The organism is Streptomyces sp. NPDC017448 (assembly GCF_044330565.1).
Taxonomy (GTDB): Bacteria; Actinomycetota; Actinomycetes; order Streptomycetales; family Streptomycetaceae; genus Streptomyces.
Genome location: NZ_JBIRLM010000005.1, coordinates 244,348 through 358,249, shown reverse-complemented (window position 1 = coordinate 358,249; position 113,902 = coordinate 244,348). Strand labels below are relative to the sequence as shown.

The following is a 113,902-nucleotide window of genomic DNA, read 5'->3' as shown; positions in this document are numbered from 1 at the left end:
GGGTAGGCTAGGCCGACGTAGGTCGTGTGGGCCCAGACGCCCCGCACCAGTGAAGAAGAAGTGAGCGAGGGTAGTCGTGGGCTCTGTTATCAAGAAGCGGCGTAAGCGGATGGCCAAGAAGAAGCACCGCAAGCTGCTCAAGCGCACGCGCGTTCAGCGTCGCAACAAGAAGTAAGCGAACGCGTTTCGCGTGATCCGCAGCCCCTCCACCGGACCGGTGGAGGGGCTGCGGCGTTTCCGGGGCGTCCCCGGAGGTCCTTTTCCGGAAAGGGGGCCGAGGCCCGCCTCAGGGGCGTCACAGGGCGGCGTCCACCCGCTACGGTGACGACCAGGGAGTTACCGAGGGAAGCAGGGGAGCCGGCTCAGGGCTCCCCGGGCCGACGGAAGGCGCTGGTCTTGGGGAAGGTCGTCCTCGTCACAGGAGTGGCCCGGCAGCTGGGGGGCCGCTTCGTCCGGCGCGTCCAGCGCGATCCCGGCGTGGACCGGGTGATCGCGGTCGACGCGGTCGCGCCCGACCACGATCTGGGTGCCGCGCGGTTCGTGCGGGCGGACATCCGGCAGTCCGCCCTGGCGCGCATCCTGGCCGAGCACATGGTCGACACCGTGGTGCACCTGGACGTCTCCGGCAAGGCGCTCGGCGCCGGTGGCCGGACGGCGGTCAAGGAGACCAACGTCATCGGCACGATGCAGCTGCTCGGCGCCTGCCAGAAGTCCCCGGCCGTGCGCCGGCTGGTCGTGAAGTCGAGCACGAGCGTGTACGGGTCCGCGCCCCGCGACCCCGCCGTGTTCACCGAGACCACCCCGCCCAAGTCGCTGCCCAGCGGCGGCTTCGCGAAGGACGCGGTGGAGGTCGAGGGGTACGTACGGGGCTTCGCCCGCCGCCGGCCGGACGTGGCGGTGTGCGTGCTGCGGTTCGCCAACATCCTGGGGCCGCGGCCGGACTCGCCGCTCGCCGACTACCTCTCCCTGCCCGTCCTGCCGACCGTCTTCGGCTACGACCCCCGGCTCCAGTTCGTGCACGAGGACGATGTGATCGACGTCCTCGGGATCGCGGCGAGCGAGCCCCGGCGCGGAACGCTGAACAGCGGCACGTTCAACATCGCGGGCGACGGGGTGCTGCTGCTGTCGCAGTGCTCGCGGCGGCTGGGGAAGCCGACCGTGCCGGTGCTGCTGCCCGCCGTCACCTGGGTCGGCTCGGCTCTCCGTACGATCGGCATGACCGACTTCTCGCCGGAGCAGATCCGGCTGCTCACCCATGGCAGGGTGGTCTCGACGGTGCAGATGCGCGAGACCCTCGGTTTCCGGCCGACGTTCACCACGGCGGAGACGTTCGCGGAGTTCGCGCGGAGCCGGGGGCCCGGACTGCTGCCGCCGGAAGTGGTGGGCAGGGCGGTGGACCGGCTGGCGGCGGTGCCGCTGCCGGGAGGCGCCGGGCCGCGGGAACGCGGAGCCGGTGCGGTACAGACGACTGACGGCGCCAGGTAGAGGAGCGCACCGACGATGGCGGACGCCAAGGTCCTTCCGTTCGACGACGACCGTTCGCGGTCCGGTGGCGCGTCGCGTCCGGCGCGGCGCCGGACCGGGGCGGGCGGTGGCAGCGGAGGGCGGGGCGACGGCTCCGCCGCGCCGGTGAGCGCCCTGCCGGGGACGCAGCTCCCCGAGGCGGCCTCCCCGCCCCCGGAGGCCGGGGAGGGGGCGGGAGAGCCCGAGGGGCCCGGCCGGGACGCTTCCGTGCCGCCGGACGGCGGCTGGGAGCGGCGGATCGCCGGGGGGCTGGCGTTCCTGCGGCGCCGGGTGACCGGTGATTACGAGGTCGACGAGTTCGGGTACGACAAGGAGCTCACCGAGCAGGTCCTGATGTCGGCGCTGCGGCCGCTGGCGGAGAAGTACTTCCGGGTCGAGGTGAAGGGCATCGAGAACATCCCCGCGGAGGGCGGGGCGCTCATCGTGGCCAACCACTCGGGGACGCTGCCGCTGGACGGGCTGATGCTCCAGGTCGCGGTGCACGACCACCACCCCGCCGACCGGCATCTGCGGCTGCTCGCCGCCGATCTGGTCTTCCACCTCCCGGTCGTCAACGAGCTGGCGCGCAAGGCCGGCCACACGCTGGCCTGTGCGGAGGACGCGCAGCGGCTGCTGGAGACGGGCGAGATCGTCGGGGTGATGCCGGAGGGGTTCAAGGGCATCGGCAAGCCGTTCGGCGAGCGGTACAAGCTCCAGCGGTTCGGGCGGGGCGGGTTCGTCTCGACGGCGCTGCGGGCGAGGGCGCCGATCGTGCCGTGCTCGATCGTGGGCGCGGAGGAGATCTACCCGATGATCGGGAACGCGAAGACGCTGGCCCGGCTCCTGGGCTTCCCGTACTTCCCGATCACGCCGACGTTCCCGTGGCTGGGGCCGCTGGGCGCGCTGCCGCTGCCGACGAAGTGGACGATCCAGTTCGGCGAGCCGATCCCGACGGACGGGTATCCGCAGGAGGCGGCGGAGGACCCGATGCTGATGTTCAACCTGACGGACCAGGTGCGGGAGCAGATCCAGCACACGCTGTACAAGCTGCTGGTGCAGCGGCGGTCGGTCTTCTTCTGAGCCGCTTCCGGCGCGGGCCGGACGGAAAGGGGGCCGGTACGCGATCCGCGTGCCGGCCCCCTTCCGCGTGGGTCTTACGGCTTGATGTTCTGGCCGTCGATGCCGAGGCCCGGGAGGAGCCCGGGGAGGAGCGGGGGCAGGGTGACCTCGGGGGCGGTGGGGGCGCTGGGCCTGTTCTCGGGGGAGGGCTCGGTGAGGCCGTCCGTGGGGAGGTCGTCGAGCAGGCCGTCCGTGCCGCCGCCGAGCAGGCCGTCGTCGGGGGCGGTGTCGGAGGAGCCGGAGGAGCCGGAGGGCTCGGGGGGCGTGCTGCCGTCGGTGCGGTCCCCGGGCTTCTCGGGGGAGGCCGGGGGCGCGGAGGCGTCGGGCCGGGAGGAGCCGCTGTCCGGGACGGTGGTGGCGCCGGGCCGCCGGGAGTCCTTCTCCTCGCCGGGGGGACGGGGCAGGAGGGACTGGAGCGGGGCGACCTCGTCCTCCATGGCTTCGAAGACCGAGCTGACTTCGTCGCGGACGTCGGTGAGCTGGACGGGCAGCCGGTCGCGGAGGCTGCTCCAGGTGTCGCGGTGCGAGCGGGAGAAGGTGTCCAGGGTCTGGATGGGGCCGATCGCCCCGTCGCGCTGGTAGGCGGCGTGGAGCAGGCGGTGGCCCTCGGAGGCGTCGTGGGACATGCCGTTGAGCGCGCGTCTGACCGCGCCGAGGGATTCGTGGTCCAGGGGGCCGGAACGGCCGCGCTCCATGAGCCTGCGGGCCTCGCTGAGCCGGGTGGACGCCTGGTCGAGGTAGGCCTCGCCGCGCTCGGTGTCGCCCTTGGTCATACCGAGGCTGATGTCCTCCATCCCGCGCTTGAGCCCGTAGAGCGAGTCACCGGGGAGGGCGTCGGAGCTGGCCGCGGCCACACCGCCGAACGCTCCCGCGGCGACGCCGACGGTGAGGCCGCCGGCGGTGAGCCCTTTCGCCCAGCGGGAGCGGGGACGCAACTTCCGCAGGGGTGAGGCCCGGTGGGCTCCCTTGCCCCGCTGCACCGGCACCGTAGGGCCCGTGGACGCGCCGCCCTCGGCGAACATGGTCTCCATGGCGGCGACCAACTGGGCACGCTGCACGGCCTTGACCTCGGGGTCCAACTGCGGCTTCGGTAGCTCGCCGAGGCCGTTCGCCAGGGCCAACAGCGGTCCGCGGTCGGCCTGGTCGGCCGGATCGTCGGGCTGTACGGCCGCCGCACCCTGGGGGGACTGCTCCTCCAGGGCCTGGGCGAAGGCGTTGGCCCGCCGGTGTGCCGAAACGTTTGCGATCACTGGCGGCACCTCCTCTCGTCATGACGGTCGACTCCCCTGACGGTTCGGAAGGTTGCCCGCCTTGAGCGTTTCCACTCGATGGAGTGAGCGGAGACGGACAGGGGACGACGGCAGGGGGCCTGCAACCGGCACAACGACGCGCCCGGCACTTGGGTTACGCACGAAAGATGATCGGACCAGTGCGTGACGGGACGGTCACGCACCGGTCCGGTCAGCGGGCGTCGTCCGGCAGGAGCCGGGCGAGCGTCCGGACGGCGCGGTACTGCAGGGTCTTGATCGCTCCCTCGTTCTTTCCCATCACCCGGGCGGTCTCGGCGACCGAGAGCCCCTGGAGGAACCGCAGGGTGACGCACTCCTGCTGCTGGGGGTTGAGCCGCCGCACGGCCTGGAGCAGCGCGGCGTTGGAGAGGGACTCCAGGACGGAGTCCTCGGGGCTGCGCGCCACTTCGTTGGCGTCGAGCATTTCGCCGGTGGTCACTTCCAGCCGGAAACGACTGGATTTGAAGTGGTCGGCGACCAGGTTGCGAGCGATCGTGACCAGCCAGGCGCCGAAGTCGCGGCCCTGCCAGGTGAACGTGGAGATGCGGCGCAGCGCGCGGAGGAAGGTCTCACTGGTGAGGTCCTCCGCGGTGGCCTTGCCGCCCACGCGGTAGTAGATGTACCGGTACACGGTGTCGCTGTACTGGTCGTACAGGCGGCCGAAGGCGTCCGCCTCGCCCGCCTGCGCGCGCTCGACGAGGTCCATCATGCGCGCGCTGTCGCTGTCGGCCGTGGGACGGCGGACGGTCGGCGTGGCGGTCGAGGCGGCGCGGGCGCCGCGTCTTCCGACCGCCGCACTGCGTTCGGCCAGGGCGTAGCAGGGGCCGGCAGGTGCAGGGGTGGCAAAGGCGGGGACGGCGTACGCGGTGGGGACGAAGCCGCGCAAGCGGTCGATGACCGATGCACGCAGCGTAGCCAGGCCCGAGGCGTCAACCCCGACGTGTGGGTACACGGGACTCCCAGAGGCAGAGCTTCCATCACGAGCAGTTCGAAAAACATCACCCGTGGTGGCGAGTGACGGTCTCCGTGATGCGTCTGAGGAGAATAACGCTTCGTGCTGACGGCACTACACCCAGTTGTCTAAATCGCCGGTTCCGTCGCTTCTCTTATCGCTAAGTGACGTATCAAGTAGCAATTGGTGACCGTTTATTGATCGGATTACTTCGTGATCTGTCTGCGGGGGCGACGGGTTGTGGCCGGGCGCGGGGGATCGCGCTGGCTGGCAGGGGCGTCGGCGGGGCGGGGGAACGGCCTTGGACCGGTCGCGCGGGTCCGGGCGTGGCTGCGCCCCGTGACCGGACGGGACCGGCGACAGGGGGGCGCGGCAAGGTCTCCGGGGACCGGGGACCGGGGCCGGGGGCCGGGGGCCGCGGTTCGGGGGGCGGGCTGCGGTCCGCGCGGTTCGGGGGGCGGGAGCGCGGGCCCCGGGGCTGCTCGGCGGCTCGGCGGGCCGCGGGGTCAGCGGCGGCGGCGGTGCAGGGCGAGTGCGGCGGCCGTGCCGCCCGCGAGCGCGCCGACCCCGGCGGCGGCCGGGATGCCGACCTTGGCCGCCTTGCGCCCGGTGCGGTAGTCGCGCAGCCGCCAGTCGAGGGCGCGGGCGTGCTTGCGGAGCTTGGTGTCCGGGTTGATCGCGTAGGGGTGGCCGACCAGCGAGAGCATCGGGATGTCGTTGTGGGAGTCGCTGTAGGCGGCGCAGCGGTCCAGGTCGAGGCCCTCGGCGGCGGCGAGGGCGCGGACGGCCTCGGCCTTGGCGGGGCCGTGCAGCGGTTCGCCGACCAGGCGGCCGGTGTAGACGCCGTCGACCGATTCGGCGACGGTGCCGAGCGCGCCGGTCAGGCCGAGCCGTCGGGCGATGATGGTGGCGGTCTCCACGGGGGCGGCGGTGACCAGCCAGACCCGCTGTCCGGCGTCCAGGTGGGCCTGGGCCAGGGCGCGGGTGCCGGGCCAGATGCGGTCGGCCATGTACTCGTCGTAGATCTCCTCCCCGATGGACATCAGCTCGGAGACGCGGTGGCCCTTGACGATGGACAGGGCGCTGTCGCGGGCGTCCTGCATGTGTTCGGGGTCCTCGACGCCGGCCAGCCGGAACCAGGCCTGCTGCCAGGCGAACCGGGTCAGTTCGCGGCGCTCGAAGAACTTGCGCTTGTAGAGGCCGCGGCCGAAGTGGAAGATCGCGGCGCCCTGCATGACGGTGTTGTCGAGGTCGAAGAAGGCGGCGGCGCGGTCGTCCCCGGCGACCGGGAAGGCGGGCTCCTCGGGCGGTGCTTCGGAGGTCCCGGTCAGGAGGGCGGCCTCGTCCTCCACGAAGGAGGTCTTGCGCGCGGCCTCGGCGGCGGCCTCGCCTGCCAGGACGCTCCGTGCGGTAGCGGAACGCCTACGGGGTGTGAGCCATCCAAATGCGGCCATGCCGTGAGCATAGCCAGTCCTCCCGGACCTGCCCGACCTGCCGCGATGCGGTGGTGTGAACGCTCCGGGGCGGAGGGGTGAACCCGGTCCCCCCGGGTGGTCCGCCGTCGCGGTGCGCGGGCCGGGGGGCCGGGCGGGGCGGGCGCAGAATGGAGGGATGAGCCCTCTGCTGCGCCGTACGAAGAAGAAGCCCGCCGAGCGGGTGGTCACGTTGATCGGGAAGCCCGGGTGCCACCTGTGCGAGGAGGCGCGGGCGGTGGTCGCCGCGGTCTGCGAGGAGACCGGCGCGGCGTGGACGGAGAAGGACATCACCGTGGACGAGGAGCTGTACAAGGAGTACTGGGAGCAGATCCCGGTGGTGCTGGTCGACGGTGAGCAGCACACGTTCTGGCGCGTGGACCCGGCGAGGCTGCGCAGGGCGCTGGGTGCGGACGCGAAACCCGGTTAACATTGCGGGCGTTTTGAGTGGCCTCGGGGGCTTAGTTGTGAGGAGTGTGTTCCGCTTTGCCCCCTTCGAGGCTGCAACGGGCTGATGCGGTCCCCGGTTCCGGGATCGCGCGGGGAATGTGCGTGACCCCGGTCACGTTGACCGGACAAATCGGACACAATCTTTGTGCACGCGTTCACAAAGACATAGCCTGCATTCGACGGGGCGGTCTAGGGACACACGGCCGCCTGCAGCCCCGCTCATCCCGCAGGAGCACCGTGGCAACTGGCCGAACTCACCGACCGGCGACCCGTAGCCGAGGAATTCCCGAGGCCACCGTCGCCCGACTTCCGTTGTATCTACGCGCACTGACCGCGCTCTCCGAGCGTTCGGTCCCCACGGTCTCCTCCGAGGAGCTGGCCACGGCGGCCGGCGTCAACTCGGCGAAGCTGCGCAAGGACTTCAGCTACCTCGGGTCCTACGGCACCCGCGGGGTCGGGTACGACGTCGAGTACCTCGTCTACCAGATCTCGCGCGAGCTGGGGCTCACCCAGGACTGGCCGGTCGCGATCGTCGGCATCGGCAACCTCGGGGCGGCCCTCGCCAACTACGGCGGGTTCGCCTCCCGCGGCTTCCGCGTCGCCGCGCTGATCGACGCCGACCCCGCCATGGCCGGTACGCCGGTGGCCGGGATCCCCGTCCAGCACACGGACGACCTGGACCGGATCATCAGCGACAACGGTGTGTCCATCGGCGTGATCACCACCCCGCCCGGCGCGGCCCAGCAGGTCTGCGACCGGCTCGTCGCCGCCGGGGTGACCTCCATCCTGAACTTCGCGCCGACCGTCCTGTCGGTGCCCGACGGCGTCGACGTGCGCAAGGTCGACCTCTCCATCGAGCTCCAGATCCTCGCGTTCCACGAGCAGCGCAAGGCCGGAGAGGACGTCGCCGCCGAGGACGAGGCCGCGCCTCCCATGCGCGCCACGCCCGCCGGCCGGAAGGGACCCGACGGGGACGTGCCCGCCGTGATGCCCGCATGAGCCTCCTCGTCGTCGGACTGAGCCACCGCAGCGCCCCCGTCTCCGTGCTGGAGCGGGCGTCGCTCGCTGCCGAGACCCAGGCCAAGCTGCTCCAGGACGCCCTCGCCGCGGAACCCGCGACCGAGGCCGCCGTGCTGGCCACCTGCAACCGCATCGAGCTGTACGCCGACGTGGACAAGTTCCACGCGGGCGTCGCCGAGCTGTCCACGCTGCTCGCCCAGCACAGCGGCGTCGGCCTGGACGAACTCACCCCGTACCTCTATGTGCACTACGAGGACCGGGCCGTCCACCACCTCTTCTCGGTCGCCTGCGGCCTGGACTCGATGGTCGTCGGCGAGGGCCAGATCCTCGGCCAGATCAAGGACGCGCTCGCGCGCGGCCAGGAGCTGCACACCGCCGGACGGCTGCTGAACGACCTCTTCCAGCAGGCCCTGCGGGTCGGCAAGCGCGCCCACAGCGAGACCGGGATCGACCGGGCCGGGCAGTCGCTCGTCACCTTCGGGCTCCAGCAGCTCGCCGCCGGGGCCGACCCCGCCCTGTGGGCCGGGGGCAAGCGCGCCCTGGTCATCGGCGCCGGCTCGATGTCCTCCCTGGCCGCCGCCACCCTCGCCCGGACCGGCGTCGCCGAGGTCGTCGTCGCCAACCGCACCCGCGCCCGTGCCGACCGCCTGGTGGAGATCCTCCAGCAGGGCGACGACACCGCCGTGCGGGCCCGGGCCGTGGAGATGTCCGCGGTGAGCGACGAACTGACACGTGCCGACATCGTCGTCTCCTGCACCGGCGCCACCGGGCTCGTCCTCACCGCCGACGCCCTCGCGGACGCCCTCGGCACCACCCTGGACGCCGCCCCGGAGCAGCCGCGGACCGCCTCCGTCACCCCGGCCCCGGACGACGTCGACCAGCACGCCGCCTGGGTGGAGAACGGTTCCGCGGCCTCCGCCGCGCAGGCCGGCCCGGCGACCGCGCCGCGCCGCGCCACCGTGCCCGCCCAGTCGACCGGACCGGTCCGCCTCGCCCTGCTCGACCTCGCCATGCCGCGGGACATCGACGGCGCCGCCCACCGCATCGACGGTGTGCGCCTCGTCGACATCGAGTCGCTCGCGGAGGCGTCCGCCGACGCCCCGATGGCCGCCGATGTGGACCGGGTCCGCACCATCGTCTCCGACGAGGTGGCCGCCTTCGGCGCCGCCCAGCGCGCCGCGCACGTCGCCCCGACCGTGGTCGCCCTGCGCACCATGGCCGCCGGCGTCGTCGCGGGCGAGATCGCCCGGCTGGAGGGCCGCCTCCCCGGCCTCGACGAGAAGCAGCGCGCCGAGATCACCCAGACCGTGCGCCGCGTCGTCGACAAGCTCCTGCACGCGCCCACCGTGCGGGTCAAGCAGCTCGCCAGCGAGCCCGGCGGCGCCGGGTACGCGGACGCGCTGCGCGAACTCTTCGACCTCGACCCGCAGACGGTGGCCGCCGTCTCCCGGGCAGACCTGAACGACCCGAATAGAGGGCGGTCATGACCGACAACTCATCCCCGGGCGCGCGGAACCCCGCGCCGCTCAGGCTGGGCACCCGGCGTTCCAAGCTCGCCACGGCCCAGTCCGGACTCGTCGCCCAGGCGGTTCGCGAGGTGACCGGGCGCGCCGTCGAGCTCGTCGAGATCACCACGTACGGGGACACCTCCCGCGAGCACCTGGCGCAGATCGGCGGCACCGGAGTGTTCGTCGCGGCCCTGCGCGAGGCGCTGGCGCGCGGCGAGGTGGACTTCGCCGTCCACTCGCTCAAGGACCTCCCGACCAGCCAGCCCGACGACCTCGTGCTGGCCGCCGTGCCGCAGCGCGAGGACCCGCGCGACGCCCTGGTCGCCCGCGACGGCCTGACCTTCGAGCAGCTGCCGTCCGGCGCCCGCGTCGGCACCGGTTCGCCGCGCCGCATGGCGCAGCTCAACGCGTACGCCCGTTCCCACGGCCTGCGGATCGAGACCGTCCCCATCCGGGGCAACGTCGACACGCGGATCGGGTTCGTGCGGGACGGGGAGCTCGACGCGGTCGTCCTGGCCGCCGCCGGGCTCAGCCGTCTCGGCCGCAGCGGCGAAGTCACCGACTTCCTGCCGGTCGACACCGTTCTGCCCGCTCCCGGCCAGGGAGCACTGGCGATCGAGTGCGCCGCGTCCAGCGGCGACCTCGCCGCCGCGCTCGCCGAGCTCGACGACCCGTACACCCGGGTCGCCGTGACCGCCGAGCGCGCCCTGCTCGCCGCCCTGGAGGCCGGCTGCTCCGCACCCGTGGGTGCGCTGGCCGACCTCCTGGTCGACGGACAGGTTGTCAACGAGCTGCGCCTGCGCGGAGTCGTCGGTTCCCTCGACGGTTCCTCGCTGGTACAGCTGTCCACCACCGGTCCCGTCCCCACGTCGCAGGACGACGCGGCGGCCCTCGGTCGCGAACTCGCGGCCGAGATGCTCGCCAAGGGTGCGGCCGGTCTTATGGGGGAGCGAGTACTTTGAGCCCCACCGGCCCCGCCGTATCCGACTTTCCGGCCCTGTCCGCCCGAGGCCAGGTCACCTTCCTCGGCGCCGGTCCCGGCGACCCGGGACTGCTGACCCTGCGCGCCGTCGAAGCGCTCGCGAGCGCGGACGTCCTTGTCGCCGAGCCCGATGTCCTCGACGTCGTTCGCGGCCATGCGCGGGCAGGCGTGAGCACCCCCGAGCTGACGGTCGTTGACGCCTCGTCAACAACCGCCGGTGTACCCGTTCTCAGGGATGCGGCCAATCTTGTCATGGAGGCCGCGAAGGGCGGCAGGCGGGTGGTCCGTGCCGTCGCGGGCGATCCCGGCCTGGACGGCGACGCGGGGGCCGAGATGCTCGCCTGCGCCGCCGCCGGGGTGCCCTTCGAGGTCGTTCCGGGCGTCGCCAACGCCGTGGGCGTTCCCGCCTACGCCGGGGTGCCGCTGCGGGACGCGCAGGGCGCGGACGTCCGCTTCGTCGACGCCCGTACCGCCTCCGACCGGTGCTGGAACGAGGTCGGCGCGAGCGACGCGACCGCCGTCGTCTCCACCACCCTGGACGCGGTCGCGGCCGCCGCCGGAGAACTGGTCTCGGCGGGCCGCAAGCCCGACACCCCGCTCACCGTGACGATCGCGGGCACCACCACCCGCCAGCGCACCTGGACGGCGACCCTCGGGACGATCGCCCAGGTCCTCAAGCAGGCCAAGGTGCTCCCGTCCCCCGAGGGCCACCGGCCGGTCATAGCCGTGGTCGGAGAGCGCAGCTCCGCCGCCCAGCGCGACCAGCTCGCGTGGTTCGAGTCGAAGCCGATGTTCGGCTGGAAGGTGCTCGTCCCGCGGACGAAGGAGCAGGCCGCGTCGCTCTCCGACCAGCTGCGCTCCTACGGCGCGGTGCCGCACGAGGTCCCGACGATCGCCGTCGAGCCGCCGCGTACGCCCCAGCAGATGGAGCGCGCGGTCAAGGGCCTGGTCACCGGCCGGTACGAGTGGATCGCCTTCACCAGCGTGAACGCGGTCAAGGCGGTCCGGGAGAAGTTCGAGGAGTACGGGCTCGACGCCCGCGCCTTCGCCGGGATCAAGGTCGCCGCGGTCGGGGAGCAGACCGCCCGCGCGCTGGTCGAATTCGGCGTCAAGCCGGACCTGGTGCCCTCGGGCGAGCAGTCGGCGGCCGGGCTCCTGGAGGACTGGCCGCCCTACGACCCGGTCTTCGACCCGATCGACCGGGTGTTCCTGCCGCGCGCCGACATCGCCACCGAGACGCTGGTGGCGGGCCTCATCGAGCTGGGCTGGGAGGTCGACGACGTCACCGCGTACCGCACGGTCCGCGCCTCGCCGCCGCCGTCCGAGACCCGTGAGGCGATCAAGGGCGGCGGGTTCGACGCCGTCCTGTTCACCTCGTCCTCGACGGTGCGCAACCTGGTCGGAATCGCGGGCAAGCCGCACAACGTGACCGTGATCGCCTGCATCGGTCCGGCCACCGCGAAGACCGCCGAGGAGCACGGCCTGCGGGTGGACGTGCTGTCCCCCGAGCCGTCGGTGCACAAGCTCGCGGAGGCGCTGGCCGCCTTCGGCGCGCGGCGCCGGGACGCGGCGCGGGAGGCCGGCGACCCGGTGACCCGGCCGAGCGAGCGGCGTCCGGGCGCGCGTCGGCGCCGGACGACGACGTAGCGGTACCCGTACGGGGGTGAGCGGGCCCGGTCGCTTCGGCGGCCGGGCCCGCCGCCGTCCTGGCCCTGTCGTCCTGCCGGTGGGGCCTTCCCGGGGGCGGGTTTGCCGGTACCGGTGTCGGTAAGACCGTGTCCTCCACGGGTCTATGGTCGAAGGATGACTGCGTACGGAAACTTCCCCGGCTCCCGCCCCCGGCGGCTGCGGACGACCCCGGCGATGCGGCGGATGGTCGCCGAGACACGGCTCGACCCCGCGAACCTGATCCTCCCCGCCTTCGTACGGGAGGGCATCGACGCCCCGGTCGCCATCTCGGCCATGCCCGGCGTGCACCAGCACACCCTGGACACCCTGCGGAAGGCGGCGGTCGAGGCGGTCGAGGCCGGGGTCTCGGGGATCATGCTCTTCGGGGTGCCGGACGACGCGAACAAGGACGCCCGGGGGACGGCGGGCACCGATCCGGACGGCATTCTCCAGGTCGCTCTGCGCGCGGTCCGCGAGGAGGTCGGGGACGAGCTGGTCGTGATGTCGGACCTGTGCCTGGACGAGTACACCGACCACGGCCACTGCGGGGTCCTGACGGCGGACGGCCGGGTGGACAACGACGCGACGCTGGAGCGGTACGCGGAGATGGCCCAGGTCCAGGCGGACGCCGGGGCCCATGTGGTGGGCCCCAGCGGGATGATGGACGGCCAGGTCGGCGTCGTCCGGGACGCCCTGGACCAGACCGGGCACGAGGACGTGTCGATCCTCGCCTACACCGCGAAGTACAGCTCCGCCTTCTACGGGCCCTTCCGGGAGGCGGTCGGCTCCTCGCTGACCGGCGACCGCAAGACCTACCAGCAGGACCCGGCCAACGCCCGCGAGTCGCTGCGCGAGCTGGCGCTCGACCTGGAGGAGGGCGCGGACATGGTCATGGTGAAGCCGGCCGGACCGTACCTGGACATCCTCGCCAAGGTCGCCGAGTCGGTGGACGTGCCGGTCGCGGCGTACCAGATCAGCGGTGAGTACGCGATGATCGAGGCCGCCGCCGAGAAGGGGTGGATCGACCGGGACAAGGCGATCCTGGAGAGCCTGACCGGCATCCGGCGGGCCGGGGCGCAGATGATCCTCACCTACTGGGCGACCGAGGTGGCCCAGTGGCTCGGCACAGGACGTACGCCCGGCCGGGGCTGAGCACCCGGCGTCCTCGCCCGGGGCCGAGCCCCCGCGCGGTCACGGCCCACCCGCTCCGGCCCCCTGGAGCCGGTGGGCCTCCTCGGTGGGGAAGCGGGCGCCGTTCCGGACGAGCGGGTCCTCGTCGGCGCGGGCGGTGGTGGTCAGGGCCGTGGCGACGGCCGGGTCGCGCGGGGCGGTGAGGTGGGCGCGGCCCGCTTCGCGGCGCAGTTCGTGTCGTCCACGGGGGTGGACCCTTCGCGTCAGGGCCAGTCGACCAGGGCCATGAACGCCACGAAAGCGACCACGACGGTGGCGGGCGCGGCGAGGGCCAGGCCCACGCGCCGGGCGGCGTGACGGAGCTGGTGCGGGACGGCCCACGCGGCGATCAGGACGGCCAGGGCGACGATCAGGCCGATCCACAGGACGGTCCATCCCACGGTCCAGCTGTCGTGGAAGCGGTCGGCCGCCGCGCCGTTGCAGGAGTCGCAGGCCATGGGCGAGAGCCCGGCGACGAACAGGGCGACGAGCCCCATCGGCAGGGTCAGGACCGTGGAGATCAGGGGGGCGACCCACGCGCGGCGGTCGGGCGTCGTGTCGGGGGCGGCCGCCGGTGTGGGGTCGGGCACCGCTGTGGGGCCGCCGTCGTGGCTGTTCTCGCTCATGCGTCCGAGTCAACCTTCGGCGGCGGCCTTCCGCATGAGTACGGGAACTCAGCCCGCGGAGACCCGGTCGGCGCGCGCCTCCGCCCAGGCACGGGCCTTTGCCACCTCCCCTTCGGTGAGCGCCGGGCGGACCTGGTCGGGGTGGCGCAGGACGCAGTGGTCGCGGGCCGCCTTCAGGCCGATGGCGCGGGCCGCGTCGGAGAGCCGGGGGTCGTCCGCCACCTCCTGGGCGCGCCGCCACCAGCTGTGGCTGCGCGGGTCGATCGCGTAGTGCCAGAGCGGTTGGGCGGGGTCGGCCACACCGATCAGGACGCGTTCCAGGACGTACGCGCGGATGTCCTTTTCACCGATCAGCCGCTCCGCGACCAGGAGGGGGTGGATGCCGTCCAGCCGGGCGCGGAGCAGTACCCAGGTCATGAGGTGCCCGGTGTCGTGCTGCCCGGAGGCGATGAACTCCCACAGTTCGGCGGCCTTCGCCTCGTCGGGTGCGCCGAGGTGGGTCAGCAGCCGGACCGGGTTCTTCCACAGCGGCTTGGGCTTCGCCCACCAGGCCAGCAGGTCGGCGGCGGCCGGGTGGTCCAGGTCGAGGGCGAGGCAGGTGAGGGTGGTCAGCGGGTGGCGCCACTCGGTGTACGTCGTGCGGTACTGCTTGGTCAGCTCCTTCTTCCAGCGCGGCAGCAGCGCTTCGACGTCGTCCCCGGTGGCCTCGCCGTGGGCGTACAGGAGCTCCAGGCAGAAGGCGATGCCCTGGACGCCGGTGGACGGGTCGGCGAGCCGGTCCCGCAGCCACCCCACATCGGCGGGGGAGAGGGTGCGGTAGTGGTGGTAGAGGTCGCCGAGGCGGCCCTCGTACCCGGTCAGGTCGGGGCCGGTGCCGGCGAGGAGGTCGTCGCGGACGGACTCGTACCGGTCGGCGGCGGCGAGGGCGTCGGCCTCCTCGGCGCCGGGGAGCCGGGCGGCCGTCTCGCGGACCCGGGCCACCGTGTCCCGGGCCGCCCGCGCGGCGGCGACCCGCAACGGGCGGGGCAGCCGATCGTCCGTGGCGTACCGGAGGGTGGCGAGGAGCGGGAGGGCGGCGTCGGCCGCCGCGTCCCGGTCGGAGGCGGCGGGCCGCTCCTCGGCGTCGGCGGTGCGCAGCGCGTCGAGCAGGGCGGTCTGGGCGGCCTCGGGGGCGGGGTGCGCGGCCAGCTCGTCGGAGAGCGTGCGGGCGGCCCGGAACGGGTCCGGTTCACACAGGGCGCGGTGGGTGCGGAACCAGCCGCGCACGGCGGAGCCGTTCCCGGCGAGAGCCCAGGCCCGCAGCAGCTCCAGCGAGCGCGGGGAGGGGTGGGCGGCGAGGACGTGCGACGCTTCGGGGCCCAGCTCGGCGGCCACCTCCCAGGCGTCGGGATGCTCCTGCCGCAGCAGCGCGTTCAGCACGGGACGCCGGCCGCGCCAGTCCGCGAGCCGCCCGGCGTACCTCTCCCGCCAGGCGGAGAGCAGCCGTGCCGTCTCGTCCGGGGTCAGCGCCTGCCGGTGCTCCAGCGGGGCGGCGAAGCGGGCGGCGGCGGGCAGGGCGGGGCCCGGGCCGCTGTCGGAGGGCCCACCGGTCGTGGCGGCGGGGCCGTTCGTCCCGGCCGCGGCACCCGCGTCGGTCCCGGTGGCCCGTTCGCGGTCGAGGAGGTCCCCCAGCCGGACGTGGAGCCAGCGTTCCTCGGCGGGGGTCAGCGGTTCGTACTCCGTCTCCCGGGGGGTCCGGCGACGGGGCTCGTCGAGGCGGGCGAGGAGTTGGCGTACGCCCGCGGTGTCCTCGGGGGCGGGCAGCCCGTCGGCGTCCACCGCCGTGACCTTGTCCAGCCGGAACGCGCCCTGCGGACCGCCGTCGACGATCCGGTAGCCGTCCGGCCCGGCCCCGAGACCGGCGGCGACCGTGGCGTGGTCGCCGCCCCAGTGCAGGCACAGCTCACCGGTCAGGTCGCCGGAGCGGTCGAAGACGACCTGGGACTGCCAGTGCCAGTACGCGAAGGAGGCGTCGGTGGAGATGCCCCGGACGGCGAACATCTCCGCCGCGTCCTCGTGGCCGTCCGACTGCGTGTAGCGGCTGCGCGTCGGCGGGGGGAGGACGGCGAAGCGGTCGCCGCCCAGGGTGCGCCACCACGCCTTGATCCTGCCGAGGTCCGACCGCTGCCCGGCCGCACGGCTGTCGCCCGTACCCATCGTGTCCTGTCCCGTCGTGCCCGGTTCCGTGGTGCCCGGGCCTGTCGTGTCCGCTTCCGCTGTCCGCCGTCCGGCCGGCCGTCGTCCGGCCGCCCGGCCTCCCGGCGTGCTCAGTCCCACCAGAACGACCACGCTTCCTGGTCCAGCACGGCCTTCTCGGCGTACGCGTGCAGGTCGTAGGGCGGGGACTGGTCGATGTTGTCCGGGCAGAACGCGTAGTGCTCGGCGGCCAGGGCGCGGGCCTCTTCGATCGTGGCGGGCGGGCGGCCCACGGAGACGATCATCGTGTCGAAGCCGAGGAGTACGACCCGGGCGTCGTACCGGTCCTCCCAGGAGCGGAGCACCGCGCAGAGCCGGGCCACGTCGTTCTCGTGGTTCATCGGTCCCGTCCAGCCGATCGCCGCCGGTATGTCGGCGCTGCGGCGGGCCGGGACGAGAGCCGTCCGGGTCTCGCCGAGCCACAGGTCCGCGTCGGCGGCGACGACGCCCGCGATGCCCGCTGCCACCGTGTCCGCGGACTCGGCGGACTCGGCGGCCCCGGCGGACTCCCGGGCGGGGACGGGCGCGAGCCCCGGCCAGGGGCCGGGTCCTCCGGACCGCTCCCCGCTGTGCCCGCTTTCTCCGACCTCTCCGCTCTCCCCGCGTTCTCCGCTCCCTCCGGCCGGCGCGCCGCCCACCTCGTCGTCCGCGTACTCCCTCCAGTAGCCCGCGAGGACCTCGTCCGCGTCGTGGTCGCCGGGGTACGACGCGCTGGCGGGGGAGAGGTCCCAGTCCTCGGGCCACTGGTCGCGGTGGCCGCCCGTGACCAGCACCGGCAGCAGCCCCACGCGCCGCCCGGCCGCCCGCAGCCCCGCCCAGTCGCGCGGGTCGGCCGCACCGTCCGCGTACCAGAGCAGCGGCTCGTGCCAGGGGCCGTCCAGCGTGGCGTCCACCAGGGAGCCGGGAGGGAGGTCCAGGCCGGCGGCGGCCAGGTCGGGCAGGGGGTTCGGGAGCATCGCCATGGTGGGGAGACTAGGCGGCGGCACTGACAGCCCTCGGGGCGGCGGCCCGTGGCGCCCGGGCGCGGCCGGCCCCGTAAAGCCCGTGCGGAGCCGACGGCGACCCGGAACACTCGACCGCGTGATCGTGATGCAGCCCGTCCTGGAACTCGGCGCCCCCGACGATTTCTCCCTCTGGCCCGTCGCCGCGTGCGCGCCCCCGGGGTTCATGGCGCTGAGCGGAACACTCACCCCCGCCGAGGTCGGAACGGCGCTGATGCTGATCGCCCGCTGCAACGACATCGACCCCGACCCCGCCGCCGGGGACGACCGTCCGCCGCGCCCGGCCGACCCGCTCGGCTCCTTCCTGCACGGGCTGCTGACGTTCGAGGACCTCTTCGCCGCCGGTGGCCTGCGGGTCGTGGACCGCTCGACCGGCGCCACGCTGCTGCCCGGTTGCTGCGGCGGCCTGGAGAGCCGGCGGGACGTGTACGCCGTCCTCGACGGCACCGGATGGGCCTTTTTCGGACACGACCCCGACCCGGTCGTCGAACGGTCCGACGACGTCGTCCGGTGGATCGTGGACGTCGAGAGGAGCGACAGCCCCGTGATCGAGTCGTCCACCGCCGAGGCGCGCCGACTGCTGGCAGGGGTCGAACGCGACCTCCTCGGCTTCCTCGCCCTGACCAGTGGCTGGGTCCGGCTCCACCTGCCCGACCGCTACGCCGGCCCCGTCCTCGACGCACTCGTCCGCGTCCTCGCCGCGCCCGCGGGCGGCCTCACCGGGCAGACTTCCTGACATCGCGACGTGCCCGGCGTCCTAAAGCCGGTACAGGGCGGGGGTGGCTCGTTAATGATGTCGAGCATGAGTTTGTTCGTCGATGATCCCTGCCGTCTCGGAACCACCCGTCTCTCCGACGGGAGGGTGCTCGGCTGGGCCGAGTGGGGGCCGGAGGACGGGTTGCCCGTGCTGCTCTCCCCCGGGGCCGGGACCAGCCGGTGGCTCGGCATCGGGGCGGGGGCGGCCGAGACGGAGGGTGTCCGGCTGGTCTCGGTGGACCGCCCCGGGCTCGGGGTCTCCACCCCCGCGCCCGACCGGACGTTCACCGACTTCGTGGACGACGTACGGGAGTTGACCGGGCTGCGCGGGCTGGGGCCCCGCCCCGCCATGCTGGGGAACTCCCAGGGCGCGCCCTTCGCCCTCGCCTGCGCGGCGGCCGGGGCCGTCTCCGCGCTCGCGCTCGTCTCGCCCGCCGACGAGGTGGCGGCCCCGGAGTTCGCCGCCGCGCTCCCCGACGACCTGCGGGGTCTGGTCGAGCGGGTGGCGGAGGACCCGGTCGGCGCGGAGAAGGTGTTCGCCGGGTTCGACGGGGACGCGCTGCGGCGGTTGGTCCTGGCCGGGAGCCCGGCGAGCGACCTCACGGTGTACGAGGACCCCGGCTTCGCCGCCGCCTACGGCCGCGCCCTCGACGAGGGGTTCGCGCAGGGGGCCGCCGCCGGGTACGCCCGCGACACCGTGCTCGCGATGGGGCGCTGGCCCATCGACCTCGGCGCGATCACCGTCCCGGTCGAGGTCTGGTACGGCGAGGAGGACGCCTCCCACTCGCCCGACCTCGGCCGCCGGCTCGTCTCCCGCATCCCCGGAGCGCGGCGCACGGTCGTGCCCGGCGTCGGCGGCGCGCTGCTCTGGGCCGCCGCCGAGCCGATCCTGGCGTCGCTGGCGGAGACCGTACGGCCGGACGAGCCGGAGGAGCGGGACTGGCGGGAGGAGTGGGCCCGGCGGGAGGAACAGGGCCGCCGGGAGAGACCGGGCGCCGGGCGGCCGTGACCGGCGCGGCGGGCAGCTCCTCACGGTGCCGTTCCCCACGGGCCTGTTCCCCACGGGCCTGTTCCCCACGGTGCCGTTCCCCACGGGCCTGTTCCCCATGGGACAGCCCTCAGGCCGTATGTCGAAAGGCGGGCCTGCCGAGGTGGAGACCCTGGGGTGTGATTAGTGTCAGAAGCATGGGAACACCAGTGCTTCAAGCGGTCGAGGCGAACGGGACGTCGTGGGACGACCCTTCTGAGGAACAGCTGCACGACCTGCTGGCCGACATGAGTCTCGGATCACGATTCGTCGTCGTGCGGCGACTTGATCTGGAGCCCGCAGACCAGCACTACATGCAGGTCTACCTCAATGACGACCTGAGCTATCAGGTGGAATACCGCGAGGGAGGGCCGGACAAGCACTTCCAGGCATGGGTGCCTCGCACGCACGAGGTCTTCGCAGTGGAACCTGTGGCCGAGGTGCTCCAGGGCTGGGCCTGCGGGCGTCCTGGTTGGCGTGACGCTTTTTCTTGGGCCCCGTGGTCACCTGCAGAGCCATGCGCCCGTCACGCCCCCACAGCCACTCGCTGACAACTGCCACCAGAACAGACGCTTCGTAGCGGACGGCCGGTTCGTCGTACCTCGTAGCCACGGCTCGGTGCCTTTCGGGTCGGTTGATGCCGCATTCGACCGTGTGTCCGGCCCTGTGGTCTTCCGGTCCGGACTTCGGTGGACGGCCGCCACGGAAGCCGGGACTCCCGCGGTTTCGCACCGGGTCGGCCTTGTCCGGGAGGGCGCGGCGGATCCCGCGGCTGCGGGTGGTGTCGTCCGGGCGGTCAACCCCCGGGTGGACGACGCCTGGAGCCGGCGCCCCTACGCTGCGGGGATGCAGGGAGGCAGAGGGCGGATACGTGTCGACCCGCTGGTGGTCGACAGCTTGCTCGGGTGCGTCATGGCCGTCGTGACCGTCACCTACGGGCGGCAGGCCTATGCCGCCCAGTACCAGGGGGAGGGCTGGCCGTCCTTCGGCGTCCTCGCCATCGCCCTCAGCCTGGCGGTGAACCTTCCTCTGATGCTGCGGGGACGTGCGCCCTGGGTGGCGTTCGGCATCTCGTGCGGTGCTCTGGCCGTCTACACGGCGGCCGGTTTCCAGCCGTCGACGAACTTGTGGGCGCCGCTGCTGGCCTGCTACACGGTGATCGTGCGCAGCCCGGCGCGGCGCGCCGCGTGGGCCGCCGCCGCGACGGCGGCGGCATGGGCGGCTGCCGGCCTGGCGGCCCGTCTCTCGGTAGAGCTTTCCCTGACCCAGGCCGCCCTCGGCGTCGGGGTCGTCTGGGCGTGGGCCACGGGCAGCCGCCGCCTGGCTCAGCGCAACGTGCAACTCGCCGAGCTGACGGCTCAGTTGCGCCGGGAGCAGGAACTGCGGGCGCAGCACGCCATCGCTCAGGAGAGGCTGCACATCGCCCGCGAGCTCCATGACGTCGTCGCCCACCACCTGTCGGCGCTGGCGGTACAGGCGGGGCTGGCCGAGTACGTGTTCGCCTCCGACCCGGCGGCGGCCCGGCAGGCGGTGGTGTCCGTGGGGTCGAGCAGTCGGCAGGCGCTGGAGGAGATGCGCGGCCTGCTCGGCGTACTGCGCACCGGGACGGAGAGCCCCGACGAGGAGAACCTGTACCGTTCCGCGCCGGGTCTGGAGGCGCTGGACGATCTGGTGCGACGGACCCGGGCGTCCGGCCTGGACGTCACATGGTCGGTTTCGGGACAGCGGCGGCCCCTGCCCCCGGGAGTGGACCTGTGCGCCTACCGCATCGTCCAGGAGGCGTTGACCAACTCGGTGAAGCACGCGGGCCCCGGCGCACGGGTCTCCATCAGCCTCGGCTTCGGCTCTGACCTGCTGACCGGTGAGGTGACCAGCCGGGGCGGTACCGCGCCGGCGGCCGAAATGCCGTCGACCGGGCTCGGGTTGATCGGCATGCGGGAACGGGCGAGACTCTACGGCGGGTCACTGCGGGCGGGGCCGAGAGCCGAGGGGGGGTTCGAGGTCGTCTTCACCGTCCCCCTGGTCCCACTCGACACAGCCGGGGGCGCGTGACACCTCCCCCGCACATACGGGGGGAGGCGGCAGCGATGACACGGCTGCTGATCGTGGACGACCAGGCCCTGATCCGGGCCGGGCTGGCAGCACTGGCCGCGGCGGCACCCGGCCTGGAGGTCGTGGGGCAGGCCGCGTCCGGCGAGGAGGCGGTCGAGCTCGCGGCGGAGTTACGGCCGGACGTGGTCCTCATGGACATCCGTCTGCCGGGGATGAGCGGCATCACCGCGCTCCAGCACATCCTCGACCGGGCTCCCCGGCCGAAGCCGAAGATCGTCATGCTCACGGTCTTCGACCTGGACGAGTACGTGTACACCGCCCTGCGGTACGGCGCCAGCGGGTTCCTGCTCAAGGACACCCCTCCCGAGCGGCTGCTGGCCGCAGTCGCCCTGATCGCCGAAGGGGAGATGCTGTTCGCCCCGACCGTCACCCGGAGGCTCGTCGAAACCTTCGCCCACCGGCCGGAGGCGCCGCGGGCGCAGCCTGCCGGCCTCGCCGAGCTGACGGAACGCGAGACGGACGTCCTGCACCTTGTCGGGCAGGGCCTCACGAACGATCAGATCGCCCAGCGCCTCGTGGTGAGCATCGCCACCGTCAAGACGCACCTGAACCGCGTCATGTCCAAACTCGGCCTGCAAAGCCGGGCGCAGGCCGTGGTCGTCGCCTACGAGAGCGGCCTGGTCTCCCCCGGACAGGCGGGCGCGCAGCGGCCCTCCGCCCCGTAGACCGTGACCGCGGTCGTCCGCCGTGCCGGCCGGGTCGCCGTCGGATCGCGTCCGGAGGCGACCGCTCGGACCGGCACAGGGGGTGGAACCCGTCGGAGGGGGTGCCGGCCCGCGGAGCGCGGGCCGGCACCTCATGGCGTTCCGTGGTCGTTCCGGTTCACCGGTCCCGACCGGCCGCTGTCACCAGCCGCGGAGCTTGGACCAGGTGTTGGGGCCGACCTTGCCGTCGGCCGTGAGCCCCCGGCTGCGCTGGAAGGCCTTCACCGCGCTTTCGGTGCCCGCGCCGAAGACGCCGTCGACACCGCTGCTGCCGATGTTGAAGCCCCACACGTCCCGCAGGAGGCACTGCACCTCGCGCACCTTGTTGCCGCGGTCGCCCCGGTCGGTGTACGGGGTGCCGGACTCCCAGCCGCAGTACCAGCCGGAGGCCGTGGTGGCGGCCGTGGCGGCCGGCACGGCCTCCGCCGGGGCGGCCGCGGCGACACCGGCCGTGCCCATGAGGACGGCGGCGGCCAGAGCACCGCCCGAGAGGAGCACGGCGGACTTCTTGGTGTTGATCATGTTTCTTCCCTTCTCGGCGTGACAGAACGTCGCGTCGGACCAGCCCGACCGCGTCCCCCGAAGGCGCGGCCGGGGTGGGCCCCCTTGTGCGGAGTGCCGCCCCGTCCGGGGCGGCGGTCGCGACGGACAGAACGTATGCGGGCTGCCGGTGTCCGCTCGTCGCCCGACGGGTTGATCCTCTGCCTCAACCCCTGGGTCCAGTTCCGTTCGCTCTGCAACCACGGCACCAGACCGGGCCCGTGGCGCGTACAACCACGGTCGCAGCGACATCCGGCCGGCCGGTCATGGACGTCGCGCGAGCAGCGCGGTGAAGACCTTCTCCCACGTTCCCTCGGCCGCCCACATCCGCAGACGGCTGTGGGCGCCCTCCCAGGACCCGAAGCGCTCGGGCAGGTCCCTCCACGGTGTCCCGGTGCGGTACGTGAACGCGATCGCGTCGATCTCTTGCCGGTGATCACGCCACCGCCCACTCCGCTTCGGAGTCCGATCCGGCGGCAACGGCTCGATGCGTGCCCACAGGGCGTCGGTCAACGACACGCATCAACCAGCGATCCGATGATCTGAAGGGAACGGCTTAGTAGCCGGTCGCGCCGTCGAGCAGCTCGCGCAGGATGTCCAGGTGGCCGTTGTGGCGGGCGGTCTCCTCGGTGAGGTGCAGGAGAATCCAGCGCAGGTCGACGTGGAGGCCGTTGCGGATGGGTTTCCGGGCCCGCTCGTCCAGCTCGTGGCCGGCGACCAGTTCGCGGTAGCGGGCGCTCTGTTCGGCGTATTCGTCGAGCAACTGCGTGAGCGGGAAGTCGACGGCGATCCGCATTTCGCGGTCCGGGTCCTCGTCCGTCATGGGGGCCAGGTCCTCCTCGCCGAGGAAGACCACCTGGAACCAGTAGTACTCGACCCAGCGGAGGTGGTTGACCACTCCGCTCATGGTCATCAGCGGCGAACCCGGCAGGAGCGCCTTGCGGGCGTTCTCCGGGGAGACGCCTTCGCACTTGGCGCGGGCGGTGTCGCGTGCGAAGTCGAGGAACGTGGTGAGCTGGGTGCGCTCGTCCCACGCGGGCGGTGTGTCGTTCATTCGTGTCATCGCGCGAAGCGTGCCCGATCACCGCGACCGGTGTCGAGGCGTTAAACGACGGGCCCGATCCGCGTCACACCTGGTCCGGGGAGTCCTCCGTACGCCACGGAGGCGGCCGGGGGCGCCGGACGGGCGCGGCTCGGCCTGTCTGTCAGTGCTCGGGCATAGGGTCGAAAGCCGTTGCGCGCCACCCGGTCCGCCCCCGGCGACCGGGCCGATCCGGCAGGAGCCGCTGTGAACAGGATCGTCACGTCCATCTCGCTCTCCCTCGACGGATTCTTCGAGGGGCCCGACCAGGACATCGACTGGCACACCGTGGACGAGGAGCTGCACCAGCACTTCAACGACCGCCTCCGCACGATGGGCGCCTTCGTCGAGGGGCGCGTCACCTACGAGCTGATGGAGGAGTTCTGGCCGACCGCCGATGAGGACCCGGAGAACGAGGGGCCGATGGCCGAGTTCGCGGGGATCTGGCGGGAGATGCCGAAGCTCGTGTTCTCGCGCACGCTGGACAGTGTGGGGCCGAACGCGACCCTGTTGCACGAGGTCGATCCCGAGCAGGTGCGCGGCCTGCGGGACGCCGCCTCGGGGGATCTGGTGGTCGGCGGCGCGGGTCTGCTGGAGTCGTTCCGGCGGCACGACCTGATCGACGAGTACCGGATCTACGTCCACCCGCTCATCCTCGGCCGGGGCCGCCGCTTCTTCCCGGACACGGAGGAGCGGCAGAGGCTCCGACTGCTGGAGACCCGGACCTTCGGGAACGGTGTCGTGCTGCTCCGTTACGAGACGGTCCGGGCGTCGTGAGCCGTACGGCGGGGGGCCGGGCGGGTCAGGCGGTGGCCGCGTAGGCGGCGAACGCCGACCAGGCCGAAGGCGCGACGGTGAAGGTCGGGCCTTCGACGTCCTTGGAGTCACGGACGTGAACGGCGGCGGGGTGCGCGGCGATCTCGACGCACTGCCCGCCGTCGCTGCCGCTGTGGCTCGACTTCCGCCAGTCGTACGCTACTTCGAGGCATTGGCCGCCATCATCGCCGCTGTAGCTCGACTTGAACCAGTTCAGTGCGGTGCTCATGGTCTCTCCCAGTAAACGGGCCAGCAGGCGCAGGGTCTCTTCTGGGGTGAGCGCCTGGGCTCGCAGCATCGCATATCTCTGGGCGAGGATGCTGACCTCATTCGGGTCGGTGATCAGTTGGCTGCCGCGCTGGGTCTCGGAGTAGGCGACCCGCTGGTGGTCAGGTGTCTCCAGAAGAGTGAATGGCCCATTCAGTCCCGCGTGGGCCGTGCTGCTCAGCGGGAGCACCTGGAGGCAGACGCCCGGCAGTTGGGCCATCCCGTGCAGGTGGCGGAGCTGCTCCCGGTGCTCCTCCTCCGACGTCAGCCTCATCACCAGGGCCGGCTCCCACATCACGATGCTCGTGGTCGGCGGTTTCTTCCGGTGCAGGATCTGCTGGCGTTGCAGTCGCGTCGCCGTCTGCGTCTCGATCTCCTCCGGGCTGTAGACCGGAATCCTGTTGCGGAACATCGCCTCCGCGTACGCCTTCGTCTGGAGCAGGCCGGGGATGACCTGGTTGTCGTACCAGGACAGCGTCAACGCGTCCTGCTCCATGTCGATGTAGTCCTCGGCCCACAGCGGAATCAGGTCGACTTCGGGCATGTTGTCGACCGCCGTCGACAGGGCGCCCTTGGTGCCCAGCAGGTCGTCCATCGTGTCCGCCAGGTCCGGGACGAGGGAGCGCCTGCCCTGCTCGATGGAGGCGATCGTGTCCTCCTGTACGCCTGCGGCAAGGGCGAGTTCGGCCTGCGTCATGCCCGCTTCGAGGCGGAACCGGGCCACGAGCTTGCCCACGAGCTTCATGGACGAGGCGTTCTTGCGCAGTCGTTTTCTGGGGTGCATACGGTTCCCCCTCCCACCTCGGAAACCACTTCACGCCTGCGCGACCCGTACAAGAAATCTGTACGGGTCGCGCAGGGTGACAGCAGGTCAGGCGCTGGCCCGAGATGCCGACTGGGCGGGTTATTCCTAGAACATCAGTGCGGTCTCCAGGTCCGACTGCCAGTAGGTGACGAAGCCCCGGCTGTCCGTGACGGTGCCCGCCGGGAGCTTCAGCGTGGTCTCGCCCTTCGGCTGGTTGTTCCTGTCGACCGTGATCACGCCGAGGTTGGCGCTCTTGACCGGCTCGTCCTCACCCGGCTCACCCAGGAGCGCGATGCCCGCGTACGCCTCCTCGCCCGGGGAGAGGGTGACGACCGCCTGCGGCTTGCTGTCCTCCAGGATCGGGTACACGGCCTGCGCGTTCTCGAAACGGAGGAACGGGGCGTAGTACGCGGCGCAGTCGGTGGAGCCGGTGTTGGTCACCGTGAGCAGCAGGTGGTTGATGGGGCGGCTCACCGAGGAGACCTTGACGCGGGAGTTCTTGGGCGTGCAGGCCGGGATCGCCGCCGCCGCCTCCGCGTCCGGCGCGGCCTTCGGCTTCTTGCTCCGGTTGTCGCCGGTGCCGGTGCCGGTGCCGGTGCCGTTGCCGCCCGCGTGCTTGTCCCCGGCGGGGACGGTCTGCGCCTCGGGCTTTCCGGCCGCCGGGGCCTCCGGCTGCTCCGTGTCACCGGTGCCCGTCTTGTCACCGGTGCTCGTCGCCGCGGGGGCCGCCGTCCCGGTCGCGGAGCCGGCCGTCTTGGTCCCCATCGCCTCGTCCTCACCACCGCAAGCGGTGAGGGAGAGGGCGGCCACCAGGGCGGTGGCGGCGAGGGCGGTGGTGCGGAAGCGGTTGGTGCGCATGGCGGTGGTTCTCCCCGTACTCGATGTGCTCGATGGATGAGTTGAGTTGAGCCGGCAGGACGCTGCGCCGGGCCCGTCGGGCGGCCGGTCCGCAGCAGTGCTGCCGTGGTCTGGTCCGAGCTTGTGGGATGGCGGATTCCGGCCGCAACGCCCGCCGAACCATTGGGGATGCTGGAACGTCTACGCGTACGGTGACCTGCGGGGATTCCGCGTCCCTGGAACGCCGTTCCGGGACGCACGAGGAAGGGGAACGCCGTCGTGGCGACGCCGGAGGCCGTGGAGTTCGCGGCTCTGCTGAAGAATCTGAAGGACCGTTCGGGACGCAGCTACGGGGTGCTCGCGGGGAAGCTGCACGTCAGTACGTCGACCCTCCACCGGTACTGCAACGGGGACGCCGTGCCGAACGAGTTCGCCCCCGTGGAGCGGTTCGCGCGGGTGTGCGGGGCCTCGGGGGACGAGCTGGTGGAGGTGCACCGGCGGTGGATCATCGCGGACGCGGCCCGGCGGCGGCCCCCGGCGGGGACCGAAGCCGGGGCGGGCGCGGGCGCCGGGACCGGGGCCGCCGCTCCTGGGGCGACCCGCGGCCCTGCGGCGGCCGTCGAGCCCGAGCCCGGCGGGGTCTCCGAAACCGTTCGGGGCCCGGAGGGCGCGGAGGCCGATCGGAGTGCCCCGGGCACCGGGACGGCCGAAGCCCCCGAGGCGGCCGCAGCTCCCGGGACGGCCGCAGCTCCCGAGGGCCGTGTGCCCGCCGGGGCCGTCGAGCTGACCGTCCTGTCACGTGAGGGCGGCGACGATGGCGGGCGGGCGGGTACGGCGGCCCCCGGCTCCCGGTGGTCCCGGCTCTCCCGGCGTACGCGGGTGCTCATCGCCGCCGCCGGGGTCGCCGCGCTCCTCGTGCCCACCGGTGTCGCCGCCGTCGACCTCGTCGGGTCGGGGAAGGAGGGCGGCGGAAGCGCGGCGGACCGGGTGGAGGACGGGAGCGGGGGGCTCGCCGGGGCCCCGGAGGGCACCGCGTCGGCCACTCCGCGCCCCTCCGCCAGCCCGTCTCCGGCCGGCCCTTCGGCCAGTGCCTCCGCCTCCGCCTCCGGGTCCGCGTCGGGGAAGCCCTCCGGGAAGCCCTCGGCGGCCTCCGGGGCCGAGCGGTCGCAGAGCGGGAGCGAGCGCGGCGGCGGAGGCGGGGACACCACGGGCCTCGGGGCTCCGCCGACCGTCAGCATCTCCTCGTACAACTGGGACGAGCCCTGCGGCCAGCACTACCTGGTCAACCAGGGCCCCGAGAAGCTCGACCCGCCCCCCGCCCCACAGGACCGGCGCGGCTGGGCGGAGTCGTACGGCGGGGTCGACGCCGGGAACATGCTGCTCCAGCTCACCGTGCAGGGGACCTCGCGCGAGGCCGTCGTCCTCAAGGGCATGAACGTGCGCGTGATCTCGCGGAAGGCTCCGCTGCCCTGGTCGGCGTACCTGATGGGCAACGGCTGCGGCAGCGGGATCACGCCGCAGACCTTCGCGTCCCACCTCGACGCCGGGCACCCCACCCTGCGGCCGGTGGCGGGGTCGCAGGGGGACATCGAGGTCCCGGCCGTGGACTTCCCCTACCGGGTGACCTCGGAGGACGTGGAGGTCTTCAACCTCGACATGAAGGCCGTGAGCTACGACGTCACCTGGTACCTGGAGCTGGAGTGGAGCAGCGGCGGCAAGGAGGGCGTGCTGCGGATCGACGACCACGGCAAGCCGTTCCGCCTCAGCGGGATGAAGGGGCGGCCGGTGTACGTCCACGGGGGCCCGGGATACGGGTGGGAGCCCGCCGGGTGACCGCGCCTTTCGGGGGCATGCTGGTGGGCGGGGCCCGGGGTCCGAAGCCCTCGGGCCCGTCCGCCGCTGTCCGACAGCGGTCGTACACGCGGACGGGACTCGGGAGTACAGTCTGCGAGGCCCCGGCAGCCGTGCCCCGCCGAGCGACGACGGTGTACGGCCGCCTCATCCCCGTACCCATCAGGTGAAACCATGTCCGCCACTGCTGCTGATACTCCCGAAGCCGCCGAACGACCGGCCCTGGACGATCGCACCTGCGAGCGGCGGAGCCTCAGGCTCAGACGCAGGCTGGAACGGCTGATCGGGATAGCCGCCACCGAGGGGAACGCCCTCGTCCCGCTCCGTAACGGCGACCAGATCTTCGGCGCGATGCTGGAGGCGATCCGGGGCGCCGAGCACACCGTGGACCTCATGACCTTCGTCTACTGGCGGGGTGACATCGCCCTCAAGTTCGCCGAGGCGCTGGCCGACCGCGCCCGCGCCGGGGTCCGGGTGCGGCTGATGCTCGACGGGTTCGGATCGCGGCTCATCGAGAAGGACCAGCTCGACCTGATGGACCGGGCCGGCGTCACCGTCACCTGGTTCCGCAAGCCCCTCCACCTCTCGCCGCTCAAGCAGAACCACCGCTGCCACCGCAAGGTCCTCGTCGTCGACGAGCGCACCGCGTTCACCGGCGGCGTCGGGATAGCCGAGGAGTGGTGCGGCGACGCCCGCAACGAGCACGAGTGGCGCGACACCCACGTCCAGGTCACCGGGCCCGCCGTGGACGGGCTGGCCGCCGCGTTCGCCCAGAACTGGGCCGAGTGCCACGACGAGCTGTTCGACGAGCGCGACCGGTTCATCACCGAGGAGCACCACGGGGACGCGGTCGTCCAGGTCGTGCGCGGCTCCGCCTCCTTCGGCTGGCAGGACATGCAGACCCTGATCCGGATCGTCCTGGAGTCCGCCGAGGAACGCGTCCGCCTCACCACCGCCTACTTCGCGCCCGACGCCTACTTCACCGGCCTCCTCTGCGCCGCCGCCCGGCGCGGGGTGGAGGTCGAGATCCTGCTGCCCGGCCCGCACACCGACAAGCGGGTCTGCCAGCTCGCCGGCCAGCGGTACTACGAGGAGCTGACCGCCTGCGGCGTGAAGATCTACCAGTACCAGCCGACGATGATGCACACGAAGTCCATCACCGTGGACCGGGTCGCCGCCCTCATCGGCTCCACCAACTTCAACCGGCGCTCCCTCGACCACGACGAGGAAGTCATGCTCGCCGTCCTCGACCGGGACTTCACCGCCACCCTCGACGGCCACTTCGACGAGGACCGGGAGAGGAGCGTGCTGATCGAGCGCGGCCGGTGGAAGCGGCGCGACCTCCTCCAGCGGGCCCGGGAAGCGGCCGTCGTGCCCATCCGCCGCTTCCTCTGACGGCTGCGGGGCGTGCGGCTGACGGCCGCGGGGGTGTGCGGCTGACGCCTGCGGGGGGGTGGGCGGCGCCGCACACCCGGCCTCCGCCCGCGACCCGCCGCGGGGGCGTGGTCCCGCGTTCGGCGGGAAGGCGGGAAGGGCGACCCCTCGTCCGCCATGTGAAGGGAAGGGCCCATGAGCACCACCGCCGAGACCTCTCCGGCACCGTCCGCCGCGGTGATCACCGAACCCCTGCCCGACCTTCAGCTCCAGCTCCTCATCCAGCTCCTCGACGAGGACCCCCGCTCCAGCCTGCCCCTCACCCTCACCCACCCCGGCGGCCTGCTCCACGGGGATGTCATCGGGCACGAGCAGTGGAAGGCCGAGTGGGCCAGGAGCCTGCGCCAGGTCGAGGGGGAGGGGGCCAACCTGCTGGCCGAGTTCCCGGAGACGGTCGACCAGGGCGTACGGGAGCTGCGCGCCGAGGAGGAGGCGGCGGGGGCGAACCGGCTGCCGCGCTGGATTCACCTGCGGGACGTCACGCTGGTCCCGGGGGCCATGGCCCCCGTCTCCCTGCCGCTGTGGCGCGGACGCCTCGCCGACGTGTCGGGGTGGGCGCTCGGCCGCCCGCAGTGACCCCTCCGCACGCGGTCGGCCCCGGCGCCTTTCCAGGCAGCCGGGGCCGGTGTACGGGCAGCGGGGTGCGGGGTCAGAGCCGCTCGGGCGTCCGGATGCCCAGCAGCGCCATCCCCCGGTGCAGGGTCCGGGCGGTCAGCTCGACCAGGAAGAGCCGGTTCTCGACGACCTCCGGGGTGTTGTCCGCGCTGAGCACCTGGCACTGGTCGTAGAACGTGGTCAGGTGCGAGGCCAGCTGGTACAGGTACGCGGCCAGCTTGTGCGGCTCGTACCCCGCCGCCACCTCGTCCAGGACCTCGCCGAACTGGTCCAGGTGCAGGCCGAGCGCCCGCTCCGCCGGGGCCAGCTCCAGCTCCGGGTGGGCGGCCGGAACCGCGTCCCCGGCCCTGCGCAGGATCGACCGGATACGCGCGTACGCGTACTGGAGGTACACCGACGTGTCGCCGTTCAGCGCCACCATCTGGTCCAGGTCGAACTTGTAGTCCCGGACGGCGGAGGTCGACAGGTCCGCGTACTTCACGGCCCCGACGCCGACGTACCGGCCGTTCTCGACGATCTCCTCCTCGGAGAGGCCCACCTTCTCGGCCTTCTCCCGGACGACCGCGGTGGCCCGCTCGACCGCCTCGTCGAGGAGGTCCTCCAGCCGCACCGTCACACCCTCACGGGTCTTGAACGGCTTGCCGTCCTTGCCGAGGACCGTGCCGAAGGCCAGCTGCACGGCCTTGACGTCCTCGTTCAGCCAGCCGGCCCGCCGGGCCGTCTCGAAGACCATCTTGAAGTGCAGCGACTGCCGGGCGTCCACCACGTACAGCAGGGTGTCGGCCTTGAGGTCCTGCACCCGGTTCCGGATCGCGGAGAGGTCGGTGGCCGCGTAGCCGTAGCCGCCGTTCGTCTTCTTCACGATGAGCGGGACCTGGTTGCCGTCCGGGCCCTTCACGTCGTCGAAGAACACGCACAGCGCACCCTCGGAGCGGACGGCGACGCCCGTCTCCTCCAGGATGCGGCAGGTCTCCTCCAGCATGTCGTTGTAGCCGGACTCGCCGACGATGTCCGGGTCGCTGATCTCCATGTCGAGCTTGTCGAACACGGAGTGGAAGTAGATCTTCGACTCGTCGACGAAGCCCTGCCACAGCTCCAGCGTCTCGGGATCGCCGGCCTGGAGCGCCACCACCCGGTCCCGGGACCGGGCCTTGAACTCCTCGTCCGCGTCGAACAGGGCCCGGGACTCCTTGTAGACCCGGTTCAGCGTCGACATCGCCGCTTCGCCCTCGCTCGCGCCGTCCGCCGCGCCCGCCTCGTGCCGCAGCGCGCCCGGGTGCTCGATCAGGTACTGGATGAGCATGCCGAACTGGGTGCCCCAGTCGCCGATGTGGTGCCGCCGGACCACGTTCTCGCCGGTGAACTCCAGGATCTTGACCATCGCGTCGCCGATGACCGCCGACCGCAGGTGGCCGACGTGCATCTCCTTGGCCACGTTCGGCTGGGCGTAGTCGACGACCGTGGTCCCGGCCTCGGCGTTCACCGGCACGCCGAGGCGGCCGGCGGGGTCGGCGGCCCGCGCCGCCAGCGTCTCGACGATCGCCCGGTCGGAGAGCGTGATGTTGAGGAAGCCGGGGCCGGAGACCTCGATGTCCTTGATCAGCTCGCCCGCCGGGAGCGCGGCCGTCACCCGGGAGGCCAGCTCCCGGGGGTTGCCCTTGAGCTTCTTGGCGAGCGCCAGGATGCCGTTGGCCTGGAAGTCGGCCCGGTCGCTTCGGCGCAGCAGCGGGTCGGCGGCGCCGGCATCGGGCAGTGCTGCCGTCAGGGCGTCCGCCAGCTGCTGCTGGAGCGAGGAAGCGAGGGAAGGGACCGAGCCGTGCTCAGGCATGGGACGGGCTGCCGTTTCCGTAGGGGTACAAGGGATCTCCCCAGTATCCCACGGGGTGTAAAACCGTTTTACGGCCGACGCCCGCCCCGGTACGGGGTGGCGCGCCCACCCGGTACGAGGTGGCGCGCCCACCCGGTACGAGGCGGCGCGCATGCGGCCCCCGCCCGCCGTAAAGCCGTTTTCGCGCTGCGGGCGGTAGCTGGGAGAATGGCCCGTACCCCATCGGGAAACGACAGACGAGAGAAGGACGTGCCGACCGTGGCCGAGAGTCAGACCAGCACCGAGACCGACTGGGTCTCCCGCTTCGCGGACGATGTCATCGCCGAATCGGAGCGTCGTGCGCCTGGCAAACCGGTCGTCGTCGCCTCCGGGCTGTCGCCCTCGGGCCCGATCCACCTCGGCAACCTCCGCGAGGTCATGACCCCGCACCTGGTCGCCGACGAGATCCGCCGCCGCGGGTACACCGTGCGCCACCTGATCTCCTGGGATGACTACGACCGCTTCCGCAAGGTCCCGAACGGCGTCCCGGGCGTCGACCCGTCCTGGGCCGAGCACATCGGCAAGCCGCTGACCTCGGTGCCCGCCCCGGCCGGCTCCGCGCACCCGAACTGGGCCGAGCACTTCAAGGCCGCCATGACGGCGGCCCTGGACGAGCTGGGCGTCGAGTACGACGGAATCAGCCAGACGGAGCAGTACACCGCCGGGGCCTACCGCGAGCAGATCCTGCACGCCATGAAGCACCGCGCCGACATCGACGCCGTCCTCGACCGCTACCGGACGAAGAAGGACCCGGCGGCGGCCCAGGGCAAGGGCGGCGGCAAGAAGCCCCAGCAGCAGAAGAAGGTCGACGAGGCCGAGCTGGAGGCCGCCGAGGGCTCCGGCGCCGCCGACGAGGACGACGGCAGCGGCAACAGCGCCGGCTACTTCCCGTACAAGCCCTACTGCGGCAACTGCGAGAAGGACCTCACCGTCGTCACCTCCTACGACGACGACACCACCGAGCTGAACTACACCTGCTCGGCGTGCGGCTTTGCGGAAACGGTCCGGCTCAACGAGTTCAACCGCGGCAAGCTGGTCTGGAAGGTCGACTGGCCGATGCGCTGGGCCTACGAAGGCGTGATCTTCGAGCCCAGCGGCGTCGACCACTCCTCGCCCGGCTCCTCCTTCGTCGTCGGCGGCCAGATCGTCCGCGAGGTCTTCGACGGCGTCCAGCCCATCGGGCCCATGTACGCCTTCGTCGGCATCTCCGGCATGGCCAAGATGTCCTCCAGCAAGGGCGGGGTCCCCACCCCGGCCGACGCGCTGAAGATCATGGAGGCACCGCTGCTGCGCTGGCTCTACGCCCGCCGCAAGCCCAACCAGTCGTTCAAGATCGCCTTCGACCAGGAGATCCAGCGGCTGTACGACGAGTGGGACTCGCTGGCCCGGAAGGTCGCCGACGGCACGGTGCTGCCCGCCGACGCCGCCGCCCACTCCCGCGCCGTCCGCACGGCGGCCGGGGAGCTGCCCAGCACCCCGCGCCCCCTCCCGTACCGGACGCTCGCCTCGGTCGCCGACATCACCGCCGGAGCCGAGGACCAGACGCTGCGCATCCTCAGCGAACTGGACCCGGACAACCCGCTGACCTCGCTGGACGAGGCCCGCCCGCGCCTCGACCGCGCCGAGAGCTGGATCACCACCCAGGTCCCGGCCGAGGCCCGCACCATCGTCCGGGACGAGCCCGACACCGAGCTGCTGGGCTCGCTCGACGACCAGGGCCGCGACTCCCTGCGCCTCCTCCTGGAGGGGCTGGACACGCACTGGTCGCTGGACGGCCTCACCACGCTCGTCTACGGCGTGCCGAAGGTGCTGGCCGGCCTGGAGCCCGACGCCAAGCCGACGCCGGAGCTGAAGGCCGCGCAGCGGTCCTTCTTCGCCCTGCTCTACCGCCTGCTCGTCAGCCGCGACACGGGCCCGCGCCTGCCCACGCTGCTGCTCGCGGTGGGGGCGGACCGGGTGCGCAGGCTGCTGGGCGCGTAACGGCGCGCGGAGAGGCGCTCGACGCCCCGTACGCCGGAGGGCCGCCGCCCGGGAATCCCCCGGGCGGCGGCCCTCCGGCGTGTCGCGGGGCCGTGCCTCCGCCGTGCGGCCGGGCCGTGCCTCAGGCGGTCTGGTCGGCCGTCGACCGGGCCGGGACGTACGCCTGCTTGAACTCCGGCATCAGGCGCAGGAGCAGTTCCCGGGAGCGCGGGTGGCGGACGTCGCGGATGTCGGCCAGATGGATCTCCAGGACCTCCGCGCTCGGGTAGGCGCCCTGCTCGTCCGTGTACGCGCTGAACACCTCGAAGGCCATGTTCGCGAACTCGGCGTCCTCCTGGGACCACTCCTCCAACTGCGGGGCGTCCTCGGGGGCTTCGGCGGGGGCGTTCGCGAGGACTTCTTCGGGAGCCTCGTCGGGGGCCTCCCCGGGGGCTTCGCCGGGAGCCTCCTCGTGGCGGGGGTGCGGGACCGCGCCGATGGTGCCCACGTCCCCCAGCGGCCGGGTCCGGGCGGGGCCCGAGGGGATCTGGACCGGGGCGTGCTCCAGGCCCTCGCCCTGCCGGGGGTCGTACGCGCTGGGGTGCGCGGCGGTGTCCGGCAGCTTCTGCGCCGCGAACCAGGGGCTGTCGTGGGTGGGCGGGACGGCGGGCTCCTGCTGCTGGGGCGACGGGGCCTGCTGGTGCGGCTGGACCTGCGGGTCGGGGTGCTGGTCCTGCGGCTGGTGCGGCTGGGCCTGCTGGGCCTGCTGGTGGGGGTGCCGGTCCTGCGGATGGGCCTGCTGCTGAGGGTGCTGCTGAGGGTGCTGGAGGTGAGGATGCTGCTGCTGGGACTGCTGGGACTGCTGCCCGCCCTGCCCGGGGCCGCCCTCGTACCCCTGCTCGCGGCCGTACCGGTGCTCGCCCGCCTGCTCCTGCTCCTGCCCCTGCTGCGGCTGCGGGTGCGGCTCGTAGGGCAGCTCCGCCTTCGGGCGGGGGCCCTCGACCGGCGGGAGCAGCACCGGTTCGATACCGGCGGCGGCGAGGCCCGCGGGAGCGGTCTCGGCCAGCGGGACGCCGTACTTCGCCAGCCGCAGCGGCATCATCGACTCGACCGGGGCCTTGCGCCGCCAGTTGCGGCCGAACCGGGCCTGGAGCCGGGCCTGGTAGATCAGCCGGTCCTGTTCGAGCTTGATGACCTGCTCGTAACTGCGCAGCTCCCAAAGCTTCATCCGCCGCCACAGCTTGAACGTGGGCACCGGCGAGAGCAGCCAGCGGGTGAGACGGACCCCCTCCATGTGCTTGTCGGCCGTGATGTCGGCGATCCGGCCCACCGCGTGCCGGGCGGCCTCGACGGCGACGACGAACAGCACCGGGATCACCGCGTGCATCGCGGTGCCGAGCGGATCCGGCCAGGAGGCGGCCCCGTTGAACGCGATCGTCGCGGCGGTCAGCAGCCACGCCGTCTGGCGCAGCAGCGGGAACGGGATGCGCATCCAGGTGAGCAGGAGGTCCAGGGCGAGCAGGACGCAGATGCCCGCGTCGATGCCGATCGGGAAGACCAGGGAGAACGAGCCGAAGCCCTTGTCCTCCGCGAGTTCGCGCACGGCGGCGTAGGAACCCGCGAAACCGATCGCGGCGATGACCACCGCACCGGCGATGACGACCCCGATGAGTATGCGGTGCGTGCGTGTCAGCTGCATCGCGGCCACGCGCGATCCCCTTCCCGACCTGTGCTGCCCGAACCCGGCTTCCGCGCCCGGTGTCGGTTTTCGGCCGAACCCCAGACGCCCGGCGATGGCACAGCCTGGCACATGTGTACGAGTTTCGTTGCGCGGGGAGGGGGGAGAGCCCGGCCCCCGAGGGGACCGGGCTCTCCAACGCACGTACGGGACCTGCGGTTTGACGGCCTGCGGGGCCGTCAGGTCACGACTTGGGCGTGGCCTTGGCCTTCTCCTTGGGGGAGTCCTCGGCCCCGGAGCCGGCCGCGTCCTTCTGGCCGCTCTCGGCCCCGTCCTCCTTGTCGCCCCCGGCGCCCTTGCCGGCGTCCTTGTCGTCGCCCTCGGCCGGGGGAACGGCCTCGGCGGTCTTCTCGACCGCGGCGATCGCCTCCTTGGCCGCCTGCTGCGCACCCTCGACGATCTCCGCGGACTCGGGCGTCTTCCCGCCCGCGTACCCCGCACCGTTGTACGTCAGGGTGACGACGACGTTGCCCGTGCGCGCCACGACGGTGGCGTACTCGAAGTCCTCGTCCGTCTTGGTGAGGCCGTACGTGACGACGGTGGCCTCCTCGCCGATGCCGGCCGCGGCCTCGGCGGCCACCTTCTCGGCGCCCTCGGCCGCCTTCGCCTTGGCGATCTGCTTCGTGTAGTCGGCGGTGGCGCGCTCGGCCCCGCTGCCCAGCGCCTGGTCCGACTCGAACCGGGTGAAGCCGACGTCCAGCCAGCGGTACTGCGAACCCTTGAGGCCCTTGTCGTCCAGGCCGTTCCAGGAGCAGCTGCCCCGGAGCGAGAGATCGCTGGACTTTCCGGCCGTGCCGCTCTTCTTCTTGGCGTCGGGCACCAGGTCCTTGATCGTCTTCTTCCCGATCGCGGCACACGGGTCGCCGGGCAGATCGGAGAACTTCGCCGGTTCGACGGTGGGCTCGGTGGGCTTGGCGGAGGCCGTTCCGGACGCCGAGGAGCCCGCGTTCTTCTTGCCGTCGGAGCCGGAGTCCGACGAGCAGCCGACGGCTACGAGCATCACCGGAACGGCGGCGCAGGCGAGGATGCGGGACAGGCGCGGGGCAGATCGGTGCATGGTTCCTTCACTCGGATGGCACGGAGCTCTCGGTGCTGGAGGTCTCGGTTCGTGCGGTGTACGGACGGGCGGGCTCGGGAGCGGGACGGCGGGTCTTCCGGACAGCCACGGTACGACGGGCGGCGACCGGCCCGCGCCGCCCCCCGGAGGCCCGGAGGCCGGAACGCGGCCGGTGGGGGCCGCCCGGGCGGGGGCCTACTCGCTGAGCGTCTCGGCCAGTTTCCGGGCCAGTGCCTGCGCCTTCTCCTGGAGTTCCCTGCCGTCGGGCCGCTGGGTGATGAGGGCCGGCTGCTCGGCGTACCGGACCGTCACGACCACGTTCGATGTGCGGAACACCACGCTCACCGTGTGGTTCTGGGCGGTGGAACCCGGCCCTTTGGGCAGATCCTGCAGAAATGCGGCATCTCCCAGGTTGTCGAGGACGCGCGACGGGAGGGCCTCCTCCGGACCGCCGCTCCCGGGGGCCCCGTCAGAGGCGTCGCCGGTGCTCGTGGAGGGCGAGGGGTCCGCGGCGCCCCCCTTCTCCTCGCCGCCGCCCCCGTCCCCGCCGGCCGGGGTCCCGGTGGTCGCGGCCGCGTCCGCCCGGGGGGCCGCCGAGGACGACAGGCCCGCCGCGTCCTTCTTCTTCTCGTACACCGTGTCGGCGCGGTCGTCGTCGCTGACCGCGGGGTCGTACGAGACGACGCGCTCGAAGTCGATGGCCAGGCTGCGGGTGGCGCTCGGCGCGTCGGCCTTCCAACTGCAGCCGACCTTGCGGTCGGTGTCGTACGTGACGGCCGCCGAACCCCGGAACACCTTCTCCTGCTGGTTCCCCGGAAGCTCCGCCGCGCCCGGCAGCAGGTCCTTCAGCAGGGGGCGCGGCACGGCGCGGCACGGCGCGGGCAGGGTCAGGTACCTGCCCGGAGGGGCGGGGGAGACCACCGGGCCGCCCGGCTTGCCGTCGGCGCCGTTCGCGTCGTCGCCGCCGTCGGCGCTGCAGCCGACGACGAGTGCCGCGAGAAGCGCGACGCCGGGTACGTACGCCTTGTGTCGCACCGTCCCAGGCTCCCTTCGGTACGGAAAACGTGTTGCCGCCCGAGGGCGGCCGATGGACACAATGTGTATCGCACGCGCCGCCGTGGATGCCGGTCGGCCGACGGGTTTGCCGATCTTGGCACCGGTATTGCGCTTTCTGTCTTTTCGGGGGAATCGAGGAGTTATGTCGTACGTAGAGGTGCCGGGGGCGAAGGTCCCCATCCGGATGTGGGCGGACCCCGCGACGGTCGAGGAGGGCGCGATGCAGCAGCTGCGCAACGTCTCCACGCTGCCGTGGATCAAGGGCCTCGCCGTCATGCCGGACGTCCACTTCGGCAAGGGGGCGACGGTCGGCTCGGTCATCGCGATGCACGGCGCGGTCTGCCCGGCGGCGGTGGGCGTGGACATCGGCTGCGGGATGTCGGCGGTGAAGACGTCCCTCACCGCCAACGACCTCCCGGGCGACCTGTCCCGGCTCCGCTCCAAGATCGAGCAGGCCATTCCGGTCGGCCGCGGGATGCACGACGACGCGGTGGACCCGGGGCGGCTGCACGGCTTCCCGACGGCGGGGTGGGACGACTTCTGGGGGCGGTTCGGGGGGATCGCCGACGCGGTGAAGTTCCGCCAGGAACGCGCCACGAAGCAGATGGGGACGCTTGGATCGGGTAATCATTTTATCGAGTTTTGTCTCGATGGGGATGGTTCTGTCTGGTTGATGCTGCATTCCGGTTCGCGGAACATCGGCAAGGAGCTGGCCGACTTCCACATCGGCCAGGCGCAGAAGCTCCCGCACAACCAGGGGCTGATCGACCGCGACCTGGCGGTGTTCGTCGCGGACACGCCGCAGATGGCCGCGTACCGCAACGACCTCTTCTGGGCGCAGGAGTACGCGAAGTTCAACCGGGCGATCATGATGGGGCTCTTCCAGGACGTGGTCCGCAGGGAGTTCAAGAAGGCCCGGGTGACCTTCGACCCGGTCATCTCCTGCCACCACAACTACGTGGCGGAGGAGCGGTACGACGGCATGGACCTGCTGGTCACCCGCAAGGGTGCGATCCGGGCGGGGTCCGGTGACTACGGGATCATCCCGGGGTCCATGGGCACGGGTTCGTACATCGTCAAGGGCCTCGGCAACGAGAAGTCGTTCAACTCGGCGTCACACGGCGCGGGACGCCGGATGAGCCGCAGCGCGGCGAAGCGGCGGTTCTCGACCAGGGACCTGGAGGAGCAGACGCGGGGCGTGGAGTGCCGGAAGGACTCCGGTGTCGTGGACGAGATCCCGGGGGCGTACAAGCCGATCGAGCAGGTCATCGATCAGCAGAGGGATCTGGTCCAGGTCGTCGCCAAGCTCAAGCAGGTGGTGTGTGTGAAGGGCTGAGGCGGCTCCGCGCATCGCACTTCGCACCGCGCCGTGCTCCCACTGCGCCCTGCGCCCTGCGCCCGTGCGTCCCGCAGGCCGACGGGTGCTCCCCCCTCGCTTACCTTCTTGGCGAGCGGGGGGAGAGCACCGGCCGGGGGCTCAGAGCTCCCGGTGGACCTTCGTGTTGGACGCCTGGGCGCGGGGGCGGACCACCAGCAGGTCGATGTTGACGTGGCTGGGGCGGGAGACCGCCCAGCCGATCGTGTCGGCCACGTCCTCGGCGGTCAGCGGGGCGTCGACGCCCGCGTAGACCTTGGCGGCCTTCTCCGTGTCGCCCCGGAAGCGGGTGGTGGCGAACTCCTCGGTCCTGACCATGCCGGGGGCCACCTCGATGACCCGGACCGGGGTGCCGACGATCTCCAGCCGCAGGGTTTCGGCCAGGACGTGTTCGCCGTGCTTGGCCGCCACGTAACCGCCGCCGCCCTCGTAGGAGGAGAGGGCCGCGGTGGAGGAGAGGATCACGATCGTGCCGTCGCCGCTCGCGGTGAGGGCGGGCAGCAGGGCCTGCGTGACGTTGAGGGTGCCGATGACGTTGGTCTCGTACATCTGGCGCCAGTCCGCCGGGTCGCCGGTCGCCACCGGGTCGGCCCCGAGCGCCCCGCCCGCGTTGTTGACGAGGACGGCGAGGGTGCGGAACGCGGTGGCGAACTCGTCGACCGCCGCCCGGTCGGTGACGTCCAGCGGGTATGCCGTCGCCTGGTGTCCGGCCTCGTTCAGCTCGGCCGCGAGCGCCTCGATGCGGTCCTTGCGGCGGGCGGTCAGCACCACCCGGAACCCGGCGGCGGCCAGCGTACGGGCGGTCGCGGCGCCGATGCCGCTGCTCGCGCCGGTGACGACGGCGATGGGGGTGGCGGCCATGGCGATCTCCTCGGACTGCTGATCGGGTACGGGGAAAGGATAGGCAGGCGTCGCGGACCGGCCCGTGCGCGGGCGTACGCGGGGCGCCCCTACGCCGTCGCGCCCCCGAACTCGCGGACCGCCTCGGAGACGATCGTCTCCAGGTGGCCGTGGTGGGCCCCGCGCCAGTAGACCCGGTCGCACCGCGTGCACTGGGCGAACACGTCGTACGCCTCCTGGGTGCCGTGCTCCAGCAGCCCCCTCACGGTGTCCTTGGCGGCCACGGCCAGGACGCCGTTGCAGGCGGTGCACCGGGTCCACGGGGCCAGGGCGGGGGCGAAGCGGCCGAGGACGTCGCGCAGTTGCTCCTGGGGGCGGTCGCTGTAGACGTACGCCCCCGCCCAGATCTCGCGGCGGCGCAGCAGCCCCCGGTCCCGGGAGAGCAGGACACGCCGTTCCCGCGCCGAGAGGGCGGCGAGGGCGGGGTCGCCGATGTCCTCGCTCTCGTAGGCCGCGTCGACGCCGAGGAGCCGCAACCGGCGGGCCAGCGTGCCGAGGTGGACGTCGAGGAGGAAGCGCAGGGGCGCGCCCGGGAGCTGCTGGGGGCGATCCACCGCGCGTACGTCGACGTGTTCGCCGGGGCCCGGAACGTGCGAACGGGCCACCGGATCGCCGTTCACCAGCAGCGCGCCGGCCTCGGTGAGCGGGATGCCCAGGGACTCGACGACGTGGCCGAGGGTCGAGGCGCCGTCCGTGACGAGGGGCGTGGGGCCGCCGCGACGCTCATGCGGAACGAAAAGCCGCAGTTCAGGGGCTACTTCCACGGTGATCTCGGGTCCGTTCACCTGGTCAGGATGCCACCGGCGGGGGACGGACTGCCAGGGATTTCGCGGGGCGCGCGGGGGCGTGCGACCGGCCCCCGCCCGGCGGGACGCCTCCGCCCGTGCACGCCCTTTCACGCCGGGGCGCCCGCGCCGGTCCGCGTACGGGGGCGGATCGTGCCCGTACGCGTGCGGCGGCGGTCAGCGCGGGGCGAACGCCGTGGGGGGCGCGCCGACCGTCGCGGTGAAGTCCCGCACCAGATGGGCCTGGTCGCTGTAGCCGAGGTCCGCCGCGAGCCGCGCCCAGTCGACGGCCGCGCCGGAACCGGCGCGCTCCAGGGCCTCGTGGATGCGGTAGCGGAGGATGACCCACTTGGGGCCGACGCCGACGTAGGCGGAGAACAGCCGTTGCAGGGAGCGCGGGGAGAGCCCCGTGTCCCGGGCGAGCCGGTCGGCGCGGCGCAGGGTGCGGTCCGTGCGGACCCGGTCGACGGCGGTCATCGCCAGGGTCGCCCGGGGGTCGGGGCGGGGCTCCAGGGCCAGGAGGCAGGCGTCCAGGGCCGCGACCCGCGCGTCCTCGTCGTCCGGCTCCAGGACGGCGTCCACCGGCGGCGGCGTACGGAGCACGTCGGCGGCGGCCACCCGGCGGCCGGTCAGCTCGCGGACGGCGTGCTCCGGTGCGAACGGGCGGAAGCCGCCCGGCCGGAACTGGACCCCGCAGACCCGGCCGCGCCCGGCCAGCTTCCGGGTGAAGAGACGGGGGGCGACGCCGGCCACCTCGGCGTGCCCGGGCCGGTCCGGCGTGCCGTTCCCGGTCTCGTACCGCTGGAAGACCAGGTTGACCGAGGGGTGCGGGACGACGTGGGCGGCGTACGGCTCGGCCAGGTCCCAGTCGATCAGCCAGTAGTGCTCCAGGTACGGGCGGAGCGGGGCGGCGGGCGCGCGGCGGCGGAAGCGTACGCGGGCGAAGAGGTCCGGGGCGTCGACGATGCCCCGGGTGTCGCGGCGCGGTCCGTCTGCCATGGCGACGATCGTAGGCCGCGCCCGCGCCGCCGACCTGCCCGTCCGTCGTGTTTCTTCAAGACGCCGTGCCGGTGCGGGACGCAGGGTGGATCCATGACGCAGAAGATCGGTGAACTGCTGGAAGCCGCCGCGGACCGGGCGCTGCCCGTCGTGCGCGGCATCGACGACGCGCGGCTGGGAGACCCCACGCCGTGCGCCGAGTACGACGTGCGGGCGCTGGTGAACCACCTGTTCCTGGTGGTCGTGAACTTCCAGGCGCTCGCCGCCCGTGAGGAGGTGGATTTCAGCCAGGAGCCGGATTTCGTGACGGCCGGTTGGCGGGGCAGGTTCGGTGAGGAGACGGCGCGGCTGGTGGAGGCGTGGAGCGCGCCGGGGGCCGAGGAGGGCACCACGGGGAAGATGGGGCTGCCGGCCCGGACCGTGGGGCTCATGGTGCTGGGCGATCTGACCGTGCACGCCTGGGACCTGGCGCGGGCGACCGGCGGGGACTTCGTGCCGGAGCCGGGCGTGCTCGACGCGGTGGGCCCGGGGCTGGCGGCGATGGCTCCGCAGGCCCGGGAGATGAAGGTGTTCGGGGAGCCCTTCCCGGTGGGGGAGGACGCCACGCCCTTCGAGCGGCTGCTGGCCGTGACGGGGCGCGACCCGGGGTGGACTCCGGAACGGGCGTCCGGGACGAGCGGCGCGTCCGGCGCGAGGGCGGTGGGCGGGAGCTGACGGTGGCGGGCGGGGGCTGACGGCGTGGGCGGTCCGGCCGGGAACGGTACGCCGCCCCCGCTCACGGCCGGGCGGTACGCCGCCCCGCCCCCGGCCGGACCGGGCGCTGCGCCGCCCCGCTCAGGGCCACACGAGGCAGTACGCCTGGTGGCCCGCGTCGTGCAGGCGGTGGGAGAAGTCCTGCCACTCGTGGAGCAGCTGGTAGACGTTGAAGGCGTCGCGCGGGCCGCCGCGGTCGGGGACCGTGGACCAGATGAAGGCCGCCGCGCCCACCGACTCCTCGCCGACGCCGCGCAGCGGGTCGACCACGGTCATCGGGAGCTTCACCACCGCGTAGTCGGGGTGGAGGACCACCAGCTCCAGCGGGGGCACCTTGTGCAGAGGTATGCCCTGGATGCCGGTCAGGACCATGGCGGCCACGGTCTCCGGCTTGATCTTGGTGAACATGCCGCCCATGCCCAGCTCGTCGCCGCCGAGCTCCTCCGGGCGCATCGAGATGGGCACCCGTGCGGCGGTGGCGCCGTCCGGGGCCCCGAAGTACTTGTAGGTCACCCCCATCCCGCCCCCGCTCCTGGTCCCGGGGGGCGGCGTGCTCTCCGCACCCCTCCTCTGCGCGCGCTCGGTCCTGCGCCGGTGCCGCCCTCGACGGGCAGGCTCGGGCCCCAGGTCGTCGGTCCCTTCGCCCACTCCGCCACCGCGATGCATATCTCATCCACCCGACTACTTCTTAGGAGGCACAGCCCCCGCCGCGCAACCCGATCACCGTGTCAGTGACCTCCCCCGCGGGCGTGCGGCGAAACACCTGCCCGCAAGACCGTCCGTGCCTCTGACACCATGGCATGTGTGAGCTTTCCCTATGACGCCCCAGTTTCGCAGACGCGAGGGGGCTGACGCTCTTTCGTGATACGAGGGGAGCGCGCTCCCTGCTCACCGGTGGCCGAGATTGGTAGGGATTTCCCGGCCCGGCCTCCCGATACCCGAACCGCAGATCAGGACCAAAGTGGCGTATTCATACGAAGCCCCAGTTTCACAGTCGCTGTTCGACCGGGCGTCCGTCGTGACGCCCGGCGGCGTGAACTCTCCCGTGCGTGCCTTCCGGGCCGTGGGCGGTACGCCCCGGTTCATGGTGTCCGGCACCGGTCCGTACCTCACCGACGCGGACGGTCGCGAGTACGTCGACCTCGTCTGCTCGTGGGGGCCGATGATTCTCGGCCACTCCCACCCCGAGGTCGTCGCCGCGGTCCAGGAGGCGGTGACCCGGGGGACCTCCTTCGGTACGCCGGGCGAGGGCGAGGTCGCCCTCGCCGAGGAGATCGTGGCGCGGATCGAGCCCGTGGAGCAGGTGCGCCTGGTCTCCTCCGGCACCGAGGCGACCATGTCGGCGATCCGGCTGGCCCGCGGTTTCACGGGCCGGGCCAAGGTCGTGAAGTTCGCCGGCTGCTACCACGGCCACGTGGACGCGCTGCTCGCCGCCGCCGGCTCGGGGCTCGCCACCTTCGGGCTGCCCGACACCCCGGGCGTCACCGGAGCCACGGCCGGGGACACCGTCGTGCTGCCGTACAACGACCTGGACGCGGTGCGGGCCGCCTTCGCCGCGCACCCGGGCGAGATCGCCTGCGTGATCACCGAGGCGTCCCCCGGCAACATGGGCGTCGTCCCGCCGGCGGACGGCTTCAACGCCGGGCTCAAGGAGCTGTGCGCGGCCCACGGCGCGCTGTACATCTCCGACGAGGTCATGACGGGCTTCCGTACGTCGAAGGCCGGCTGGTACGGCGTCGACGGCGTCCGGCCCGACCTGATGACCTTCGGCAAGGTGATGGGCGGCGGCTTCCCCGCCGCGGCCTTCGGCGGGCGCGGCGACGTGATGGCGCACCTCGCTCCGGCGGGCCCGGTCTACCAGGCGGGCACCCTCTCCGGGAACCCGGTCGCCACGGCGGCGGGCCTCGCCCAGCTGCGGCTGCTGGACGACGCGGCGTACGCGAAGCTCGACGCGGTCTCCGCCGAGCTGCGCACGCTGGTGGGCGACGCGCTCGCCAAGGAGGGCGTCGCGCACACGGTCTCGGCCGCGAGCAACATGTTCTCCGTCTTCTTCACCGACCGGCCGGTGCGGAACTACGACGACGCCAAGCAGCAGGACGTCTTCCGCTTCACCGCGTTCTTCCACGCGATGCTGGCCCGCGGCGTCTACCTGCCGCCCTCCGCGTTCGAGTCCTGGTTCGTCTCCACGGCCCACGACGAGCGGGCGGTCGAGCGCATCGCCGCCGCGCTGCCCGCCGCCGCCCGCGCCGCGGCGGAGGCCACCGCATGAGCGGGAAGAGCGACGCCGGGAAGAGCGCGAACGGGAGGAGCGGGAACGTGGACCGGGACGAGCAGCTGACCGTGGTGCACGTGGTCCGGCACGGCGAGGTGCACAACCCGGACGGCGTGCTCTACGGGCGGCGCTCCGGCTACCACCTCTCCGACCTGGGCCGGAAGATGGCCGACCGGGTGGCCGAGCACCTGGAGAAGCGCGACGTCACCCATGTCGTCGCCTCCCCGCTGGAGCGGGCCCAGGAGACCGCCGACCCGATCGCCCGGGCGCACGGTCTGGAGCCGGCCACCGACGCCCGGCTGATCGAGGCCGCCAACGTCTTCGAGGGCAAGACCTTCGGCGTCGGGGACGGCGCGCTGCGCAGGCCGGACAACTGGAAGCACCTCACCAACCCGTTCAAGCCGTCCTGGGGCGAGCCGTACATCGAACAGGTCGTGCGGATGATGGGCGCGATCGACACCGCGCGGGACGCGGCGCGCGGGCACGAGGCGGTCTGCGTCAGCCACCAGCTGCCGATCTGGATCCTGCGCTCCTTCGTGGAGCGCCGCCGGCTGTGGCACGACCCGCGGAAGCGGCAGTGCACGCTGGCCTCGCTGACCAGCTTCACCTACCGGGGCGACCGGATCGTCTCGGTCGGCTATTCGGAGCCGGCCCGGGACCTGGTGCCCGTCCACCTGCTGGCCGGGGCGAAGCCGGTGAAGGGGAAGCCGGGGCAGTCCAAGGCGTTCGGCGCTTAGCCGGCCCCCGCCCGGGGGAGCCCCGAGGGTGACGCCCGCCGGGGGAGGGTCCGAGGGCGACGCCCGCCCGGAGAAGCCGGTACGTCACGGGACCGGTCACCGTCACGACGGTGGCCGGTCCCGTTCGTCGTCCGCCCCCGGACGCCTCCGCCGCCCCTGCCTCCGCCCTCCGCCCGCGCATGAGTTCGAGGATCCCGGGAAGCCGCCCCGGCGGCGGGGTCGGCCGGCGGGCGGTCCACCGGGGCGGAGATCCGCCGCCCGGGGGCAGAACTGCGGAGGGGCGCCCCCGCGTCCCCCTCCCCGGATGACGCGCACGTACGTGCGAGCACCGCAGGGGTGTGGCGCTGTGACCGGTCGGACTGTCGGACGATCAGAAGGTAAAGCGTAAAGAAAGTCCCCAAATGTTCGGAACCGACGTGTTACGCGCCCCATCTACCCCTTCGGCAGTTTGTATGAGCTTGAGATAAAACGACCGCAGATGGGGACGGTATGCGCGACATCAATCGAAGGGGCCTGCTCGGCGCGGGGCTCGGGGCCGCAGCCGCGATCGGGCTCGCCGGGTGCGGAACCTCCGGCTCCTCCGGTGACGGAGGGTCGTCCGGCCGGAGCGGCACCGGTGACGCCGGGACCGGCGGGAACGGGAACGGCAGCGGCAGCGGAAACGGCGCGCCGAAGAACAAGATCCGGCTGATCGGCGACGGCTCGACCGCCGACACCGGAAAACAGCCCCGTCAGCCGCAGGCGCCGGTCCCGCTCGAACCGGGCCAGAAGCCGCCGCAGTTCGTGATCTTTTCCTGGGACGGGGCCGGCGAGGTCGGCAACGGACTCTTCCCGCGCTTTCTCGAACTCGCCAGGGAACACGACGCGGCGATGACGTTCTTCCTCTCCGGGATCTATCTGCTGCCCGAGTCGAAGAAATCCCTCTACCGGCCGCCGAACAACCCGCGCGGCGCCTCCGACATCGGTTATCTCACCGACGACCACATCAAGGACACGCTGAAGTACGTGCGCCAGGCGTGGCTGGACGGCCACGAGATCGGCACCCACTTCAACGGGCATTTCTGCGGCGGTTCCGGATCGGTGGAGCGCTGGACGCCCGCCCAATGGCACAGCGAGATCAATCAGGCTGTGTCGTTCGTCACGGAATGGCGCTCCCACACCGGATGGGAGGACGAGGACCCCCTTCCCTTCGACTACCGCAAGGAACTGATCGGCGGCCGCACCCCCTGCCTGCTCGGCCAGGACAGCCTGCTGCCCACCGCGAGCAAGCTCGGCTGGCGCTACGACGCCAGCTCGCCGGGGGGCCGCCAGACGTGGCCCGTGAAGCGCGGGGGCATCTGGGACCTGCCGCTCCAGGCGATGCCGTTCCCCGGGCACTCCTTCGAAGTGCTCTCGATGGACTACAACATCCTCGCCAACCAGTCCCGGAATTCGACCAAGGGCATGCCCTCGCGCTATCCCGGCTGGCGCAAGCAGGCGACCGACGCCTATCTCGCCGGATTCCAGCGCGCGTACGAGACGAATCGCGCGCCCTTCTACATCGGCAACCACTTCGAGGAGTGGAACGGCGGCATCTACATGGACGCCGTGGAAGAAGTGATCAAGAAGGTGGCGGACCAGGACGACGTGCGCCTCGTCTCGTTCCGGCAGTACGTCGACTGGCTCGACGCACAGGATCCCGCCGTCCTCGCCAAGCTCCGTACGCTGGAGGTCGGACAGGCGCCCGCCGGAGGCTGGAACTCCTTCTTTAAACAGGCCTGACAAGGGGCTTTACGGGCACCGAGGGGGGCGGGCAGATCGCCGGAAACCGCCATGCGAAACTTTTCACATGAGCTTTGGCCGCGCGTCCCGACGCCGCTTCACCCTGCTCGCCGCCACCGCCGTGGCCGGCGCCCTGACGCTGACCGCGTGCAGCGAGGGCACCAAGGCGGGAGGCGGCGGCAACACCAACTTCATCACCGGCAGCGGCGGCGTCTCCACCGTCGACCGGGCGGACCGGGTGGCCGCGCCGAAGCTCGACGGCGAGGGCCTGGACGGCAAGCCGCTCGACCTCGCCGACTACAAGGGCGAGGTCGTCGTGCTCAACGTCTGGGGCTCCTGGTGCGGCCCCTGCCGCCTGGAGGCGAAGTACTTCGCGCAGGTCGCCGAGGAGACCGCCGACCGGGGCGTCCAGTTCGTCGGGATCAACACCCGGGATCCCGAACGGGACAAGGCGGTCAACTTCGAGAAGGACTACGGGATCGAGTACCCGAGCTTCTACGACCCGATCGGCAAGCTCATCCTCCGCTTCCCCAAGGGCACCCTGAACCCCCAGGCCATCCCGTCCACCGTGGTCATCGACCGGGACGGGAAGATCGCGGCGCGCACGCTCCAGGCGCTCGACGCGGACGGGCTGCGCGAGATGATCGACCCGATCATCGCGGAGAAGTGACCCGGTGACCCCGCTCGCCGCCCACCACGGGGCCGTCACCCTGGCCGCGTACAACGAGACCGTCCTGTCGGGAGCGCTGCTGGTCGCGCTGCCGCTCGCCCTGCTGGCCGGTCTCATCTCCTTCTTCTCCCCCTGCGTCCTGCCGCTGGTCCCCGGCTACCTCAGTTACGTCACCGGGGTCAGCGGCACCGACCTGGCCGACGCGCGCCGGGGCCGGGTGGTGGCGGGCGCCTCCCTCTTCGTCCTCGGCTTCACCGTGGTGTTCGCCTCCACGGGCGCGCTCTTCGGCTACTTCGGCCAAGAGCTCCAGGTGCACTCCGAGGTGCTGAACAAGGTCCTCGGCGCCCTGATGATCCTCATGGGCGTCTTCTTCCTGGGGCTCCTGCCCGGCGTGACGCAGCGCGAGTTCCGCTTCCACAAGCGGCCGGTGACGGGGCTCGCCGGAGCGCCGCTGCTGGGCGCGCTCTTCGGGATCGGCTGGACGCCGTGCATCGGCCCGACGCTCTCCTCCGTCCTCGCGCTGTCCACCCAGAGCGCCACCGCCGGACGCGGCGCGCTGCTGACCGTCGCGTACTGTCTCGGACTCGGCGTCCCGTTCGTCCTGGCCGCGGTCGCCTTCCGCCGGGCGCTCGGCGCGTTCGGCTGGGTCAAGCGCCACTACGCGTGGGTGATGCGGATCGGCGGCGGAATGATGATCGTGACCGGAGTTCTGCTGCTGACCGGTGCGTGGGCCACGATCATGCAGCAGATGCAGAGCTGGTCCAGCGGTTTCGTCGTAGGGATCTGAGTTCATGAGCAAGGCGAACAGCACGGGGACGCGGCAGCACGGGGACGAGGACGCGCGCGCCTCCGCCGCCGGGCCGGGCGGACCGCCCCCCGGCCCGGACGACTCCGGCCACGGCGCGGCCGGTGAACGGCTCTCCACCGCGCCCCGCGAGGAGCGCCCCGAGACCGGCGCGGGCGTGCCCGCGATGGGCGTGGTCGGCTGGGTCCGCTGGTTCTGGCGCCAGCTCACCTCGATGCGGGTGGCGCTGATCCTGCTCTTCCTGCTCTCCCTCGGCGCGATCCCGGGGTCGCTCATCCCGCAGAACAGCGTCGACGACGTGAAGGTGCAGGCCTTCAAGGACCAGCACGCCACCCTCACCCCGATCTACGAGAAGCTCCAGCTCTTCGACGTCTACAGCTCGGTGTGGTTCTCCGCGATCTACATCTTGCTGTTCGTCTCGCTCATCGGCTGCATCGTGCCGCGCACCGGCCAGTTCGTCGGCCAGCTCCGCAGCCGCCCCCCGGGCGCGCCGAAGCGGCTGACCCGGCTGCCCGCGTACACCACCTGGCGCACCGGGGCCGAGCCCGAGGAGGTCCGCGCGGCGGCCCTCGCGGTCCTGCGCGGGCGGCGCTTCCGGGCGCACGAGGCGGGCGACGCGGTCGCGGCCGAGAAGGGCTACCTCCGCGAGGCCGGCAACCTGGTCTTCCACATCGCCCTGATCGTGATGCTGGTGGCCTTCGCCTGCGGGCAGCTCTTCAAATCCGAGGGCGGCAAGCTCGTCGTCGAGGGCGACGGCTTCTCCAACACGCTCACCCAGTACGACAACATCAAGTACGGCTCGCTCTACGACTCCGACTCGCTGGCCCCGTTCAGCTTCGTGCTGGACGACTTCGTCGGCACGTACGAGAAGAGCGGCCCGCAGCGCGGCACCCCGCGCACCTTCGAGGCCCGGGTGACGTACGCGGAGGGGGCCGACGGCGCCGAGCGCAAGGGCGTCATCAAGGTCAACGAACCGCTCGTCGTGGACGGCACCAAGGTCTATCTGATCGCCCACGGCTACGCCCCCGTCGTCACCGTCCGGGACGGCAAGGGGAAGGTCGTCTCGCGGTCCGCCGTCCCGCTGCTGCCGATCGACAACAACATCACCTCGTCCGGCGCCATCAAGGTGATGGACGGCTACAAGGACGAGAACGGCAAGAAGACCCAGCTGGGCTTCAAGGCGTTCTTCGTGCCGACCTTCGCCGGTCACGGCAAGGGCCAGATGTTCTCGCAGTTCCCCGCCCTGGACTTCCCCGTGCTGGCGCTCAGCGCCTACCACGGCTCCCTCGGCGTGGACTCCGGGCTCGCGCAGAACGTCTACCAGCTCGACACGTCCAAGATGAAGGAGTTCAAGGACGAGAAGGGCGAGCTCCTCAAGAAGATGCTGATGCCCGGCGAGAAGCTGGACCTGCCGGACGGCGGCTCCATCACCTACGAGGGCACCGAGGAGTGGGCCAGCTTCCAGATCTCGCAGCAGCCGGGCAACGGCTGGGCGCTCGGCGGAGCCGTCGCCGCCATCGCGGGCCTCGCCGGTTCGCTGTTCATCCAGCGCCGCCGGGTGTGGGTGCGGGCGGTCCGGGGCGCGGACGGCGTCACGGTCGTGGAGATGGCGGGGCTGGGCCGCAGCGAGTCCGCGCGGCTCCCCGAGGAGCTGGGCGAGCTGGCGACCGCCCTCGTCGCCACCGCGCCCGTCGCCCCGGAGGAACCGGACGCGCCCGAGAGCTCCGCCGGCCGGGACGCGGCCGGGGAACCGGACACACCCGCCACGCCCGCCACCACCGAAGCCACGAACGAGGCCGGGAGCCGGCCCGTCCACCCTGCCGAAGCACCTGCCGAAGGGGCTGAGAAGTGAATCTCGCCGCCGCAACGAACGAGAGCCTGGCGAACGCCAGCAACGTGCTGATCTATTCGTCGATGGCCGTCTACACCCTGGCCTTCTTCGCGCACATCGCGGAGTGGGTCTTCGGCAGCCGCAGCAAGGTCGGCCGCACGGCCGCCGCGCTGTCCGCCCCCCGAGCGGACGCCGGGGCCGGGGCCTCCGCCACCGCCACGAAGACGCAGGCCGGCGGCACCGCCGTGCTGGAGCGCCCGAAGGTCGTCACCCGCTCCGCCACCGGGACGCGGGACGTGCCCGACGGGCCGGGGGCGGCCGGCGGCACCTTCAAGGGCGACCTGTGGGGCCGGATCGCGGTCTCGCTGACCACGGTCGCCTTCCTGGTCGAGGCGAGCGGCGTCGCCACCCGGGCGCTCTCCGTGGAGCGGGCCCCCTGGGCCAACATGTACGAGTTCTCCATCACCTTCTCCACGGTGGCGGTCGGCTCCTACCTGGTGCTGCTCGCGCTGAAGAAGAACGTCCGCTGGATCGGCCTGCCGCTGGTCACCACGGTCCTGCTGGACCTCGGCATCGCGGTCACCACGCTCTACACCGACAGCGACCAGCTGGTGCCCGCCCTGCACTCGTACTGGCTGTGGATCCACGTCTCGACCGCGATCCTGTGCGGCGCCGTCTTCTACCTCGGCGCGGTCGGCACGATCCTCTACCTGTTCCGCGACAGCTACGAGAACAAGGTCGCCTCCGGCGGCACGCCCGGGAAGTTCGCCTCCTCGGTGATGGAGCGGCTGCCCTCGGCCGCCTCGCTGGACACGTTCTCGTACCGGATCAACGCCGCCGTCTTCCCGCTGTGGACGTTCACGATCATCGCGGGCGCGATCTGGGCGGGCGACGCCTGGGGCCGCTACTGGGGCTGGGATCCCAAGGAGGTCTGGTCCTTCATCACCTGGGTCGCCTACGCCGCCTACCTGCACGCCCGCGCCACCGCCGGGTGGAAGGGCCGCAAGGCCGCCTACCTCGCGCTCATCGCCTTCGCCTGCTGGCTGTTCAACTACTACGGCGTGAACATCTTCGTCTCCGGCCTGCACTCCTACGCGGGGGTCTGAGCCACCGCGCCGGACCCTTCGACACCTACGCCACGGCTCCCCGGACGGGATGTCTTCCGGGGAGCCGTGGCGTATGCGCGTCGGGTGCGGGGCCGTCAGGGGGCGGGCGGGGCCTTGTCGTCGGGGTTCGTACCGTCGCCGCGGCCCCGCTCCTCCTCGGCGTCCGGCTCGGACCGCCGGTCGTCGCCGAGGGACTTCAGGAAGTCCGGGTTGTCGTCCGGGGCCACCCACTGCTGCCGCCTGGTCCGCTGCCGGTAGCCGGGCCCGGCGGTCCCCGCCGCGGTGCGGCGGGCCTTGCCGGCGATCAGCCACACGACCGGGCCGACGACCCAGAACAGCAGGATGATGAAGACCCAGGCGACCTTCGGCAGATGCTTGGTGTCCTCCTCGGAGGTGTTCAGGCAGTCGATGAACGCGTAGATCGTCAGAGCCAGCGGCACGAGAAACATCAGGGCTCTCATGGTGCGTCCCCCAGGAGGTGGCGGCGGGCGGGATGATTGCCCCGTATCGCCGCCAGGGTACCGGCTCGACGTGAAGGGCCCCGGGGCCCTCGGCGGGCGCCGCCGGCGGCGCGTGACGGCCCCGCCGGGCAGGCGGGCCGGACCGCGGCGCGGGCGTGCGCGGCCCTCGCCGGACCTCCGCCCGGGCCCCGTGGCGCGGCCCCGCCGGGGGAGCCCCGGCCCGGCCGCGGGGGCGGGGATGACAAACTGGACCCCATGGCTTACGACGATCTTCGCTCCCTGCTCCGGGCCCTTGAGCGCGATGGCGACCTCAAGCGCGTCAAGGTCGAGGTCGACCCCCACCTGGAGGTCGGCGAGATCGTCGACCGGGTCAACAAGGCGGGCGGCCCGGCCCTGCTGTTCGAGAACGTCAAGGGCTCCTCGATGCCCCTGGCCATGAACGTCTTCGGCACCGACCGGCGCCTCCTCAAGGCGCTGGGGCTGAAGGCGTACAGCGACATCAGCGACAAGATCGGCGGGCTCCTCAAGCCGGAGCTGCCGCAGGGCTTCGTCGGCGTGCGGGAGGCGTTCGGGAAGCTCGGCTCGATGGTGCACGTGCCGCCGAAGAAGGTGAAGTCCGGCGACGCGCCCGTGCAGGAAGTGGTGCTGACGGGCGACGACGTCGACCTGGACCGGCTGCCCGCGCTGTTCACCTGGCCCGAGGACGGCGGCTCGTTCTTCAACCTCGGCCTCACCCACACCAAGCACCCCGAGACCGGCGTCCGGAACCTGGGCCTCTACCGGCTCCAGCGCCACGACAAGCGCACCATCGGGATGCACTGGCAGATCCACAAGGACAGCGCCAACCACTACCAGGTCGCCGCCCGGCGCGGTGAGCGGCTGCCCGTCGCCATCGCCTTCGGCTGCCCGCCCGCCGTGACGTACGCCTCCACCGCGCCGCTGCCCGGGGACATCGACGAGTACCTCTTCGCCGGGTTCGTCCAGGGCAAGCGGATCGAGATGGTCGACTGCAAGACCGTGCCGCTCCAGGTCCCCGCGCAGGCGGAGGTCGTCATCGAGGGGTGGCTGGAGCCGGGCGAGATGCTGCCCGAAGGCCCGTTCGGGGACCACACCGGCTTCTACACGCCGCAGGAACCGTTCCCCGCACTGACCATCGACTGCGTCACCATGCGCAAGCGGCCGCTGCTCCAGTCCATCGTGGTGGGCCGGCCGCCGACCGAGGACGGGCCGCTGGGCCGGGCCACGGAGCGGTTCTTCCTGCCGCTGCTGAAGATCATCGTGCCGGACATCGTGGACTACCACCTCCCCGAGGCGGGCGGCTTCCACAACTGCGCGATCGTCTCGATCGACAAGAAGTACCCGAAGCACGCCCAGAAGGTGATGAGCGCCATCTGGGGCGCGCACATGATGTCGCTGACCAAGCTGATCGTGGTGGTCGACTCCGACTGCGACGTCCACGATCTGCACGAGGTGGCCTGGCGGGCGCTCGGCAACACCGACTACGCCCGGGACCTGACCGTCACCGAGGGCCCGGTCGACCACCTGGACCACGCCTCGTACCAGCAGTTCTGGGGCGGCAAGGCGGGGATCGACGCGACGAGGAAGCTGCCCACCGAGGGGTACACGCGGGACGGCGGCTGGCCGGAGATGGTCGTCTCCGACCCGGAGACGGCGGCGAAGGTCGACCGCCGCTGGAAGGAATACGGGCTGTGAGCAGTGCGGCAGAAGCGGCGTCCGTCCCCGGACCCGCCCCATCGGACGGCAAGGTCAAGGCCTTCCTGCGGCTCGTGATGATCGAGCACTCGGTCTTCGCGCTGCCCTTCGCGTACATCGCCGCGCTGACCGCGATGTTCCGGATGGACGGCACGATCCACTGGGGCGTCCTGCTGCTCGTCACGCTGGCGATGGTGGGGCTGCGGACCTTCGCGATGGCCGCCAACCGGATCATCGACCGGGAGATCGACGCCCGCAACCCGCGTACGGCGGGCCGCGAGCTGGTGACCGGCGCGGTGTCGGTGAAGTCGGCGTGGACCGGGGCGCTCGTCGCGCTGGCCGTCTTCCTGGGCGCGGCGGCGCTGCTGAACCCGCTGTGCCTGGCGCTCGCGCCGGTGGCCGTGGTGCCGATGGTGGTCTACCCGTACGGCAAGCGGTTCACCAACTTCCCGCACGCCATCCTGGGGCTCGCCCAGGCCATCGGTCCCATCGGGGCCTGGCTGGCGGTGACCGGGAGCTGGTCGTGGGAAGCGGTGATCCTCGGGCTCGCCGTGGGGATCTGGATCGGCGGCTTCGACCTGATCTTCGCCTGCCAGGACGTGGCCGCGGACCGGGCCCACGGGGTGCACTCGTTCCCGGCGCGGTTCGGGGTCCCGGCGGCGCTGTGGGGCGCGCGGGTGTGCCACGCGGTCACGACCGGGCTGCTGGTGTGGTTCGGGCTGGCCACGGACGCCGAGGTCTTCTACTGGATCGGCATGGCGATCGTCGCGGCGGCGTTCGTGTACGAGCACCGGGTGGTGCGTCCGCACGACCTGTCCCGGCTGAACCGGGCGTTCTTCTCGGTGAACGGTTTCATCGGGATCGCGCTGTTCGCCTGTGCGCTGCTGGATCTGCTGGTGCGGGGCCTGACCCCGTGACACCTCTGGTGGCGGGCCCTCAGAACGTGACCGGGCGGGCCGGGGCGCGGCGCGGGCGGCGGAAGAGGAAGGCCGCCGCGACCCCGCCGACCAGCCCGAAGAGGTGGCCCTGCCAGCTGACGCCGGATTCGGTCGGCAGGACGCCCCACAGCAGCGAGCCGTAGACCACGGCGACGCCGACGCCGACGAGGACGTCCCGGGGGCGGCGGTCCACGAAACCGCGGACCAGGAGATAGCCCAGCAGCCCGAAGACCACGCCGGACGCGCCGAGCGTCACCGTGTTCCGCGGGGCGGTCAGCCAGACGCCGAGGCCGCTGACCAGGATGACCGTCAGGACGACGGCGGCGAACCGGCGCAGCCCCGCCAGGGCGGCGAGGAAGCCGAGGACCAGCAGCGGGACGCTGTTGGAGGCCACGTGCTCCCAGCCGCTGTGCAGGAACGCGGCGGGCACCACGTCCCGCAGCTCCGCCGTCTCGCGCGGGGTGATGCCGTAGGTGTCCAGGGCGTGGCCCGTGGCCGTGTCGATCCCTTCGAGGACCCAGAGCAGGGCCACCCAGCCGGCCATCAGGAGCCCCGCGGACAAGGCCCGCGCGGAGCCGGTGGCGCTGTGGCCCCCGGTGCGGTCGGTGGTCCGGTGGTCGCCCATGGTCTGCCCCTGCCCCAGGTTGGCCGTCACCCGGTGGAACGTCCGCGGCGGCCGCCCGGTTCCGGGTGCCGGGCGCGGAGCCGTGCCGGATAGGCTCGCGGGTGTGGAATCCAGGACTTCAGTGACTCATCAGCAGCGGCGGCCTTGGATTGTCGGGGTGTCCGGCGCTTCGGGTACCCCGTTCGCGGCCGCCGTCCTGCGCGGCCTCCTGGCGGCCGGCGAGAGCGTGGACCTGGTGGTGAGCCGGGCCTCGCGGCTCACCCTGCTGGACGAGACCGGCATCGCGTTCCGGGACGGGCACTGGCGCGAGGACCTGCGGGTCTGGCTGGAGCGGGGGGCGGACGGGAAGCCGGACGCGTTCGCGGTGGGGGAGGCGGAGCTGGAGCGCGTACGCCACTGGCCGGCCGGTGATCTGGCCGCCGGGCCGTCCTCCGGGTCGTACCCGGCGCGGGGGATGCTCATCGTGCCGGCCTCGACGGCCTGTGTGGCCGGGGTGGCGCTCGGTCTGTCGAAGGATCTGCTCCAGCGGGCCGCGAGCGTGACGCTCAAGGAGCGCCGCCCGCTGGTGGTCGCGGTGCGCGAGACCCCGCTGAGCGGCCAGACGCTGAAGCAGATGGTGGCCCTGGACGAGGCGGGCGCGATCGTGCTGCCCGCCTCTCCGGCGTTCTACGCGGGGGCGACGCACATTCAGCACCTGGTGGATTTCGTCGCGGGGCGGGTGCTGGACGCGGCGGGCGTGCCGCACCGCCTGTACCGCCGCTGGGAAGGAGAGCTCGGTGGCGGCTCCCGCGATCCTCAGGACCGCTAGGGCCTGGCGTCCCCCTGCCGCCGCCCGGAGGGCGGCCGGTGCCACGCCCGGCGGTGGGGAGGCCGAAGGCCCCGGAGTCAGCGCTTCTTGTGCGCGCGCGGGGTGCGGACCTTGTCGACGCGGTGCGCGGCGGCGGGCTGGTGGGCACGCGAGCGGTTGGCCAGGTCCTGCAGCTCGCGCATCCGGGCGTAGGCCATCTCGATCGTGTACACGGTGAAGATCACTCCTGAAGATTCGAAAGCGTTTCTTGGATGTTCTAGAAGATTTGTAGGGCGTCAGCCCTACGTGCCTTAGATTCTACACGTAAACTCGCGGTACTGCTGAACAATGGAAGGTTTCAGTCATATGGACGCGGTGGACAGGCAGCTCATCCAGGCCCTCAGGGAGAACGGCAGGGCCTCGTACGCCGAGCTGGGACGGCTGGTGGGGCTCTCCGGGCCCAGCGTCACCGACCGCATCAACCGGCTGGAATCCGCCGGTGTCATCACCGGCTACCGCGCCACCGTCGACTCCGCCTCGCTGGGGCTCGGGGTGACCGCGCTGATCGGGATCTCGCTCTCCGACGCCGCCGACCACGAGGACGTGGCCCACCGGCTGAAGGACCTCGCGGAGATCGAGGACTGCTGGTTCATCGCGGGCGACGACTCGTACATGCTCAAGGTCCGGGTCGGCGACGTGGACGGTCTGGAGCGGACGATCCGGCGGCTGAGCGGCACGAAGGGCGTCTCGCGGACCCGGACCACGATCGTGCTCTCCACCAAGTGGGAGAACCGGGTCGGGGAGCTTCCCGAGGAGGCGTAGCCCCGCGCCGCCGCTCGGGGGGCCGCCCTCCGGCCGGAGGGCGGGGGAGTACCGTGGGGCGGAGTCTGGAACACGGAGAAATGGGAGGCGCCCTAGTGGACGCGGGACTCAAGCGCGAGCTGGAGGAGAAGGTCCGGGCCGGCGAGCGGCTGACCCGCGAGGACGGGATCGCCCTCTACGCCTCCGACGACCTGGCGTGGCTGGGGGGGCTGGCGCACGAGGTGCGGACGCGCAAGAACGGCGACGTCGTGCACTTCAACGTCAACCGCCACCTCAACATGACCAACGTGTGCACCGCCTCGTGCGCGTACTGCTCGTTCCAGCGCAAGCCGGGCGAGAAGGACGCGTACACGATGCGCATCGAGGAGGCCGTCCGCCTCGCCAAGGCGATGGAGGGCGAGAACCTCACCGAGCTGCACATCGTCAACGGGCTCCACCCGACCCTCCCGTGGCGCTACTACCCGCGCTCGCTCAGCGCGCTGAAGGAAGCCCTGCCGAACGTGGCGCTCAAGGCGTTCACGGCGACGGAGATCCACCACTTCGAGACGATCTCCGGGCTCTCCGCCTCCGAGATCCTCGACGAGCTGATCGAGGCCGGCCTCGAATCGCTGACCGGCGGCGGCGCGGAGATCTTCGACTGGGAGGTCCGCCAGCACATCGTCGACCACCGCACCCACTGGGAGGACTGGTCGCGCATCCACCGCCTCGCGCACGAGAAGGGGCTCAAGACCCCCGCGACGATGCTGTACGGGCACATCGAGGAGCACCGCCACCGCGTCGACCACGTGCTGCGGCTGCGGGAGATGCAGGACGAGACCGGCGGTTTCCAGGTCTTCATCCCGCTGCGCTACCAGCACGACTTCGTGGACATGAAGGACGGCAAGGTCCGCAACAAGCTCCAGGCGCGCACCACGATGGCGACCGGCGCCGAGGCGCTGAAGACCTTCGCGGTCTCCCGGCTGCTCTTCGACAACGTGCCGCACGTCAAGGTCTTCTGGGTGATGCACGGCGTGCAGACCGCCCAGCTCGCGCTCCAGCACGGCGCGGACGACATGGACGGCTCGGTCGTCGAGTACAAGATCACGCACGACGCCGACGACTTCGGCACGCCGAACAAGCTCGGCCGCGAGGACCTGCTGGAGCTGATCCGCGACGCCGGTTTCCGGCCGGTCGAGCGGAACACCCGCTACGAGATCCTGCGCGAGTACCCGGGCCCCGACCCGGACCGGCGCGAGTCGCCGCAGCCGATGCGCGTCTGACGCGCACCGCCCCCGCTCCCCACGAGAGCCCCGGCCGCCTTCCCGGCCGGGGCTCTCCCGGTCCCGGCAACCCCCTGAATCGAGAGAATTCGGGCCATGCTTCACTGGACGGGCAGAAGCGTGTCGAGATTTCCCGGGAAGAGAGGGCCCACCGTGTCCGCTGCCAAGCCGAGCGCGATGATCCGTTACACGGCGTTGCGCCTGCTGATCTTCGTCGGCTGTTTCTTCGTCGCCGGTGTCGCCGTCCACTTCGGACTGGTCCCCTCCGGCCTCGGCGGCTCCAACACGGTCTGGGTGATCCTCCTCGGCCTCGTCCTCTCCGCCCCGCTCAGCTACGTGCTGCTGCGCAAGCAGCGCGACGAGATGTCCGAGCAGATCGTCACCACGGTCGACCGCACCAAGGCGCGCCTCGACGCCAACCGCGCCCGCGAGGACGCCGTTCAGTAAGGTTCCTCACACACGCGCGCGCCCGCGCGTACCGCCTTCCCCCAGGGCCCCGTACCGGAGCAGACCGCTCCGGTACGGGGCCCTCGGCGTGCCGGGGGCGGCGTACCGGGAGGAAAGCGCTCCCGCCGGGCCAAAGAAACGCTTTGAGCTTCTCAAAGTACAAGTGTTAACGTATGTGCCATGAAGACAGCTGTGCGCCTCCGTCATGCCGCGAGCACCCCGCTCGTGGCGCGCCTGCATGTCGATCTCTGCCGCTGTATGTCCGCGGTCTGTTGCCGCAACGTCTGATACGGCATCATGCAGCGGCGCCGCCCCCGGCGCGGGCGCCGCGACCCCGTCCCCGTTCCACCGCACGACCGCGTGGATGACCTCCGTGCGTTCCGATGCGATCCCCGTTGGAGTGTGTCCGTGTCCGCGTCCCCCGCGTCCGCCGCCCCCGAGGCCGAGCAGCCAGCCGGCTCCGGTCCCGGTTCCCGTCCCCGCATACCCCGCGTCCCGTTCTGGGTCCAGATCGTCGCCGGTCTGATCCTCGGTGTGCTGCTCGGCTGGCTGGCCCGCAGCCAGGAGCTCGGCTGGCTCGTCACCACCCTCGACGAGATCGGCTCGCTCTTCGTCCAGCTCCTCAAGCTGGCCGTGGCCCCGCTGGTCTTCTTCGCGATCCTGGTGTCGATCACCAACCTGCGCCAGGTCAACAACGCCGCCCGGCTGGCGACCCGCACCCTGCTCTGGTTCATGATCACCTCCCTGATCGCGGTCGCCATCGGCCTCGCGATCGGCCTGGTCACCAACCCGGGCTCCGGCACCGGCCTCACGCCGAAGGACGGCGCGCTCTCCGAGACCAAGGGCAGCTGGATCGACTTCCTGACCGGCATCGTCCCGGACAACGTGATCACGCCGTTCACCGAGCTGAACGTGCTCCAGATCGTGTTCATGGCCGCCGTCGCCGGTATCGCCGCGCTCAAGCTCGGCGAGAAGGCCCAGCCGATCCTCACCTTCAGCCAGGCGGTCCTGGAGCTGCTCCAGAAGGCCCTGTGGTGGGTCATCCGCCTCGCCCCCATCGGCACCGTCGGCCTCATCGGCTACGCCATCGCCGACTACGGCTGGGAGCTCATCGGCAAGTACGCGACGTTCACCGCCGACGTCTACATCGGCTGCGCCCTGGTGATGTTCGGCGTCTACCCGCTGCTCCTGGCCACCGTCGCCAAGGTCAGCCCGCTCCAGTTCTTCAAGGGCGCCTGGCCCGCCATCCAGCTCGCCTTCGTCTCCCGCTCCTCGGTCGGCACCATGCCGGTCACCCAGCGGGTCACCGAGCGCCTCGGCGTCCCGAAGGAGTACGCCTCCTTCGCCGTCCCGTTCGGCGCGACCACCAAGATGGACGGCTGCGCCGCGATCTACCCGGCGCTGGCGGCGATCTTCATCGCGCAGATCTTCGACGTGCAGCTGGGCATCGGCGACTACCTCCTGATCGCCTTCGTCTCCGTGATCGGCTCGGCGGCCACCGCCGGCCTCACCGGCGCGACGGTCATGCTGACCCTCACCCTGTCCACGCTGGGCCTCCCGCTGGAGGGCGTCGGCCTGCTCATGGCGATCGACCCGATCCTGGACATGATGCGCACCGCCACCAACGTGGCCGGCCAGGCGCTGGTCCCGGTGATCGTCGCGGCCCGCGAGAAGATCCTCGACCACGACGCGTACGCCACCGCCTCGGCCTCCCCGATCGACTCCCTCGACGACGACGCCGCCGACCGGCGCGACGAGGACCGGGACGCCGACCGCGAGGAGGTCCGCGACGCGGTGCCCGTCACCGCGTAGCGCCCGCCGCACACCCGACGGCGCCCCCGGGCCACCACGTACCCCGTACGTGGACGGCCCGGGGGCGCCGCCCTGTTCCCCCGGGCCGTCAGGGGCGCTGGAAGAGCACCTCGGGATGGGCCGCGCTCGGGCCGTCCAGCAGCCGGGCCGGCCGGCCGCGCAGGGACCGGTCGAAGAAGGCGGTCACGTAGGCGCGGGTGATCGTGGTCGAACGGGCGGCGGAGAGCGGCGCGCCCGGGTCCACGACGCCGAGCTGCTCCCCGATCTCCGGGGTGTCGGTGAAGGTGAAGTGGCCGGAGCCCCGGACCGTCAGCCACTGCTTGAAGCCGTCCAGCCGCGCCCAGCCCTCGTCCCAGGACGTGTCGCCCGCGCCGGGAGCGTGCTCCGGGTCGGTCCCCAGCATCAGGAAGGGCCGTCCGGCGAGCCCCCGGCGGGGGACCGGGTCGAAGAACGTGCCCTCCATGTCGACGCCCGCGTCCACCCGGCGGTCGGCCGCCATGGTGGAGGCGGCCGCGTTGCCCCCGATGGAGTGGCCCGCCATGCCCACCCGGCGCGGATCGACCGTCCGGGCGTGCCGCCACGCCGGGCGCGGGCCCGTCAGCCGGTCCAGCAGGAAGGAGAAGTCGGCGGCCCGCCCGGCGGAGACCGCGGCCAGCACCTTCCGCCGCCCGGCCTCGTCGGGCTGCGCGTCCACCGCGTCGCAGGCGGCGCACCGCAGGACCCGCCCGTCGGGCAGCTCCATGCCGGTGGTCTCGTACGGGTGGTCCGCGCTCGCCACGACGTATCCCCGGCTCGCCAACTCCTCCGCGAGCCCGGTCAGCGTGGCCCGGGGCGTACCGAAGCCGGGGGAGAGCAGCACCAGCGGGAACCGCCCCGGGGACGGGACGGCCGCCGTACGGGCGTGGGTCCGGGTGGCTCCGACCCGTCCGGGCCACGCCGGATCGTCGAGCCCGCGCTGCGCGAGCATCAGCCGGGCCTCCTCCTCGGCCATGTACGGGGCCGCCCCGCCACCGGTGCCGGGGCGGGCCGGATAGTGCAGCACCACCGACAGCCGGCGCGGCCCGGAGGCGGGCGCCCACGGGTCGGGGCGGGTGTGATCGGTGAGGAGGAGGGCGTCGCGCCCGGTGGCGTACGGGCCGGTGGGGCGGGGGAGCGCCAGTGCGGAGGGCGCGGCGGCGCGAGCGGCCGGGGCGGTCGCCGTCGCCGCCCCCGCCGGACCGGACGCCGAGGCGGGGGCGCTCGCCCCGGCCAGTGCGGCCACGGCGGCCATCGTCAGGGCCACGGCGGTGGCGGCGGCCCCGGACCGTCTGTCGCGAAGGATGATCGTCATCTCCGGCACGCTAGGCGCGGAGACCGGCGGCCCGCGTCGGACGTGGGGCCGAAGCGTGTAGTGCCACGGTAGGACGCGCCTCGTCCGGTGGTCGCAGAGGGCCCGCGCGCCGCGGCCGGGCCTTCCCCTTGATCACTCGCTGCGACGCGGGGCCGCCGACCGCCGTAGGGTGGACGGGGAGCAGGGCAGCGGGGGCGGGGAGGAACCGGACATGAGTGCTGTGAAGGGCAAGCGGATGCCGCGCGCCGTGCGCGAGCAGCAGATGATGGACGCCGCCGTGCGGACCTTCGGCCAACGCGGCTACCGGGCCGCCTCCATGGACGAGATCGCGGAGCTGGCGGGCGTCTCCAAACCGCTGGTCTACCTGTACCTGAACTCCAAGGAGGACCTGTTCTCCGCCTGTATCAAGCGCGAGGCGAACGCCCTGCTGGAGGCGGTACGGGCCGGGGCGGACCCGTCCCTGCCCGCCGACGCCCAACTGTGGGCGGGGCTGCGGGCGTTCTTCGTCCACACCGCCGAGCACCCGGACGCCTGGTCGGTGCTGCACCGTCAGGCGCGGTCGCACGGTGAACCGTTCGTCAGCGAGGTCGGCTCCATGCGGGACGAGATCGTCGCGTTCGTGACGGGGCTGATCGGGGCCGCCGCCCGCGAGGCGCACAGCGACCCCGCACTCGCCGACCGGGACGTGGCGGGGCTCGCCCAGGCCCTGGTGGGCGCGGCGGAGTCGCTGGCGGGATGGGCCAACGACACCCCGGACGTCTCGGCGCGGGAGGCCGCGGCGACCCTGATGAACTTCGCCTGGGCGGGGCTGGAGAACCTGATGCACGCCCGCCCGTGGACGCCGCCGGCCGACTGAGGGCGGCCCCGCCGGGGGCGCCGGGACGGCCTTCGGGGCTTTCTCGTTCGGATCGTGCCGGGCGCGCCGGTCCTCCCCACCGGGCCGGGCATGGCGGTCACGTTCCGCCGGACGCGCGCTGGGGGGCTCCGCCGCGTCGGCCGCCGATCAGGCCGCCGAGTGGCTGCCGGGGGTGTGGTGGTCCTCGGCGCGGCCGGTGGCGAGCTGGGCGCGCAACCCCGCCAGCCCCAGGGCCAGGGCGCCGCGTTCGCCGGGGGACATGTCGGCTATGGCCTGGTGGAGCACGGTGTCGCGCTGGGCGCGGATGCGTTGCAGGTGCTCCCTGCCGGTGGCGGTGAGCCGGAGCGCGATCTCGCGGCCGTTGTCCGGGCACGGCAGGCGTTCGAGGAAGCCGATGGCCTGCAGGCGGTCGCACATGCGGGTCACGGTCGGCGGCGCGGAGGCGAGGCGGTGGCACACGGTGCGCATGCGGACGCCCTCCTCGCCGTCGACGACGTACATCAGGCGGAGCTGGGAGGTGGAGCCGGGCGCGCTCATGCCCGCGGTGGCGTTCCTGGCGTGGTCCCACATCACGTCGAGGAGCTCGACGATCGAACTCGCGGCGTGGGCCGGGTCCTGCCCGGCCCCGCCGGCGGCGGCCTCTGGTGCGGTCATGGTTGCCCTCGGTGGGTGCTTCTGCCCGGTGGAGGGCCGGGCAGTGGCTCAGGTGGTGCCGTCCGGTCCGGTGGGACGGGGTGCTCCGGCGCCCTCCTCGGGGGCCGGGGGCGCCGGGGGCCGGGGCGGTGGCGCGGCCGTGAGGTGGTCCAGCGTACCGGTGAGGGCCAGGAGCCGTTCCAGCCGCGCGGGCCGGTCGTCCAGGTGCAGCCGCACCCCCGCCTCGGTGGTGCGGCGGGCGATCATCAGCAGGGCGCACAGCCCCATGGAGTCGACGGCGCCGACCTCCGCGCACTTCAGATGCAGATCGGTCAGGCCCGGCCGCGCGGCGAGCCGGGCGACGGCCTCCCGCACGAGGAGGTCGGCGTTGTCGTAGTCGAGGTCTCCGCGGAGCTCTATACGGACGCTGTCCTCCCCGTCGACCGCGGTGAGCTGGAGGGGGTGGGGGTGCGTGGTCATGCGGTGTTCCCGGAGGCGGTGGAGCGGACGGTGGTGAGGGCCCGGTTTCCGGCCCCGAGGACGCGGACGGCCCGGGGGAAGTCCTTGAGCTCGCGGGCCAGCAGCTCCAGGGCGGGCGGCAGGCTCGACGCGGGGACGCCCCGGGCCACCAGGATGTGCGCGGTCCAGGTGATGAACCGGGTGAAGAGGTCCTCGTCGTCGAGGTAGAGGGCGGTGGCCAGGAAGTCGACGATGTGCGCGAGGTCCTCGGCGGTGCGCTCGCGCTGGGCGTCGCTGTAGGAGCGCATCGCGGGGAAGGCGTCCTCCAGCGCGGTGAACACCTGGCGTACGAGTGCGGCGCCGCTGCGGGAGACCAGGGTGTACTCCTGGTCGGCCAGGTGCGGGAGGTCGTCGAACTGCTGGTGGTCCGGTTCCGGGCGGGGCGGCGGCTGCCGGGCGAGGAGGTCGGCGGCGGCGCGGGCGTCGGGGGCCCAGGCGTCGGCGCCCAGCCGCCGCGCGTACCGGCCCTCGGGTCCGAAGGCGGCCCCGCCGACGAGGACGGGAACGCCGATCGCCTGGCACGCGGTGATCGCCGCGTGCGCGGTGGGCAGCCGGGTGGGGATCGAGCTGGAGAGCGCCACCGCGTCGGCCCGGGTGCTGTGCAGGTGGACGATCAGGTGAGGGGTGGGGATCTGGGCGCCGAGGTAGTCGACCCGCCAGCCGCGCAGTTTCAGGACCTCCGCCAGCAGGCGGGCGGGCAGGCCGTGCCATTCGCCGTCCACGCAGGCCACGGTGACCCTGCCCCGGGTGACGGAGGTGCGGGCGGCGGGGTGCGTGCCCAGCGCGGCCACGACCCGTTCGTTGATGGCGGTCGCCGCGTGCTCCTGGGCGACGCTGATCCGGTTGGCCGCCCATTCCTCGCCGATCCGCTTCTGCACCCGGGCGACCACGTCCAGCAGGACGGTCTCCGGGTCGGTCCCGTCGTCGAGCAGGCGCAGGACCAGCTCGCCGGCCGCGTACTCGTTCCCGGTCGAGACGGCGTCCCACAGCGACTGCGCCGAGCGGTCGGCGTGTTCGGCGGAGGGGGCGCGGGGAGGGGTGCTCGTGCTCATGCGGTGAACCTGCCCCGGGTGTGGCCGTCCACCGCGCTCAGGTGGTGAGTGCGGGGCGCGGAGATCACGACGACGGCCATGTCGTCGTGCGGGCGGCCGCCCAGCCACTGGCCGGCCAGCATCTGCACGTGCTCCACGATGCCCTCGGCGGGCATGCCCGCGCAGTCGGCGAGCGCGCGCTTGAGCCGTTCGTCGCCGAACAGGTCGTCGCCCATCGGGCCGCCCCTGGCCTCGGTGATGCCGTCCGTGTAGAGGACGCAGGACTCCCCGGGCGCCAGGGTGACGGTGTCGGTGGTGCAGGCGATGGTGGGGATGGCGCCGATCAGGGTGCCGTGGGTGGCGGCCTCCTCGACCGTGCCGTCCGCGCGGACGATCAGCGGGCTGGGGTGGCCGCCGCTGGTGAGCTTGAGGTCCACGGTGTTGCCCCGGCGCCGGGCGGAGGCCAGGACCATGGTCGCGAAGCGGGTGTGGTGGGAGCTGAGCATCGAGGTGTTCAGCAGGTCGAGCATCCGCTGGTGGTCGTCGGCCAGGGGCAGCAGCGCGTGCAGCGTGTTGCGGATGCGGCCCGTCAGCACGGCGGCCTCCAGGCCCTTGCCGCACACGTCCCCCAGCAGGGCCAGGGAGGCGTCGCCCTCGTCGGCGGCGGGGTGCACGTCGTAGAAGTCGCCCCCGATGCGCTCGTGGTCGGCCGAGGGCCGGTAGCCGCCGGCGAAGTCCACCCCGCAGACCCGGTGCAGGGCCGGGGGCAGGAGTTCCCGCATCAGCAGGTCGCTGATCGAGCTCTGCTCCGCGTACAGCCGGGCGGCCGACATCCCCGCGCCCGCGCGGGCGGCGAACAACCGGGCGAAGATCTCCTCCTCCTCGCTGAAGGCGGTGGCGTCGGCCTTGCGCAGCAGGATGAGGGCCCCGGCGGGGACGCCGTGCCCGGGCAGCGGGGTGATCACGATCGAGCCGACCGGCCCCATGCTCTCGGGCACCATCCACGCGGGGGCCGTGGTCGGGTCGATCCACCGCGAGGGCACCGGCGGGAACCCGCGCAGCGCCTCCCCCAGCCCCGGCACGGAGTCGGGGTCCACCGTCACGGTGGCCGTCTCGGGGTCGCCGCCGCGCAGGCAGGTCACCGCGGGCAGCCGCTGCCCTCGCGCCGGTGCGATCACGAGGGCCGCGTCGGCGAGTTCCTCGGCGGCCATCCGCGCCGCCACGTCCATGCAGCGCTCCAGGTTGAGGGAGGACAGCAGAGCGCTGGACGCCTTCGCGAGGAACGCGCTGCGCTCCTGCTCCCTGTGCAGAGCCTCCCGGACGAGCCGGTAGTCGGTGGCGTCCACCAGCCACCACGCCGCCGAGCCGTCCTCCCGTACCGTGGGGTGCGCCTCGAAATGGCGTCCGGCGATGGACCCGGCGGGCGCCCGGCCGGTCTCCGGCGCGGTGCGCCGACCGGGGGTGCGCAGCCCGGCGTGTGCGTCGCGGAGCCACTCCGGGACCACCTCCGCGAGCGGCGCACCGGGGACGGCGGCGGGCAGCACCTGCCCCGCCGCCTCGTTGCACCGCACCACCAGGTCCTGGGCGTCGGCGATCAGTACCGGGTAAGGGGCCCGGCCCCAGGGGAAGTCCGGGTGTGTGTCCGCAAGGGTTCGCACTTGGGTGGAAGCCACATATCGAGGGCCCGCTGGGCGGACCCCTCACCTCATCAACTAGACGATTGCCTTGAGGCAACCTTCCCTCACGCCGTCCCCCCTTGACAACCCGGGCCCCGGCGGAGCGGGAGGCCCGGGGCAGAAGGTCGCAGAGTCTTCACCCGCTGACCACATACCCCGGGACGCGCGATCCACCGCGCGGCGCCGCCCTCACGGCCGGGGCGGCGCCGCCCTCACGGCCGGGCCGGCCCGGCGGCGTCGCGCCCGTGCCAGTCCAGGCACATCACGAGGGAGTCGTCCGCCGCCGGGCCGGAACCCCGGTGGCCCAGCAGCTCCTGGAGCATCACCCGGGGCACTTGGGGGGCGGGCAGCAGACGCGTGCTGTTGATCGACGCGGCCAGCGCCCGGAGGCTGTACTTCTCGCCGGCCGGGGAGAGCGCGTCGTAGACGCCGTCGCTGATGAACAGCAGGCGGTCACCGGGCAGGACCTGGAAGCGCTGCGCGACGTAGTCGGTGTCCTCGAACATCCCCAGCGGCATCTGCGCCTCGAACTCGATCGGCTCCACCACGCCCCCGCGCACCCGCCACACCCGGGGCGAGCCCGCGTCGACGACCTCCACCTCCCCGGTCGGCAGGTGGAAGCGGAAGAGCAGGGTCGAGAGGTACTGCTCCCCCCGGTACTGCCCGTACACCGCCTGGTCGGCCAGGTACGCCTGGTCGCTCAGGCTCAGGCCGGCGCGGCGGGCGTTGCGCAGGGCGTTGACGCAGAGGTTGGTCAGCAGGGCGGCGTCGATGCCCTCGCCCATGCCGTTGCTGACGGTCACGTACAGGTCGTCGGCCGAGGCCGACCAGTCGAAGCTGTCGCCGAAGATCGCGTAGGCGGGCTCCAGCTGCGCGCCGAGGCTGTACTCGGCCCGGGCGCAGGAGCGGCCGGGCAGGAGCTGCCACTGCATCTCGGCCGCCAGGGTCAACCGCTCCGCCCGCCGCGCCTGGAGGAAGAGGTCGGTGTCCCGCTCGGCGACGACCACCTCGTGCGCCAGGGCGTCGGCGCACTCCTGGAGGTCCGCCAGCACGTCCGCCGCCGGTCCCTCGCCCCCGGCCGCCGGCAGGGTGACGCTGAGGATGCCCAGCCGGTCCCCCCGGACGCTGACCGGGAGGTGCGCCGTCACCGTGGACGCCGGACGGTCGTGCACGCAGTACGGCTCCTGCGCTCCGAACGCGCGGCCCGGGGCGCTGTCGTGCACCGGGACCGGTGACCGGGTGTGCGGCAGGACGCCGACGGGCTGCAGCCGGGTCATCGCGTAGTCGACGAGCAGCAGGTCCACCGTCAGCGCGCCGTGCCGGCGCTCGACCAGGGACCGGACGACGTCGAAGATCTCGTGGGGCGCGGCCTCGCGCAGGGCGCGCTCGACCGCGCTGGGTCTGTCCACCGGTACCGGACCTGCTTTCTCGCACATGTGTTCACCGGGCGGCGTCGGCGACGGCCGGCCGGAGCGGGCGGGAGCCCACAGGGGAGTGTCACACGTGCGCGGTGGGGCTCCCGGACGCGGTGGCGGGTCCGGGAGCGGGCCGCCGGCCCCGTACGCCTACGCCTTCCGGGCCACCGACCCCACGAGGTGGACGCGTCCCCCGGGCCCGCGCAGCGCGAAGGCGCGACCGGAGGCGTCGGCCGCGTACGTCACGGCGGCCGGCAGCAGGACGGGGGCCCTGAACTCCACCCGTACGGTACGGATGCCGACCGGGTCGGCGGCCTCGGCCAGGCAGCGGGCGGCCGTCCACATGCCGTGCGCGATGGCCCGGGGGAAGCCGAACGGCTTGGCGGTCAGCGGGTGGAGGTGGATCGGGTTGCGGTCCCCGGAGACGGCCCCGTACCGCCGCCCGAGATCGCCGGGCAGCGTCCACTCGGCGCGGGCGGGCAGCTCCTCGGGGGCGGGGCCGGCGGGGGCGGGGCGCTCTGCGGCGGCGGGTGAGGGGCCCGCCGGCCGGTCCGCCGCCGGGTCTGCCGCCGGGTCCGCCGCCGGGTCCGTCACCGGGTCTGTCACCGGGCGGGAGGTCGCGTGGCGGGAGAGGTAGCCGCTGCGGGACGCCCACACCAGCTCCCCGGCCACCCGCGCCTCGGTCGCCATCGTGACCTCGGAGCCCCGGCGGTGCGGGGACAACTTCTCCGCGTACACCGTCAGTTCGAGCGGTTCTTCCGGGCGCACGGGCCGGTGCGGGGTGATCTCGATCCAGGTGTGGACGAGCCCGAGCACCGGCAGCGGGAAGGCCCGGCCGGTCATCAGCCGCAGGGTGTCCGGGAAGGCCAGCACGTGCGGGTAGGTGAGCGGGAGCGTCCCGGTCTCCGGGAATCCGCAGATCCCGGCGTACGCGGCGAGGGGCCCCGGTGCGACGGGCGCGGCGGGGCGGGTGCGACGGTCCGGGGGCAGTGCGGCGTCCGGCCGTCCGGCGCGCTTGAGCGGTGAGGAGAGGGCTCCGCGTAGGAGCGAGGCGCTGAGCGAGGCCACCGGTCTCACGCCCCCAGCAGGCTCTGGCCGCAGACGCGCAGCACCTGGCCGTTGACGGCGGCGGAGCCGGGCTGCGCGAACCAGGCGACGGTCTCGGCGACGTCCACCGGGAGCCCGCCCTGGGAGAGGGAGTTCATCCGCCGGCCCGCCTCGCGGATGAGGAGCGGCACGGCGGCGGTCATCTTCGTCTCGATGAACCCGGGGGCCACCGCGTTGACGGTGACGCCGTGCTCGGCGGCGGCGCGGGGGCCGAGCGAGCGGACCAGGCCGATGATCCCGGCCTTGCTGGCGGCGTAGTTGGTCTGGCCGTCGTTGCCCGCGATGCCCGCGATGGAGGCGGTGGCGACGATCCTGCCGCCCCGGTTCACCGTGCCCGACGCCAGGAGTTCGTCGGTGGTGCGGAGCACGCTGTCGAGGTTGACCTCCACGACCTGCGCCCACCGTTCGGCCGGCATGTTGGCGAGGCGGCGGTCGCGGGTGATGCCCGCGTTGTGGACGAGGACGTCGAGCCCGTCCGGGGCGGCGGCGGCGATGCGGGCGGCGGCGTCGGGCGCGGTGATGTCCAGCGGCAGCGCGGTGGCCCCGAGCCGGTCGGCGGTGCGCACCAGGTCGTCCTGGGCCCCGGGGACGTCCAGCACGACGACCCGTGCCCCGTCGCGGGCCAGGACCGAGGCGACGGACGCGCCGATGCCCCGGGCCGCCCCGGTGACCAGGGCGGTACGCCCGGCGAGCGGCGCCTCGTGGTCGGCCACCGGGTCCGGGGCGGCGGCGGTCAGCTCGATCACCTGGCCGCTGACGTAGGCGGAACGCGGCGAGAGGAGGAAGCGGAGGGTGGACTCGGCGGCCGTCGGCGCGGCCCCGGCCGGGAGGCGCACCAGCTGTGCGGTCGAGCCGCGCCCGACCTCCTTCCCCAGCGACCGGACGAAACCCTCCAACGCCTGCTGGGCAGCGGCCTGATGGTGGTCCTCGGGGGACGGGGGCGTGCCGATGACGACGATCCGGCCACCGGGAGCGAGCGACCGTACGACCGGGTGCAGGGCCGCGTGCACCTGGGCGAGGCCCCGGGCGGAGGCGACCCCGGTGGCGTCCAGCACGATCCCGGCGGGGCGCTCGGCCCGCGCCTCGACGGTGAGGCCGGTGGCCGCCAGCACCTTCGCCAGCTCGCCCCCGATCGCCGACTCTCCGGCGGTCAGGTGCAGCAACGGCCCGTCCAGGCGCGGCGTTTCCCGGCTCCAGCGGCGCAGGGGGACGGGCTGCGGCAGACCGAGCCGACGGGTGAGGAAGCGGCCGGGTGCGGTGCCGGTGAGGTGCAGATAGCGATCGGCCATTGTCCTGACTCCCTGCTCGGTCGTAGATTTACTCTTGAGTAAGGTTACTCAAGAGTCAGGAGCTGGTCGAGATGAACGATTCCGGACCGACCCAGACGAGAGGGACACGATGACGCGTTCGCGCCCGTTCGTTCCGCTCCCCGTGCCGCAGCCGCGCCGCGTCGCGGTGATCGGCGGCAGCCGCACCCCGTTCGCCCGCTCCGACGGTCCGTACGCCACCGCCTCCAACCAGGACCTCCTGACGGCCGCGCTCGACGGCCTGGTGGCACGCTACGGCCTGGCCGGGCAGCGCGTCGGGGCTTTCGTCGCGGGCGCGGTCCTCAAACACAGCCGCGATTTCAATCTGGCCCGCGAGACCGTCCTCGGCTCCGCCCTCGATCCCCGTACCCCCGCCTACGACATCCAACAGGCGTGCGGCACCGGCCTCCAGGCGGTCGTCGCCGCCGCGAACGCCATCGCGCTCGGCTCCGTCGACTCGGCGGTCGCGGGCGGCTCCGACACCACGAGCGACGCCCCGCTCGGCGTCAACGACGAGCTGCGCCGCATCCTGCTCGCCGCCCGCCGCGCGAAGTCGGCCGGAGCCCGGCTCAAGGCCCTGTCCGCCGTACGCCCCCGCCACCTGGTCCCGGACATACCCCGCAACGCCGAACCCCGCACCGGCCTGTCGATGGGCGAGCACGCCGCCGTCACCGCCCGCCGCTGGGGGGTCACCCGCGAGGACCAGGACCTGCTGGCCGCCACGAGCCACCAACGGCTGGCCGCCGCGTACGAACGGGGCTTCCTGGACGACCTGGTGGTCCCCCACCGGGGGCTGGACCGCGACCAGAACCTGCGCCCGGGATCGACGGTGGAGAAACTGGCAGCCCTGAAGCCGGTGTTCGGGATCTCCGGGCCCGACCCGACCATGACGGCGGGCAATTCGACGCCGCTGACGGACGGCGCGGCGACGGTCCTGCTGGCGAGCGAGGAGTGGGCGCGTGAGCGCGGTCTCGAACCGCTGGCGTACCTCTCCCTGCACGAGACGGGCGCGGTGGACTACGTGGACGGCGACGACGGCCTCCTCATGGCCCCCGCGTACGCGGTGCCGCGCCTGCTGGAGCGCGCCGGGCTGGGGATCGAGGACTTCGACCTGGTGGAGATCCACGAGGCGTTCGCCTCCCAGGTGCTGGCCACCCTCGCCGCCTGGGAGAAGCAGGGCCTGGCCCCGGTGGACCGCGCCCGCCTGAACGTGGCCGGCTCCTCCCTGGCCACCGGCCACCCCTTCGCCGCGACCGGGGCCCGGATCGTGGCGACGCTCGCGAAACTCCTGGCGGAACGGGAGGGGCCGGGCCGCGGCCTGATCTCGATCTGCGCGGCGGGCGGACAGGGGGTGACGGCGATCCTGGAGCGGCCGTAGCGGCCGTAGCGGCGGTAGGGGCTGTAGGGGCCTGGCGGTCCTGGTGGCCGTTGGGGGGTCCGTCCCCCGGCCCTGGAAGGGCCGTGCCGACCCCCCTGGCGGCCGTGGGGCTCCGCCCTTTTCGGCCGGGAGCGGCCGGAGGAGCCGTGGCGGCCGCAGGGGCCCGACCCCTCGCGGCCCCGGAGCGGCCCGTCCGCCCCCGCTTCCCCTTCCCCGGGGCCACCGCCCGGCCCGCAGCACCCGCTCCGCCCGCAGTACCCGCCGTCCCCGCTCTGCCCGCAGCACCCGCCGGACGGACGACCCGGCGAACCGACCCGCCCGACCCCCGAACCGAGGAGCCGCACGTGTCCACGCCGCCTTCCGCCTCCGCGACCCCCACGCCCCCCGGCCCCGTCCTGGTCGAACCGACGAAGAAGCGCGGCCCGGACGGCCGGGTCCAGGAGGTCTCCGTACCGGCGTTCGCCCCGGCCGTGCGGCACGGTTCGCTCGCCGAGATCCCCTTCGACAACGCCCGCGAGGCCCCGGCGGCCCCGGTCCTCAGCCGCAAGGACGCCGAGGGCGGCTGGCAGGACGTGAGCGCCGCCGACTTCGCCGCCGAGGTGCAGGCGGTGGCCAAGGGCCTGATGGCGGAAGGGCTCCGGGCGGGCGACCGGATCGCGATCATGGCCCGCACGACGTACGAGTGGACGCTGCTGGACTTCGCCGCGTGGGCGGCCGGACTGGTGACGGTCCCCATCTACCCCACCTCCTCCGCCTTCCAGGCCCGGTGGATCCTCCAGGACTCCGGTGCGGTGGCGTGCGCGGTGGAGACGAAGGAACAGGGCCGCCTGATCAGCCAGGAGCGCAAGCAGCTCGGCGATCTGGCGCACCTGTGGCAGTTCGCCACGGGGGCGATCGGCCACCTGAAAACCCTCGGGAAGGACATCCCGGACGCTGCGGTGGCCGCCCGACGGGCCGCCCTGGAACCGGACGCCCCCGCCACCCTGATCTACACCTCGGGCACCACGGGCCGCCCGAAGGGGTGCGTCCTGACCCACGGCAACTTCTTCGCCGAGGTCGACAACGCGATCGAACTCCTGCACCCCGTCTTCAAGTCGGTCTCCAAGGACCCGGCCTCCACGCTCCTCTTCCTGCCCCTCTCGCACGTCTTCGGCCGCATGGTGGCGATCGGCTGCCTGCGGGCGAGGGTGCGGCTGGGCCACGCCCCCTCCATCCAGACGGAGGACCTGCTGGCCGACCTGGCCGGCTTCCGCCCGACCTTCCTCCTCGCCATCCCGTACGTGCTGGAGAAGGTCTACAACACGGGCCGGGCGACCGCCGAGAAGATGGGCCGGGCATCGTCGTTCGACCGGGCGGCCCGTATCGCCCAGCGGTACGGCAAGGCGGTCGAGGCCGCCGAGCACGGTACCGGCCCCGGGCCCGGCCTCGGCCTGCGCGCCGCCCGCGCCCTGTACGACCCGCTGGTCTACCGCCGCATCCGGGCCGCGCTGGGCGGGAAGGTCCGGTACGTGATCTGCGGCGGCTCCCCGCTGGGCCGCCGGCTCGCCGCTTTCTACGAGGGGGCGGGCATCGGCGTCTTCGAGGGGTACGGCCTCACCGAGACGACGGCCGCCCACACGGTGACCCCGCCGCTCAAACCCCGCCTGGGCACGGTGGGCTGGCCGCTGCCCGGGACCTCGGTGCGCATCGCGGAGGACGGAGAGGTGCTGCTCAAGGGCGGCCAGGTGTTCCGGGGCTACTGGGACGGCGGCCGGGCGGAGGCGGCCCCGGCGCTGCTGGCGGACGACTGGTTCCCCACGGGCGACCTGGGCGCGCTGGACGAGGACGGCTACCTGACCATCACCGGCCGCAAGAAGGACATCATCATCACGTCGGGCGGCAAGAACGTCACCCCGGCCCCGCTGGAGGACTGGCTGCGCGCCCACCCGCTGGTCAGCCAGTGCATGGTGGTCGGCGACAACCGCTCGTTCATCACCGCCCTGATCACCCTGGAGCCGGACGGGCTCCAGCACTGGCTCCGGATGACCAAGAAGCAGGGCGTCCCGATGCGGGAGCTGATCCACGACGAGGAGCTGCGCACCTCGCTCCAGAAGGCGGTGGACGAGGCGAACCGCCTGGTCTCCCGCGCGGAGTCGATCCGCAAGTTCGCGGTCCTGCCCGTGGACTTCACGGAGGAGAAGGGCCATCTGACCCCGTCGCTGAAGCTGAAGCGGGAGGCGATAGCGCGGGACTTCGCGGCGGAGATCGAGGAGTTGTACCGGAAGTGAGCGGCGGCGGGGCCGGTCGGCTCCCTCGTCACAGCTCCTCGGGGAGCGACCGGGACGCCTTGTGGCCGGTCAGGGGCGCGGGGCGGGGGCGGTGTGCTCGTCGGGGCCGGGCCGGGACTGCGCCGCCCCGGCCCCGGCGGGGTGCGGGCCACGGGGCGCGGCGACCATGGACAGGCCCTTGGGGGTGGGGGTGAGCTCCAGGCTGACACGGACCTTCCTGCCGGGCCGGGCCATGCGAAAGGTCCGTGCCCGGACCAGGGCCGCCAGGGCGACGGGCACCAGGATGTCGGCCGCCGCCGCGCCGGGGCAGTAGCGCGGCCCCAGCCCGTAGGTGAACACCGAGGCGGGGGAGAGCGGCGGCTGCGCGTCGGGCGACCAGCGCAGGGGGTCGAACTCGTCCGGCCGCGCGTAGCGGGCCGGATCACGGCGCAGCGCCCCCAGCGGCAGGGTCACCACCGCGCGGGCGGGCAGGTTCTGCCCGCCCAGGCAGGTGGCGTGACGCGTGCGGCGGACCAGGAACGGAATGCCGTGGACGCGCGTGACCTCCGTGATGAAACCGGTGGTACGGACCAGCAGTTCGGGCCGGACGGCACCGGTGGGACCGCCCGCGCCGAGGACGGCGTCGGCCTCGGCCCGGAGCGCTTCCTGGTGGTCGGGGTGGCGGCCCAGTTCGTAGCAGGACCAGGCGAGGGTTCCGGTGGTGGTCTCGATGCCCGCGAGGAGGAGCGCGTACAGATCGTTCAGCACCTCGTCCCGCTCGTCACCGGCGGCACGCTTGAGGAGGGAGACGACATCGCCGCCGTCCGGGTCCGGGCGGTGGTTGTCGTACACCTCGCGGGCGGCCCGGTCGAGCGTCGCGGCCGCACGGCGGAAGGCGCGCTGCCGGGGCGCGGGCAGCCACGGCCACGGCGACAGCGTGTACTTCCAGATCATCCCGGCCGACACCGCGGAACGGGACCGGGCCAGCGCGGCCAGGGTCTCCGGGGAGAGTGTGCTGTTCAGCACGGACTCCACGAGGAGCCCGGTCGCGAACCGGCCCATCTCGAAGCGCATGTCCACGGGGCGGTCGGAGGGGATGGCGGCGAGCAGCCGCCCGCTCCGGGACCGCACGGACGTTCCCAGATCCGCCAGGCGGAGAGCGGCCAGCGCCGGCCGCATCATCGCGCGCCGCTCCCGGTGGGGCCGGCCCTCGGTCCCGGTGAGCCCTCGCCCGGCGACCTCCTTGAGGCACGGGTCCGTGCCCCAGAACTGGAAGACCTCCTCCGTGCTCCCGACCTTCCGGATGAGGGAGGGGTCGTTCATCTGGAAGGCGACCGCCGGACCGGTCTTCGTCCTGAGGACGGGCCCCGCCTGCTGGAGTTTCACCGCGAGGTTCGCCGGGTCCAGCCAGAAGCGCAGGGAGCGGGAGTACGCGATACCCGGCTCCTTCTTCGCGGCCGGAAGCGCGGGCGGGGCCGGGGGCGTCCCGGAATCCTTCGCGTCGGACATGTTCTCCAGCCTCCTCGGGCTCTCACCTGTTGCAGGGCTGCCCCCGGCGGTTCAGGCACGGTCGGCGGCGACGTCGGCATCGGCACGGGAACGGGGATTCTCCGGTACGGGGCGATATCAGGCCGCGTATGCGAACGAGGAGCGACCGTAAAGGACACGCCGGTCCTCCGGTCCGGGGAGGGGCCCACCGGGCCGGCGGCGGTCTGTCGCGCGTGCCGAAGCTGCGGCATCCTGGTGACCGCTCAACCCGCGTAGATCCACGGGCACTTCGTCACCAGCACCTCTCCCGCCACGGTCCGGCCGTCGACCCCGGAGGATTCCGATGCGCTCACCCCGTACCTGTCTCCTGGCCCTTCTCGCCCTCCTCGGAGGGCTGCTCACCGTCACCGCCGCCGCCGGCCCCGCGGCGGCCGCACCCAACTTCAAAGCGCCGTACGGCTGCGGCCAGCAGTGGAGCTACAGCCACCACTCCGCCGAGGTCAGACAGGCTCTCGACTTCGTCCGCACCGACGGCGGGGGCACCGCGGGCTCACCGGTCCTCGCCTCGGCCGCCGGAACGGCGTACCGCTACTCCCAGCCGAGCGGCGCGGGCAACTACATCGCGATCGAGCACGGCGGCGGCTGGAAGACGTACTACTTCCACCTCGCCGCGTTCTCCGTCGCCCACGGGGCCCAGGTCGCCCAGGGGCAGCGGATCGGCACCACCGGCTCCACCGGGAACAGCTCCGGCGCGCACATCCACTACGAGCAGCTGTACAACGGCGTCGGCCAGACCATCGTCATCAACGGCCGCTCGCTCGCGCCGTATCCGGGCGCGTACCACAGCAAGTACCTGACCAGCGACAACGGTTGCGGGGGCGGAACCGGGAAGTACTGGGTCGACACCTTCGCCGACGCCACCGGCTACGCCGCCGCCGGTACGGTGGACGCCCAGGGCATCCTCAAGGCCGGTACGAACTACGTGTACTGCAAGGTGTGGGGCGCGCGGGTCGGCACGGCGACCCAGTTCAACCACTGGTGGCTGCGCACCGACCTGGACGTCGTGTACGCGGGCAAGAACGGCCGCAACGCGTACGTCTCGGCGTACTACCTCTCCCGCTGGGGCAACGACGAGGCCCGCGACAACAACGGGACGGTGATCCCGAACTGCTGACGCGGGCCGGGCGACAGCCGCCCGCGGGGGAGCGGGACCTCCGCCCGCGGGTGCGCGGGCCGGGCACGGCAACCCGTCCCGTCCCCGGCCCGGCGCCCTCCCCGCCGCTCACCGTCCGGCACTCTTGCTGTACGGGCCCGGCGGCAGCAGACGCGCGGGCGGGGCGTCACGGAGGAGAGGCCGCATGGCCACGGTCGTCGATCTGATCACCTACCCCGTCAAGGGGTGCGCGGGAACGTCCGTGAGCAGCACGCGGCTGACCCCGGCCGGTCTCGCGCACGACCGCACCTTCATGGTCGTCGGCACGGACGGGGTCTACCGCACCCAGCGCCGCGACCCGCGCCTCGCCCTGGTCCGGCCCACCATCAGCGCGGACGGCAGCCGGCTCGTGCTCGCTTCCCCCTCCGCCGCTTCCCCCTCCGCCGCTTCCCCCTCCGCCGCGTCCCCCTCCGCCGCGTCCGCGTCCGCCCCGTCCGCCGCCGATCCGGGGAGCGGTGGCGGGGCGGGGCACGGGGAGGTGCACGTGGACGTCACCACCTCCGCGCCCCGGCGCGACGTGGACCTGTTCGGCGTGACGTACCGGGGCATCGACCAGGGCGACGAGGCCGCCGCCTGGCTCTCGGACTTCCTCGGCGTCCCGAGCCGCCTGGTCCGCGTGCCGCCGGAGCACGACCGGAGGACCGACGGACTGACCCCCGGCACCTCCGGCTACGCGGACAGCGGCGCCGTCCACCTGCTCTCCCGCGCCTCCCTCGCCCACCTGCGCACGCGGCTGGCGGAGCGCGGCGCGGCCCCTGTGGCCATGGACCGCTTCCGTCCGAACATCGTCGTCGGCAGCCGTCCCGAGGGGCGCCGGGCGGAAGGCCGGGCGGGGGAGTGGGCGGCGGCACCCCACGCCGAGGACCGCATCCGCCGGATGGCCATCGGTTCGGCGGAGCTGGGCTACGCCAAGCTCGCCGTGCGCTGCGCGGTCACCCTGGTCGACCAGGAGGCCGGGGTCCGGGGCGGTCCGGAGCCGCTGCGGACGCTCGCGGACTACCGGCGGGCGCCGTTCGGCGGCGTGGTGTTCGGCGCGAAGTTCTCCGTGACGCGGCCGGGCAGGCTGTCGGTGGGCGACGAGGTGGCCGTGGCGGAGTGGGGCGACGCGGAGGCGTGACGGCAGGACCCGGGTGGGGGCGCGGGGCGTGATCAAAGGTGTCCACCAGGGATTTCGGGCGGTTGTCGGTGACGCGTGAGAAGGTCCGGGCAGAAGGCCGAAGGGTCGCGGAGACCGTCGAGGCCGGGAGACGGACCAGGGAGGGCGGGGCGCGGATCGTGGACGGGTTGCCGGAGATCGTTCGGGACGACGAGGGGGCGCCGCTCGTCATCCGGACCGACTACACCGATGACGCGGCGTGGCGGGAGGTCGTCGCCGCGCTGGAGCGGGCCGTCGAGGGGGAGCGGAGCTGGGAGCCGGCGGTGCACCTCGTCGAGGACCGACGGTGGGAGGGGGTCGCCGAGGACGCGGCCCTCACCGCCGCGGCGCGGGACGAGGAGCTGTGCGTGGTGTTCCTCGCCGACGACGTCACCATGCGGTCGCCGCTGCGTCCCCTGCTCGCGCTCGACCTCGGTGCGGACGACGATCAGGATCTCGACCCGGTGTACTACCGGGAACTCGTCGACTCCCCGCCGCCCCGCGCGGTGCGCGTCGTGCCGGACGCCGTCCATATGGTCCACGGGAACCTCCAACTCGCCAACGTGGACTTCCCGGAGTTCGTGGAGGACGCGTCGGCCGATCCCGACGGGGTCGTACGGGACGTGACGGCTCCCTCCGCCGGGACCGGGGACTGAGACGGCCGGTCGCACGCATGCCGGGGGCCGCCCGGCGCCGCATCCGTGGAGGAGAGCCCCGGTCGCCGGGGCGCGGGTGGTCCCGATGCGCTGCCCCCCGACCCTCAGGCCGAGGCCCACGCAATGTTCCGCAGGGTGCCCGAAGCCCGCGGCCCCCGGCGCGGACGGTCGCGCTCGGCTGACGTCCTCCGCCCGGAGCCGTGCCGCCAGGGCGTTTGCGGGCCCTGGAGGATCTGGAGTCCGCGCGGTCCAACCCGGGCCGGGGGCGGGGGCGCGCTCCGTACGGGCACGGGGGCGGGAGCCGGAGCGTCGGTCCGGACCGGCGCGGGAAAATTTTGAATCCACTCAAAACGGACACGGCTGCGGTTACCGTACGTGGTTACTCCCCGCTCGACGGCTTGAATTGCAAGGAGTGGCGCAGGGTTGGCCTTCAATTCATCAGGTGTTCGGCGGGCGTTGGGGGAAGCTTCCAAGGGTGAGACGGGGGAGTCTCATCCTCCGGATGTGGATATCGCAGCGCATAGCGTCCTCTCCATGACTCAGCTGGACGCGCGGCCACGGGCCGGAGACACGGTACGGGGAAGCGCCCCGGCCGACGGTGACGGCGGCAGTGGCGGTGTACGCGGCAAAGGGCTCGGCGGGAACTCCGTCGGTCTCATGGGGAGCGCCGTCATCGGCGTCTCCACCGTCGCCCCCGTCTACTGCCTGACCTCCACCCTCGGCTCCACCGCCGGGGAGGTCGGCGTGCAGATGCCCGCCGTCTTCCTGGCCGGGTTCCTGCCCATGCTGCTCGTGGCCTTCGCCTACCGCGAGCTGAACAAGGCGATGCCGGACTGCGGCACCTCCTTCACCTGGACGGTGAAGGCGTTCGGCCCGCGCGTCGGCTGGATGTGCGGCTGGGGCCTCGTCATCGCCACGATCATCGTGCTGTCCAACCTGGCCGGCGTCGCCACCTCGTACTTCTGGCTGCTGGCGGGCGAGATCACCGGCAGCGGCGCGGTCGCCGCGCTGGACGACAGCAAGCCCGTCCACATCCTCACGTGCCTGATCCTCATCGCCGTCGCCACCGCCATCAGCTACCGGGGCATGACCGCCACCAAGGGCATCCAGTACGCCCTCGTCGGGCTCCAGCTGGTGGTCCTCGCCCTCTTCGTGGCGATGGCCCTGGACAAGGCCGGCAGCGGCGGCCCGGACTTCGCCTCCTCGCTCGACTTCTCCTGGTCCTGGCTGAACCCCTTCGCCGTCCAGTCCTTCGCGGCCTTCACGGCGGGCCTCTCCCTCTCCATCTTCATGTTCTGGGGCTGGGACGCCTGTCTGACCGCCAACGAGGAGACCACCGGCAGTGAGAAGACCCCCGGCCGCGCGGCGCTCATCGCGATGGTCGTCCTGGTCGGCTCCTACCTCGCCACCGGCATCGCCGCGCAGATGGCCGTGGGCTCCGGCGCCTCCGGCCTCGGCCTCGCCAACCCGGACACCTCCGACAACGTCTTCGCCGCCCTCGCCGGCCCCGTGATGGGCCCCGGCCTCGGCGTCCTGCTCTTCCTCGCGGTCCTCGCCTCGGCCGCCGCCAGCCTCCAGACCACGTTCATCCCGGTCGCCCGCACGGTGCTCGCGATGTCCGCGTACGAGGCGATGCCGGCCTCGTACGCCAAGGTCCACCCCCGCTTCAAGACCCCCGGCCGGGCGACGATCACGGCGGGCATCGGCACCGGCGTCTTCTACACCGTGATGACCCTGGTCAGCGAGCACGTCCTGGTCGACACCATCTACGCGCTCGGCCTCATGATCTGCTTCTACTACGCGCTGACCGCCTTCGCCTGCGCCTGGTACTTCCGCGCCGAACTGACCCGCTCCGCCCGGGACCTGGTCTTCAAGGGCCTCTTCCCGCTGCTCGGCGGCGTCCTCCTCGCCGCCGTCTTCGCCAAGACCCTCTACGACATGTGGGATCCGGCGTACGGCTCCGGCTCCTCGGTCTTCGGCGTCGGCTCGGTGTTCGTCATCGGGGTGGGGCTGCTGCTCCTCGGCGTGGTGCTGATGGTCGCCATGGAGCGCCGCAGCCCGGCGTTCTTCCGGGGCGAGGTGCTCACGAAGGAGACCCCGGCCCTCGTGGTCGAGGGCTGAGGCCCCGGGGCGTACGGCCGAGCGCCCCTCGCTACGGCCGCCAGTAGCCCAGCGCGTTCACCCGGTCCTTGGGCAGGCCCATCTCCTTGCGGAGGCAGGCCGCCAGGGCCCGGGTGGTCGACGTGTCGCAGGCGACCCAGACGTACGCGTCCGAACGGTCCTCACCCAGCAGCGCCGGCAGCGCCGCCTTCACCTCGGCCACGAGGTGCGCCCCCGCCTCGCGGCGCTCCACGTGGTGCAGGGTGTGGTGGGCCGGGTCGAGGCGGAGGGGCAGGTGCCGGTCGTCCTCGTGCGCGGTCTCGAACCAGATGGTCGCCGGGGTCCCCGGGACCGCGTCCAGCAGGGAGTTGATCGCGGGCAGCGCCGCCGCGTCACCGATGACGAAGAGCCGCGCGGGCGCCGGGTCGGGCAGGGTGAAACCGGTGCCCTGGAGCGTCGCTTCGATCGTGTCGCCCGCCTTCGCCTCCCGCGCCCAGGCGCACGCCGGCCCCTCGTGCAGGGCGAATTCCAGACTGAACGTGCCGGCCTCGGGATCCGGATCGACCAGGGTGTAGGCGCGCTGGTGCGGCTTGCCGTCCTTCTCGAACCACAGGCGCACCCACATCGTCGGATGCGCCCCTCCGGTCGCGGCCAGCAGCCCGCCGTCGGTCACGTGCACCCGACGGAAGCGGTCGGTGACCTGCTCCGAACCGGTCACCGTGAACGTGAAGTCGCGCCCCCGGAAAAGTTTGAGGACGACGCCCTCCCAGCCATGCCCCATGGTGTGTCTCCTGCCTCGCCCCGCCCCCGGCCCACTGCCCAGAGGGTGATTTTAGGTAAGGCTAACCTGCATATGGCGGGCCGGGGAGTGGCGGGAAACCGCTGGACACAGGGACGAGGGACACCAGGGCCCCGGGGTTCCGACGCCCGCCCGCCCCTAAGCCGCCGGTCCCGTCCCGTCCGGGTGCAGGGCGCCGCCCGGACGGAACAGCCGCTTGGCCACCGCGTGTCCGTGTCCGGCCGCCATCCGGAACCACGGTTCCGCCTCCGTCAGGCCCGCGCGCCGCTCGACCAGGCGGCCCAGCTCCCACATCGACTCCACGTCCCCCGCCCGCGCCGCCTGCCGCAGCATCCGCTCGGCCGCGTCGGGTCGCCCCTCGGCCCGCGCGGCCAGGGCGAGCGTGCGCAGCCCGCGTGCCGCCCGCGCGTCCCCGGCGGCGGCCGCCGCCGCCAGCTCGCACGGGTCGGCGGGGCGGCGCGAACGGTTCCGCAGGAGCAGCAGGATGCCGAGCACCCACATGATCCAGCTCAGGCTGGTCAGCGTGCCGTTGCCGGTGACCACACCGGTCAGGCTCAGCGCACCGCCCGCCGGCAGCAGGAAGTACCCCAGCCCCGGCCCCCGTCCTGGCACCGTCCCCATGCCCGCTCCTCTCGGCCCGGCCGCCGCCGCGCATGCTCCGACCCTTCCCGCTTCCCGGCCCTCCGTACCGGTCCCGGCGCCTCCACCGGGCGGGCCGGGAGCCCGCCGGGCCCCCGCCGGAGCCGCGGGCGGTCCGGGAGCGGGCGGGGCGCCCGGCCGCGTGCCTGGGAGGAGAGCCGTGCGCGCCCGCGTACGGGGGCCGCCCGTGCAACCGGAGACGCGGACAAGGCATCCTTACTCACCGGGAACGCATACGCGGGACCGGTCGGCGGGCGGCACGTCGCGCGGACCGGGGCCCGCCCGGGTGGGGAGTGGAATGAACAGGCCGTTGCGGCACATAGCCATCTTCTGCGGGCTGCTGGTGCTGGCCCTGCTGCTGCGGGCGAACTGGCTGCAGCACGTCGACCGCCAGGAGCTGGCCCAGAACGAGCACAACGCCCGGGTGCGGTTCGAGCGGTTCTCCACCCCGCGCGGCGACATCATCGTCGGCGGCAAGGCGGTCACCGGGTCGAAGGAGACCGACAGCCGCGACTACGCGTTCCGCCGGACCTACAAGGACGGCCCGATGTACGCGCCCGTCACCGGGTACGCCTCCCAGTCCCGGGGCACCTCGCTGCTGGAGCGGACCTACGACAGCGTCCTGAGCGGCCAGGACGACCGGTTCGCCTTCCGGCACGCCAAGGACGTCCTGACCGGGCAGCCCCGGCGCGGCGGCGACGTGATCACCACGATCGACGCCAAGGCGCAGAAGGCCGCCTACAAGGGGCTGACGGACCTGGGGGCCCGGGGCGCGGTGGTCGCCCTGGACCCGCGCACCGGCAAGGTGCTGTCGCTGGTCTCCACGCCCTCGTACGACCCCGAGGTCTTCGCCGGGATCTCGTTCGAGGAGAGCGACCGCTTCACGGCGCTGGAGAAGAAGAAAGGCAAGCCGCTGGCCAACCGCCCGCTGCGCGAGACCTACCCGCCCGGCTCCACCTTCAAGATCCTCACGGCCGCCGCGGCGCTGGAGCACGGCGTGGTCACCGATGTGGACGCCCGGACGGACGCGGTCTCGCCGTACCCCCTGCCGCTCTCCACGAACAAGATCGGCAGCGAGGCGGGCGACGCGGTCTGCAACAAGGCGTCGATGAAGACGGCCATGCAGTACTCCTGCAACAACGTCTTCCTGGACGCCGCGTCCGAGCTGGGCGAGGACCGGATGCGGGAGACGGCGGAGAAGTTCGGCTTCAACGAGGACGTGTACGCGGACGAGTTCGGCGACATGCTCGCCACGAAGAGCCTCTACCCGCCGAAGCTCGACAAGCCGGGCACGGCACTGACCGGCATGGGGCAGGGCAGCCTGACCAGCACCCCGATGCAGATGGCGATGGTCACCGCGGCCCTCGCCAACGACGGCAAGCTGATGCAGCCCTACATCGTCGACGAGCTGCGCGGCCCGGACCTCTCCACGCTGGAGAAGAACGAGCCGATGGAGATGAGCCAGGCCGTCTCGCCGGAGACGGCGAAGAAGGTCCAGGAGATGATGGAGTACACCGCGAAGGAGGGCAGCGCCCAGCGCGCCCTGATCGACGGTGTGACGGTCGGCGGCAAGACCGGTACCGCCCAGCGCGGTGTGAACGTCCGCGACGAGGTCCCGTACGGCTGGTTCGTCAGCTACGGGAAGAAGGACGACGGCCGGTCGGTCGCCGTCGCGGTGTTCATCGACCCGACCGACATGGACATCTCCCGCTCCGACATCTCGGGCGGCCGCCTCGGCGCCCCGATCGCGAAGAGCGTGATGCAGGCGGTGCTGCGGGACTGAGGAGCGCCTGTGCGGCGGCCCGCGCCCGGGCGGGCCGCCGCGAGCGTCCGCCCGCCCCCCGGGGCGCCGCGCCGCCTCTGGGGGTGAGCCCCGCTGCGGGGCGGCCTCTCACGCGGTGCGCTTCCCTGGCGTGGGGTGAGGCGCGCACCTCTCTACCGCACGGACCTCAACGCCCCGCGCCGAGCACCCTCCCGAGTAGCCCCAGCGGCCCCAGCGGCCCCAGCGGCTCCAGTAGCCCCAGCCGCTTCTGTCCCGGCCGGTCCCCTCAGCTCCACCAACCCCGCCGGCCCCACCAGTTCCGTCAGCGCGTCGATGCGGAAGTCCGCCGTCTCCACGACGTCGGGGTGGTCCGCCCACCAGTGCCCGTACGGACCCCGCCGCAGATGCGCCGTCCGCAACCCCGCCGCCGCGGCCGGGAACAGGTCGTCGGCCGGGTGGTCGCCCACGTACAGCGTCGCCTCCGGCCGGGAGCCCGCCGCCTCCGCCACCCGCGCGAAGAACTCCGGGTGCGGCTTCCGTACGCCCCACTCGGCCGAGGTGGCCACCAGGTCGGCGGGCAGGTCCAGCGACCGCAGCAGCTCCCCGGTCCGCACCGTGCCGTTGCCCGCCACCACGATCCGGACGCCCGCCGCCCGCAACTCGCCCAGCGCGGGCCGGACGTCCTGGTAGAGGTCCGACTCGTCGAGGTGCTCCCCGCGCCCGGCGGCCGCCCGGGCGCGCCCGGCCTCCTCGACGTCCATGTCGGGCCGCAGGATCCGCAACGCGTCGGTGGCATCGCGGCCCTGGGCGACCACCGCGCCCACCAGCGCGCTGAGCGTGTGCGGCGGTACGCCGAGCCAGTTCGCCCAGGACGCCCAGTTCCGGTCGTCGCGTACGAGGGTTTCGCCGATGCCGAGAACGATCGTCTCCATCATCGTCCCGACACTAGGCGGGGGACCGCCGTGGACGGGAGCACATCCGGGTGAGTCGGCCCGCACGGGTGACCCCGCGCCCCCGTGACCGGCGTATGCGGGCCGGAGGCCCCGGCCCGGGGCGCGCACCCCGCTCGTATGCTCGGTCCATGACCGATCCCGATGCCCAGAGCGGACGCCCGACCACCAACGCCATGCGGCGCGCGCTCAAACGGGCCCGTGACGGCGTCGCCCTCGACGTGACCGAGGCCGCCGTCCTGCTCCAGGCGCGCGGCGACGATCTGACGGACCTCGCGGCCTCCGCCGCCCGGGTGCGGGACGCCGGCCTGGAGGCGGCGGGCCGGCCGGGCGTGATCACGTACTCCCGCAAGGTCTTCATCCCGCTCACCCGCCTCTGCCGCGACCGGTGCCACTACTGCACCTTCGTCACCGTCCCCGGCAAGCTCCGCCGCGCCGGCCACGGCATGTTCCTGTCGCCGGACGAGGTGCTGGAGATCGCCCGCGAGGGTGCGGCGATGGGGTGCAAGGAAGCGCTGTTCACGCTCGGGGACCGCCCCGAGGACCGGTGGCCCGAGGCGCGGGAGTGGCTGGAGGCGGAGGGGTACGACGACACCCTCGCGTACGTACGGGCGATGGCGATCCGGGTCCTGGAGGAGACGGGGCTGCTGCCCCACCTCAACCCGGGCGTGATGACGTGGACCGACCTCCAGCGCCTCAAGCCGGTCGCCCCCTCGATGGGGATGATGCTGGAGACGACGGCGACCCGCCTGTGGTCCGAGCCCGGCGGCCCGCACCACGGCTCCCCGGACAAGGAACCGGCCCTGCGGCTGCGGGTGCTGGAGGACGCGGGGCGTTCCAACGTTCCGTTCACCACCGGCATCCTGATCGGGATCGGGGAGTCGTACGAGGAGCGCGCCGACTCCCTCTTCGAGCTGCGGAAGACGGCCCGCGCCTACCAGGGCATCCAGGAAGTCATCGTGCAGAACTTCCGCGCCAAGCCGGACACGGCGATGCGCGGGATGCCCGACGCCGAGCTGGAGGAGCTGGCCGCCGCCATCGCGGTGGCCCGGCACATCCTCGGCCCGTCCGCCCGCATCCAGGCCCCGCCCAACCTGGTGGACGCCGAGTACGCGCTCCTCATCGGCGCGGGGATCGACGACTGGGGCGGGGTCTCACCGCTCACCCCCGACCACGTCAACCCCGAGCGCCCCTGGCCGCACATCGACGAACTGGCCGAGCGGACCGCCGAGTCGGGCTTCCGGCTCCGCGAACGCCTCACCATCTACCCGGAGTTCATCCAGCGCGGCGAGCCGTGGCTCGACCCCCGGCTCCTCCCGCACGTCCGCGTCCTGGCCGACCCCGAGACGGGCCTCGCCCGCGAGGACGCGCTCCCGGTCGGCCTGCCCTGGCAGGAGCCGGACGAGGGCTTCACCTCCTCCGGCCGCACCGACCTGCACGCCACCATCGACACCGAGGGCCGCACCGGCGACCGCAGGGACGACTTCGACGAGGTGTACGGGGACTGGGAGGCGCTCCGCGAGGCGGCCGCCCCCGGCATGGTCCCGTCCCGCATCGACGCCGACCTACGCCAGGCGCTGAGCCGGGCCGCCGACGACCCGACGAAGCTCACCGACGACCAGGCCCTCGCCCTGCTCCACGCGGACGGCCCGGCGCTGGACGAACTGTGCCGGATCGCCGACGCGTTGAGGAAGGACGTGGTCGGCGACGAGGTCACGTACATCGTCACGCGGAACATCAACTTCACCAACGTCTGCTACACCGGCTGCCGTTTCTGCGCCTTCGCCCAGCGCCGCACGGACGCCGACGCGTACACCCTCTCGCTGGACCAGGTCGCGGACCGGGCGGCGCAGGCGTGGGACGTCGGCGCGGTCGAGGTCTGCATGCAGGGCGGCATCCACCCGGACCTGCCGGGCACCGCGTACTTCGACATCGCGCGGGCGGTGAAGGAGCGCGTCCCCGGCATGCACGTGCACGCCTTCTCGCCCATGGAGGTCGTCAACGGCGCGACCCGCACCGGGATGTCGATCCGCGACTGGCTGACCGCCGCCAAGGAGGCCGGGCTCGACTCGATCCCCGGCACGGCGGCGGAGATCCTGGACGACGAGGTCCGCTGGGTCCTCACCAAGGGCAAACTGCCCACGGCCACCTGGCTGGAGGTCGTCAGGACGGCCCACGAGGTGGGTCTGCGCTCGTCCTCGACGATGATGTACGGGCATGTGGACCAGCCCCGCCACTGGCTCGGCCACTTCCGCACGCTGGCCGGGCTCCAGCAGGAGACGGGCGGCTTCACGGAGTTCGTCACCCTCCCCTTCATCCACACCAACGCCCCGGTCTACCTGGCGGGCATCGCGCGCCCCGGCCCCACCGACCGCGACAACCGCGCGGTGACGGCGATGGCACGGCTGCTCCTGCACCCGCACATCACCAACATCCAGACGAGCTGGGTGAAGCTGGGCACGGAGGGGGCGGCGGAGATGCTCCGCTCGGGCGCGAACGACCTGGGCGGCACGCTGATGGAGGAGACCATCTCCCGGATGGCGGGTTCGGGTTACGGCTCGTACCGCTCCGTCCAGGACCTGAAGGCCATCGCCGACCTGGCGGGCCGCCCGTCCCGCCCCCGTACGACGCTCTACGGCGAGGTCCCGGCCGAACGCGTGGCGGCGGCCACCGCCTCGGACGGCCACCTGCCTGAGCTGCTGCCGGTCCTGCCGAGCTGAGAACGGGGAGACGAGGGGAGGGGGGCGCCAGCGGCCGGGTACGCGGACGGGGCTCCGCCCGAGCGCGGGGACACGTACGGGGAGAAGCGCCCGGACGCGTACCTGGAGGCGATCCGGCGGTCGTACGACACCGTCGCCGCCGACTACGCCCGGACGGTGAAGGACCCCGGCGCCCTGGACCCCCTCTCCCGCGCCGTCCTGGCCGCCTTCGCCGAACTCGTCACGTCAGCGGGGCTCGGACCGACGGCGGACGTGGGCTGCGGACCGGGGAAGGCGACCGCGTACCTGTCCGGTCTCGGCGTCCCCGCGTTCGGGATTCGCCGGGCGGGTGACGGTCCGGTGCCGCCGGTCCGGTGGGCGGCGGCCTTCCGTTTCTTTCTGTCATGTACTGGGCAACTCTTGCGGAAGCCCCACCTGCCGTGACGTGCTGCCGAGTCAGGAGCGATGCCTCATGCGAAACCCGCCGACGCCGGTTCTCCCCCGCAAGGCCCGCGATGGATCGCCCTCCGTCCCGACCGGGCCACGCCCCCGGCGCAACCGACGAGCCGGCCGCACCGCCACCGTCCTCGCCGCCGCCGGCCTCCTCGTGCTGGGCGCCGCCTCCGCCGCCCACGCCGATCCGCCGGGCAGCCTCCCCCAGAACGCGGGCGGTTACGAGCAGACCTTCTCGCCCGCCTACGACTACGACGGCGACGGCTGCTACGCCACCCCCGCCATCGGGCCGGACGGCACCCTCGCGCCCGGACTGAAGACGACCGGCGCGGTCAACGGAAGCTGCCGGGACCGGTGGGACCTGGACAACTCCCAGACGTACGCCCGCTCCCTGTGCAACAACGGCTGGTGCGGCATCGTCTACGCCAGCTACTTCGAGAAGGACCAGGCCGTCCACGGCAGCGGACTCGGCGGCCACCGCCACGACTTCGAGCATGTGATCTCCTGGGTCCACCAGGGCTCCAACCAGGTGGAACACGTCTCCACCACCCAGCACAGCACCGTGAAGACCTACCCGCGCTCCCAGGTGCGGTTCGACGGCACGCACCCCAAGGCCGTCTACCACAAGGACGGTTTGAGCACGCACTTCTTCCGCCTCGCCAACGGCGGCGACGAGCCGCCGGAGAACCACTACGGCACCTGGCGCCACCCCCCGATCGTCGACTGGAACGGCTTTCCCAGCACGCAGTTGCGGGACAAGCTCATGAACGCCGACTTCGGTGCGGCGACCATCAAGGTCACCGACAAGGACAACCGCTTCCGGAACCTGCTCGCCAACGCCGAACCCGCCGGCATCCCCTTCGACCCCTGGGCCTGACGAACGGGTCCACCGCCCGCCCGGGGAAACCGGGGCGGGCGGCCGTGCGGTTCGCGCCGGGGCGGGCCGTCCTCTCCCTCCGCGGGGCGCCGGTCGTCGCACGCGGTCGGCGGAGGCTCCCGGACGCGGCCGCCCGCTGACAGACTGGCCCCATGCCGCCGACCAGCCCCCGCCGCCTCTCCCTCCAGCAGATCGTCGAAGGACAGCGACGTGCCGCGTTCGTCGGGCGCCGAGCCGAACTCGACCTCTACCGCAGGAACTTCACCCTCCCGCCCGAAGACCCCCGGCACCGGTTCGTCTTCCACGTGCGGGGCAACGCCGGGGTCGGCAAGACCTCGCTCGTACGCGAATGGCGCGAGGCGGCGGTGGAGTTCGGGGCGGTGACCGCGTCGGTGGACGAGAGCGCCGACTCCGTGCCCGACGTACTCGCCGCGTTCGCCGCGCAGTTCGCCGAACAGGGGTACCCGCTCAAGGCGCTCGACCGGCTGCTCGACACCTACCGGTCGGCCCTCCACGAGACGGCCGGGCGGCTCGCGGCGGACAACGAGGCGCCGCCCGGGGGGATGTCGGCAGGCGAACCGTCCGTCGGGGCGCTCGCCGCCGCGCAGGCCGGGCTGATCGCGGCAGGGGCGATACCGGTGGTCGGGGCGCTGGCCGGAGGCATCGACCCGGCGGTCCTGGCCCGGAGCGCGAGCGGGTTGCGGACGGTGTTCGGGGGGCGGGCCCGGCAGCAGGAGGAGGCCCGGCTGCTGGCGGAACCGGTACGGGTCCTCACCCCGGTGTTCGTCGCCGAGATCGACCGCGTCGCGGACGTGGTGCCCTGGATCGCCCTGTTCCTGGACACCTACGAGCGCACCGCCCCCCAACTGGACCGGTGGGTGGCGGACCTGCTCACCGCCGGACGGTACGGCGACCTGCCCGCCAACCTCGTCCTGACCCTGGCCGGCCAGCGCCGCCTGGACCCCGTCCACTGGGGCGACCGGAGCCGCCTGGTCGCGGACGTGCCGCTCGGGCCGTTCACCGAGGCCGAGTCGCGCCAACTCCTCCACGGTCGAGGGGTGGTGGCGGAGACCGTCGTACGGGAGGTGCTGCGGCTCTCCGGCGGCCTGCCCGTCCTGGTGTCCACGCTCGCCGCCAACCCCGGGGCGGCCGGGGAGGCCAACGCCACGGCCGTCGAACGCTTCCTGGCCGGCGAGAGCGACCCGGTCCGCCGGGCGGCGGCGCTGGCCTGCGCGCTGCCCCGCCGGTTCGACGAGGACCTGGTGGCCGTCGCCGTGGCCGCGCCGAAGGACGGGCCGTACGCCGTGCCGGAGCTCTACGACTGGCTGCACGAGCTGCCGTTCGTCGCCGAGCGGCATTCCGGCCGCTCCCGCTACCACGCCGTGGTCCGGGCCCCGATGCTGCGGCTCCAGCGCACCGGATCGCCCCAGCGCTGGAAGGCGGGGCACGACCGGCTGGCCGAGGCGTTCGCGGCCCGCCGGGACGCGGCGGGCGAGGGCGTCGACCCGGAACGCCTCTGGGCCGACCAGCCCTGGCGCCGGGCCGCCCTGGAAGTCCTCTACCACCGGCTGTGCGCCCGCCCGCGCGCCGCGCTGCCCGAGGCCCTGCGCGCCGGGATCGCCCTCTGCGACCAGCGGCCCTCGCGCGCCCGGCACTGGGCCCAGACCCTCGCGGAGGCGGGCGAGGACGCGGACGACGCCGTACTGCGGGAGTGGGGCCACGACCTGCTCGCCGCCATAACGGACCACGGCCCCCGCCCCACCGCCGCGCTCGGCCTCCTGCTGACCCGGGCCGAACTGACCGACCGGGACCGGGCCGCGGCCCTCGTGGTGCGGGCCTGGGACCGCTTCCGGGCCGGGGAGCTGGACGCCGCGCTCTCCGACCACGGGCGGGCCATCGCCGTCGACCCGCGCAGCGAACGCGCCCACCAGGGCCGGGCGGTGATCCTGCGGGCGCTCGGCCGGTACGAGGAGGCCCTCGCGGACCTGGACCGGGCCGAGGAGATCGCGCCCGCCTGGGCCTGGGCGGTGCGGGAACGGGGCGAGACGTACCGGCGGATGGGCCGCCTGGAGGAGGCCCTGGCCGTCCTGGACCGGGCCCACGCCCTGGACCCCTCCGACGCGGTGCCGCTGGGCAGCCGGGGTCTGGTCCGCCACGCTCTCGGCCGCCACGAGGACGCGCTCGACGACTTCGACCGGGCGATCGCGCTGTGGCCGGAGTACGCGTGGGCGCTGGTGCGGCGCTCCCGCGTCCGCACGGCCCTCGGCGACCCGGTGGGCGCCCTCGCGGACCTGGACCGGGCCGAGGAGCTGGCCCCCGGGCGGGCGGGCACGGAGGGGGAGCGGGGCGAGGTGTACCGGGCGACGGGGCGGTACGAGGAGGCCGTCGCCTGTTACGACCGGGCCCTCGTCCTGGACCCCCACTACGCCTGGGCCCACGGCAGCCGCGCCCTCGCGCTGGAGGCCCTGGGCCGCCTGACAGAGGCCCGCGCGGACCTGGACCGGGCGCTGGAACTGGACCCGGCGTACGCGTGGGCGCGGGAGCAGCGGGAGCGGCTGGAGGCCGCGGGGGAGCCGTAGGCGCGGGGGACGCGCGACGTACGGGGGTTCCGGAGGGGGCCGCCCCGGAGGAGCCGTCCGGCCGCTGAACCCCGGCCGGGGGCGACGCGCAAAAACGACTCGCGGGACGTCCGTCGACATACCCGTACGTACCCCGGTCGCCCCCTCTACGGCCCGTTCCCGTTCGATTACAGTGCTTGCGCGGTCGCCCGCAGCGGGCCCGCGCAGCCGAGTACGGGGTGACGGGGGAGGGGGCGGGGTGAGCACAGCGACCGCGGCGGTCTGGGGCCGGGCCGAGCAGCAGGACTTCCGCAGCCGGGTCCGCGGGGCCCTGCTCGGCGGGGCCGTCGGGGACGCGCTCGGCGCCGGGGTCGACGGGCTCGCCCTGGAGGAGATCCGCGCGGCCCACGGCGTCGAAGGGGTCGTCGACTACGTGCCCGCCCACGGCAGACGCGGCGCCGTCACCGCCCTCACCCAGCTCACCCTGTTCACCGTCGACGGCCTGATACGCGCCCAGGTCCGCCGCGACATCGGAGTCTGGCACCCGCCCACCGACGTGCACCGGGCCCATCTGCGGTGGGCCGCCACCCAGCACCACTGGGGGCCCGACGAACGGTGCGAGGACAACGGCTGGCTGGCCGCCGAGGAATGGCTCTACGCCCGCCGCGATCCCGCCCGGGAGTGCCTCGGCGGCTTCGGCGACACCACCATGGGCACCCTCGACCGGCCGAAGAACCCCACCGCCCGGTCCGCGGGCGCGCTCACCCGGTCCGCCCCGTTCGGGCTCCTCGTGGGCTGGGAGCCGGGGCTCGTGCTGCAACTGGCCGTGGAGTGCGCGGCCCAGTCCCACGGCCACCCCGCGGCCCAGCTCGCCGCGGGGGCCTTCGCCGTACTGGTGCACGGGCTGGCGCGCGGGGAGAGCCTGGACGCCTCCGTGCAGAACACCCTGGCCCTGCTGGCCGGACGCCCCGGCCACGAACCGGTGAGCGAGGGCCTGCGCCAGGCCCTCGGCTCGGTGCGGCAGGGCATACCCGGTCCGGCGCTGATCGAGGCGCTGGGGGCGACCGACGCCGCCGAGGAGGTCCTCGCGGTCGGGGTGTACTGCGCGCTGGTCAGCGAGGACGTCCGGCACGGACTGCGGTTGGCGGTGAACCACAGCGGCCCCTCCCGCGCCACCGGTTCGGTCTGCGGGGCGCTGCTGGGCACGCTGCACGGCGAGACCGCGCTGCCGCCGGCCTGGCTGGCGGAGCTGGAGGGGCGGGCCACGCTTCTCCAACTGGCCGACGACTTCTCCATGGAGATGACCCAGGGGCCCGCCCTGCACACCCCGGCCGCCGTCGCCCCCGGCTGGCTGGCCCGCTACCCGCGCGCGTAGCGGGACCGGCGGGAGGGGAGGGGCGGGACGGGTGATGGACGACGTGGACGAGACCGCCCTGCCGGGCGTGCGCGGGGGCCGGACGTGCCGAGCCCCCTCGGCCAGGACGGCGAACCGGTCGAGAGGGCTCCATCAGGTGGTGCGGTGGTGCGCTGCGCTTCCCTGCCGCGGTGGTGGTGGTGCGTCGTACCGCGGCGGTGCGGAGGCGCGGTGGTGCGTGATCAGGCGTCGACCGTGCCGGCGGCCACATCGCGCACGAACGCGTTCCACGCACCGGGGACGAAGGTGAGCGAAGGGCCCTCGGGGGCCTTCGAGTCACGTACGGCGATGGCCTGGACGGGGGACTTGACCTCGACGCACGCGCCGTTGCCCCCGGAGTACGACGACTTCGTCCACGTGTCCGTAGCACCCTGAAGAATTGCCATGTTCACTCCGGTTCAGAGAGTTGGGGGGTTCGCGCCAACCTGATTCCGATTGGCGTGATCGACGCTACTCGCCAAGCCCGGCCCATGAGATGGCCGTTCACACGTCCGGGTGGTCTCCTGCTGGTTGACCTTCCGGGGCAAGCGAGCGGCGGTGTATCATCCCGCCGCCCGCCCGTTCGGCCTTGCTCGGATTCCGCTTCGCACGCCGGGACGCGTGTCCTGAAACCGCCCGCCCCGGCCGCCTTTCCCGCCCCGGCCGCCTTTCCCGCCCCGGCCGCCACTCCCGCCCCGGCCGCCACTCCCGCCCCGGACGCCGCTCCCGGCCCGGCGCCCGTCCCCGGTCCGACCTCCGTCCCCGGTCCGACCTCCGGCCCGGCGCCCGGTCCGGACCGCGATCCGCCGCTGTTCGGCACGCGGCGGCTTTCCCTCCCGGCCCTCAGCTGGTGTACGACTTCGCGATCCCGCTGATGAACTCCCGGGTCTGCTCGACGTTCAGCGCCTGAGCCCGCAGGTGCTCGTACATCACGCTGTAGCGCTGCACGTCGTGCGCCTTCTCCAGGTAGAGGTCGCTCGTGACGCCCTCGATGTAGACGACGCTGGAGTCCGCCGCGTCCGGGAACTCCAGGATCGCGTACTGGCCGTTGATGCCCGGGTGCGCGCCCATCTCGAACGGCAGGACCTGCACGGTGACGTGCGGCAGGTGCGACTGCTCGACGAGGTGTTCCAACTGGTCGATCATCACCTGCTTGTCGCCGACCACCCGGCGCAGCGCCGACTCGTCGATCACGGCCCACAACCGCAGCGGGTTGTCAGGCGAGTTGACCCGGTCCTGCCGCCGCGACCGCACGTTGACCCGCTTCTCGATGTCCGAGGGCGGGGCCTCGGGAAGCGCGCCGCTGATGAGCGCCTCCGCGTACGCCCGGGTCTGGAGCAGGCCCGGGATCATCTGGGGCTCGTACACCCGCAGCGACTCCGCGTCGGTCTCCAGGCCGATGTAGACGCTGTACGGGATGTCGCCGAAGGCGTGCCACCAGCCCTGCTGGCGGGAGTCCTTGGCCATCTGCATGAGGGAGTCGACGACGCGGTGGTCCTCGACCTCGTACACCCCGCAGAGGTCGCGGACGTCGCGCTGGCTGATGGACCGGCGGCCGTTCTCCAGCCGGCTGATCTTCGACTGCGAGACCAGCAGCCGTTCCGCGACTTCCTCGGCCGTCATGCCTTTGAGTTCGCGCAGACGGCGCAATTCCTGGCCCAACCTGCGTCGCCTGACAGTGGGATTGACGTTGGACGGCACGGAAACGGCACCTCCGGCTATGTAGCTGTGCGTATCTACTGCTCAGCAGATTGCCACCCCTCGCCCCGGCCGCGCTGGGAAACGGTCACACGCGCGGGCGCGGGGGCGTGCGCACCGGAGCACGGAAGGGCGCGCATGCGCACGGGGCAGCCGGTGATGGTGGCTACCGGCTGCCCCGTGCGTGGTGCGGCTCCCGGACCGGGTCCTGTGACGCGTCGGACGGCGGTACGGCGGTGTGCTCCTCCCAGCCCCGTGCGATCAGCTCGCGGCGGTGTGCGCCATGCTGCTGCGGCGGGCCTGTGATTGCGGCTGCAACGGAACGCCCGCTGCCTGCTGCGTACGGCGTGGCTGGACGGCCACCCCGTTCTGGACGTCCATCACGGCGTGCGCGACGAGACCGCCCATCGGATCGTGCCTGATCAGGTCCCGGAGCCGGGAGCGCGATGAACGCCCCTCGTTCCCCGGATACAGGTGCTTGCCGAGTCCGACCGCGTGGGCCAGTGCGGCGAGCGCCGCGGTCCGCGGGTCCGGCGGTACGCCGGTGCGGATCGCGTTGTCCAGCCGGTTCCTGATGTCCCGGCTGATCGCCGTGTCCGTCGCTTGGTAGCGAGTCGTCGGCAGCACTCCGCACATCTGGCCCGCCACGGCGTGAACCATGCCGCACCGCTCCAGATGAGCGAGGTAGATCTGGCGCAGCCCCAGACGGGGGCCGCCTATCCAGTGGACCGCCCGGACCGGGCTGCCGCGACGGCGCAGCAGTTCCAGTGCGGAGTCCAGAGTCGGATCTCCTGTCGGCCGTGGCATCACCACGGCGATACGATCCCCGTCAGGGGCTATCCGTCCTGCCAGAGCCAGCTCCACTAGCTGTGCCCCGGCCAGGCCGAGGTCGAGCGACTGCGGCTGCGCTGTGGTACCCGTGGTCGGGTCCAGAGCGAGCAACAGAAGCTCCTCCGGGATTGTTCTGCGGCTCCTGCCCATCCATGCCTCCCCGCGTGGATGTCTGACAGGGTGACCCCTCTCACATTCATCTGTCGAGAGCGCCTGACTGCTATGTACGGGAACCAGTAGGTATGTCGTTCTCGTCTAGCAGCTCGGCCCAGGGTTCACACAGGACACTGGTAGATGGTTCGGACAGCGCGGGGCGTCCCCGCAGCGCATGAGGAGGCATCGGTGGCGGGCGAGTCCCCCGACAAAACGGAGCAGCGGAAGTCGTCGTCGGGGACGGCTGCGGAGGAACGCGACCCGCGCTTCGCCGTCTTCCGCGACCCCGGTACGGCCCAGGACGAGGCGGAGACCGCGGACGCGGGCTCGGAGACCGGTTCGGGTACGGGCTCGGGAGCCACGTCCGACACGGCGACCGCGGTGTTCCGTCCCCGACTGCCGGAGGACGGGGCCCGGCGTGAGCCGAAGCCCGGGACGGAGGCCGGGCCGGCGGCTGCGACCGGGCCCGAGGCCGAGGCCGCGTCCGAGCCGGAGTCGGAGGCCGCGTCCGAGCCGGAGCCCACGGCCGAGCCGGAAGCCGTGACGGAGCCGGAAAGCGCGCCCGAGGCCGCTTCCCCGGCCTCCCGGGCCTCCGGGGCCTCCACGGCTGCCGGAGCCGCCGGAGAGCCCTCTGAGGGCCGGGAAGCCGTTCAGGGCGGCACGGGCCCGGACGAGGACGCGGAGCAGCCCCACGCAGAAGCCTCTGAAGCCTCTGACGGGAAGACGCCTGCGGCGGGTTCGGCGGACGAGGCCGGGGCCGACGCCGCGGACGTGGACGCGGACGGTGACGGTGACGGTCGCCTGCGTGCCGCGGTCGCCGCCTGGGTCGACGCCGATGCGGACCCCGAGGACGGGCCCGCGCCGGACGCCGCGGACGCCGGGGCGCAGCCCGTGACGGACGGCAAGGACGCCGCGCGGACCACCCCCACCGCCGAGTCCGACGAGGACGCGCCCTCCGCGGCGGAGTCCGGGACCGCGTCGAGCCCTGCGCCGGACGACGCGGAACCGGCGCCGGACGCGGAACCGAAGGCGGACCCGAAGAACAAGCAGGACGAGCAGAACAAGCAGAACAAGCAGGACGAGCACGCCGACAAGCCGGAGTCCGGAGCGAAGAAGCCCGCGAGTGAGCCGGACGCCGACGGCGAACCGAAGGCCGGCACCGCCCCGGACGGCGCCCCCGCCGCCGGGAAGGGCTCCGGTGACGCCTCCGACCTGGGAGGAATCGATCAGCCGACCGCCGTCTTCCAGGCGGTCAAGCCGGGCAGGACCACCTGGGGGATCGACCAGGCCACGACCGCGCTGAAGCTCCCGCGCGACACGAAGCCCGGGGCCAGGAGCGACATCGAGCCGCGCGTCGCGCCTGAGGCCGGGCCCGGAACCGAGCCAGCGGCCAAGACCGCCGCCGGGTCCGGGACCAAGGACGCCGCCGAGCCCGGGACCAAAGGCGACGCCGGGTCCGGCGGCGCACCGGAGAGCGACGCCGAGCGTACGAGTACGTTCGTGCCGCTCCGCTCCGACGACGTACGCGCCGCTCCCGGGAAGCCGGAGGCCGGGGCGGGGTCCGCCGCCGGGCCCGAGGCGCCCGCACGTACTCCGGAGGCCGCCGCGTCCGCCCCCGCCGCCCCCTCCTGGGCGGCGGCCGAGCGGACCCGGCAGCAGCCCCTCCCGCCGAGGCCGCCGCTCGACCTGCTCGCCGAGCTGACGAACACTCCGCCGCCCCCGGAGACCCCGGTCCGGACCGCCGTCCGGCGGGTCAAGATCTGGACCCCGCTGGTGCTGCTCCTGCTGATCGTCTTTGCGATCGTGCAGGTGATGCGCCCGCTTCCGGAGCCCTCTCTGGAGCTCACGGCGAAGCCGACGTACACCTTCGAGGGCGAGGAGACGAAGCTGTCCTGGCCGGGCCAGGGGCAGTCGGCCGTGATGGTGGACGGCGTCGGCTCCCTCGGCACCGAGGGAGCGCAGAAGCCGGCCCCGATCGCCAGCGTCGCGAAGGTCATGACCGCCCATGTGATCCTCCAGGAGCACCCCCTCAAGGGTGACGAGGAGGGCGAGAAGATCACCGTCGACCAGAAGGCGGAGGACGAGTCCAAGCGCCCCGACGAGTCGACGGCCCCCCTGACCAAGGGGCAGAAGCTGTCCCAGCGGCAGATGCTCCAGCTGCTGATGATCCCCTCGGGGAACAACGCGGCGCGGCTGCTCGCCCGGTGGGACGCGGGCTCCGAGGACGCCTTCATCGACAAGATGAACGACGCGGCCGAGGACCTCGGGATGACCAACTCCACGTACACCGACCCGAGCGGGCTGGAGAAGACCACCGTCTCCACCGCCACCGACCAGCTGAAGCTGGCGCAGGCGGTCATGCGCAACGAGGTCTTCCGGAAGATCGTGGACATGCCCGAGGTCGAGATCGAGGGCATAGACGGCAAGATCTACAACAACAACAACCTGCTGCTGCAGCCGGGCGTGAGCGGCATCAAGACGGGTTCCTCCACCCCGGCCGGCGGCAACCTGCTCTGGTCCGCGAACACCAAGGTCGACGGCAAGCTGCTGTGGATCTACGGAGCGGTCATGGGCCAGCAGGCCGGTACGGGCCGGGTCTACGACAGCCTGGAGCTGTCCCTCCAGAACAGCCTGAAGCTGATCAAGGACGCCCAGGAGGCCCCCACCTCGGCGACGGTGGTGAAGAAGGGCGACGTCGTCGGGTACGTGGACAACGGGTTCGGCGGGAAGACCGCGGTGATCGCCACCAAGAACCTCAAGGCGGTCGGCTGGTCCGGCCTGAAGGTCGAACTCCAGGTCACCGCCGGCGGCGAGGGCATCGCCCACGAGGCGAAGGCCGGGAGCGAGGTCGGCATGGTGACCGTGGGCACGGGCACCGGAAAGGTGACCGCGCCGGTGGTGCTGCAGGACGACCTGACCCAGCCGGCCTTCGGCGACAAGCTGACCAGGATCGGCTGACCGGGATCAGCCCCGCCGGGATCGGCTGAGCGGATCGGACCGCCGGACCCGGGCGCGGTGCAGCGACCGGGCCGGCCGGTACGCCGAGACCGAGCGGGCGGGAGGAGGGGGAGGGCGAAGCGGTCGGCTTCACCCTCCCCCTTCCGCCCGCCGGTCTATGACAGGGATACGTGCCGGAGGTACGTGTTAGCGTCCCCGAACAGGTACGGGGTGAGCGTCCCGTACAGGTACGGGGCCGGCGCAGGACGGGGAGAGCCGTAGTGACCACCGCGGAGCCGAGGCCCGGCCGCGAGGCGGACGGGACCGCAGGGCGCGAGGCGGACGGGACCGCAGGGGCCGGGAGCGACGCCTTGCGCGTCCGCGTGCCGTCCCCCCGGGCGCCGGAGTCCTCCGATCCCCCTCCGCCCGCCGGGGCTCCCGCTCCCCGGGCGGCCTCACCGGCCACCCCCGAGACCCCGCACGACCGGGCCCGCCGGCTGCTCCGCCACCCCGTCACCATCGCGACGGCGGCCGCCGCCGTGCTGCACCTGCTCTGGTTCTTCTTCTTCGCCAACACCGGCGGGGACATCGCCGCGCAGGACGCCTGGGCCGAGTTCGTGGGCCGGCACCCCGGCTCCGCTTACAACCTGGCCTGGTACGGGGGCATGCACCCCGTCTCGTACAGCGTGGTCTCGCCCTACCTGATGTCCGTGCTCGGCGTCCGTACGACGATGATGATCGCCGGCACGGTCTCCTCCGGGCTGACCGCGCTGATCCTCGTGCGCGTCCCGGCCGTCCGCAACCCGCTGGCCTGCGCGCTCGCCGGGGTCTTCGCGTTCCTGTGCAACGCGCTGTCGGGCCGGGTGACGTTCGGGCTCGGCATGATGTTCGCGGTCGGCGCGGTGGCGGCGGTGTTCTGCTGGCCGTACCGGTGGCGGTACAAGCGGTGGGCCAAGGCCGCCGTCGCCGCCCCGCTCGCGGCGCTCGCGACCGCCTCCAGCCCGGTCGCCGGCCTCTTCCTGGGGGTCGTCGCGGCGGCGCTGTTCCTCCACAAGCGGCGCCCCGGCGCGTACGCGATCGGACTCGCCCCGGTGGCCGTGGTCGGCCTCTCCGCCTGGCTGTTCCCGTTCTCGGGTACGCAGCCGATGTCGCTCGGGACGCTGTCGCTGCCGTTCCTCTTCTCGGCGCTCGTCTTCTTCCTCGTCCCGCGCGACTGGAGCACGGTCCGCACCGCGGCCGCCGTCTACGGGCTCGGCACCCTCCTCACGTACGTCGTCGACTCGCAGATCGGGTCGAACATCACGCGGATGGCGATGCTGTTCGCCGGGGTGGCGCTGCTCGCCGCCCTGCCGTACACGGCGCCGCGCAGCCGCCGCTGGTACGCCCTGGTCCTGGCCTTCGCCGGGCTCAACTTCTGGATCGGCTTCAAAAGCGTCGACGACATCGTCCGCACCGCCCCCGCCGCCTCCTGGAACCGCGAACTGGCCCCCCTGGTCAACCAGCTCCAGCAGGTGGGGGCCGAACGCGGCCGGGTCGAGGTCGTCCCCGCGAGCAGCCACCGCGAGTCCTCGGCGCTCGCCCCGTACGTCCAGCTGGCGCGCGGCTGGAACCGCCAGGCGGACATGGAGCGCAACCCGCTCTTCTACGACGACACGCTGGACCCGGTGAGCTACCGGGAGTGGCTGGACCGCTGGGCCGTCCACTACGTGGTGCTGCCCAAGGACCGGCCGGACAACGGGGCGGTCCAGGAGGCGGAGCTGGTCGAGCAGGGCCAGCCGTACCTGCGCGAGATCTGGGGCGACCAGAACTGGAAGCTGTACCGGGTGCTGGACCCGGTGCCGCTCGCCGACCCGCCGGCGACGGTGGAACGGGCGGGCGCGGGCGGGGTGACGATCACCGTGAAGTCGGCGGGCCGGGTCCTGATCCGGATTCCGTACACGCGGTGGCTCGCCCTGGTCGACGAGGACGGCAAGGCGGTGGAGCGCCCGCAGGAGACCGAGGAGTCGAAGCAGCGGTCGCAGGAGGACGAGACCGCGCCGAAGACCTACCTCAACACCCACGGCTGCCTGAACAAGGTCGAGGAGGGCCCGTACGGCGACGAGTGGACCGAACTGCTCGCGCCGCGACCGGGCGTGTACCGGCTGACGGCCCCGTACCAGTTCCAGCCGGGCACGCCCTGCCCGGAGGAGCTGAGCTGAGCCGGAGCGTCCGGCCGGGCCCCTCCGCCCGGCCCGGCCGGGCAGAGGGGGAAGCTCAGCGCAGGAACCCGCGATCGTACGGTGACAGCTCCGCGAGGGGCCCGGCGGCCCGGAGGACGGTGTCGAGGGCGCGGTCCGGGTCGGCCGCGTAACATCCGCTTCCCCAGGCCGCGTTGGCTTCGATCACAGCCCACCGGCCCTCGTCGTCACGGCCGACGTCGACGACGATCGCCGAGGGCAGGCTGTCCCCGGCGGTCGCGAGCACGTCCCGGCCGAAGGCGAGCGCGTCGCCGTGCGCGGGCCCGGTCCGGAGCCGGCCGGCCTCGGCGTACTGCCCGGCCGTGTGGACGGCCCCGTCGAGCAGGTGGAGCCGGTACTCGGCGGCGAACGTCATCACGTCGCTCACGAGCACGACGGTCGCCGGGTCCACGGCGTCCGGTCCGGGCAGCCGGGAGCCGTCCGCGTACACGAGCGCCGGGATGCTCTTGTCGTTGGGCGACTTGACGAAGGCGGGGCGGCGCAGCCGGTGCGCCTCATCGAGGGGCACGGCCCGGACCTCCCGCCGGGTGAGGGCCCGGGGGAGCCGTGCGAGCCAGTCGGCGGGGGCCTCCAGCAGCCCGATGCCGAGCGCGGGAGCCACGGCATCGGCGAAGGAGGGCCCGGCGTGCAGATGCACGGCGGCCCCTCCGCTCCCGCCGCCCTTCCCGGCCACGGCCGGGTCCTCCGGTACGGCGGAGGCGGTCGCCTCCACGATGCGCAGCCCGCGCCGCAGCGCGGTGGCGCGCAGCGTACGGGCGGAGGCGGTGAGCCGGGGCGGGAGGACGAGGGTGCGCGGCGGGCGGGTCATGGCCGGGAATCCTTCCGCACGCGGAGCGGGAGGCCCACCGGTTTCTCCGGGGCGGGGCCGCGGGGGCCCGTTGCCTCCGCCCGGAGGGACCTGGTTCGATCGGAGCATGACCCTGGAACCGTCGCTCGTCCGCCGCCTGATCGCCGCCCAGTTCCCGCAGTGGTCGGACCTGCCCGTGGAGGCGGTCCACGCGAGCGGGACGGTGAACACGATCTTCCGCCTGGGCGCGGACATGGCCGTACGGCTGCCGCGCACGGAGGGCGGCGCGGCGGACGTGGCGACCGAGCACCGCTGGCTGCCGCGGCTGGCCCCGCAGGTGCCGTTCCCGGTGCCGACGCCGCTCGCGCAGGGCGTCCCGGGCGAGGGGTTTCCCCGGCCGTGGTCGGTCTGCACCTGGCTGGAGGGTGTGAACCCGACCCCCGAAGACGCCTCTTCGTCCTCCGACCTGTTCGCGGCGGACCTGGCGGAGCTCGTGCTGGCGCTCCGCCGGATCGACCCGGCCGGCGCTCCGCCCGCCTACCGCGGCGAACCGCTGGCCACCCGCGACACGGCGACCCGCGAAGCGCTGGCGAAGCTGGGCGGGGTCGTCGACACGGAGGCCGTCACCACCGCCTGGAAGGAGGCGCTGGCCGCCCCGCCCCGCACGGACCGGCCGGTCTGGGTGCACGGGGACCTCCAGCCGGGCAACGTCCTGGTCGAGGACGGCCGCCTCACCGCGGTCATCGACTTCGGCTGCACCGGCCTGGCCGACCCGGCGGTCGACCTGATCGCGGCCTGGTACCTGCTGACCTCCGACACCCGCGAGACCTTCCGCACCGCCCTCGCCCCGGACGACGCCACCTGGTCACGGGGCCGCGGCTGGGCCCTCTCGATCGCCCTGCTGGAACTCGCGCACTACCGCGAGTCGAACCCGGTGATGGCCCGCACCGCCGCACACGTGATCGACGAGATCCTGGGAGCCCCGCTCATGGGCGGGGCGGGTTGAGCGGTCGGCGGGCGCTCCGTCCGGCGACGTACCCCCCGATGCCCAGGCCCGTCCCGACCAGTGTCAGCAGTACCCCGAGGGCTCCGAGCCCTCCCGACACCACCGGAGCGGCGACACCCTCGTGCACTCGCCCGATCACACCGGAGGCTGCAGCGCTTCCCGACTGCTCGCCGAGGAAGAACCGCGAGTCGCGTGAGTTCCACCGGTGATCGCCCAGCAGGAAGAGCCGCCCTTCCGGTACCCGCACGTCGTACGGGCCCGTTGCAGGAGCAACGTCGCCGCGCATCAGATACGGCTCGTCGAGGTGCGTGCCGTTCACCGTGATCCGGAGTCCGTCGGAGACCACGTGATCGCCGCCCATCCCGATGACCCGCTGCAGGACGGGGCGGCCCTCATAGCGACTGGGCACGGTGACGAGGACGACATCGCTCCTGCGGATCTCGTCCGTGTCGATGACCTCGATGACCAGCCGCTCGCCCTGGCGGTACGTGGGCTCCATCGACTCGCTCATGACGATGGCCCCTTGGTAATGCGTGAAGAAGTACCCGAAGCCCCCCACCGCCAGGAGCAGTCCGAGTGGTATCAGTACCCGCGCCGCGATCCTCAGCCCGCTGCCGGCTCCCCGCTGCCGCATGAACGCCCTCCCCTTGAAGCACCCGAGTCCGGGCGGATCAGCAGAGGTTAAGCGGTCACCCGGACCGTGATCACTCCGGGGGCCACGCCCTTGAAGCCGGGTCCGGCGGGAGGGGGACAGGTCGGTTTCCGGCCGCTCCGCCCGGCCGACCGACGCGAAGAGACACCGGCGCGACCTGCGCAGTGACACATTCCCACCGCTCAGCGCTCTTGTACCGGGGGCCGAAAGCGGCCATCCCGTGATGAGGAGGCTTGTTCACGTGCGCATCCACAAACGTGCCGCCGTCGCGCTGGCAGCGGCACTGATCGGCTCGCTGTCCCTGGCGGGGACGGGGGCGGGAACGGCCGCGGCCGAGGAGACGAGCGTGGCGCTGCCCGGCGCCTCGTTCCGGGACATCGTCGTCGACGGAGTGCACGACCGGGTGTTCGTCAGCGATCCGGAGGGTGGCAGCGTCGTCGTCACCGACTACTCGGGTGCGGTCGTCCGGCAGATCACCGGCGAGGAGGGCGCTGCGGGCCTCGTGCTCTCGGCGGATTCCACCAAGCTGTACGTCGCCCTGTCCACGGCCGACGCGATCGCCGAGATCGACACCGCCACGCTCACCGAGACCCGCCGCTATCCGACCGGGACGGACACCTCGCCCCAGACCCTGGCGATGGCCGGCGGCAAGCTGTGGTTCGGCTACACGGTCGCCAGTGCCGGCGGCATCGGTTCGCTGGACGTGGCCTCCGCGGCCCCGCAAGCGACGCTCGTGCCCAGCGGGCGCTTCTGGCACTACGCCCCCGCCCTGGCGGCGTCCCCCGCCGACCCGAACGTCCTGGTGGCGGGCGAGGAGGGGGTCAGCCCGGCTTCCCTGGCGGTCTACGACACGGCGGCGGGGGAGCTGCACAAGCGCACCGAGCGCTCCTTCATCTCGGCCCCGTCGATCTCGTACCTCAACGACTTCGCGGTGACGGCGGACGGCCAGAACATCGTCATCGCGGCGAACAACCCCTCCGAGCACCAGATCGTCCGGCTGTCGGACCTGTCGTCGAACGGCTTCCACTCGAGCTGGCAGTTCCCGAACGCGGTGGCCGTGGCGGCCGACGGAACGGTCGCGACGGGCGCCGAGGGCGACTTCGTCAAGACCTACCGCCCGGGTACCACCTGGCCGGCGTTCCGCGAGTACGTCGTGAACGACCTCCAGCGCGACGGCCTCGCCTGGGCGCCGGACGAGAACCGTCTCTTCGCCGTCACCGGCTTCTCCTACGGCAGTGCCCCCACGCTCCACGTCCTCCCGGACGCCGGCAAGCTGGACACCACCCTCGGCCTCCAGGCACCCGCGATGTCCCCCAGGGGCAAGGAGCTGACCGTCACCGGACAGCTGTCGGCGGCGGAGCCCTTCCCGGCCGGTACGACGGTGGACGTGACGCGCACCGACGCGGCACACCCGGCCGGAACTCCGGTCGGCGCCTTCCCCGTCTCCGCGTCGACGGGCGGGTTCACGATCACGGAACGCCTGCGCGAGACGGGTGACGTGACCTACACCGCCACCTACGAGGGCGACGGCCTGCACAGGTCCGCAACGGCTCAGGCGACGGTCACGATCACCAAGTAGCCGCCTACAAGCACCCGCCCCAGCCCCCGGACCCGCCAGGACGCCTCGGCCGGCCGGCGCGGGGGCGTCGTCGGCCTTCGAGACCCGCGTGGTCCGAAGGCCGACGTCGTCTTCTTCCGGTGAGGGCGCGCGGCAGGGCGGCACGCCCGACAGACCACGTGCGGACAAGGCGCCGCCGCCAGTGACGTTTCCACGCCTCCGAGCGCAGAGACGAGGGGCGGGCCTGACCAGGCTTTTGTACGGAGAGTGAAGTGTGGGGGCGTACGACGCGGAGCTCGGTGCTGCTGTCGAGCGGGCGCAGCAGGGCGACGACGAAGGGTTCGCGGTCGCCTACCGGCTGGTGCAGCCGGGCTTGGTCGGCTATGTCCGAGGGCTGGTCGGTGACGAGGCCGAGGATGTGGCTTCCGACGCCTGGCTGGACATCGCGCGCGACCTGGGCCGTTTCCGCGGTGACGGCGCCGGCTTCCGGGGCTGGACGGCGACCATCGCCCGCCACCGCGCTCTGGACCACCTGCGCAGGCAGAAGCGAAGACCGCGTACCTCAGCGCTGGAGGCGGGCATGCTGGAACTGCCGGGCGGAAACGACACGGCCACCGCGGTCCTGGAGAAGCTCTCCACGGAGCAGGCGCTGGAGTTGATCGGCAGCCTGCCGCGCGAGCAGGCCGAGGCCGTCCTGCTGCGCGTGGTCGTCGGGCTCGACGGACCGGCGAGCGCGCGGGTACTGGGCAAGCGCCCCGGAGCGGTTCGCACGGCGGTATACCGGGGTTTGAAGGGGCTGGCGGGGAAGCTCGGCCGGACCGGAGTGAACGGTGCCCTGCCTGAGGCACAGCACACGCCGAAGGATGAGGCATGAAACCCGAAGGGGAAGCCCCCCGCCCTCCCGAAGTGGAGGCGCTGCTCGACGCGGCGAGTCGCCCCGGTCCCGTCGACAGGGCGGCCGAGGAAAGAGCGCTCCATGCTTTCCGCACGGCGCGTGAGGAAAGCGCGCACGCGGCGCCGCTGTGGTGGCGGCGCGGACGGGACGACTGGCGGCCCGGCGGCGAGCGTCGCCGGGCACGGTCCCTCAAGGTGCTGGTGGCGGGTGTCGTCGCGGCGGCGGCGCTCGGCGGGGTCGCGGTGGCAGCCGGGGACGGTGCCCTGCCGTCGCCGTTCGGCGGTGGTGCGGAGCCGAACCCCGGACGGAACGCGCCTGCCCCGCCCGGCGCGGGCGAGGAGCCGGTTCGTGACGGTCAAGGCGGCCGGGCACCGCAGAGCCCGTCGAAGTCGTCCCCCTCGGCACCGCCCGAGCCACCCCCGCAACGCCCGTCCACGGCGCGGGACACCGCCGCGCACTGCCGGGCCCACCCGTCGCCGGGGAAGAGCCGGGCCAAGGCGCCCGGAGAAGAAGCGGCGCACCGGCTCGGGGAAGCGACGGGCAGCCGAGAGGCCGCACCGGGCCGCTGTGGGGAACTGCCGCCGGGCAAGCGACAGAAGACCGGAACGAACCCGGCGGAGAAGGTCCCGAAGCGCCCTGAAACCCGGCCGAAGAGGAACGCACCGACCCCGGCTCCCCCCGGCACGGCACGAGCCCCCGGCCCACGCTGACCGGGCGCGGGCCGCAACCGCGCTGACATGGCACGGCGACCGTGCCCGTGCCGAGCCGCGGCAGGACTGTGGGCCTCGGGTTCGGGGGGTGGCTCGCGCCGCGCGAGCTCCAACGGAGGAGAGCCAGGCTGGGCGTGTGCCCTGGCCTGGCCCTTCTCCACGTTCGTGCTGATGGAAAGTGTGCCCCCGGCAGGATTCGAACCTGCGACACCCGCTTTAGGAGATTTCTCTGGGCAGGGCTGTGACCTGCGGAAACGGCGAGGGCAATGTGCCCGGCCTGGGAAAATTCCCCTCCGTGGTTCTCAGCTGTTCACGGGGTTTCCCGCCCTCATGTGTGCCGTATGTGTTCCACTGGGATGCCTTCCTGGCGAGGCGTCAATTGCTCATGTGATCGGGCTGGTGCGCGTCTGCCTCTCGGTACGCTGCTGAAGCCCCGCACGTAGGTGATCATCGGCGCCGTGCACACGAAGACGGCATGCTCCTCTATACTGCCTGCTCCCGCAGGCAGTGCGCAGCAGCGGCGACGGCTTCCGGTGCGAGGAGCGGAAGCGCGTCGCAGGAGACCAGCCAGGGGCTCGTCTGCAGTACTTCCGCCAACATGCTGCGTCCCTCGGCGGAGCGACCGTTAACGCTCGCAATCCCGGCCAGCGTCCGGATTCGCGTGGCGGCGTTGGGGATGGCATGGGCGATCTCAAGGGCCTTCTGATGGTGACCTGCCTGCGCCATCGCGCGGGCGATATCAATCAATGGGCCCGGCCGCGATCCGCGCTTAACAATAGTGCGGGTGATTCGAACGGCCTCATCGACCAGAGCCAGTGCCTCCTCGGCCTGGCCTCCACGCGCCATGGCGGTGGCGGTGTCGATCAACAGATGGGTCCGCAGCACAAGGTCGTTGTGAGGGGACGTACTCAAAACCTCGGCGTAGATGGCCAAGGCATCTTCGTGCCAGCCCAGCTCCGCTGCGACATGACCGATGGCGCTCAAGGCCGCGATCTGCATATCAGTCTGCGGAATGGAGAGGGCAATCTCAAGGGCCTGTTCGACCTGACCCACCTCCGCGATGGCGCAGGCCACACCACTCACGGCCTCGGCCGACACCTTGGCGAGGCCCCAACTGACGCGTGCCTTTTGAGCTAGCTGTTTCTTCCGGCTGATGGAGCGGCAGATCTCAAGGGCCCGTTCGACCTGACCCGCTTGCGCGACAGCGCGGGCGATACCGCCCAGAGCTCTGCCGTGTTCTGTGCCGTCGCCAATGGAGCGGCAGATCTCAAGGGCCTGTTCGACCTGACCCGCTTGCGCGACAGCGCGGGCGATACCGCCCAGAGCTCTGCCGTGTTCTGTGCCGTCACCGATGGAGCGAGCGATCTCCAACGCCTCCTCGTGGCGGCCCGTCTCCACAATGGCGAGGGCGACGTCGGCAAGCGGCCCAGCCTCGATGTGCGGCCAGCTGTAGACGCGTGGCCCGATGAATGAGGACTCTTCACGCTCCGCCTGCGCCAAAAGGTGCCTGTCCTCAGTCAACGTCCCGCTGCGCGAGCCGATCGTACTCATGCGACGGGCTATTTCGATGGCTTGGTCGCCCTGTCCACAACTAGCCAAGGCGCAAGCGATGTGTCCCAACGCTTCGACTTGTGAGCGTGGGGCCGTTATGGACTCGGTAATAATCAAGGCTTCCTCGTGCCACCCCACCTTCGCCATAGCGTGTGCCACCCCAGCCAGCGCCCGGCTGCGCGTTGTTGAGCTGTAGATCGCGCGGGCAATCTCCCGGGCCTGTTCGCACCGACCCGCCGCGATCACGGTCTGCACAACGTCGCTCAGCGACTGGTCACGCCAGGCAGCTTCGGAGATGGCGCAGGCCACCTCGACGGCTTGTTCGTACGCCCCCACTCGGGCCATCGCCTCGGCCACGGCGGATTGCGCCCGGGCCCGCCAGAGAGGAGCGACGATGGCATGGGCCGTGGCAGCCGCTGTCTCCGCGAGTTCTGCAGCTGGCTTGTATACGCCTGCCGTCGCCATGGCGCAGGCCGCCTCCGCCAGCATGTCCGCGCGCGTGCTGGGATCGCCGATAGACCGGGCGATATCGAGAATCTGCTTGGACTCCTGCGGTGCGGCCGAGGTAGCAGGCTCTACTATTGCCCGGACTGGATTGTCGGGGTGGCCGACCCTTGGAATCCCGGGGACCGGTTCGTGCCAACCACGTTGCACTGCTGCGCGGGTGACGCTGGCTCTCGCCTCGGACCGCCGTGCGTGATCGGCGAGGGAATTGGCGATGTCGAGGGCTTGTTGGAGCCGGCCCGTCTCGGCCAGGACTATCGCGGTTTCTTGCAGGGTCCGGTCCTGCCACCGTTTTGCGGTGATGGAGCGTGCGACACGGGCGGCCTCCGTCGCCGCCCGGGCTGCCTCGTCTTGCTGGCCTGTTTCTGACATGGCGCGAGCGATGCCAATAAGCGCCCCGGTGCCCCAGTCCGGGTTCCTTATGTCACGAGCAGTTTGGAGTGCTCGGTCGTACTGGCCTGTGAGCGCCTGGGCGGTGGCGGCCTCACCTAGCGCCCGGTCCCGCGAGCCCGGGTCCGTGATGGCCAGGGAAGCATCGACGGCCGTGTTCGCCAGCGCGGCTGCGCTGCTTCCCTTGTCGCTTCTTGCCAGCGTGCATGCGGCGCTGGTCAAGGCTCGTGCCTGCTTGTGCACATCGTGATAGGCAAGAGCGATGTTGATGGCACGGTCGGTCTGCCCGAGAAGCGCCCATGCCGTCACAAGATGAACGGGGATGTTGCTGCTGTTGTGGTGCAGTAGGTCACGCCGGATTGCGAGGATGAGAGCCTTGCTGACGTCGGGACCGCCCGGACCCGCGTGGGCGCGGAGAGCCTCGAATGCAGCGCTGATCTCGGTGAGGGCGTCCAGGTTGGAGCCGGAAGTGTGCCACAGGCGGTGATGACGAGCTGGATCGCTCGCGAGCACCACAAGCCTGTCACCGTTCGAGGTAGCACGGAGGAGCTGTGGGTAGCCGCGTAGCAGATACTCAGGCGTACCAGCTGGCCAGCCACTTGACCGATAACGATCGGCCCAAGCGTGAATGCGTTCGCGATAGGCAGCAAGTTCGGTCTCCGCCAGCAGTTCCAAGGCGGCGTTCTGGATTTCTTCATGGGCCAGGACGTAGGACTCCTGGGCCCGGTCCCAGACTCCTGAACTGGTGCGAAAAAGGCGTCCGGTCACCCCGGCCAGGGTCCGACGGACACGCAACGGACGGGTATCCGTGAGGTGTGCAAGGTCGTCATTGCTCAGGCCACCGCCCGCTGCAGCGACTAGACCGAGCAATTCACAGGCCGTTCCACCTCTTGTTAGAAGAGCATCGAGGGCGTTCTCGGCCTCTACGCGCACCGCAGTTGCAAAGGATGACCTCTCCAAAGGGCGGTTGATTGCGTCAGTGCGCAGTGGATGGCCGTCAGCAACGTCGCTGGGAATCGGCGGGTGAGGGCGTCCAGCGACCAAGATACGAGCGCCGTGCGGGGGCGTGGCGGGAAGGAGAGCCGCGATGCTATGGCCTCCGCCTTCTGCGTCGACGCCGCGGTCTTCGTCGAGGCCGTCGACCACCAAGACGAGGCGTTGCCCGTGGGAAGCACAGCGTTCTGCCGTTCGTTCCAGTGCATGGAGGAGGACCTCATCGCGTGTGTACTCGGTGACCGCGGGTTCCTCCTCGCCAAGGAGGGCGTACAACTGGCGCTGAACGACCTCACAGAAAGCGGCACGATTGTTTTGACCGGCCAGGCGGGCCGTGATGAAGAACGAGATGACTACAGTGCTGGCTGGCGGGTTGAGAACAAACTGAGCCATGAGCGCGGTCTTGCCCGCCCATGCTGGTGCCAACCAGCGCCACCACAGCCCCTGAGTGCTGATGCCCTCGTCCGGGGCGGTACAGAAGGCGGCCATGGCCGCAAGCTCCTTCTCCCTGCCCTCGAAGCGATCCGCGGCGAGGCGTCTGACCTGGTGCAGGTAGCCGGAAACGGTCAGCCGTACCGGAGCCAGCACAACATCGCCATTGACGAGACCGGTGTTGATGAGCCCTACGGGCCCTTGCGCCCGAGCATCGCCGGTAGCCTTCACCGACATTCGGTCTGACATGTGCTGACTCCACTACCACCGTTCGAAGGGGCTTCTTGGGACAATTAGCCTGAACGGCTAATTACGGAGTGGAAAAGCCCGAGTTGGCTTGTCCACCCTCGGATTCCGCATCTCCGGTTCTGTCCACTCGAATCGTGTCCGCCGCAGCACCACTGGAGGGCGTGATGGCGCCGCTATTGGCCGAACCACCGGCACGCGCGGTGGCACTGCCCGTCCGGGACACGTACACGCGTCTACCTGACACCGTCGCCAAGGATGCCCACAGTGCAGCCCCCAGTGAACCGATGCTCACCAGGGCTGAGACGATCCCGGCCACTTGGTTCGCGCGTTCCCAGCTGAGGAAACAGAACACCCCCGCCAGGGCCGCGACCACCACGCTGAAGATCACCACCACGAACCGCTGCTGACCCGTCATCTCCCCATCATCGCTGTTTTCTCGCCGCCCTGGGCCCGTTAGCCTCGATCTCGGGCTGGAGCGCCTCTCGGCCCCCAGAGCAGACGGCTGTGGCGCAGAACTTCTCCGGGACGACTGGTTCCACACGGTGGCCACCTGGGCGGGCTAAGCGGAACGGGCGCCCCACAAGGTGGCAGCCCTTACCGTGGGACGGTCACTGCCATAAGTTTGCCGTCCCCAAGGTGGAGCCAGCCCCGGCCAAGAGTGAGAGGGCGGCCGACAACGGAGTCTCCTGTCTTGAGGCCGATCCAATCACCAGCGTGCCGCTCCTGAGGAGACAGCAGGAGTCCGCGGTGGGCTCTCTTCGCTTTGCTCAACCAGGGGTAGCTCGGCCCGAGCTTGTCTTCATCGCCGGCCAAGACCAGCAGGGGCTGACCTGCGGGTTCTTCGAGGGCTCTTAGGAGGTTTTTAGGAGGTGGACCGCCGTATGGACCCTGTATCCAGCGCATACCGAGGTGGTAGTCAGTGTGTATCGGAGGGCAGTGAAAAGGGCCCCGCACCCGGCCTGACCTGGCCGGACACGGGGCCCGATGCTGGTGAAGAGTGTGCCCCCGGCAGGATTCGAACCTGCGACACCCGCTTTAGGAGAGCGGTGCTCTATCCCCTGAGCTACGAAGGCCGGTACTCGTGGCGGCCCCAGCCGTGCGGGCCGGGGTGCCGCCGTCAGTGTAGCGGGTGGGGCGGCGGCCGTTCTGCGGGTTGGTGATCACATAGGCGGGGGTGCGTCAGGGCGTCGGGGCGGGGACGGGTGTCCAGGGGGTCGGCGGGAGGGGTGAGCGATCCAGGCGGGCGGAGGGGGCTCGCCTTCGGCCTTGTTTCGTCAGGTACTGTGTATCGCATGGAAGCAGGTGATGCGAGCAAGCAGGCGCGGGCAGCCGCCCAGCTGCGCAAGGGTGTGCTGGAGTACTGCGTGCTCGCTCTGATGCGGGACCGTCCTCGTTACGGCGTCGAGCTTCTGCGCGAGCTGGAGGGGTCCGGGGCCCTGGCCACCAGCCAGGGCACGGTCTACCCGCTGCTGTCCCGGCTCCGCCGTGACGACCTGGTCACCACCGCCTGGCAGGAGTCCCCCTCCGGCCCGCCCCGCCGCTACTACGCGCTCACCGACGGCGGCCGGGCCGCACTCGACGAGTTCACCCGCGTCTGGCCGGACTTCCGCAACGCCGTCGACGCCTTCCTGACCGCCCCCCATACCTCTGCCGGAGACCTCGCATGAAGACGACCGCCGACCCCGTACGCGACTACCTCGCCGCTGTGGAGCGGGAAGCCTCCGCCCTGCCCGCCGACCGTCGGCAGGAGTTGCTCGCGGACCTCGCCGAGCACATCGAGGTGTCGCGTGCGGAGCAGCCCGCGGTCGCGGTGGGTGACATCCTGGCGGGCCTCGGGGATCCGCGGACGATCGCGGCCACGGCGCTGGCGGAGGCGGGCGTACAGGGTGCCGCCGCGCCGGTGCGGCGCGGCAAGGTGCACCCGCTGGTCCCGCTCCTGATGCTCACCGTCCCCTACTTCGTCGCGATGCTCCTCCCCGACGTGCCCGCCGCGCAGTTCTGCAGCGGTCTGTTCCGCATCGTCGCCGCGGTCCTGCTGTGCACCTCGGTGCACTGGGCCCCGGTCCAGAAGATCGTCGGCGTTCTGCTCACCGCCGTCCTCCCCAGCGTCGCCATCGTCGTCTGGGACGAGACCACCATCGCTCCGGCGGGCGACACCCCGGCTCTCGTCGCCAACCTGATCGCCCTCGCCGTGATCGCCGGTACGTCGGCCTGGCTCTGGCGGACCCGCAGGGCCTGACCCGTATCCGTACCGCCACGGCGGTCCGCGGGGCCCCCGGGGCGTGGGCCTCGCGGGGCGCCACCCGCGCGTGCCCCTGCGGATCGGACCGGTCCGGCGCCGGCGGCCTTGGCGTCGCGCCTCGGCCCGCATAGCGTCTCGCGCGTCAGTAGGTTCCGGCGTCAGCGCGAGAAGAGGCCGTCCGTGCCGCATGTCCCCCTGTCTCCGTCCCCGTCCGACCGCACCCGGCGGGCCGAGCGCGTCGAGGCGTCCCTCACCGCCCCGGGCGCGCCGTTCGCCGTCGTCCCCGGTGAGCGGGGCGTTCCGGAGTACGCCCACGGACCCCGTACGCTCCGGGAGTTCGTGGAGGCCACCTGGGCCCACGGGGACGCCCCGTTCCTGACCGCGGGGGAGCGGACGTCCTCCTACGGGGAGTTCTTCGCTGCCGCCTCCGCCCTCGCCGTACGCCTGCGGGAGCGCTACGGGCTGCGCTCGGGGGAGCGGGCCGTGATCGCGATGGGGAACCGTCCCGAGTGGCAGGTCGCCTTCTGGGCCGCCCAGTTGGCGGGGCTCGTCGCCGTCCCCCTCGACGCCCGGTGGGCCGAGAGCGAGTTCGCCCCCGTCCTCGACGACTGCGAACCCGCCGTGCTCCTCGTGGACGGGGAGCGGCTGGGGCGGGTCGCGGAGTGGGCCCGGCGGGCCGGGGCGCGCGTCGTCCTCTTCCACGGCTCCGAGGGTGCGGGGGACGGGGCCCCGGGGCTGCGGATCGAGCGGTACGAGGAGTTCCCCGCCCCTGACCCGCTGGCCGCGCCGCCCGACGTGGAGCCCCGGCCCGAGGACGACGCCACGATCCTTTACACCTCGCGCGTCCCGGGCCGCCCCAAGGGCGCGGTCGCCACCCACCTCGCCCAGGCCGCCTCCGCCCTCAACCCCCGCTACCACGCGGCGGCTTCCGCCCTGGCGCGCGGTGTCATCCCGGGGCAGGGCCCCGCCCCGGAGACCCGGATGGCGTTGCCGTTCTCCCACCCCGCCGCGTTCACCGGGTTCTACGGTGCGATGGCGGTCGGCGCCGCACTCGTCCTGACCGATGAACCGGCCGGTGAACCCACCGGGGCGTCGGCCGGTGAACCCACCGGGACGCTGACCGATGAACCCGCCGGGGCGCCGGCCGCCAGGCTGACGGACGGGCCGGGCGGGGGTGAGCTGCCGGGCGGGGCGCGGGGCGCCGGCCCGTTCCTCCCCGGCGGGTACGGCCTCGCCGAGACCGGCGGCACGGTCCTCGCCCCCTTCGGCGACGGCCCGGGCGCCGACTCCGGTGGTGGGGGCCGCCCCACTCCGGTGACCGAGGTGCGGATCGCCGGTCCGTCCGGGGAGGAGCTGCCCGAGGGGGAGGCGGGGGAGTTGTGGCTGCGCGGCCAGTCGCTGTTCCGCGGCTACTGGCGCGACGCGGCGGCGACCGAGGCCGTCTTCGGTGACGGCGGCTGGTTCCGTACGGGGGACCGCGCC

Annotated in this window: 96 protein-coding genes, 1 tRNA gene and 2 pseudogenes (1 of these 99 cut by a window edge); 56 read left to right on the top strand and 43 right to left on the bottom strand. The window is 72.7% G+C overall.

Features of this window, described 5'->3' with window-relative positions:
* The first annotated feature begins 76 nt into the window (after positions 1-76).
* The 3 genes from ACH4K1_RS12250 to ACH4K1_RS12240 all read left to right on the top strand — a co-directional run bounded on the left by ACH4K1_RS12250 (position 77) and on the right by ACH4K1_RS12240 (position 2,583).
* On the top strand, positions 77-175 hold the full coding sequence (locus ACH4K1_RS12250) for a 30S ribosomal protein bS22 (RefSeq protein ID WP_003948845.1): 99 nt from the start codon (positions 77-79) through the stop codon (positions 173-175).
* A gap of 221 nt (positions 176-396) precedes the next feature.
* Entirely contained in the window at positions 397-1,485 is a 1,089-nt protein-coding gene (locus ACH4K1_RS12245; RefSeq protein WP_398088839.1) for an NAD-dependent epimerase/dehydratase family protein, read from the top strand.
* 15 nt (positions 1,486-1,500) lie between these two features.
* Positions 1,501-2,583 carry a lysophospholipid acyltransferase family protein gene (locus tag ACH4K1_RS12240; protein WP_398088838.1) on the top strand — a complete coding sequence of 361 codons (1,083 nt, stop codon included), beginning with the start codon at positions 1,501-1,503 and terminating at the stop codon, positions 2,581-2,583.
* Positions 2,584-2,657: 74 nt separating this feature from the next.
* On the opposite strand, the gene ACH4K1_RS12235 is transcribed toward ACH4K1_RS12240, so the two are convergent.
* The 3 genes from ACH4K1_RS12235 to ACH4K1_RS12225 all read right to left on the bottom strand — a co-directional run bounded on the left by ACH4K1_RS12235 (position 2,658) and on the right by ACH4K1_RS12225 (position 6,317).
* A complete protein-coding gene (locus tag ACH4K1_RS12235) occupies positions 2,658-3,872 on the bottom strand; it encodes a DUF5667 domain-containing protein (protein ID WP_398088836.1) in 1,215 nt (404 codons plus the stop codon).
* Between the two features lie 211 nt (positions 3,873-4,083).
* Entirely contained in the window at positions 4,084-4,863 is a 780-nt protein-coding gene (locus ACH4K1_RS12230; RefSeq protein WP_228990654.1) for an ECF subfamily RNA polymerase sigma factor, BldN family, read from the bottom strand.
* A 506-nt stretch (positions 4,864-5,369) separates the two neighbouring features.
* On the bottom strand, positions 5,370-6,317 hold the full coding sequence (locus tag ACH4K1_RS12225; protein ID WP_398088834.1) for an HAD family hydrolase: 948 nt from the start codon (positions 6,315-6,317) through the stop codon (positions 5,370-5,372).
* 157 nt (positions 6,318-6,474) lie between these two features.
* Between ACH4K1_RS12225 and ACH4K1_RS12220 the strand changes: the two genes are divergently transcribed.
* From ACH4K1_RS12220 to hemB, 6 genes are all read left to right on the top strand, one after another.
* The gene (locus tag ACH4K1_RS12220; RefSeq protein WP_398088833.1) at positions 6,475-6,765 is read left to right on the top strand and encodes a glutaredoxin family protein; all 291 of its coding nucleotides are present in this window, start codon (positions 6,475-6,477) and stop codon (positions 6,763-6,765) included.
* Positions 6,766-7,022: 257 nt separating this feature from the next.
* A complete protein-coding gene (locus ACH4K1_RS12215; RefSeq protein WP_398088831.1) occupies positions 7,023-7,784 on the top strand; it encodes a redox-sensing transcriptional repressor Rex in 762 nt (253 codons plus the stop codon).
* The gene (locus ACH4K1_RS12210) at positions 7,781-9,292 is read left to right on the top strand and encodes a glutamyl-tRNA reductase (RefSeq protein ID WP_398088829.1); all 1,512 of its coding nucleotides are present in this window, start codon (positions 7,781-7,783) and stop codon (positions 9,290-9,292) included. Before ACH4K1_RS12215 ends, ACH4K1_RS12210 begins: the two co-directional genes overlap by 4 nt.
* Positions 9,289-10,275: a hydroxymethylbilane synthase gene (gene hemC, locus ACH4K1_RS12205; protein WP_398088827.1), complete on the top strand. Its 987-nt coding sequence runs from the start codon at positions 9,289-9,291 to the stop codon at positions 10,273-10,275. Before ACH4K1_RS12210 ends, hemC begins: the two co-directional genes overlap by 4 nt.
* The gene (locus ACH4K1_RS12200) at positions 10,272-11,942 is read left to right on the top strand and encodes a uroporphyrinogen-III synthase (protein ID WP_398088825.1); all 1,671 of its coding nucleotides are present in this window, start codon (positions 10,272-10,274) and stop codon (positions 11,940-11,942) included. Before hemC ends, ACH4K1_RS12200 begins: the two co-directional genes overlap by 4 nt.
* A gap of 156 nt (positions 11,943-12,098) precedes the next feature.
* Positions 12,099-13,115 (top strand): porphobilinogen synthase, encoded by a 1,017-nt coding sequence (gene hemB / locus ACH4K1_RS12195; protein WP_398088824.1) that lies wholly within the window; start codon positions 12,099-12,101, stop codon positions 13,113-13,115.
* A gap of 242 nt (positions 13,116-13,357) precedes the next feature.
* On the opposite strand, the gene ACH4K1_RS12190 is transcribed toward hemB, so the two are convergent.
* The 3 genes from ACH4K1_RS12190 to ACH4K1_RS12180 form a co-directional block, all read right to left on the bottom strand.
* A complete protein-coding gene (locus ACH4K1_RS12190; RefSeq protein ID WP_398088823.1) occupies positions 13,358-13,759 on the bottom strand; it encodes a hypothetical protein in 402 nt (133 codons plus the stop codon).
* A gap of 48 nt (positions 13,760-13,807) precedes the next feature.
* Positions 13,808-15,955: a hypothetical protein gene (locus tag ACH4K1_RS12185; protein WP_398088822.1), complete on the bottom strand. Its 2,148-nt coding sequence runs from the start codon at positions 15,953-15,955 to the stop codon at positions 13,808-13,810.
* Between the two features lie 110 nt (positions 15,956-16,065).
* The gene (locus ACH4K1_RS12180) at positions 16,066-16,956 is read right to left on the bottom strand and encodes a DUF4253 domain-containing protein (protein WP_398088821.1); all 891 of its coding nucleotides are present in this window, start codon (positions 16,954-16,956) and stop codon (positions 16,066-16,068) included.
* Between the two features lie 127 nt (positions 16,957-17,083).
* Between ACH4K1_RS12180 and ACH4K1_RS12175 the strand changes: the two genes are divergently transcribed.
* The 5 genes from ACH4K1_RS12175 (at position 17,084) to ACH4K1_RS12155 (ending at position 21,555) form a co-directional block, all read left to right on the top strand.
* Positions 17,084-17,731 (top strand): hypothetical protein, encoded by a 648-nt coding sequence (locus tag ACH4K1_RS12175; RefSeq protein ID WP_398088882.1) that lies wholly within the window; start codon positions 17,084-17,086, stop codon positions 17,729-17,731.
* Between the two features lie 66 nt (positions 17,732-17,797).
* Positions 17,798-18,760 (top strand): alpha/beta fold hydrolase, encoded by a 963-nt coding sequence (locus ACH4K1_RS12170; RefSeq protein WP_398088819.1) that lies wholly within the window; start codon positions 17,798-17,800, stop codon positions 18,758-18,760.
* 176 nt (positions 18,761-18,936) lie between these two features.
* The gene (locus ACH4K1_RS12165) at positions 18,937-19,329 is read left to right on the top strand and encodes a hypothetical protein (protein WP_398088817.1); all 393 of its coding nucleotides are present in this window, start codon (positions 18,937-18,939) and stop codon (positions 19,327-19,329) included.
* A gap of 295 nt (positions 19,330-19,624) precedes the next feature.
* Entirely contained in the window at positions 19,625-20,830 is a 1,206-nt protein-coding gene (locus ACH4K1_RS12160; RefSeq protein ID WP_398088816.1) for a sensor histidine kinase, read from the top strand.
* 35 nt (positions 20,831-20,865) lie between these two features.
* Positions 20,866-21,555, top strand: a complete 690-nt coding sequence (locus ACH4K1_RS12155; protein WP_398088814.1) for a response regulator — start codon at positions 20,866-20,868, stop codon at positions 21,553-21,555.
* 180 nt (positions 21,556-21,735) lie between these two features.
* On the opposite strand, the gene ACH4K1_RS12150 is transcribed toward ACH4K1_RS12155, so the two are convergent.
* From ACH4K1_RS12150 to ACH4K1_RS12140, 3 genes are all read right to left on the bottom strand, one after another.
* Positions 21,736-22,116: a peptidoglycan-binding protein gene (locus tag ACH4K1_RS12150; RefSeq protein ID WP_398088812.1), complete on the bottom strand. Its 381-nt coding sequence runs from the start codon at positions 22,114-22,116 to the stop codon at positions 21,736-21,738.
* A 282-nt stretch (positions 22,117-22,398) separates the two neighbouring features.
* Positions 22,399-22,653 (bottom strand): transposase, encoded by a 255-nt coding sequence (locus tag ACH4K1_RS12145; protein WP_398088810.1) that lies wholly within the window; start codon positions 22,651-22,653, stop codon positions 22,399-22,401.
* Between the two features lie 37 nt (positions 22,654-22,690).
* On the bottom strand, positions 22,691-23,197 hold the full coding sequence (locus ACH4K1_RS12140; RefSeq protein ID WP_398088809.1) for a DinB family protein: 507 nt from the start codon (positions 23,195-23,197) through the stop codon (positions 22,691-22,693).
* Between the two features lie 225 nt (positions 23,198-23,422).
* Between ACH4K1_RS12140 and ACH4K1_RS12135 the strand changes: the two genes are divergently transcribed.
* Positions 23,423-23,992: a dihydrofolate reductase family protein gene (locus ACH4K1_RS12135; RefSeq protein WP_398088807.1), complete on the top strand. Its 570-nt coding sequence runs from the start codon at positions 23,423-23,425 to the stop codon at positions 23,990-23,992.
* 25 nt (positions 23,993-24,017) lie between these two features.
* Here ACH4K1_RS12135 and ACH4K1_RS12130 read toward each other — a convergent pair whose 3' ends face one another.
* From ACH4K1_RS12130 to ACH4K1_RS12120, 3 genes and pseudogenes are all read right to left on the bottom strand, one after another.
* A complete protein-coding gene (locus tag ACH4K1_RS12130; protein WP_398088880.1) occupies positions 24,018-24,260 on the bottom strand; it encodes a DUF397 domain-containing protein in 243 nt (80 codons plus the stop codon).
* Positions 24,261-25,043 (bottom strand): annotated as a pseudogene (locus tag ACH4K1_RS12125) (Scr1 family TA system antitoxin-like transcriptional regulator); the annotation flags it as partial.
* Positions 25,044-25,208: 165 nt separating this feature from the next.
* Positions 25,209-25,961: a DUF4232 domain-containing protein gene (locus ACH4K1_RS12120; RefSeq protein WP_398088805.1), complete on the bottom strand. Its 753-nt coding sequence runs from the start codon at positions 25,959-25,961 to the stop codon at positions 25,209-25,211.
* A 258-nt stretch (positions 25,962-26,219) separates the two neighbouring features.
* On the opposite strand from ACH4K1_RS12120, the gene ACH4K1_RS12115 reads away from it, so the two are divergent.
* From ACH4K1_RS12115 to ACH4K1_RS12105, 3 genes are all read left to right on the top strand, one after another.
* On the top strand, positions 26,220-27,773 hold the full coding sequence (locus ACH4K1_RS12115; protein ID WP_398088804.1) for a helix-turn-helix domain-containing protein: 1,554 nt from the start codon (positions 26,220-26,222) through the stop codon (positions 27,771-27,773).
* A gap of 192 nt (positions 27,774-27,965) precedes the next feature.
* On the top strand, positions 27,966-29,186 hold the full coding sequence (locus ACH4K1_RS12110; RefSeq protein ID WP_398088802.1) for a phosphatidylserine/phosphatidylglycerophosphate/cardiolipin synthase family protein: 1,221 nt from the start codon (positions 27,966-27,968) through the stop codon (positions 29,184-29,186).
* A gap of 174 nt (positions 29,187-29,360) precedes the next feature.
* On the top strand, positions 29,361-29,801 hold the full coding sequence (locus ACH4K1_RS12105) for a hypothetical protein (RefSeq protein WP_398088800.1): 441 nt from the start codon (positions 29,361-29,363) through the stop codon (positions 29,799-29,801).
* Between the two features lie 73 nt (positions 29,802-29,874).
* Here the strand turns inward: ACH4K1_RS12105 and argS are convergent, their stop codons facing one another.
* Positions 29,875-31,668, bottom strand: coding sequence for an arginine--tRNA ligase (gene argS / locus ACH4K1_RS12100; RefSeq protein ID WP_398088798.1), 1,794 nt, complete (start codon positions 31,666-31,668; stop codon positions 29,875-29,877).
* Positions 31,669-31,917: 249 nt separating this feature from the next.
* Here argS and lysS point away from each other — a divergent pair, with 249 nt between their 5' ends.
* Positions 31,918-33,687 carry a lysine--tRNA ligase gene (gene lysS / locus ACH4K1_RS12095; protein WP_398088796.1) on the top strand — a complete coding sequence of 590 codons (1,770 nt, stop codon included), beginning with the start codon at positions 31,918-31,920 and terminating at the stop codon, positions 33,685-33,687.
* Positions 33,688-33,808: 121 nt separating this feature from the next.
* Here the strand turns inward: lysS and ACH4K1_RS12090 are convergent, their stop codons facing one another.
* The 3 genes from ACH4K1_RS12090 to ACH4K1_RS12080 all read right to left on the bottom strand — a co-directional run bounded on the left by ACH4K1_RS12090 (position 33,809) and on the right by ACH4K1_RS12080 (position 37,496).
* Positions 33,809-35,374 carry a DUF2637 domain-containing protein gene (locus ACH4K1_RS12090; protein ID WP_398088795.1) on the bottom strand — a complete coding sequence of 522 codons (1,566 nt, stop codon included), beginning with the start codon at positions 35,372-35,374 and terminating at the stop codon, positions 33,809-33,811.
* Positions 35,375-35,588: 214 nt separating this feature from the next.
* Positions 35,589-36,461: a DUF3558 domain-containing protein gene (locus ACH4K1_RS12085; protein WP_398088794.1), complete on the bottom strand. Its 873-nt coding sequence runs from the start codon at positions 36,459-36,461 to the stop codon at positions 35,589-35,591.
* Between the two features lie 195 nt (positions 36,462-36,656).
* Entirely contained in the window at positions 36,657-37,496 is an 840-nt protein-coding gene (locus ACH4K1_RS12080; protein ID WP_398088792.1) for a DUF3558 domain-containing protein, read from the bottom strand.
* Positions 37,497-37,659: 163 nt separating this feature from the next.
* Between ACH4K1_RS12080 and ACH4K1_RS12075 the strand changes: the two genes are divergently transcribed.
* The gene (locus ACH4K1_RS12075) at positions 37,660-38,853 is read left to right on the top strand and encodes an RtcB family protein (RefSeq protein ID WP_398088791.1); all 1,194 of its coding nucleotides are present in this window, start codon (positions 37,660-37,662) and stop codon (positions 38,851-38,853) included.
* Between the two features lie 141 nt (positions 38,854-38,994).
* On the opposite strand, the gene ACH4K1_RS12070 is transcribed toward ACH4K1_RS12075, so the two are convergent.
* The 3 genes from ACH4K1_RS12070 to ACH4K1_RS12060 all read right to left on the bottom strand — a co-directional run bounded on the left by ACH4K1_RS12070 (position 38,995) and on the right by ACH4K1_RS12060 (position 41,576).
* Positions 38,995-39,753: an SDR family NAD(P)-dependent oxidoreductase gene (locus ACH4K1_RS12070; RefSeq protein ID WP_228990679.1), complete on the bottom strand. Its 759-nt coding sequence runs from the start codon at positions 39,751-39,753 to the stop codon at positions 38,995-38,997.
* 89 nt (positions 39,754-39,842) lie between these two features.
* Positions 39,843-40,577: a Mut7-C RNAse domain-containing protein gene (locus tag ACH4K1_RS12065; protein ID WP_398088789.1), complete on the bottom strand. Its 735-nt coding sequence runs from the start codon at positions 40,575-40,577 to the stop codon at positions 39,843-39,845.
* 177 nt (positions 40,578-40,754) lie between these two features.
* On the bottom strand, positions 40,755-41,576 hold the full coding sequence (locus ACH4K1_RS12060) for a DUF6597 domain-containing transcriptional factor (protein WP_398088787.1): 822 nt from the start codon (positions 41,574-41,576) through the stop codon (positions 40,755-40,757).
* A 93-nt stretch (positions 41,577-41,669) separates the two neighbouring features.
* Here ACH4K1_RS12060 and ACH4K1_RS12055 point away from each other — a divergent pair, with 93 nt between their 5' ends.
* Positions 41,670-42,290 (top strand): TIGR03086 family metal-binding protein, encoded by a 621-nt coding sequence (locus tag ACH4K1_RS12055; RefSeq protein ID WP_398088786.1) that lies wholly within the window; start codon positions 41,670-41,672, stop codon positions 42,288-42,290.
* A gap of 120 nt (positions 42,291-42,410) precedes the next feature.
* Here ACH4K1_RS12055 and ACH4K1_RS12050 read toward each other — a convergent pair whose 3' ends face one another.
* Positions 42,411-42,995 (bottom strand): hypothetical protein, encoded by a 585-nt coding sequence (locus ACH4K1_RS12050; RefSeq protein WP_228990683.1) that lies wholly within the window; start codon positions 42,993-42,995, stop codon positions 42,411-42,413.
* A gap of 331 nt (positions 42,996-43,326) precedes the next feature.
* On the opposite strand from ACH4K1_RS12050, the gene hemL reads away from it, so the two are divergent.
* The 7 genes from hemL to ccsB all read left to right on the top strand — a co-directional run bounded on the left by hemL (position 43,327) and on the right by ccsB (position 51,511).
* The gene (gene hemL, locus ACH4K1_RS12045) at positions 43,327-44,598 is read left to right on the top strand and encodes a glutamate-1-semialdehyde 2,1-aminomutase (RefSeq protein WP_398088878.1); all 1,272 of its coding nucleotides are present in this window, start codon (positions 43,327-43,329) and stop codon (positions 44,596-44,598) included.
* Positions 44,595-45,338, top strand: coding sequence for a histidine phosphatase family protein (locus ACH4K1_RS12040; RefSeq protein WP_398088784.1), 744 nt, complete (start codon positions 44,595-44,597; stop codon positions 45,336-45,338). Before hemL ends, ACH4K1_RS12040 begins: the two co-directional genes overlap by 4 nt.
* A gap of 489 nt (positions 45,339-45,827) precedes the next feature.
* Positions 45,828-47,099 carry a hypothetical protein gene (locus ACH4K1_RS12035; protein WP_398088782.1) on the top strand — a complete coding sequence of 424 codons (1,272 nt, stop codon included), beginning with the start codon at positions 45,828-45,830 and terminating at the stop codon, positions 47,097-47,099.
* Positions 47,100-47,166: 67 nt separating this feature from the next.
* The gene (locus tag ACH4K1_RS12030) at positions 47,167-47,769 is read left to right on the top strand and encodes a TlpA family protein disulfide reductase (protein WP_398088781.1); all 603 of its coding nucleotides are present in this window, start codon (positions 47,167-47,169) and stop codon (positions 47,767-47,769) included.
* A gap of 4 nt (positions 47,770-47,773) precedes the next feature.
* The gene (locus ACH4K1_RS12025) at positions 47,774-48,556 is read left to right on the top strand and encodes a cytochrome c biogenesis CcdA family protein (protein ID WP_398088779.1); all 783 of its coding nucleotides are present in this window, start codon (positions 47,774-47,776) and stop codon (positions 48,554-48,556) included.
* A 4-nt stretch (positions 48,557-48,560) separates the two neighbouring features.
* Positions 48,561-50,426, top strand: coding sequence for a cytochrome c biogenesis protein ResB (locus tag ACH4K1_RS12020; protein WP_398088777.1), 1,866 nt, complete (start codon positions 48,561-48,563; stop codon positions 50,424-50,426).
* Positions 50,423-51,511: a c-type cytochrome biogenesis protein CcsB gene (gene ccsB, locus ACH4K1_RS12015; RefSeq protein WP_398088775.1), complete on the top strand. Its 1,089-nt coding sequence runs from the start codon at positions 50,423-50,425 to the stop codon at positions 51,509-51,511. The genes ACH4K1_RS12020 and ccsB overlap by 4 nt, the downstream gene beginning before the upstream one ends.
* Before the next feature lie 95 nt (positions 51,512-51,606).
* Here ccsB and ACH4K1_RS12010 read toward each other — a convergent pair whose 3' ends face one another.
* Positions 51,607-51,960 carry a PLD nuclease N-terminal domain-containing protein gene (locus ACH4K1_RS12010; protein WP_398088875.1) on the bottom strand — a complete coding sequence of 118 codons (354 nt, stop codon included), beginning with the start codon at positions 51,958-51,960 and terminating at the stop codon, positions 51,607-51,609.
* Between the two features lie 267 nt (positions 51,961-52,227).
* Here ACH4K1_RS12010 and ACH4K1_RS12005 point away from each other — a divergent pair, with 267 nt between their 5' ends.
* Positions 52,228-53,685 carry a menaquinone biosynthesis decarboxylase gene (locus ACH4K1_RS12005; RefSeq protein WP_398088773.1) on the top strand — a complete coding sequence of 486 codons (1,458 nt, stop codon included), beginning with the start codon at positions 52,228-52,230 and terminating at the stop codon, positions 53,683-53,685.
* Positions 53,682-54,602 (top strand): menaquinone biosynthesis prenyltransferase MqnP, encoded by a 921-nt coding sequence (gene mqnP, locus ACH4K1_RS12000; protein ID WP_398088771.1) that lies wholly within the window; start codon positions 53,682-53,684, stop codon positions 54,600-54,602. Before ACH4K1_RS12005 ends, mqnP begins: the two co-directional genes overlap by 4 nt.
* A 19-nt stretch (positions 54,603-54,621) precedes the next feature.
* Here the strand turns inward: mqnP and ACH4K1_RS11995 are convergent, their stop codons facing one another.
* Positions 54,622-55,248 (bottom strand): rhomboid family intramembrane serine protease, encoded by a 627-nt coding sequence (locus tag ACH4K1_RS11995; RefSeq protein WP_398088873.1) that lies wholly within the window; start codon positions 55,246-55,248, stop codon positions 54,622-54,624.
* 121 nt (positions 55,249-55,369) lie between these two features.
* Between ACH4K1_RS11995 and ACH4K1_RS11990 the strand changes: the two genes are divergently transcribed.
* Positions 55,370-56,056, top strand: coding sequence for a UbiX family flavin prenyltransferase (locus ACH4K1_RS11990; protein ID WP_398088770.1), 687 nt, complete (start codon positions 55,370-55,372; stop codon positions 56,054-56,056).
* A 77-nt stretch (positions 56,057-56,133) separates the two neighbouring features.
* Here the strand turns inward: ACH4K1_RS11990 and ACH4K1_RS11985 are convergent, their stop codons facing one another.
* Positions 56,134-56,280, bottom strand: a complete 147-nt coding sequence (locus ACH4K1_RS11985) for a hypothetical protein (RefSeq protein ID WP_228990693.1) — start codon at positions 56,278-56,280, stop codon at positions 56,134-56,136.
* 121 nt (positions 56,281-56,401) lie between these two features.
* On the opposite strand from ACH4K1_RS11985, the gene ACH4K1_RS11980 reads away from it, so the two are divergent.
* The 4 genes from ACH4K1_RS11980 to ACH4K1_RS11965 all read left to right on the top strand — a co-directional run bounded on the left by ACH4K1_RS11980 (position 56,402) and on the right by ACH4K1_RS11965 (position 60,375).
* On the top strand, positions 56,402-56,857 hold the full coding sequence (locus ACH4K1_RS11980; protein WP_073771823.1) for an Lrp/AsnC family transcriptional regulator: 456 nt from the start codon (positions 56,402-56,404) through the stop codon (positions 56,855-56,857).
* Positions 56,858-56,952: 95 nt separating this feature from the next.
* On the top strand, positions 56,953-58,116 hold the full coding sequence (gene mqnE / locus ACH4K1_RS11975) for an aminofutalosine synthase MqnE (RefSeq protein ID WP_228991094.1): 1,164 nt from the start codon (positions 56,953-56,955) through the stop codon (positions 58,114-58,116).
* Between the two features lie 153 nt (positions 58,117-58,269).
* Positions 58,270-58,563 (top strand): DUF4229 domain-containing protein, encoded by a 294-nt coding sequence (locus ACH4K1_RS11970; protein WP_398088768.1) that lies wholly within the window; start codon positions 58,270-58,272, stop codon positions 58,561-58,563.
* A 408-nt stretch (positions 58,564-58,971) separates the two neighbouring features.
* Positions 58,972-60,375 (top strand): dicarboxylate/amino acid:cation symporter, encoded by a 1,404-nt coding sequence (locus ACH4K1_RS11965; RefSeq protein WP_398088766.1) that lies wholly within the window; start codon positions 58,972-58,974, stop codon positions 60,373-60,375.
* 88 nt (positions 60,376-60,463) lie between these two features.
* Here ACH4K1_RS11965 and ACH4K1_RS11960 read toward each other — a convergent pair whose 3' ends face one another.
* On the bottom strand, positions 60,464-61,705 hold the full coding sequence (locus ACH4K1_RS11960) for an alpha/beta hydrolase family protein (RefSeq protein ID WP_398088764.1): 1,242 nt from the start codon (positions 61,703-61,705) through the stop codon (positions 60,464-60,466).
* Positions 61,706-61,916: 211 nt separating this feature from the next.
* On the opposite strand from ACH4K1_RS11960, the gene ACH4K1_RS11955 reads away from it, so the two are divergent.
* Entirely contained in the window at positions 61,917-62,561 is a 645-nt protein-coding gene (locus ACH4K1_RS11955) for a TetR/AcrR family transcriptional regulator (protein ID WP_228990697.1), read from the top strand.
* 147 nt (positions 62,562-62,708) lie between these two features.
* Here ACH4K1_RS11955 and ACH4K1_RS11950 read toward each other — a convergent pair whose 3' ends face one another.
* The 7 genes from ACH4K1_RS11950 to ACH4K1_RS11920 all read right to left on the bottom strand — a co-directional run bounded on the left by ACH4K1_RS11950 (position 62,709) and on the right by ACH4K1_RS11920 (position 70,231).
* Positions 62,709-63,215 carry a MarR family winged helix-turn-helix transcriptional regulator gene (locus ACH4K1_RS11950; RefSeq protein ID WP_398088762.1) on the bottom strand — a complete coding sequence of 169 codons (507 nt, stop codon included), beginning with the start codon at positions 63,213-63,215 and terminating at the stop codon, positions 62,709-62,711.
* A 48-nt stretch (positions 63,216-63,263) separates the two neighbouring features.
* Entirely contained in the window at positions 63,264-63,674 is a 411-nt protein-coding gene (locus ACH4K1_RS11945) for an STAS domain-containing protein (RefSeq protein ID WP_398088760.1), read from the bottom strand.
* Positions 63,671-64,765, bottom strand: a complete 1,095-nt coding sequence (locus ACH4K1_RS11940; RefSeq protein ID WP_398088759.1) for a B12-binding domain-containing protein — start codon at positions 64,763-64,765, stop codon at positions 63,671-63,673. Before ACH4K1_RS11940 ends, ACH4K1_RS11945 begins: the two co-directional genes overlap by 4 nt.
* On the bottom strand, positions 64,762-66,315 hold the full coding sequence (locus ACH4K1_RS11935) for a PP2C family protein-serine/threonine phosphatase (RefSeq protein ID WP_398088871.1): 1,554 nt from the start codon (positions 66,313-66,315) through the stop codon (positions 64,762-64,764). The genes ACH4K1_RS11940 and ACH4K1_RS11935 overlap by 4 nt, the downstream gene beginning before the upstream one ends.
* A gap of 317 nt (positions 66,316-66,632) precedes the next feature.
* Positions 66,633-67,829, bottom strand: coding sequence for a PP2C family protein-serine/threonine phosphatase (locus ACH4K1_RS11930; RefSeq protein ID WP_398088757.1), 1,197 nt, complete (start codon positions 67,827-67,829; stop codon positions 66,633-66,635).
* 156 nt (positions 67,830-67,985) lie between these two features.
* On the bottom strand, positions 67,986-68,903 hold the full coding sequence (locus ACH4K1_RS11925; RefSeq protein WP_398088869.1) for a MaoC family dehydratase: 918 nt from the start codon (positions 68,901-68,903) through the stop codon (positions 67,986-67,988).
* A gap of 5 nt (positions 68,904-68,908) precedes the next feature.
* Positions 68,909-70,231: a 3-oxoacyl-ACP reductase gene (locus tag ACH4K1_RS11920; RefSeq protein ID WP_398088755.1), complete on the bottom strand. Its 1,323-nt coding sequence runs from the start codon at positions 70,229-70,231 to the stop codon at positions 68,909-68,911.
* A gap of 109 nt (positions 70,232-70,340) precedes the next feature.
* Here ACH4K1_RS11920 and ACH4K1_RS11915 point away from each other — a divergent pair, with 109 nt between their 5' ends.
* Together ACH4K1_RS11915 and ACH4K1_RS11910 are read left to right on the top strand one after the other, a co-directional pair.
* A complete protein-coding gene (locus ACH4K1_RS11915) occupies positions 70,341-71,627 on the top strand; it encodes an acetyl-CoA C-acetyltransferase (RefSeq protein WP_398088754.1) in 1,287 nt (428 codons plus the stop codon).
* Positions 71,628-71,971: 344 nt separating this feature from the next.
* A complete protein-coding gene (locus ACH4K1_RS11910; RefSeq protein ID WP_398088752.1) occupies positions 71,972-73,894 on the top strand; it encodes an AMP-dependent synthetase/ligase in 1,923 nt (640 codons plus the stop codon).
* Between the two features lie 69 nt (positions 73,895-73,963).
* On the opposite strand, the gene ACH4K1_RS11905 is transcribed toward ACH4K1_RS11910, so the two are convergent.
* The gene (locus tag ACH4K1_RS11905; protein ID WP_398088751.1) at positions 73,964-75,382 is read right to left on the bottom strand and encodes a cytochrome P450; all 1,419 of its coding nucleotides are present in this window, start codon (positions 75,380-75,382) and stop codon (positions 73,964-73,966) included.
* A gap of 322 nt (positions 75,383-75,704) precedes the next feature.
* Here ACH4K1_RS11905 and ACH4K1_RS11900 point away from each other — a divergent pair, with 322 nt between their 5' ends.
* From ACH4K1_RS11900 to ACH4K1_RS11885, 4 genes are all read left to right on the top strand, one after another.
* Positions 75,705-76,535 (top strand): M23 family metallopeptidase, encoded by an 831-nt coding sequence (locus ACH4K1_RS11900; protein WP_398088749.1) that lies wholly within the window; start codon positions 75,705-75,707, stop codon positions 76,533-76,535.
* 184 nt (positions 76,536-76,719) lie between these two features.
* Complete coding sequence (locus ACH4K1_RS11895; protein WP_398088747.1) at positions 76,720-77,691, top strand: MOSC domain-containing protein; 972 nt, start codon at positions 76,720-76,722, stop codon at positions 77,689-77,691.
* A gap of 38 nt (positions 77,692-77,729) precedes the next feature.
* Entirely contained in the window at positions 77,730-78,365 is a 636-nt protein-coding gene (locus ACH4K1_RS11890; RefSeq protein WP_398088745.1) for a DUF6924 domain-containing protein, read from the top strand.
* Positions 78,366-78,899: 534 nt separating this feature from the next.
* Positions 78,900-80,486: an APC family permease gene (locus ACH4K1_RS11885; RefSeq protein WP_398088743.1), complete on the top strand. Its 1,587-nt coding sequence runs from the start codon at positions 78,900-78,902 to the stop codon at positions 80,484-80,486.
* Positions 80,487-80,517: 31 nt separating this feature from the next.
* Here ACH4K1_RS11885 and ACH4K1_RS11880 read toward each other — a convergent pair whose 3' ends face one another.
* Together ACH4K1_RS11880 and ACH4K1_RS11875 are read right to left on the bottom strand one after the other, a co-directional pair.
* On the bottom strand, positions 80,518-81,246 hold the full coding sequence (locus ACH4K1_RS11880) for a siderophore-interacting protein (protein ID WP_398088741.1): 729 nt from the start codon (positions 81,244-81,246) through the stop codon (positions 80,518-80,520).
* A gap of 156 nt (positions 81,247-81,402) precedes the next feature.
* The gene (locus tag ACH4K1_RS11875) at positions 81,403-81,885 is read right to left on the bottom strand and encodes a sel1 repeat family protein (RefSeq protein WP_398088739.1); all 483 of its coding nucleotides are present in this window, start codon (positions 81,883-81,885) and stop codon (positions 81,403-81,405) included.
* 316 nt (positions 81,886-82,201) lie between these two features.
* On the opposite strand from ACH4K1_RS11875, the gene ACH4K1_RS11870 reads away from it, so the two are divergent.
* Complete coding sequence (locus ACH4K1_RS11870) at positions 82,202-83,686, top strand: peptidoglycan D,D-transpeptidase FtsI family protein (protein WP_398088738.1); 1,485 nt, start codon at positions 82,202-82,204, stop codon at positions 83,684-83,686.
* 152 nt (positions 83,687-83,838) lie between these two features.
* Here the strand turns inward: ACH4K1_RS11870 and ACH4K1_RS11865 are convergent, their stop codons facing one another.
* Complete coding sequence (locus ACH4K1_RS11865; RefSeq protein WP_398088867.1) at positions 83,839-84,597, bottom strand: HAD family hydrolase; 759 nt, start codon at positions 84,595-84,597, stop codon at positions 83,839-83,841.
* 149 nt (positions 84,598-84,746) lie between these two features.
* Here ACH4K1_RS11865 and ACH4K1_RS11860 point away from each other — a divergent pair, with 149 nt between their 5' ends.
* The 5 genes and pseudogenes from ACH4K1_RS11860 (at position 84,747) to ACH4K1_RS11840 (ending at position 92,577) form a co-directional block, all read left to right on the top strand.
* Positions 84,747-87,335, top strand: coding sequence for a bifunctional FO biosynthesis protein CofGH (locus tag ACH4K1_RS11860; protein WP_398088736.1), 2,589 nt, complete (start codon positions 84,747-84,749; stop codon positions 87,333-87,335).
* Between the two features lie 102 nt (positions 87,336-87,437).
* Positions 87,438-87,653 (top strand): annotated as a pseudogene (locus tag ACH4K1_RS11855) (SAM-dependent methyltransferase); the annotation flags it as partial.
* Between the two features lie 133 nt (positions 87,654-87,786).
* Positions 87,787-88,644, top strand: coding sequence for an NPP1 family protein (locus ACH4K1_RS11850; RefSeq protein WP_398088734.1), 858 nt, complete (start codon positions 87,787-87,789; stop codon positions 88,642-88,644).
* 152 nt (positions 88,645-88,796) lie between these two features.
* A complete protein-coding gene (locus ACH4K1_RS11845; RefSeq protein WP_398088733.1) occupies positions 88,797-91,223 on the top strand; it encodes a tetratricopeptide repeat protein in 2,427 nt (808 codons plus the stop codon).
* A gap of 238 nt (positions 91,224-91,461) precedes the next feature.
* The gene (locus tag ACH4K1_RS11840; protein ID WP_398088731.1) at positions 91,462-92,577 is read left to right on the top strand and encodes an ADP-ribosylglycohydrolase family protein; all 1,116 of its coding nucleotides are present in this window, start codon (positions 91,462-91,464) and stop codon (positions 92,575-92,577) included.
* A 221-nt stretch (positions 92,578-92,798) separates the two neighbouring features.
* Here the strand turns inward: ACH4K1_RS11840 and ACH4K1_RS11835 are convergent, their stop codons facing one another.
* The 3 genes from ACH4K1_RS11835 to ACH4K1_RS11825 form a co-directional block, all read right to left on the bottom strand.
* Positions 92,799-93,002: a DUF397 domain-containing protein gene (locus ACH4K1_RS11835; protein WP_228990720.1), complete on the bottom strand. Its 204-nt coding sequence runs from the start codon at positions 93,000-93,002 to the stop codon at positions 92,799-92,801.
* 436 nt (positions 93,003-93,438) lie between these two features.
* Positions 93,439-94,296, bottom strand: a complete 858-nt coding sequence (locus ACH4K1_RS11830; protein ID WP_398088729.1) for a helix-turn-helix domain-containing protein — start codon at positions 94,294-94,296, stop codon at positions 93,439-93,441.
* 258 nt (positions 94,297-94,554) lie between these two features.
* A complete protein-coding gene (locus tag ACH4K1_RS11825) occupies positions 94,555-95,274 on the bottom strand; it encodes a GPP34 family phosphoprotein (protein WP_228990721.1) in 720 nt (239 codons plus the stop codon).
* Between the two features lie 192 nt (positions 95,275-95,466).
* Here ACH4K1_RS11825 and ACH4K1_RS11820 point away from each other — a divergent pair, with 192 nt between their 5' ends.
* Positions 95,467-98,235, top strand: a complete 2,769-nt coding sequence (locus tag ACH4K1_RS11820) for a serine hydrolase (RefSeq protein ID WP_398088728.1) — start codon at positions 95,467-95,469, stop codon at positions 98,233-98,235.
* Positions 98,236-98,495: 260 nt separating this feature from the next.
* Complete coding sequence (locus ACH4K1_RS11815) at positions 98,496-100,412, top strand: MFS transporter (protein WP_398088726.1); 1,917 nt, start codon at positions 98,496-98,498, stop codon at positions 100,410-100,412.
* A gap of 55 nt (positions 100,413-100,467) precedes the next feature.
* Here the strand turns inward: ACH4K1_RS11815 and ACH4K1_RS11810 are convergent, their stop codons facing one another.
* Complete coding sequence (locus ACH4K1_RS11810) at positions 100,468-101,259, bottom strand: ATP-grasp domain-containing protein (protein WP_398088724.1); 792 nt, start codon at positions 101,257-101,259, stop codon at positions 100,468-100,470.
* Between the two features lie 106 nt (positions 101,260-101,365).
* Between ACH4K1_RS11810 and ACH4K1_RS11805 the strand changes: the two genes are divergently transcribed.
* Entirely contained in the window at positions 101,366-102,244 is an 879-nt protein-coding gene (locus tag ACH4K1_RS11805; protein WP_398088722.1) for an aminoglycoside phosphotransferase family protein, read from the top strand.
* Here the strand turns inward: ACH4K1_RS11805 and lepB are convergent.
* Positions 102,225-102,878, bottom strand: a complete 654-nt coding sequence (lepB, locus tag ACH4K1_RS11800) for a signal peptidase I (RefSeq protein ID WP_398088720.1) — start codon at positions 102,876-102,878, stop codon at positions 102,225-102,227. The two genes, ACH4K1_RS11805 and lepB, sit on opposite strands and share 20 nt — an antisense overlap.
* Before the next feature lie 259 nt (positions 102,879-103,137).
* On the opposite strand from lepB, the gene ACH4K1_RS11795 reads away from it, so the two are divergent.
* A complete protein-coding gene (locus ACH4K1_RS11795) occupies positions 103,138-104,475 on the top strand; it encodes a YncE family protein (RefSeq protein WP_398088719.1) in 1,338 nt (445 codons plus the stop codon).
* A 253-nt stretch (positions 104,476-104,728) separates the two neighbouring features.
* The gene (locus tag ACH4K1_RS11790; RefSeq protein WP_398088717.1) at positions 104,729-105,328 is read left to right on the top strand and encodes an RNA polymerase sigma factor; all 600 of its coding nucleotides are present in this window, start codon (positions 104,729-104,731) and stop codon (positions 105,326-105,328) included.
* A gap of 1,214 nt (positions 105,329-106,542) precedes the next feature.
* On the opposite strand, the gene ACH4K1_RS11785 is transcribed toward ACH4K1_RS11790, so the two are convergent.
* From ACH4K1_RS11785 to ACH4K1_RS11775, 3 genes are all read right to left on the bottom strand, one after another.
* Positions 106,543-110,178, bottom strand: a complete 3,636-nt coding sequence (locus tag ACH4K1_RS11785; RefSeq protein WP_398088716.1) for a hypothetical protein — start codon at positions 110,176-110,178, stop codon at positions 106,543-106,545.
* Between the two features lie 61 nt (positions 110,179-110,239).
* Positions 110,240-110,593 (bottom strand): hypothetical protein, encoded by a 354-nt coding sequence (locus tag ACH4K1_RS11780; protein WP_398088714.1) that lies wholly within the window; start codon positions 110,591-110,593, stop codon positions 110,240-110,242.
* A gap of 585 nt (positions 110,594-111,178) precedes the next feature.
* Positions 111,179-111,251 (bottom strand) — tRNA-Arg (locus ACH4K1_RS11775).
* A gap of 219 nt (positions 111,252-111,470) precedes the next feature.
* Between ACH4K1_RS11775 and ACH4K1_RS11770 the strand changes: the two genes are divergently transcribed.
* The 3 genes from ACH4K1_RS11770 to ACH4K1_RS11760 all read left to right on the top strand — a co-directional run.
* Positions 111,471-111,845 carry a PadR family transcriptional regulator gene (locus ACH4K1_RS11770; RefSeq protein ID WP_073772130.1) on the top strand — a complete coding sequence of 125 codons (375 nt, stop codon included), beginning with the start codon at positions 111,471-111,473 and terminating at the stop codon, positions 111,843-111,845.
* Entirely contained in the window at positions 111,842-112,417 is a 576-nt protein-coding gene (locus tag ACH4K1_RS11765; protein WP_398088712.1) for an HAAS signaling domain-containing protein, read from the top strand. The genes ACH4K1_RS11770 and ACH4K1_RS11765 overlap by 4 nt, the downstream gene beginning before the upstream one ends.
* 183 nt (positions 112,418-112,600) lie before the next feature.
* Positions 112,601-113,902 carry the 5' portion of an AMP-binding protein gene (locus ACH4K1_RS11760; RefSeq protein ID WP_398088710.1) on the top strand. It continues 51 nt past the right edge of the window, so 1,302 of the gene's 1,353 nt are visible here — the first part of the coding sequence; the start codon lies at positions 112,601-112,603; its stop codon lies beyond the right edge, outside the window.

Excerpts from the sequence above, each read along its gene's own strand:
- ACH4K1_RS12240 (WP_398088838.1), top strand. The coding sequence starts at position 1,501 with ATGGCGGACGCCAAGGTCCTTCCGTTCGACGACGACCGTTCGCGGTCC.
- ACH4K1_RS12225 (WP_398088834.1), bottom strand. The coding sequence starts at position 6,317 with ATGGCCGCATTTGGATGGCTCACACCCCGTAGGCGTTCCGCTACCGCA.
- ACH4K1_RS12220 (WP_398088833.1), top strand. The coding sequence starts at position 6,475 with ATGAGCCCTCTGCTGCGCCGTACGAAGAAGAAGCCCGCCGAGCGGGTG.
- ACH4K1_RS12210 (WP_398088829.1), top strand. The coding sequence starts at position 7,781 with ATGAGCCTCCTCGTCGTCGGACTGAGCCACCGCAGCGCCCCCGTCTCC.
- hemC (WP_398088827.1), top strand. The coding sequence starts at position 9,289 with ATGACCGACAACTCATCCCCGGGCGCGCGGAACCCCGCGCCGCTCAGG.
- hemB (WP_398088824.1), top strand. The coding sequence starts at position 12,099 with ATGACTGCGTACGGAAACTTCCCCGGCTCCCGCCCCCGGCGGCTGCGG.
- ACH4K1_RS12190 (WP_398088823.1), bottom strand. The coding sequence starts at position 13,759 with ATGAGCGAGAACAGCCACGACGGCGGCCCCACAGCGGTGCCCGACCCC.
- ACH4K1_RS12185 (WP_398088822.1), bottom strand. The coding sequence starts at position 15,955 with ATGGGTACGGGCGACAGCCGTGCGGCCGGGCAGCGGTCGGACCTCGGC.
- ACH4K1_RS12180 (WP_398088821.1), bottom strand. The coding sequence starts at position 16,956 with ATGGCGATGCTCCCGAACCCCCTGCCCGACCTGGCCGCCGCCGGCCTG.
- ACH4K1_RS12175 (WP_398088882.1), top strand. The coding sequence starts at position 17,084 with ATGCAGCCCGTCCTGGAACTCGGCGCCCCCGACGATTTCTCCCTCTGG.
- ACH4K1_RS12170 (WP_398088819.1), top strand. The coding sequence starts at position 17,798 with ATGAGTTTGTTCGTCGATGATCCCTGCCGTCTCGGAACCACCCGTCTC.
- ACH4K1_RS12165 (WP_398088817.1), top strand. The coding sequence starts at position 18,937 with ATGGGAACACCAGTGCTTCAAGCGGTCGAGGCGAACGGGACGTCGTGG.
- ACH4K1_RS12160 (WP_398088816.1), top strand. The coding sequence starts at position 19,625 with ATGCAGGGAGGCAGAGGGCGGATACGTGTCGACCCGCTGGTGGTCGAC.
- ACH4K1_RS12155 (WP_398088814.1), top strand. The coding sequence starts at position 20,866 with ATGACACGGCTGCTGATCGTGGACGACCAGGCCCTGATCCGGGCCGGG.
- ACH4K1_RS12150 (WP_398088812.1), bottom strand. The coding sequence starts at position 22,116 with ATGATCAACACCAAGAAGTCCGCCGTGCTCCTCTCGGGCGGTGCTCTG.
- ACH4K1_RS12140 (WP_398088809.1), bottom strand. The coding sequence starts at position 23,197 with ATGACACGAATGAACGACACACCGCCCGCGTGGGACGAGCGCACCCAG.
- ACH4K1_RS12130 (WP_398088880.1), bottom strand. The coding sequence starts at position 24,260 with ATGAGCACCGCACTGAACTGGTTCAAGTCGAGCTACAGCGGCGATGAT.
- ACH4K1_RS12120 (WP_398088805.1), bottom strand. The coding sequence starts at position 25,961 with ATGCGCACCAACCGCTTCCGCACCACCGCCCTCGCCGCCACCGCCCTG.
- ACH4K1_RS12110 (WP_398088802.1), top strand. The coding sequence starts at position 27,966 with ATGTCCGCCACTGCTGCTGATACTCCCGAAGCCGCCGAACGACCGGCC.
- ACH4K1_RS12105 (WP_398088800.1), top strand. The coding sequence starts at position 29,361 with ATGAGCACCACCGCCGAGACCTCTCCGGCACCGTCCGCCGCGGTGATC.
- argS (WP_398088798.1), bottom strand. The coding sequence starts at position 31,668 with ATGCCTGAGCACGGCTCGGTCCCTTCCCTCGCTTCCTCGCTCCAGCAG.
- ACH4K1_RS12085 (WP_398088794.1), bottom strand. The coding sequence starts at position 36,461 with ATGCACCGATCTGCCCCGCGCCTGTCCCGCATCCTCGCCTGCGCCGCC.
- ACH4K1_RS12075 (WP_398088791.1), top strand. The coding sequence starts at position 37,660 with ATGTCGTACGTAGAGGTGCCGGGGGCGAAGGTCCCCATCCGGATGTGG.
- ACH4K1_RS12070 (WP_228990679.1), bottom strand. The coding sequence starts at position 39,753 with ATGGCCGCCACCCCCATCGCCGTCGTCACCGGCGCGAGCAGCGGCATC.
- ACH4K1_RS12060 (WP_398088787.1), bottom strand. The coding sequence starts at position 41,576 with ATGGCAGACGGACCGCGCCGCGACACCCGGGGCATCGTCGACGCCCCG.
- ACH4K1_RS12055 (WP_398088786.1), top strand. The coding sequence starts at position 41,670 with ATGACGCAGAAGATCGGTGAACTGCTGGAAGCCGCCGCGGACCGGGCG.
- ACH4K1_RS12050 (WP_228990683.1), bottom strand. The coding sequence starts at position 42,995 with ATGCATCGCGGTGGCGGAGTGGGCGAAGGGACCGACGACCTGGGGCCC.
- ACH4K1_RS12040 (WP_398088784.1), top strand. The coding sequence starts at position 44,595 with ATGAGCGGGAAGAGCGACGCCGGGAAGAGCGCGAACGGGAGGAGCGGG.
- ACH4K1_RS12035 (WP_398088782.1), top strand. The coding sequence starts at position 45,828 with ATGCGCGACATCAATCGAAGGGGCCTGCTCGGCGCGGGGCTCGGGGCC.
- ACH4K1_RS12030 (WP_398088781.1), top strand. The coding sequence starts at position 47,167 with ATGAGCTTTGGCCGCGCGTCCCGACGCCGCTTCACCCTGCTCGCCGCC.
- ACH4K1_RS12020 (WP_398088777.1), top strand. The coding sequence starts at position 48,561 with ATGAGCAAGGCGAACAGCACGGGGACGCGGCAGCACGGGGACGAGGAC.
- ACH4K1_RS12010 (WP_398088875.1), bottom strand. The coding sequence starts at position 51,960 with ATGTTTCTCGTGCCGCTGGCTCTGACGATCTACGCGTTCATCGACTGC.
- ACH4K1_RS12005 (WP_398088773.1), top strand. The coding sequence starts at position 52,228 with ATGGCTTACGACGATCTTCGCTCCCTGCTCCGGGCCCTTGAGCGCGAT.
- ACH4K1_RS11995 (WP_398088873.1), bottom strand. The coding sequence starts at position 55,248 with ATGGGCGACCACCGGACCACCGACCGCACCGGGGGCCACAGCGCCACC.
- ACH4K1_RS11980 (WP_073771823.1), top strand. The coding sequence starts at position 56,402 with ATGGACGCGGTGGACAGGCAGCTCATCCAGGCCCTCAGGGAGAACGGC.
- ACH4K1_RS11960 (WP_398088764.1), bottom strand. The coding sequence starts at position 61,705 with ATGACGATCATCCTTCGCGACAGACGGTCCGGGGCCGCCGCCACCGCC.
- ACH4K1_RS11955 (WP_228990697.1), top strand. The coding sequence starts at position 61,917 with ATGAGTGCTGTGAAGGGCAAGCGGATGCCGCGCGCCGTGCGCGAGCAG.
- ACH4K1_RS11950 (WP_398088762.1), bottom strand. The coding sequence starts at position 63,215 with ATGACCGCACCAGAGGCCGCCGCCGGCGGGGCCGGGCAGGACCCGGCC.
- ACH4K1_RS11945 (WP_398088760.1), bottom strand. The coding sequence starts at position 63,674 with ATGACCACGCACCCCCACCCCCTCCAGCTCACCGCGGTCGACGGGGAG.
- ACH4K1_RS11940 (WP_398088759.1), bottom strand. The coding sequence starts at position 64,765 with ATGAGCACGAGCACCCCTCCCCGCGCCCCCTCCGCCGAACACGCCGAC.
- ACH4K1_RS11920 (WP_398088755.1), bottom strand. The coding sequence starts at position 70,231 with ATGGCCGATCGCTATCTGCACCTCACCGGCACCGCACCCGGCCGCTTC.
- ACH4K1_RS11915 (WP_398088754.1), top strand. The coding sequence starts at position 70,341 with ATGACGCGTTCGCGCCCGTTCGTTCCGCTCCCCGTGCCGCAGCCGCGC.
- ACH4K1_RS11905 (WP_398088751.1), bottom strand. The coding sequence starts at position 75,382 with ATGTCCGACGCGAAGGATTCCGGGACGCCCCCGGCCCCGCCCGCGCTT.
- ACH4K1_RS11900 (WP_398088749.1), top strand. The coding sequence starts at position 75,705 with ATGCGCTCACCCCGTACCTGTCTCCTGGCCCTTCTCGCCCTCCTCGGA.
- ACH4K1_RS11895 (WP_398088747.1), top strand. The coding sequence starts at position 76,720 with ATGGCCACGGTCGTCGATCTGATCACCTACCCCGTCAAGGGGTGCGCG.
- ACH4K1_RS11885 (WP_398088743.1), top strand. The coding sequence starts at position 78,900 with ATGACTCAGCTGGACGCGCGGCCACGGGCCGGAGACACGGTACGGGGA.
- ACH4K1_RS11880 (WP_398088741.1), bottom strand. The coding sequence starts at position 81,246 with ATGGGGCATGGCTGGGAGGGCGTCGTCCTCAAACTTTTCCGGGGGCGC.
- ACH4K1_RS11875 (WP_398088739.1), bottom strand. The coding sequence starts at position 81,885 with ATGGGGACGGTGCCAGGACGGGGGCCGGGGCTGGGGTACTTCCTGCTG.
- ACH4K1_RS11870 (WP_398088738.1), top strand. The coding sequence starts at position 82,202 with ATGAACAGGCCGTTGCGGCACATAGCCATCTTCTGCGGGCTGCTGGTG.
- ACH4K1_RS11865 (WP_398088867.1), bottom strand. The coding sequence starts at position 84,597 with ATGGAGACGATCGTTCTCGGCATCGGCGAAACCCTCGTACGCGACGAC.
- ACH4K1_RS11860 (WP_398088736.1), top strand. The coding sequence starts at position 84,747 with ATGACCGATCCCGATGCCCAGAGCGGACGCCCGACCACCAACGCCATG.
- ACH4K1_RS11850 (WP_398088734.1), top strand. The coding sequence starts at position 87,787 with ATGCGAAACCCGCCGACGCCGGTTCTCCCCCGCAAGGCCCGCGATGGA.
- ACH4K1_RS11845 (WP_398088733.1), top strand. The coding sequence starts at position 88,797 with ATGCCGCCGACCAGCCCCCGCCGCCTCTCCCTCCAGCAGATCGTCGAA.
- ACH4K1_RS11835 (WP_228990720.1), bottom strand. The coding sequence starts at position 93,002 with ATGGCAATTCTTCAGGGTGCTACGGACACGTGGACGAAGTCGTCGTAC.
- ACH4K1_RS11825 (WP_228990721.1), bottom strand. The coding sequence starts at position 95,274 with ATGGGCAGGAGCCGCAGAACAATCCCGGAGGAGCTTCTGTTGCTCGCT.
- ACH4K1_RS11810 (WP_398088724.1), bottom strand. The coding sequence starts at position 101,259 with ATGACCCGCCCGCCGCGCACCCTCGTCCTCCCGCCCCGGCTCACCGCC.
- ACH4K1_RS11805 (WP_398088722.1), top strand. The coding sequence starts at position 101,366 with ATGACCCTGGAACCGTCGCTCGTCCGCCGCCTGATCGCCGCCCAGTTC.
- lepB (WP_398088720.1), bottom strand. The coding sequence starts at position 102,878 with ATGCGGCAGCGGGGAGCCGGCAGCGGGCTGAGGATCGCGGCGCGGGTA.
- ACH4K1_RS11785 (WP_398088716.1), bottom strand. The coding sequence starts at position 110,178 with ATGTCAGACCGAATGTCGGTGAAGGCTACCGGCGATGCTCGGGCGCAA.
- ACH4K1_RS11780 (WP_398088714.1), bottom strand. The coding sequence starts at position 110,593 with ATGACGGGTCAGCAGCGGTTCGTGGTGGTGATCTTCAGCGTGGTGGTC.
- ACH4K1_RS11770 (WP_073772130.1), top strand. The coding sequence starts at position 111,471 with ATGGAAGCAGGTGATGCGAGCAAGCAGGCGCGGGCAGCCGCCCAGCTG.
- ACH4K1_RS11765 (WP_398088712.1), top strand. The coding sequence starts at position 111,842 with ATGAAGACGACCGCCGACCCCGTACGCGACTACCTCGCCGCTGTGGAG.